Below are 112117 nucleotides of genomic sequence, written 5' to 3'. Positions count from 1 at the left end.
CCACGGCGCCCGCCGCCGCACCGTGCCGATCAGCCAGGTGAACGAGACGCCCAGCGCGAAGCCGACCGCGACGGGGGAGGTCTCGCCGGTCGTCGCCCGGAACAGCGCGCCGGTGACGACGGCCGCCAGCACGAGGCGCGGCCGGGGCAGGCGCCACCAGGCGATGTCGCCGGCCGCGTTCGCGGCGGCGTGGCGGGCCAGGAAGCCGAGCCAGCGGCGCGCCCGGTCGGCGGGGTAGTGCGCGGTGGGCGACGGCAGGGGCGCGAGCTTCGGCGGCGGTGTCGGCGGGTCGCCGTAGACGGCGGTCACCAGCGAGTCGAGCAGGTGCCGTTCCAGGGCGGTGTGGTCGGCGAACCGCCGCCGGTCGACCAGCTCCGCGGGGTCGCGGTCGGGGCGGCCGTAGACGGCGCGCGCGAGGTTGATCGTCAACGGCGTGGACAGCGACCGCGCGAGCACCGGGTCCCGGTTCGCGCGCAGGTGGTCGAGCACCGGGGTCCAGCGGCGGACGACCTGCGGCAACGAGGCGGAGAAGAACTCGATCGCGTCGTCGGTGGCGACCGGTTCGAGCTCGACCACCGTCGCGGCGGGCAGCCCCACGCCGCCGGTGCGCACCGCGGCCTCGTACTCGTCACCGCGGCAGGTCAGGACCAGCGGCCGGCCGGGGCCGAACGCGTGGCGCACGCCCTCCAGCGCCGGCGCGAGCAGGTCCGGCGGCAGCTCGTCCAGCCCGTCGAGCAGGGGCAGCAGGCGCTGCTCGACCACCAGGCGGCGGGCCGCGTGACGCCCGTAGGCGCCGCGGTCGCGCAACGCCGGGTAGTCGGTCTCCAGCCGCCGGATGATCCAGTCCTCGAGGTGCTCGTTGTGCGGGTTCCACGAGGAGGGGGACAGCAGCACCGGCACGGGCTCGCCGGGCGCGCGGCGTTCGAGCAGGTCCAGGGCGAGCAGCAGCGTGGTCGCGGACTTGCCCGCGCCCGGCGCGCCGAGGACCACCAGCTGCCGGTCGGGGAGCGCGGTGAACAGCCGGGCCAGGTCGTCCAGGTCGCCGCCGGCGGTCGCCGGCGCGTCCGGGTAGGCGACCTGCCTGCGGGTGGGCGCCCAGCGCAGGCGCAACGGCTCCGGTCGGCGCAGCGAGCGGACCGCTGCTTCGGCTTCCCACTGCCGGCGCACCACGGCCGCCAGGAGGTCTGCGGCGTCGTCCAGGACGGGCCGCGCCCGGTGGGTGATCAGGTCGCCGTTGATCACACCGGCTTGGACGACGGTGTCCGCCTGCCCGCCGAATCCGTTGTGCACGACCCGTGGCCCGAATCGATCACGCCGAGGAACACCCATGTCGCCCCCTTGCCGCCCACCCCCTGTTCGGACGGTACCGGGACGATCACGAACTGTTAACAGCACAGCGTGAATTCACACTGACGGGGCTTCGAGCCGGAATTCGAGCAGGCACCGGTGATCGGTCAGGTCGGTCACGGTGTCGAGGACCAGGCCGTGCGCCGAGCCGAGCGCGCGGAACTCGTCGAGCCGCCGCTCGCGCCCGCCGAAGATCACCAGCATGTCCAGGTCGCTCGCGCTGCTCGCCCGCAGCCCGCCGATCCCTTCGACGACCAGCACGCGTCCGCCGGGGCGGGCGGCCTCGACGCACCGGCCCAGGATCCGGTCGGCGTGCTCGTCGTCCCAGTTGTGCAGGACGTCGAAGAGCACGTAGGCGTCCGCGCCTGCCGGGAGCGGGTCGAAGAAGCTGCCGGCCGCCACCTCGGCCCGCGCGTCGAGACCGTGGGCGTCGAACGTGCGGCGGGCCCGCGCGGCGGTCGGCGCGAGGTCGACCAGGTGGCCGCGCATCCCGGGGTGGGCGAGGAGGATCGCGGCGAGCAGGCCGCCCTCGCCGCCGCCGACGTCCACCACGGTGGCGAACCGGGACCAGTCGACACCGGCGACGATGCGGGGGATCTGGGCGCGGAACCGGTGCGTCATCTGGCGGTCGAACGTCGCGCGCAGGTGCGGGTGCTCGTCCAGGTCGCGGTAGAAGTCCTGCCCGTACCGGCGCGGGTAGGCCGCCCGGCCGGTGCGGACGCTGTGCGCGAGCTCGACGAACGCCAGTTCGGCCCGCCCTCCCGCGCTGTCCAGGTTCAGGAGGTCGGCGAGGCCGTTGCCGGCGTCGGCGCGCAGGTTCGCGCCGTACGCCGTCGTCCGGTAGCCGGTGGGGGTGCGTTCGACCACCCCGAGGGTCGCGAGGTGGGCGAGCAGGAGTTCGAGGGCGACCGGGTCGACGTCGAGCTCGACCGCGAGTCCGCCGGCCGGGGAACCGTCGCCGAGCAACCGGTCCGGCAACCCGAGGGTCACCGCGACCCGCAGCGCCATCGGGGTGGCCAGCCCGGCCAGGTCGCGGATCGCATTCACGTCGTTGTCGTGTTGTCCCACGAAAATCCACCCTCTCAGGACTGTCAAAGGAAAACCTTCTCCCCGACTTGCCGGAACGGCAAGATTTCGTGCCCGTCCGGGATCTCGCTGACGACACTGGCCGCACCACCGGCACGATCACGCGCCGCTCGTCCGCGACAGCGCGGGGGACCGGGCCGGTGAACGCCGTCGTCCGAGGACAGGAACACATGAACCCCGCACCACGACCATCCCGCCGCCTGCCCAAACCGGTGACCGTCGCGCTGGCCCTCCTGGTCGCCGCCGCCACCGCCTGTTCCGCACCGCCCGCCCCCGAGGTTCCCGCGCACGCGCGGGCCACCCACGCCGACGCGCGGTTCACCGACACCTTCCGGCACGAGTTCGCCGACGTCGACGGCGTACGGATGCACTACGTGACCGGCGGCCGCGGCACGCCCGTGGTGCTGCTGCACGGCTGGCCGCAGACCTGGTTCGGCTGGTGGCCGATCATGCCCGCGCTCGCCGAGCACCACACCGTCTACGCGATCGACCTGCCCGGCCTGGGCGACAGCACCGGCGCACCGACCGGCTACGACAAGGCCACCCTCGCGCGGTACGCGCACGCCCTGGTCGCCGACCGGCTCGGGGTGCGGGACGCGAGCGTCGTCGGGCACGACCTCGGCGCGGCGGTGGCGTTCCAGTACGCCGCGCAGTTCCCCGCCGACACCGCGCGGCTCGGCTACCTCGACCTGCCGCTGCCCGGCCCCGCGATCGACGCGGCCGCGTACCGCTCGCTGAGCTGGCACATCGCCCTGCACGCCCAGCCGCGGGTGCCCGAGGCCGTGGTCGGCGACGACGTCCGCGAGTACCTGGCGCTGTTCTACCCCCAGGTCGCCTTCGGCGGAACGGCGTTCGGCGGCACGTCGGACCGGTCGCCGTTCACCGACGCCGAGGTCGCCGAGTACGCGCGGACCTACAGCCGGCCGCAGGCCCTCTCCGGTGGCTTCGACCTCTACCGCGCCCTCGACCAGGACGTCCGCGACGCGGTGGCCGCCGCGCCGGTGCGGGCGCCGACCCTGCTCATGACCGCTCAGGGGCAGCTCGACGCGATCAGGGCCACGGTGGCCCCGCGCGTGACCGACATCGTGCGGGCGGTCGACGTGCCGAACGCCGGGCACTGGCTGGTCGAGGAGAACCCGCGGTTCGTCACCGACGAACTGCTGCGCTTCCTCGCGGGCTGAGCCCGCCGCCGGTCCGCGGAGTTTTCTCCGACGACTTTCCGCCGCGATGTCGATCCGGGCCGCCGCCGTTCGACTCAAGGGTGACAGGACACGATCGACAGCCGGGGAGACGACGATGAGGGCAGGACGACGCGAGTGGTCGGGGCTGGCGGTGCTGGCGCTGCCGACGCTGCTGCTGTCGGTGGACATGAGCGTGCTGCACCTGGCGGTCCCGCACCTGGCCGCCGACCTGCGCCCGAGCAGCACCCAGCTGCTGTGGATCATCGACGTCTACGGCTTCATGATCGCCGGTTTCCTGGTCACGATGGGCACCCTGGGTGACCGGATCGGTCGGCGGAAGCTGCTGATGGCGGGCGGCGCCGCGTTCGGCGTGGCCTCGATCGTGGCGGCGTTCACCACCAGCCCGGAGCTGCTGATCGGCGCGCGGGCCGTGCTCGGGATCGCCGGCGCGACGCTGATGCCGTCCACGTTGGCGCTGATCAGCAACATGTTCCAGGACCCGGGTCAGCGGGGCACCGCGATCGCGGTGTGGATGAGCTGCTTCATGGGCGGCATGGTGATCGGGCCGGTCGTCGGCGGCGTGCTGCTGGAGCACTTCTGGTGGGGCTCGGTGTTCCTGATGGCCGTGCCGGTGATGGTCCTGCTGCTGGCCGCCGCGCCGAAGCTGCTGCCGGAGTACCGCGACACCGCCGCCGGGCGGCTCGACCTGCCGAGCGTGGTGCTGTCGCTCGGCGCGATCCTGCCGGTCGTCTACGCCCTCAAGGAGACGGCCAAGGCCGGCGTGTCGCCGGTCAACGCGGTCGTGCTCGCCGTCGGCGTGGCGGTCGGCGCGGTGTTCGTCCGCCGGCAGCGCGGCCTGGCCGACCCGGTGCTGGACCTGAGGCTCTTCCGGGTGCGGGCGTTCGCCGCGGCGGTGAGCATCATGCTGGTCGGCGCGCTCACCATGGGCGGGGTCTTCCTGCTGGTCAGCCAGTACCTGCAGATGGTCGCCGGGCTGACCGCGGTGCAGGCCGGGCTCTGGCTGGTGCCGCAGGCGGGCGCGGTGGTGGTCGGGTCGCTGATCGCGCCGCGGCTGGCGCGGCGGTTCCGGCCGGAGTTCGTGCTCGGTTTCGGGATGCTGGTCGCGGCGGGCGGGATCGTGCTGTTCACGCAGGCCACCGGCGCGGGCGGGGTGGCGTTCGTGGTGGCGGGCATGTCGATCGCGAGCTTCGGGATGGGGCCGCAGGGCGTGCTGTGCACCGAGATGGTGGTCGGCTCGGTGCCACCCCGGAAGGCCGGGGCCGCGTCGGCGATGTCGGAGACCAGCGGCGAGTTCGGCATCGCCATGGGGATCGCGGTGTTCGGCAGCGTCGGCACGGCCGTCTACCGCGACCAGGTCGCCGTGCCCGAGCAGGTGCCCGCCGAGGCCGCCGCCCTGGCGACCGACAGCATGGCCGGCGCGCTGCGGGCGGCGGGCGCCCTGCCCGAGCCGGCGGCCGACGCCGTGCTCGCCACCGCGCGGGACGCCTTCACGTCCGGGCTGCACACCGTCGCCGTCGTCGGCGCGTCGGTCGTCGTGGTGTTCGCGGTGGTCGGCATGATCGCGCTGCGCGGGACCGGCCGCGTCGAGGAGCCGGTCCCCGCCCTGGAGAGCAGCTGACCGCTCAGGCCGGGGCGCGCAGCGACGCGACGGCCGCCGCGATCCCCTTCTTGTCGTAGCTGTTCGTGGGCAGCGTGGCGCCGTGGGCGTGGCGGACGACGCCCTGGCGGTCGACGAGGACGCTGCCGGACTGCTGCAGCGACCCGAAGACCTTCCGGCCCAGGCCGACGACCTCGTGCGGGCTCTCGCGGCGGCCGGTGAGGACGGGGAACGGGATCCGGCGCTTCGCCTTCCACGCGGCCGCCGCCTCGCGGTCCTCCGGCACCGCGATGAGGACGCGGACGTCGTCGGCGGCCAGCTCGTCGGCGCGGTCGACGAGGTCGCGGACGTGCAGGTTGCAGACCGGGCACGACGTCGATCGCACGAAGAAGAGCAGCACCGCGTGCCGTCCCCGGTAGTCGGACAGGCTGACGGCCTGCCCCGCGGTGTCTTCCAGGGCCAGGTGCGGTGCGGGTGATCCGGCTTCGAGCACGGTGGGGTTCCTTTTCGGAGCGGGGTGGTCGGGAAGGTCAGATCCGGTCGGAGGACGAGGGCGGGACGGCCCCGCCACCCAGGCCGAGCCGGAGCGCGGTCCTGGCCCGGTGCAGGTGGGACTTCATCGCCGGGGTGCTCAGCCCGAGCGCCTCGGCGACCTCCCGCCCCGGCCGGCCCAGCACGTCGCGCATGACCAGCACGCGGCGCTGGACGTCGGGCAACGCCCGGATCGCCGCCGCCACGCGTTCGGCTTCCAGCCGCCTGAGCACTTCGTCCTCGGCGGAGGCCACCGGGACGTCGTCGGCCTCGTCGTAGCCGTCGAACAGCCGCCGGGCGCGGCGCAGGCACTCGTGCCGGACGACCCGGAACATCCAGGACGCGAGCGCCGCCGTGGCCCGCAGGGAGCCGATCTTGCGGTAGAGGACGATCAACGCCTCCTGCGCCGCGTCCTCGGCGTCCTGCGGCGACGCGCACAGGTGCCCGGCGAAGCGCAGCACGTGCGGATGGGCGCCGTGCACCACCGCGGCGAGCGACTCCAGGTCACCGCCCTGCGCGGCCTCGATGAGCTGCTCGCTCGCCCAACCGCGGTCGACCACGTCCACCCCCGCCGCACGTGTCCCTCTTGTCGTAACCATCGCCCATAAGAGACCCCGACACCGAGAAAGGATTCACCCCGTCGTTCAGACGATCGCGGTCGTGCCGTCGAAGCGGGTGTAGGTGAAGCCGTCGAACTCCTCGGTGAGGGTGCGGCGCAGGTCGGTGAGCACGTGGTCGGCGACCGCCTCGCCCAGGAGCAGCCCGGCGGTGGTGTCGGAGCGCCAGTGCACGCCGGCGAAGTTGCGGCCGTAGGCGGCGTTGAAGGCGAGTTTGTCCAGTTCTCCGCCGACCGTGAGCGCGGGCCCCCGGTAGCGGCGCAGCGACGTGCCGTCCGCGCTGGGCACGACCGGGTCGCGCAGGACGAAGGACTCGTCGTAGAACGCCTTGAGCACGGTCGCGCAGGCGCCCGCGACGGTGGCGTGCGCGGCGGTGTAGGCGGGCTGGGTGGGACATCCCCGCGGGTAGGCCATGGGCAGCAGCAGGGTGCCGTGCTCGGCGCGGACGCGGTCCGGCGCCTCGGCGTCGAGCAGCTGCGGGTGCAGGGGGTGCTCGATCCGGCCGAGGGCGTGGTTGTGGGCGTGGCCGGCGAACTCCTCGGGCCGGAGCCTGCGGTGCACGCACCACTTCTGGAACCACGCGGCCAGCTGCGCGGCCTGCACGACGCGCGCGACCAGGTCGAGGGGGTGGGACCAGTCGAAGGTGACGCCGGGCCGGGTCTCGGCGCGCAGGTAGGGGTTGTTGCGGTCCCAGGCGTCGGGGCCCTGGTCGATCAGCAGGAGGTTCGCCATCAGGTAGGGCTGCTGGGTGAAGTTCAGGCGGGAGTACTCGGCGAGGTCGCGGCCGTTGCGCGGGTAGCGGGCGGTGCCGTCGTAGGTGCTCTCGCGGGCCGGGTGGTGACCCCGGATGTTCCGCAGCCACTCGTCGTAGTCGGTGAGGTGGTCGTCGCGCGGCGCGGGCACGCGGTAGGTCTGCCTGATCGTCGCGGCGCCGAAGGGGACGTCGCGCAGGAGGAACTGCGAGACGTACGGCCCGTTCAGGGCGCCGGGCATCGGGCCGCGGAACACGGTCGCCGGTGTGACGCGCCCGTGGTCGGTCGGGCCCTCGTAGCCGGTGAGGCGGGACAGGTCGCGGCAGGCGGCGGCGATGAGCGGATCGGTGTCGTAGGCGGTGAACGGCACGTCGCGGCACAGCGCCTGCCAGTACAGCTCGACCAGCTCCGCGGCCGTCGTCGCCCCGGCGAACGGTGGTGGCGGCGGCACGGTCAGCTGGTGGGAGTCGGCGCCGACCAGGCCGTAGGTGAACGCGGCGTGCGGGTTGGTCAGCCCGACCGGCCCGTCCACGACGATCCCGTCCAGGTCGCCGGGTTCGTGGCCGGAGACCGCGCGCACCAGGCTCGCGTAGGCGGCCGGGTCCACACGTCCCAGCTCGTCGTGGGGCAGCCCTTTGCCGTAGTTGCCGATCAGATCGGGGTGGGCCGCTTCGTCACCATTGTCGTGGTGCTGGGCGGCGGGCAACGCACGTTGGCGCGCGGCCGCCTGCTCGCGGATCCGGTACGCCCGGTCCCGGCGCGCGTCCGGCGGCACGGGCTCGCCGCGGACCTCCGCGCGGGCGACGGCGCCGGGCAGGCCGGCGGTGAGCCCGGCCGCGCCCAACCCGCCGAGGACGGCGCGACGGCTGACCGGGCGGTGCTCCGACGCGGTGTGGACCGGTTCGCCCGACGGCACTGCCACGACTGCCCGTCCTGTCCTCGGCTGCGGCTCTCGTCGGCCCGGGGTGTCGGTCGACCTCCCGGGCCCGGGAGCCAGCATCGCGCGAAGCGCCGGCGTCGCGGAACGGCGGAACCGACCGTCCACCCGAAGGTGCGACACCACCCGCCTGCCGCCCGGCATCCTGCGCCGTCACCCGGACGGTGGCCGGACAACCGTTCACCGACGACCGCTCACCGACGACCGCTCACCGGTGAAGCCGGGGCGTGAACGGCCGCCGACCGCCGGGCCGAGGGCGGCGGCTTCTGGATCTCCTCGACGGCCGGTCAGGACGCGTTCGGCAGGGTCACCTGGCCGCGGAACAGGAGGCGGACGCCGTCCGAGCTGATCGCGGTGCGCCCGTGCAGGGTGCGCTGGTTGTCGATCACCAGCAGGTCGCCCGGCTGCCAGCGGTGCTGGTAGAGGTAGCGCGCGGAGTGCAGGTGGTCCGACAGCTCCTCGAAGAACTTGTCCGACGCGGCCTCGTCCACGCCCGCCAGGCGCACCAGCCAGCCGCGCGGCACGTCCGGCGCGAACCGCAGCGCCAGGTTCAGCGACCGGACCCGGCCGTAGTCGCGGGTGGTGGCGATGCCGTACCAGTCGGCGGGCACCTGGGTCGGAGAAGTCCTTGGCGAACAACACGATCAGGTCGACCTGCTCGCCGACCAGCAGCCCGTCGGTGTGCAGCGGCAGCGGGCCGCGGCCGGTCACGACCTTGTCCTCGTCCCGCGACGCGTTGAGCTTGAGCAGGTCGCCCCGGCCCTCGCCGAACTTGTGGTCGACGGGGTAGGTCACCGTCCCCGGAGTCGATGCCACCGGACAGCAACGTCGCGTAACCCGCGCCCGGCTGCCCGTCGGCGATCGCGCCGATCACACCGTCCAATTCGGACAGTTGAGCCTTGCCCGCCGTCAGCGGGTCGTCGCGGTGCGGTTCGCGGAACCGCTCCAGCAGGTCGTCCGACTGCTCGGTGGTGCGGCGCCAACCGGAGGCGGCGAGCGTCCGGCGCTCGCGCGTGGAGTGGCGCAGCCGTCGCACGCCGAGGACCAGCGTCGCCTCGGGGTCCGCGCCCACCGGCACGGGCGAGGTCCGGACGTCCAGGCCCAGCGCCGGCAGCACGAGCGCGGCCAGCAGCAGGTCGGTGAAGTAGGCGAACCCGCCCGGGCCCTCCGGGGCGTAGACCGCCTCCTCGTTGAACACCGACGTGGACGCCGGCACGGAGCCCTCGGCGACGCGGATCACGGTCCGCTGCCCGGGTTCCGCGGGCAACTCGCCGTCCGGCGCGGCGCCGTGCGGTCGTCCGGGTTGGCTCGCCTGGAAAAGCACCGGGACGCGGACGGCGGACCTGCCGCGATCCGCGGTGAACCCCTTGTCGCGCAAGCCGAAGCGCCGACGCCCCCCAGTGCCCCGCCGCGCGTCCCCCGACGTCCGCGCGCGGACGCCAGGGTCGCCCAGGGCCCGTCGCGGGGGCAATGCGCGGCCGGAAACCCTCCCGGATCATGGGAGTCGCGGCTGGCTCACCCGATCGAAGGACGTGCGCGCGATGGATAGTTATGCAACGCTGCGTCGGCCGTCTCGGTGCTCTGTCACCAGAGCGCATGTTGACTATGCAGTGTAAGGTATGTCCATCCATTGGGCGGGGTGGCCGCACACGAGCAGATCTGAGGTGTCCATGACGGAGACGGCGGTGCCGCGGGGCTTTCGCGGGATCACGAAGAACATGGGGCTGAAGGACGTCGGCGACGACTTCGCCGCCGTGGTCTCGGAGGTGCCGGCGCGGTCGGCCGCGGTGTTCACCAAGTCGCGGTTCGCCGGCCCCAGCGTGGTCCTGAGCCGCGAGTCCGCGGCGACGGGTCACTGCCGCGGCATGGTGGTGCTGTCGCGCAACGCCAACGTCGCCACCGGGCGGGCGGGCGTCGCGCACGCCGTCGAGGTGCGCCGGCGCGTGGCCGAGATCGCCGGTGTGGCGCCGGAAGAGGTCGTCATCGGCTCGACCGGCGTGATCGGCCGGCCGTACCCGATGGAGAGCATCCGGGCCAACCTCGACGCGCTCGCGTGGCCGTTCCCGGAAGCCGACTACGAGCGGGCCGCGACGGCGATCATGACCACCGACACCCGCCCGAAGTCCTGCCACGTCCGCGTCGGCGACGCCGTGCTCGTCGGCATCGCCAAGGGCGTCGGCATGATCGAGCCGAACATGGCCACCATGCTGGCGTTCTTCTTCACCGACGCCGACGTCGACGGCGACGAGCTGGACGCCGCGTTCCGCCGCGTCGTCGACCGCACGTTCAACGCGCTGAGCATCGACACCGACACCTCGACCAGCGACACCGCGGCGATCTTCGCCAACGGCCTGGCCGGCCCCGTCGACCGGAACGAGTTCGAGCAGGCCCTCTACGACTGCGCGCTGCACCTCGTGCGGGAGATCGCCTCCGACGGCGAGGGCGCGAGCAAGCTGATCGAGGTGCGCGTCACCGGCGCCCGCGACGACGCGCAGGCCAAGCTGGTCGGCAAGAGCGTCGTCAACTCCCCGCTGGTCAAGACCGCCGTGCACGGCTGCGACCCGAACTGGGGCCGCATCGCCATGGCGATCGGCAAGCTCGAGGACGAGACCGACATCGTCCCCGAGAACGTCCGCATCCTGTTCGACGACCTGCCCATGCACCCCGAGGAGCCGAGCGACGCGCTGCTGGAGCGCGCGGCCAAGTACCTCGGCGCCGACGAGGTCGTCATCAACATCGACCTGGGCATCGCGGACGGCGCGTTCACCGTCTACGGCTGCGACCTCACCGAGGGCTACGTCCGGATCAACGCCGACTACACGACCTGACGACGGCCGGTTCACGGCGACGCCAAGGCGCGCGTGATCTCCGCCTCCAGGCGGGTCACGGTCACGCGCGCCGAGAACAGCCGCTCGGTGTCGAGGTCGACGTCGAAGACCTCCTCCAACGCGGACAGGGCCTGGATCAGCGTCGCCGAGTTCACCCCGCTGGTCTCCCGGACGTCCGCGGCGAACCCGGCGAGCGACGGCTCGTCGACGCCGCGCGAGCCCGCCGACACCGGCGTGTCGACCACCACCACGCGTGCCACCGACGCACCGCACACACGTGCCACCTCGAACGCCAGCGCGCCGCCGAACGACCAGCCGCCCAGCACGAGCGGCACGTCACCGGACCGGACGTCGGCGGGCAGCCGCTCCACGCAGCGGCGGGCGAGGTCGGGCAACGTCAGCGCGTCGTCCGGTTGCGGTCCGTCGAAGCCGACGACGTGCGCCTCGACGTCCACCGGCAGGTCGCGGACCACGGGGGAGTAGCAGGACACCCCGCCACCGACCGGCGGGAAGAGGACCAGCCGCAGGCGTGGCGTCGCCGCCGCACGTGGTTGGTAGGTCCAGATGATCTGGTCCGGTTGACGTGCGTGCCCGCACCGTGCGGCGAGTCCGGCAACGGTCGGGTCGACCATGAAGTCGCCGAACGACACGGCGTACCCGAACCTGGCGCGCAGCAGGGACAGCAGCCGGATCACGTCGTACGAACCGCCGCCCGCGTCGAAGAAGCCGCCCTCGCCGGGCGGCTCGCCCAGCCCTTCCTGCCAGCAGGCCGCGACCTCGTGCCCGACGAGGTCGCGCGGCGGTGGCGCGACACCGACCTGATCGACCGCGAAGCCGCGATGGCCGACTACGTCGAGTCGGTGATGCCCGGCCTGACCCTCGACGACCTCGCCGCGGCCCGCGCCGAGGTGCGCGAGCACGGCAAGGGCCTCGGCGTCACGATCGGCGGGTGAGCAGGCGTGACCGCCGCGGCGGTGCTCGGGTTCGCCGGGCCTGTGCCTGCTGCCGGCCATCACCCCCGGACCGGACACCTTCCTGGTGCTGCGGTACGGCCTGGGCGGCGCGCGGTTCGGCGTGGCCGCGTCCGCGGGGTCGGGGATCGGCTCGCTGTTCTGGGCGGCGGCCGTGGCGCTGGGGTTGGCGGACCTGCTCAGCTCCTCGCCCACCGCGTTCCTGGTGGTGAAGGTCGTCGGCGGCCTGTACCTGCTGTCCTGGGGGTGGTGGGGTTCCTGCAACGCGACCAGGTGGCCGACCCGGGCGATGGCGGCCCGGTGCGGTGGCGGTGGGGGCCGTCGTTCCGGTCGGGTGTGCTCTCCTGCCTGCTCAACCCCAAGGTCGGCTTGTTCTTCCTGGCCGTGGTGCCGCAGTTCCTGCCCGCCGAGGCCATCAACGTGGGCACGATCATGCTGCTCGGCCTGATCGACGCGGTGGTGGCGCTGGCGGCGCCGGCGGTCGGCGCGGCCAGGGCGGTCCTGTGGTTGCGCCGGCCCAAGGTGTCGCGCACGATGGCGGGCCTGAGCTCCGCCGCGTTGTGCGCGCTGGGCGTCGGCACCATCGTCGCGGTCGTGTGACCCGCGATGCACCACCGCTGTGCCGACGGAGTGATCATCCTTTTCCGACCGGCGCCCAACCTGCAGACTTCAGCCATGCGGACGATCGACTGGGTGGACGGCCGGATCATCGCGATCGAGCAGACCCTGTTGCCGGACGTCGTGACGACGCTGCGGATCGACACGGTGGACCAGCTCGTCGACGCGATCAGGAGACTGGCGATCCGGGGTGCGCCCGCGCTGGGCGTCGCCGGCGCGCTGGGGGTGGCGCTGGCCGCCGGCGGTGGCGGGGACGTGCGCGCGGAGGCGGCGCGGCTGCGGGCCGCCCGGCCGACGGCGGTGAACCTCGCCTGGGGCGTGGACCGGGTGCTGGCCCGGCTCGACGAGGGCCTCGACGCGGTGGTCGCCGAGGCCGTCCACGTCCTCGAAGACGACGTCCGCCGCAACCGCGCGCTGGGGCTCCGCGGCGCGCGGTGGCTGGTCGACCGGCTCGGCGGACCGGTCAACGTGCAGACCCACTGCAACGCGGGCGCCCTGGCCTGCGTCGAGTGGGGCACCGCCCTCGGCGTGGTGCGGGCGTTGCAGGAGGACGGCGCGCTGGGCCACGTCTACGTGGACGAGACGCGGCCGCTGCTCCAAGGCAGCCGGTTGACGGCGTGGGAACTCGCCGCGATGGGCGTCGCGCACACCGTCGTGGTCGACTCGGCGGGACCGACCGTGATCGCCAAGGGCCTGGCCGACGCGGTCGTGGTGGGCGCGGACCGCATCGCGGCCAACGGCGACGTGGTCAACAAGATCGGCACCTACCCGCTGGCGCTGGCCGCGGCGCGGGCGGGCATCCCGTTCGTCGTCGCGGCGCCCGAGTCGACCATCGACCTGGCCACCCCCGACGGCGCGCACGTGGAGATCGAGGTGCGCGACCCGGCGGAGGTCGTCGGGGACCGCGCCACCGCCGCGCTGAACTTCGCCTTCGACGTCACCCCGGCCGACCTGGTCACGGCCATCGTCACCGACGAACGGACGATCTGTGGAAAACCGCTGGGCTGAAACGGAAACGCACTCCGACGAGCTGGACGCCTGCGTGTACGGGTCGCGGCTGCTCGGCCGCGAGCCGGACCTCGTGCTGCACGGCGGCGGCAACACCTCGGTCAAGACGTCCACCGTGGACATCACCGGCCGTGCGGTGGACGTGCTGCACGTCAAGGGGAGCGGCTGGGACCTCGCGACCATCGAGCGGGCCGGGTTCGCGCCGCTGCGGCTGGACCGCCTGCGCGAGCTGCTGACCGTGCCCAGCCTGCCGGACTCCGCGATGATGAACGAGCTGCGGTGCGCGTTGCTGGACGCGAGCGCGCCCGACCCGAGCGTGGAGACGCTGCTGCACGCCGTGCTGCCGCACCCGGCCGTGCTGCACAGCCACGCCGACGCCGTGATCACGTTGACCAACCTGGACAAACCGCTGGTGGAGGAGGTCTTCGGCGACCGGGTCGTGGTGATCCCGTACGTGATGCCGGGGTTCGCCCTCGCCCGCACGTGCGCGGAGCTCTTCCCCCGGCACGTCGGTGAGCGCACCATCGGCGTGGTGCTGCTCAACCACGGCCTGTTCACGTTCGGGGAGGACACCAGGCAGGCCTACGACCGGCACGTCGAGCTGGTCGGCGACGCCGAGGCGTTCCTGTCCCGGCACCGGCCCGCGCGGAGGTCCGTGCCCGCGCCCCCGGTCGACCGCCACCGGCTCGCCGGTCTCCGCCGGCGGATCTCGGACGTGGCCGGCGCGCCGGTGATCGTGAGCCGGCACGCCGACGACGCCACGATGGCCTTCGTCACCCGGCCGGACCTCGCCGACGTGGCCACGCGGGGCCCGGCGACGCCCGACCACGTGATCCGCACCAAGCGCGTCCCGCTGGTCGGCGACGACGTCGACGGCTACGCGGCCGACTACCGCCGGTACTTCGACGAGCACGCGGGACCGGGCCTGACCATGCTCGACCCCGCGCCGCGCGTCGTGCTCGACCCCGGGCTCGGCCTGCTCTCGGTCGGCAGGCGGGCCAAGGACGCCGACATCGCCCGCGACATCTACGCCCACACGATCGAGGTCATCGAGCGGGCGGAGGAGCTGGGCGGGTACCGGGCGTTGCCGCCGGCCGACCTGTTCGACATGGAGTACTGGGAGCTGGAGCAGGCCAAGCTGCGGCTCTCCGGCGCGCCGGCCGAGTTCACCGGCGAGGTCGCGCTGGTCACCGGCGCGGCGTCCGGCATCGGTCGGGCGTGCGCGGACGCGTTGCGGGCCAAGGGCGCGAGCGTGATCGGCCTCGACCTCACGCCGACCGAGAGCCGCGCGGACTACCTCGGCCTCCAGGTCGACGTCACCGACCCGGTGGCGGTCGAGGCCGCGATCGACCGGGGCGTGGAGCGGTTCGGCGGGCTCGACGTGCTGGTCGCGTCCGCCGGGGTGTTCCCGGGCGACACCCCGATCGCCGAGCTGGACCCGACCACGTGGCGGCGGACGATGTCGGTCAACGTGGACGCGATCGCCGCACTGTTCGCCCAAGCGCACCCGCTGCTCAAGCTCGCGCCGCGCGGCGGGCGGGTGGTGGTCGTGGCCTCCAAGAACGTGCCCGCCCCCGGACCGGGCGCGGCGGCCTACTCGGCCTCGAAGGCGGCGGTCACCCAACTGGCCAGGGTCGCCGCGCTGGAGTGGGCGGCCGACGGCATCAGGGTCAACGCGGTCCACCCGGACGCGGTCTTCGACACCGGCCTGTGGACCGCCGACGTGCTCGCCCGGCGCGCCGGGCACTACGGCCTGAGCGTCGAGGCCTACAAGCGGCGCAACCTGCTCGGCGCCGAGATCACCAGCGCGGCGGTGGGCCGGGTGATCGCGGAGCTGTGCTCGGACACGTTCGCCCACACCACCGGCGCGCAGGTGCCGGTCGACGGGGGGAACGAACGCGTGATCTGATCCCTCGCCCCGACTCCGCTCCGCCTACCGTGTCCTCTGTGGACGGAGCGGGGTCGGCGCATCGTCCCGCTGACGGGAGCGGCCCGGCCCGCGCGGGGTGCGGACCGGGGGTCAGGCGAGCGGGATGTCGTGGCCGGGGCCCCGCTCGTCCTGCGGGCGCGGGCCGAAGTAGCGGCGGTCGGCCTCGTCGATGCGCAGGTCGTTGATGCTCGCCTCGCGGCGGCGCATCAGGCCGTTGTCGGCGAACTCCCACAGCTCGTTGCCGTAGGAGCGGAACCACCGGCCCTCCGCGTCGTGCCACTCGTACTGGAAGCGGACGGCGATGCGGTTCTCGCGGAAGCCCCACAGGCTCTTGCGCAGGACGTAGTCGAGTTCGCGAGCCCACTTGGCGGTGAGGAAGTCGACGATCTCCGCGCGGCCGGTGACGAAGACGTCCCGGTTGCGCCACACCGAGTCCTCGGTGTACGCGAGGGCGACGCGGTGCGGGTCGCGGGTGTTCCAGGCGTCCTCGGCGGCTTGGACCTTGGCCAGGGCGGCGTCGACGTCGAACGGCGGGAACGGCGGGCGTGCTTCGGTCATGGCTGGGCGGTCCTCCACGGTGCGGTGAGCGGCGGGTTGTCGGGGGCGGGGACCGGGGAGTCGGCCCGCAGCGCCAGCAGTCGGCCGGCGACCACGTGCCGCGGGGTGAAGTGGACGCGGCGGCCGGTGCGGTCGTCGTCGCCGGGAACGCCCGGGCGGGTCCACTCCACCTCGGCCCGGCCGGACAGGTGCAGGGTGCGGCCGGTGGCGAAGTCGCAGAACAGCAGCGCGGCGTCGGGGTCGGACGCCAGGTTGCCGAGGGTGTTGAACATGTTGTTGCCCGAGTAGTCCGGCCACCACAGCGCCCCGTCCTCGACGCGGACGAAGCCGGGCGCCCCACCGCGGTGCGAGGCGTCGTTGCCGCGGGTGGGGTGGGTGGTGCCGAGCAGGAAGGTGTCGGACCGGCGGACCAGGTCGACGTCCTCCGGCGCGAGGTCCGTGCCGCGGCGGACTGGCGCGGCGCCCGGGGACGTGCCGTCGGTGCGGTGGAGGCGTCGGGCCTGGATGTACCGGGGGCAGTTGCCGTACGCCTGCTCCACGTCGACGCGCAGCCCGTCGTCCCCGGCGTCGGACAGCGTGCCGTTGACGCGCAACCGCCTGCGGGTGGCGAACTCGACCACGATCAGCCCGGCCGGCTGGTCCGCCGGCAGGCCGCGGAGCGGGTCGCCCTCGGCCGGCGACGTCCGCACCGCGAGGGCGGTCGGGGTGTCGACGTGGAGGAAGCCCGGCGGCCCGGTCAGCGGTGAGAGCCACAGCGAGCCGTCGGTGTCGCGCGCGGTGATCGCGGCGAAGGTGCGGTCCGCCAGGAACCGCGTCGCCCCGTCGCCGAGCCCGGCGGGCGCCACCATGCCCGCGAGCCGGGCGGCGTCCAGGGAGACGCCCGCGCGGCGCTGCACGGCCAGTTCGCCCTCGTGGAAGCCCGCGGTGTCGGCACGGGTCGGATCGGTCATGCGGGAAGCACCCCTTCGATCACCGGTTCTGACGTTTGCAGGTGTCAGTAACCGTTAGAACGACCATGGCATGCGCCGGTGCCCGTGTCAACGGATAGAGACCTCTGCAACCGTTAGAAGTGGGGTAGCCTCGACCGCATGGACACCGACGCGCCGCTGCTGGGCGAGCCGCTCCCGGTGGAGTTGATGAACACCGTCTGGGCCGACCGCGACGGCGTGCACGACGCGCTGCGCGACCCCGACGGCACCAGGGCCTGGCTGCGCGCCGTCTGCGCCAGGACGGACTTGCTGACCCCCGGCGACCTCGACGCGCTCACCGCGGCCGACCTCGACCGCCTCGGCCACCGGTTGATCGGCCTGCGCGACGCGCTGCGCCGGCTGGCGACCGAGGCCACCGGGGACCCGCGCCCGGCCGCCGCCTCCGACCTCCGCGGCCTGGACGCGGCCGTGACCGAGCTCAACCGGGCCGCCGGCGACACGCCACACTGGTCGGCGCTGTCCTGGACCGCCGGCCAGGCCCCGTCACGGCACACCCGCACGGGCGGGCCGGCCGCTTCCGCCGCCGTCTCCGCCATCGCCGAGGACGCCATCGCGCTCTTCGGCCAGGACACGCGCCACCAGCTGCGCGCCTGCCTCGGCCCCGGCTGCGTCCTGTACTTCCTCAAGAACCACCCCCGCCGGGAGTGGTGCTCGGCGGGCTGCGGCAACCGCGCTCGTTCCGCCCGCCACTACCAGCGCCACCGCGGCGCGACGGCCTGACCGTCGCGTCGCGGCGTCTCCGACCGGGGTCAGCGACCCAGGTCGCGGAGCTGGTGCTGCAACTTGTCGTGCAGCAGGTCCACCGCCTCCTGGTAGGTCTCCGCGGTCGCGGCGGCGTTCACCGGCGTCCCGTTGACGTCCAGCGACGCGTGCGCCACCAGCAGGCGCGGCCCGTCCGTGCTCAGCCGCACCTTGGCGTAGGAGATGTCGGCGGGGGAGTACTTGGCGATGGCGGAGACCTTGGCGCGGGCGTACTCGGCGGCCTCGCCGGGCAGCCCGGGGGCCAGGTCGACCCGGATGTCGGCGATCTCGTGCACGTGGCTCATGCCTCCACCCTCCTCCCTTTTCCGCGACACCGCGCCGGAGCTTTCCTCAGGGTCGGTCCGGGAGAGTCGCGGCGTGGGCACCGGCCTCGTGCGACGCCCCCGCCGGTAACCTCGTGCCGGAGCTCGGTTCGGCCGGGCGGCGACCGGGGGAACACGTGGCAGGCGCACCGAAGCGGTCGTACGTCGACGAGATCTGCGAGCTCGTCGGGTGGCGGGCCGGTGGTTTCCGGCCGGGGCTGGACTGGGCCACCGTCGAACGCGAGCTGGGAACACCGCTCCCCGGCGACTACAAGGAGTTGCTCACGCGGTTCCCCTCCGGTGGTTTTCGCGGCGCCATCCAGTTCTTCAACCCCGGTCAGAGCGCGGAGGAGTGCGGAGGGGCCAAGGCGCACAACGACGAGCTGCTGGAGATCTTCGGCGACGAGGACCTCGACTACCTGCGAGGCGTCCCGTACCGGCTGTTCCCGGCGCCCGGTGGCCTCTACCCGTGGGGGATCGACGGCGCCGGGGGAACGTTCTGGTGGATCACCGACTCGGCGGACCCGGACGAGTGGCGGGTCGCCTACCACGACCGCGACCAGTGGCACGAGGAGCACCCCGGGCCGATGACGAGCGCCATCCACGAGCTGCTGCTGAGCACCGGCGAGGACAACCTCCTCCGGTGGGACATGGCCGGCAGGCCGGTGGACTTCAGCGGCCACTGGGGCGACCGGCACGTCTCCCACCCGGGCTGAGGCGCATCCCGACGTGCCGTCAGGCGCCGGCGGTGAACCGGTCGGAGCACGCCCGTCCGGTTACCGGCCGCGGCGTTCGAGGAGGCTCTCGACCCCGAGGAGGAACGTCTCGCCGATCGGTTTCGGGTCGGTCAGGCAGCCCGCGGCCATGGCGCCGTCCCGCAGCATGGCGAAGTGGCGGCCGGCGGCGTCCGGGTCGGGTTTCCCGGTGGCGGCCAGGAGTTCGGTGACCGCGGTCAGGAACCACTGCCGGTGCCTGAGGACCGCCTGGTGGACGGGGTGGGCCGGGTCGGGGTACTCGGCGGCGGCGTTGAGGAACGCGCAGCCCCGGAAGTCGGGCCGCTGGATGTCCTCGGCGATGGACCGGGCGACGGTGCGGACGACGTCGTCGGGGGAGGTGTCCTGCGCCCGTGCGGCGTCCATGCGTGCGCGGATCGCCTCGTCGGCCAGCGTCAGGTAGGCGACGACGAGGTCGTCCTTGCCCGGGAAGTGCCGGTACAGGGTGGCTCGCGTGACCCCCGCGGCGGCGATGATGCGATCGATGCCCACCGAGTGGAGCCCTTCGGCGTAGAACAGCGCGCTGGCCGTGGTGAGCAGTCGCGTCCGAGCTTCCGACATCCGTTTCCCCCCTTCGAGGTCCGGTCCCGAGGCTAGCAGATAGAACGGTCGGTCTTGACAGTCGAGCGCGCGTGCCGCACGCTCTCAGGTGTACCGATCGTTCTATCTACCTCGGGCCGTCACCGTCTCGACCGTCGAAAGAGGGAATCCGATGTCCAGCTCCACCGAAGCCCGCACCCCGGTGGCCGAGGTCGACGGCGCCAAGGCGCTGCGCGCCCTGTACTTCGTCCGATTCGGCTTCGCGATCGTCTGGGCGGGCCTGCTCGCCCTCACCGCCTCGACGCTCACCCCGTTCGCCATCGCGCTGCTGGTGATCTACCCGCTGTTCGACGTCGCCGCCGCCGTGGTCGACCTCCGCTCCTCCGGAGCCGCGCGACCTCGGGTGCCGCTGTACGCCAACATGGCGCTGAGCCTGCTCACCGCCGTCGGCTTGGCCGTCGCCGTCACCTCCGGCATCCCGAGCGTCCTGCGGGTGTGGGGCGCCTGGGCGATCGCGGCGGGCATCGTGCAGCTGATCGTCGCGGTCCTGCGCTACCGGCTCGGCGGCCAGTGGCCGATGATCCTCAGCGGTGGGCTCTCCGCGGTCGCCGGCACGACGTTCGTCGTGCAGGCCGCCGGAACGGCCGCGTCGCTCACCAACGTCGCCGGTTACGCGGCCGTGGGCGGCGTCTTCTTCCTGATCTCCGCGATCCGCCTGCACCTGCGTGGTCGCTGAGGACGTCGCCGGGGCGGCCGGGGTTCACGCGATCGCGTCCAAGCGGGCCAGGTCCTCCTCGGTCAGCCGCAACCCGGCCGCGGCCACGTTCTCCGCGAGGTGCGCCGGGTTGCCGGTGCCGGGGATGGCGAGGACGTTGGGCCCCTGGTGGAGCGTCCAGGCCAGGCGGACCTGGGCGGGGGTGGCGTCGTGCGCCCTCGCGACCTCGGCGATCACGTCCTTGCCGGTCTCGTCGGCCGCCGCGAACGGCGACGAGCCGGGGATCGCGGCCCCGATGGCGAAGAACGGCACGAACGCGACGCCGTGCTCCGCGCACAGCTCGACGAGCGCGTCGTCCTCGCGGCGCGTGACGAGTCCGTACTGGTTCTGGACGCACACCACCGGCGCGATCGCGAGGGCCTCCCGCAGGTGCTCGACGCCCACGTTCGAGATGCCGAGGTGCCGGACGAGACCTTCCTGCCGCAGCTCGGCGAGCGCCCCGAAGCGGTCCGCGATGGAGCCCTCGCCCCGTTCGAGCCCGCGGCCGATGCGGAGGTTGACGACGTCGAGGTGGTCGAGGCCGAGCTGGCGGATGTTCTCCTCGACCTGGCCGCGCAGACCCTTCTTGTCGTCCACGTGGAGCCAGTCGCCGGCCGGGTCGCGGCCGGGGCCGACCTTGGTGGTGATGACCAGGTCGTCCGGGTAGGGCGCGAGGGCGGTGTTGATCAGCTCGTTGGCGGAGCGCAGCGCGGAGAAGTAGAAGGCGGCCGTGTCGATGTGGTTGACACCCAGCTCGACGGCTTTCCGGAGGACCTCGATGGCCCGGCCGCGGTCGCTGGGGCCGCCGTCGGCGTCGCTCATCAGCCGCATGGCCCCGAAGCCGAGGCGGTTGACCGTCCGGTCGCCGAGATCCCAGGTGCCGGCGGCGGTCGCGTCGATCGTTGTGCTCATGGCTCCAGCTTCGGTCCTCCGGGTGCGGCCCGCCGGGAATGGCAACTTCTTGCCGGGATTGGCGACGGGGTTGCGCCGCGCGGAGACTGGGTGGCATGAGCCTCGACCACGTGCCCGTCCTCCACGGCGACGAGGAGTTGTTCAGCCGCACGGCCCACCTCTTCGCGACCGCGGCCGAGATCACGTGCGCCGCGCGGGACCTGAACACGTGGGCGGCGACGCGGCCACGTCCCCGTGACGCGCGGCCGGCGTCGATGCCGAGGCTGCGCAAGCTGTACCGGCCCGAGGTGCTGCTGAACCCGTCGATGGCGCAGCACCTCCGCGCCACCGCGGCGCGGGGCGCGGAGGTGCGGATCACGCAGGACGACATCAACGAGACGATCATCATCGACCGCAGGCTCGCGATCCTGGCGGGTGACGTGGTGGACGGCCGCCGCGGCTACGGCATCGTGACGGAGCCGGCGGTGGTGCAGAACGTGGCGTCCCTGTTCGACGCCGCGTGGCGCTCGGGGACCGACCTGGCGGTGTACGACGCCCAGCACGCGGAGCTGCGCGCGCTCGCGCCGCGGGTGCTGGAGCTGCTGGCGTCGGGCTGCAAGGACGAGACGGCGGCCCGCACGCTCGGCCTCGGCGTGCGGACCTACCGGCGTCGGGTCGCGGAGCTGATGGCCGTCCTGGGCGCGGACTCCCGCTTCCAGGCCGGGGCGAGGGCCCGCGACCTCGGCCTGATCTGAGCGGCTGTCGCACCGCGCCGGTCGCCGACGCGATCACCACGCGGGGGAGCGACCCCGGTCAGCGGCGGCCGGGGTCGACCAGGAACGGGTTCCTGCCCTCGCTCCAGCCGAGGAACCGCAGGCCGGTGCCGTGCCGCACCGTGCCGGCCGCCGTGAAGCGACCGCCGTGGAGCACGTGCAGCAGACCGTCGGCCGCGGGCTGGAGCACGGTGCCGCGCACCTCGCCCGCCAACCTCTCCGCGTGGGTGAGCCGCACGGCCGGCTCGCAGAAGCCGAGCAGGAACAGGGCCTGCCGCCACGCGTACGCGGCGTTCTTCACCTGGATCAACGCCGCGTGCCGGTGGTCCGGCCGCCGGCCGAACCGGCGGACGAGCCGGTCGAACACCCGCCACGCCAGCTCCGGCGCCCGTTCGCGCACCTCGTCGGCCAGGTCCAGGCCGTCGACCAGCACGGCCAGGTTGTGCGTGGTCAGGATCTGGCTCTGCTCCAGCAGCATGCCGTTCGCCGCGACCGAGCCACCGGAGGTGCCCGCCCGTTCCCGGCACAGCGCGGTGAAGTCCGGCGCGGTCCGCTTGCCCCAGCGCAGGACGGTGCGCGGCGCCTCGGGCCAGTCCGCCGGCAGGTCGTAGTAGTTCGCGTAGGGCGTGCCGGCCAGCAGCCGGCTCGCCACCACCGCCGCGTCACGCCACTTGGTGGTGAACCTGCCGGTGAAGATGTCCGCGGCCACCTCCTCGACGAGCGGCAACTCCAGCGAGGCCTGCTTCGCCAGCGCCCTGAGCTCGGTCACCAGCGGGTTCGGCAGCAGGGCGTGCGGGAACGCGGTCAGCGCCAGCATCGTGACCTGCCGCAGCGCGCGGTACGCGGCCGCCGCGCCGTCCGGTCGGGGCGACCGGTGCGGCTCCAGCGCCCGCACCCACGGCAGCTCGGTGAACCGCACCTGGTGCTCGAGGTCGAGCAGCAGCAGGCCGCGGCGACGCCGGAACGCCGGGTAGGTCTGCTCGTACAGCCCCGCCACGACCGGGTCGGCGATCGCCGTGCCGAGCAGCCGCGAGGTGAGCTGCGGCAGCACGATCGCCAGCGTCTCCCCCGACGTGATCACGCCGAGGCGCACCAGCTCGTCGGCCGGCGCTTCGAGCGCTCGCGCCGCCTTGTGCACCAGGCGGTCCGGCACCGTCGTGCCGCACGGGATCCCGGCGGTCGTCTCGGCTTCGGACACCGCGGCCGACGCGACGTCGAGCGACGGCAGGCCGCCTTCCGCCGGGTACCGGTCCAGCCTGCTCGCGAGCACACCGGCGAGCGCGGCCCTGGTCGGCGCCGCGACGGCCGCCGCCCCGGCGGTGCGCCACGCGTCCCGCCGGTCGGACTCCGGCGCGCCCCGGCGGCTGACCGTGTTCGCGATGGCGCGGCGGATCCAGCCGACCTCGCGCGCGGTGAGCGCGTCGCTGCCGTCCGGACAGGACTCCAGGGCGTGGCGCAGTCGCGCGAAGTTGCTCTTCGGGTCGGCCTGCCGGCCCGAGAGCGCGTGGGTGCGGGACGCCTCGGCGAAGTCCGCGCGCCACTCGGCCCTGGCCGCCGCCCACTCGGCCGGCCACGTGCGACACGGCCACCCGCCGTGCACGGTCCCGTTCGCGTCGAGGTGGGGCAGCTCGCCGTCGACCGTGCGACACCACAACGCGACCAGCCGGTCGTACAGCGGATCCCACACGGTCAGCGTGTCGCGCATCGCGGCGATCCGCGCCGGCACCCGCACGGCGCGCAGCGACGCGGCGGCGTCCTTCACCGACGTGAGGCGGACGGCGGAGCCCGACGGCCGGGCGACCGGTTCGAAGCGCGGCGTCAGCCGGAGCCGGTGCAGCAGCGGGCGCAGGTCGGCGATCAGGTCCAGGGCCTGCTCCGGGAAGCCCGTGTCCAGCAGCAGGGCCACGACCGGCAGCGCCGCGTCCTCCGGCAACTCGACCCGGTAGTGCCCACGGCGGATCACGTCGAGCAGCTCGGCCTGGCCCGCGTCGCCGAGGTACCAGAGGTTGAGCCGTTCCCGCGCGTTCCGGCCGGGCACGTCGTCCGGGAGGGACGCGACGCGGGCCGCCTCGTCCTCGGACAGCGGCACCTCGGCCAGGTACCGGCCGGTCGCGAAGCCGCCGTCCGCGACTTCGAGCGTCACCCACGCCGGGGTGTTCGCGACGGGGGTGCGGGAGCCGACCGCGAGCGTGCCGTCGGCCATCCCGTTGACGACGTCCTCCCAGCGCCGCACCTTGCCCAGCGCGCGCTCACCGTCGGCCCCGGCACCCGCGGAGGCCACCGCGGCCAACGCCCGCTCCAGCCGACCGGTCGCGTAACCGGAGGAAGCGGTGCGGATCTGGTCGGACACAGTGGACTCCGCGGTCGGTGGACATGGAGGCGGGAATCGAACCCGCGCCCTCCCCGTCCCGAGCGGGGCGATCTGCCACTGATCTACTCCATGAGGTGGCCGGATCGTATCGGCCGCGCACGCCCGTCGCCCCCGATTTTCCGCGCGGAGGACCTCGGCGCCCCTTCGCGGCGCGGATGCAGGCGCGGTGGCCGGACACGCACCGTTTGAGCGCGTGGTCGTCGATGCCGACCGCGACCGGGGCCGATGGCGTCGGGTCCGGCAGGTCACAGACCAGCCGCGGCAATGTGCTGCGACTGGCGCGCACACCGATGACGCCGCGCAGACGGGCGCCCGCGCGCCTGGCCAGGGCCACACCGATCTTCTCCGGAACCGGCCGCAGCCGCTCCGACCAACGACCGTGCCGACGCGTCACTCCCGCGATCTGCTCCACGAACGTCCACTTCGGACACTCCGGTGCAGGACACGCGAAACGACGCGCGCGCCACGAGTACAGAGCGATCGCACGCCTACACCGCGGAGGTGATGCGGTTCTGGCGGGCCGTGCTCGGGTACGGGCAGGTCGGTGACGAGGGCCTGCTCGATCCGCGTCGCCGGGGGCCGTCGCCGTGGTTCCAGCGGATGGATGCTCCGGGTCCGGCCGTGCAACCGGATCCACGTCGACGTCTCCGTGCCGCACGACGAGGGTGGGCCGCGAGCGACCGGACTCGGCGAGCAGGTCCAGTCCGACGGCCTGTGACTCGATCGGGTGTAGCAGGTGCGCACGACGTAACGCGGTGCGACGGTCGGCGAGAGAGGTGGTGTGACGGGTTGGCGACGGTGGGGAATCGCGTCGGTCGCGCTGGTGGCCGTCGTGACCGCGCTCGTCCTCGCCCTCGGCTCCCCGAACGGGCTGCAGTCGGCGGCCGGCGTCGGGAGCCTGGTCGCGGCGCTGACCCCGCTCGTGCTGGGGCTGGTCCTCTGGGCGCGCCGCCCACCGCTCGTGACGCTCACGACCTCGACCGCCGAGCAGACCGACGCGGCCCAGCGCCTGCTCGCGAGCCAGGTGCTGAGCCAGTGGCGTGCCGAGATCGACGTCCGCCGGCTCGACGATCCCGGCCCGCTCGCGGTGCGGTGGCGGTTCACCGAGCTCGACGTCGCCGATCACGTCGCCCGGGAGAGCCGGTGGCGCGGCCTGCTCGGTCACGGGCGGCGCCGGTTCACGGGCCGGACCGACCGCATCGGCGACATCGCCGCGCGGTTCCGGGGCCTAAAGCGACGGCGGCTCGTGATCCTCGGGGAGCCGGGCACGGGCAAGACGACGCTGGCCTTGTTGCTGCTCCGCGAACTGCTCGACCACGCGGAGCCGGGTGAACCCGTGCCCGTGCTCGTCCCCCTGTCGGAGTGGGATCCCGGCGCCGAGACGCTCCACGAGTGGCTGACCCGCCGGTTGGTCGAGGACTACCCGGCGTTGCGCGCCACCGCGTTCGGCCCGGACGCCGCCCGCTCGCTGGTGACCGGGCGGCGGGTCCTGCCGGTCCTGGACGGTCTGGACGAACTGCCCGAGGGCATCCGACCCGCCGTGCTGCTCCGCCTGAACGAGGTCGCCGCGGACCCCCTCGTGCTCACCTGCCGCACCGCGGAGTACGAGGCCGCCGTCGCCGCGCCGGGCGGGGACGTGCTCACCGGCGGTGCGGTCATCGAGCCGAACCCGCTCACACCCGCCGACGCCGCCGACTACCTCGCCGCTTGCCTCCCGCCGGGCGCGGTGGGTGACTGGCGCGGTCTGCTGGCGACCCTCACCGACGGTCGGCGCGGCCCGCTCACCGAGGCGTTGTCCACCCCGCTGGCGCTGTGGTTGCTCCGCAAGGTCTACGTCGACACCGGCGAGCACCCGGCCGAGCTGTGCGAGGTCGGCCGGTTCCGCAGCGCCGACGCGGTGGTCGAGCACCTGCTCGACCACCTGGTGGCCGCGCTCGTCAGCGCGAACCCGCCGCGGGGCGGTGAGCATCCGTTCCGGCCCCGGCGGGCCTGGGAGCCGGCCGACGCGACGAGGTGGCTGACGTTCCTCGCCCACCACTTGACCACGATGGGCAGCCGTGACTTCGCCTGGTGGCGGCTCCACCACGCGGCGCGGCGCCGGGCCGCGGTCGTGGCGGGGCTCGTCGCCGGGGTCGGGCTGGGGTGCGCGGTGGCGGTCGGCGAAGGGCTTCTGGTCGGGCCCGTGAACGGAGCTGTCCTCGGCCCCCTGGTCGGACTCGTGTTCGGGGTGGTGGTCGGCTTCGCCCGCGGGCTCACGATCGGGCACGTGGCCGGGCTCGTGTTCGGGTTCAGCCTGCTGGGCGCCGGCGTCGACGCGGGACTCCTCGCCGGTGAACCCGTGGTGGGCCTGGTGTTCCTGGTCGCGGGCGGAATCCCGGTGGTGGTCGTCGGCGTGCTGGTGGCGCGGGGCGTCGGTTTCACCCCACCGGAGACGCCGGCGTACGCGGATCTCCGGCTGCGCGGTCGAACCCGATCGCTCGTGCGAGGGCTCACGAGGTGGGCCGGGGGTGGCCTGGTGCTCAGGTTCGTGCCCGGTTCCTCGGCCGGGCTCGTGTTCGGCGGCGTGCTCGGCGCGGCGGGCGAGACCTCGGGTGGGCTGCGTTCCGGACTGGTGTTCGCGCTGGTGTTCGGCGGCGCCACCTGGCTCGCGGTCGGGCTGGTCGAGTGGGCCGAGACCCCGCAACCGGACGACCGGCCACCGACTCCGGTCACCGCGTTCCGCCGCGACCTGCGGCTGGTGTGCCTCAAGTCGATCGTGGGCGGTTCCGTGATCGGCCTCGCGTTCTGGCTCCAGGACGTGCTCAGCGGCACCGGGGCATCGCCGACCGGACTCGTGGTCGGTCTCCTCGTCGCCCTCGCGATCGCACTCGGCGTCGGATCTCATCAACCCGGCGGACGCTACGTGTCCGCGGTGCTCGCACTGCGCGCCCAACGGCAACTCCCGCTGCGACTCCTGGATTTCCTGGACGACGCCCACCGACTGGGCCTCCTCCGCCGGACCGGTCCCGTGTACCAGTTCCGGCACGCACGTCTCCAAGACCACCTCAGCCGGAAGTCGGCGCCGCCGGTGTCGTGACGGTGGCGGTCGGGTGGTCTTCGGCGCACCTGGCGTCCTCGGCGCGGTTGGATGTGTGCCATGCGACCGCTCCCGATCCGCGACCGCGCGGGTAACGCGTTGGTGGGGTTCCGCACCGTCGCCGAACGGGAACTGGAGGGTCTGGGTGATCGGGACGTCGTCCCGGCCGCCCTGGTGGTGGTCGAGCACGCGTGCGCCGTGCTCATGGTGTTCGACAGTTGGCGCCGGGCGTGGGAGCTCCCGGGCGGCGGCCGTGAGCCGGGCGAGACGACTCGCCAGACAGCGGTCCGGGAGTTGCGCGAGGAGACCGGCATCGGCGAGGTGGCGCTGGACGGTGTCGCGGTGGCCGAGTTCACCCTCGTCGCCCCGGACCGCCGTGAACTCCTCGCCATCTACCGGCTGCGCCTCACCGCCGCGCCCCGCCTCCTGGTCAACGACGAAGTGCTCGACTTCCTGTGGTGGTCACCGTCCGCCCCGGTCGCCGACGCCATGAACCCCCTCGACGCCGAGATCGCCCGACGCGTCGCCCGGCCTCCGCCCGCGTGAACCGCCAGACCTTCGGCGCTGCACGCGGGTCGGAAGGTGCGGGTGAGGCTCCGGGTCAGTTCACGCAGAGGCAGAACGGATGGCCCGCCGGGTCGAGGAAGACCCGGAAGGACGTGCCCGGCTGGTGCGGGTGTTTGGTCGCGCCGAGGTCGAGGACGGCCGCCTCGGCGGTGTCGAGGTCGTCGACGGTCACGTCGAGGTGCATCTGCTGGGGCGACTCCTGGCTCGGCCACACCGGGGGCGCGTACCCGTCCACCTGCTGGAAGCAGATGCACTGACCGTGCTCCGCGCGGACCTCGGCCCAGTCGGGGGAGACGTCGACCTTCCAGTCCAGCAGCGCGCCGTAGAACCTCGCGAGCGCACCGGGGTCCGGGCAGTCGATGACGATGCTGGGGAAGCGTGCGATGGCCATGCCGGTCATGCTAAGGGCTGTTGCGGACGATCCACGTCCGGATTGTGGCGGTGACACCCGCAGGTGTGGCGTGCCGGGATCAGGACGTCGCCCGCCACTCCGACAGGCGTCAGCACCCGGGTGCCGGACGTGGCGGGGCACCACGCGACCCGGCAGGATGGGCACGTGAACCAGCTTGATGGGGCAAGTCGATTACGTCGGCGGCCGTCCGGGGCGGGTGCCTCGTGAGCCGGAAGCGGCGCGAGCGGGCACGGGTGTCGACGAGGATCCGGCAGCTTTGGGAGATCACCGTGACCACGGTGGCGCTGCTCGCCGGCACCTACCTGATCCTCGCCACGATCGAGCCGACCAGGATGGTGCTGGAGCGCTACCTCGGGCGGCTGGAACTGCCGGGGCTCGTCGCGCTGATCGGGGTGATGCTGGAGATCACCACCATCGCCGTCTACCAGCTGGGCCGCGAAGTCCGGTCGCTGCGGACCCGGATCACGGGTGCCGAGCACGACCCGGGCACGCACTCGATCAGCGGAGTGCTCTCCGCGTTGAGCGACGACACCGTCGGCCGACGGGACCGCCGACTCGCCGTGCTCGGCCTGACGCTGAACACCAGCTGGCCGGCGCTCGCCGGCTGGCTGACCTCGCCCGATCGCCCGACCGGCTGGCACATCACCTTGCTGTGCCTCGACCCGGCCTTCGTCGCAAGCTCCGGCGAACTGCCCCACGAGTGGGCGGAGGAGGCACGGCGCAGCACGGCGAAGATCCGCTCGTTCATCGAGCAGGAGGCCGACGACCTGCGCCGCCAGGGGATCACCGTGGAGCTGAAGACCTACGCCTGCGTCCCGGTCGTCCACGGCTTCCGCTTCGGTGACGGCACCATCTACGCCTCTTACCTGCAATGGACGGACACCGGCCGGATACGCCCGTTCGAGTTCTACGACCGGCTGTCCCCGGACGACAGGTCGCCGCGCACCGGCCACTACCGCCGCCTCTTCGAGAGCTGGTTCACCCGGGCCGACACGGTCCGCGCCACGCCGTACGCCGTCGAGTCGAACGCCGTCGAGCCGTCGAGCCACCCGACTCGGCGGCAGGCTTAGGATTCCGCGTCGTGCCACTCTCCGCCGGCCGGTCGGCCGCCCTGCTCCTCCTGCCGCTGCTGTGGGTGTCGGCCTGCACGACGCCACCGCCCGGGTCGTCCGCCACGCCGCCGTCCTCCCCGGACCGGCCCGCGTGGGTGTCGGTCACCGAGCAGGCGGAGACGGTCCGCCCCGACGAGCTGGCCACCGACCGGCCGAAGCGGATCGCCGCGGACGCCGACCTCTGCGCGTTGCTCACCGCGCAGGAGGTCACGGCCGCCACGGGCGCGCCCTCCGCGAAGACCGGCAGGCCCCTGCCCGGCACGTTGTGCCTGTGGCAGCTCGGCGACGCGGTGGACGACCGCGGAACCCCCACCGAGACGCTGGTGCTCACCTCCGCCTTGTCGGGCGTGTGGCTCGGCGATGAGCAAGGCCTCGTCGGCGGCTACCCGACCCGCAGGCTGGTGGGAGACGGCTCCTGCACCCTCAAGGTCGGGATCCGCCGTCCGGACGCCCCGACCGACACAGTGGTGCTCAAGGTGATGCTGCACGTCACCGACCCGACCACCGACCCGTGCGCGGCCGCGCGGACGCTCGCGGAAACCGCCTTGAGCCGGATCCCGAGCGCTTGACCGCGAGTCCGCGCGGAGCGCACCAGGACGAACACGCCCTCAGGCAGTCCACCACGAGTCGACGTCCAGCACGCTGTGCGCGGTCCGTTCGAGCACACCGTCGCCGAGCCGTTCGAGGAACGGGATCGCCGCCGTCAGCACCGAGAAGAACACGTACCTGTTCCAGTCGAGGGACAGGCGCAGCGCCTCGCGCAGCACGGCGAGCGCCGCGTCGTCCGACCGACCCGGATAGGCGGTGACGGCGGCGAGCGCCCTGGCCTTGTTGGCGTCCGACTGGCCGATCGCGGTCAGGCGTCGGTCCGTTGTGGACGGTGCGCCGATCGCCGACGCCGTGCGGTGCGCCGTGTCCGCGAGCTCCCGGGCCCACTGCCCCCTGGCCGGCACGCGGTGCGCGTGGGTGGCCAGCGTCGTCAGCACGATCGCCAGCGTCTCGTCGCTCGGCACGCCGTCACCCATGTCGCCGTACTGCGGCTGGTAGGGCCGCGGATCGCGGATGACGGCCAGCGCGGTCTCGAAGCGGCCCGCACGCGCCAGCCGCGTGACGACCGCGTCGAGCATCGCACCCCGGCGAAGGTCTTCGTACCCCGGGATCGCATGGGGGTCCGTGCCGTCAGGGGCGTCGACGAGCGCTTCGAGAGCCGGTGAGTTCCTGTGGTCGTTCCGCTCCGCGCGGCGGCGCAGCGCGGTCGGCAGGGTCACGGCCAGTTCGGTCGAACCGTCGTAGGCGAGCAGGTCGGCCACGCGCTCGCCCACGGTTCCCGCGTCGTCGCCGAGCAGGTCGAGCGCCGCGTCCACGTCACCGCCTTCGAGCAACCCGACGATGGCGGGGACGCGGGCATCCGGGTGGGCGAGCCGCTCGCCTACGGCCAGTGCGGCGTCGAGTCGCCCGGACCTGGCCAGGGCGCGCACGGCGGCGTCGAAGAAGACGCGGCGATCGCGCGCCACGCCTTGCGCCGGCAGAACGGACAGGGAGTGCAGCGCGGCCGTGCGCGCGAGTTCCGCGCGCCCCTCGGCCAACTGGCCCCGCACCACGTGGGCCAGCGCCGCGGCCCGGCGACCCGGCAGCTTGTCGAACTCCGGCAGGACCCGCCGCAGCCCGTTCTCGTCGCGCGCGTCGATCGCGCGCCGGACGAGCGGGTACGGCGACGACGCCACGCGCCGGCGCAGCACGTCCAGCACCTCGTCGGCGTCCGCCGCGAGGGCCACGTCGGAGTCCAACGTCGGCCGGTCGAGCAGGTCCGCGGCCATCTCGGCGGTCGGCGGGCCGTCGACCAGCCCGAGGACGTCCGCGAGACGGGCGAACGTCGAACCGCGCGCGATCGAGCGCGCCGGCATCCCCTCGGCGACCTCGACCGCCTCCGCCCCGAAGCCGGCCCTGGCCAGGATCACCGCGACGTCGCCGCGCGCGTCCTCCAAGCGGCCGAGCGCGGCGAGGGCGGCCTCTCGGGCGTCCACCGGGGACTTCGCGGCCAGCGCGCTCGCGATCGTCAGCAGCACCTGGACCTTCCCCTGGTCGGAGGTGAGGCCGGCCAGCAGGTCCCGCGCCCGGTCGACCGCGCCCTCGTGCACGTGCGCGATCGCGACCGCGGCCCGGACCACCTCGGCCGACTCGCCGGCCGCGGCCAGGTCGAGCAGCGCCACGTCGACCCCGGCGAGGACCGCCTGGTGGGCGAGGACGACGGCGGCATCACGTCGCGGCGTCGCGACGGCCCACCCGGAGAACTCGTCCCAGTCGAGGTCGAACCACCACGTGATCTCCGGCCACTCCCGGGTGCGCCAGCCGCTCTCGCTGATCCGGCTGAGCCGGGTGAGGACGCCCACGCCGTGCTCCGGTTCGCCCACCCGGACCCGCGCGGCCGCGACGCCGACCCGGTCCACGTCCGACGGGTGCCGACGGCCGGCGAGCAGCAGGCCCGCCTTGTCGACGAGCCGGCGCGCGGCGTCCACCTGCCCCCGGTCGGCGACGACGATCGCCAGTCTCGCCACGGAGTGCGGCAGGCCGTCGACGCGCCAACCGGTGATCCCGTCGTCGATCCCGTCGGCGACCGCCAGCGCCTGGTCGACCCGTCCGGCCTCGGCCAGCGCCAGGGCCAGCAGCGCGTGGGCCGTCGCGACGTCCGCGCGGTCGGCGAAGCCCCGCGCGATCGTGAGGCCCAACTGCGCGGCGCCGTGGCGCACCAGGGCGGGCGCGATCCGCTTGAACGCCAGGGCGACCGGCCGTCCGCGCGCCCAGGCCCTGATCACCTCGCAACCGTCCTCGACCGCGCCCGCCGTGAACAGCGCCAGCGCCAAGTCCTCCAGGCACGACGACTGGTGCTGCTCGCCCGACGCACGTGCCGCGCCGACCGCGGCGGCGACCGCTTGGCGGCACCGCTCGGGCTCGCCCGCCTGCCACAGCGCGACCGCGATCGACTGGAACGCCCGGCAACGGTCGATCGGCCGTTCGGCCAACGCGGCATGCGCCTCGGCCCTCGCCGTCTCGCCCGCGGCGACGAGGGCCGCCAGCAGCGATCCGGGGACGTCGTCGGCGATGCCCTTGATGTTCACGGCGGTCAGGGCGGTGCGGATCTCGGCCACGACGTCCGGCGGCGACCTCCGCATCAGGATGTCCAGGACCGCGCCCACCTCCGCCCGCACGCCCCGCGGTGACAGCGTCCTGGCCACCACCAGCTCCAGCCGCCGCCTGCCGACCAGCCGCGCGGCCAGCTCGAAGTCGTTCGCCCGGTCGACGTGGCCGAGGACGGCGGTCAGCGCGTAGTCGGGCGTGTCGTCGGGCCACCCCGCGTCGGCGTACCCGCGGCACCAGTCGAGCAGGCGCCGGTCGGCCGCCCGCCGCTGCGCCGCCGTCAACCGGGTGGCCAGCACCACGGCGAACTCCTCGTGCATCAGCTCGTGCCGCGGCGAACCGATCAGGAACCGGCGCACCGGCGCGAGCGCCCGCCGGATCCGGTGGGCGGGCACGCCGAGGGCCTCGGCGAGCTCGACCTCGGTCAGGCCGCGGGCCGCCGCGAGCAGCAGGGCGAGCGCCTCCCAGGTCGTGTCGTCGTCGGCGTCGACTTCCAGCAGGTCGAGCTGCCAGCGGAAGTACCCGGCCACGTCCGCGGGCCGCTCGCGCCGGTAGGCGGCCAGGGCCGCGTCACCGTCCCGCGCCACGTCCTGGGCGGTGAACCTGGCCAGCAGCGGTTCACCCCTGGTCACCTCGTGCACGGCCGCCGCGGACGACGCGGGCTCGGCGGCGCCGAAGACGTGCAGCAGCTCGGCGATCTCGGCCACCGACAGCGGTGGCAGCGCCACGAGGTGCGCGCGGTGCAGCGGGTGGTGCGGCGGCACCAGCGAACGGGCCCGCGGACTCGGCCGGGAGGTCACGATCACGTGCGTGAAGTCGGGCACGTGCGCCGGCAGCAGCTCCGCGACACCCGGGCGGTCCGGCGCGGCCTCGTCCAGGCCGTCGACGACGAGCAGCAGCGGCCGCCCCGGCCCGGCGTTCGCCGCGGCCTCCCGCCACAACTCGTCGAACCCGCCCGCGCCGTCGTCCGACCGGTTCAGCAGCGCCGCCAGCTGACCGGTGAGCCCGGCGACGAACGCGGCCGGCGTGTGGTCACCGAGGTCGCGCCGCAGCGAGAACCCGACCAGATCGGGCGTCGGACCGTCCCACGCGTCGCCGGCGTGCCGCCGCCACAGATCCGCGACCAGCGTCGTCTTGCCGAACCCGGCCGGCGCTTCGACGAGGGCGTAACCGCCTTCCCGCGCCCCGCTGAACGCCATCAGCCGACGCACCTGGCCGTCCCGTCCCACGACGGTGGACGTGTACTCGACGATCGCCGCGCTCAGCTCGTACCGGAACGCCGCCGGCGCGGTGCGGCGTCCACCGGTGGACGGTGGCGGCGCGGAGACCGACTCGGCGACCGGGTTCGTGCCGCCGTCGGCTTCGACGAGGCGGCGGAATTCGGGATCGCGCAGCACGGTGTCCAGGCGCGCCGCGTGCAGCCGCCGGTTGCCGAAGTCGACGTCGTCCAGCACGACCACGCCCACCAGCAGACCGGCGCAGAAGACGGCGGCGCCGGACACACCGGCCCAGGCCCGCCGCCCCGGCTGCGGCGCCGCGTCCTGGTCGAGGACGTAGGCGCCGTGCGGCCCCGTCGACAGCGGGTTGACCACGCCGGCCAGCTGCTCGACCCCGGCGCCCGCCTCGCCGTAGTCGGCGAACCCGGGGAACCCGATGCCCGAGTAGCGGACCTGCTCGATGCCGTCGACGACGCCCCACCGCACGGCGTCGCCGAGCTCCTCGTCGGCCGGCGGGTCCAGCTCCAGCAGCGCCACGTCCAGCGCTGGGTGGCTCCACACCAGCCGGGCGTCGTGCCGCCGTCGTTCCCGGTTCGGGTGACCGAGCCGGACCACGACGCGCGGCCAGGCGCCGTCACGCGTGCCGACGACGTGCCCGGCGGTCAGCACCAGCCGCCTGCCGATCAGGTAACCCGAGCCGGCGCCGCGTGCCGCCGCCTCCGTCCCCGCGCGGACGTCGGCGAGCCTGCGCTGGTCCATCAGCTAGTCCACGGACGCTCGACATCCCGGGAGACCTCGAGGTTGCGACCGGTGGCCGCGTCGGTGGCGGTGAGCCGGAGCTTGACCCGGTGGGTGTGGGCGCTGGCCGCCTTGCCCTCCGCGTTCGCCGAGACCACGCCGAACTGCACCTTCGCGCCGGCCTTGCCCTCCTTGCGCACCTCGACGAGGAGCTCGACCTCGACCTCGGTCACCTCGAAGCGGAACTGGTGGCCGGCTCCGGCGTCCTGGGCCAGGCCCAGCTCCTCCCGCAACCCGTCGATGGCCTCCGCGATCCCCACCCGGTCCGTCACGTCCAAACCCCCTGCTCACGCCCGCCGGAAACCGGTCGATTGTGACACGATCACCCCACCGCCCCGGCTCCACACCGTCGACGCGTGCGCTGTTCCGCGATGGGCGTCGACGCTCGACGCGCCCGAGAACGGTGGTGCGGGTGGATGTGCGGCGCGTCACGTCCCGTGGTGTCACGTTCGGACGGGTCCGCGGTGTCTTGGGAGGCATGCCCGAGCACAGCACGTCGAACGACGCGGGAGTCACGTCGCCATGACCACCGACGAGCACGCCGAGCGGTTCACCCTGTTGCGGCCACTGCTGTTCACCATCGCCTACGAGGTGCTCGGCTCGGCGACCGAGTCCGACGACGTGCTGCAGGACAGCTACCTGCGGTGGGCGGAGGTGGACCTGGCGGCGGTGCGGGACACCAAGTCGTACCTGGCGCGGCTGGTGACCCGGCAGGCGCTCAACGCGTTGCGGGCGAGCGCACGGCGGCGTGAGGACTACGTCGGCCCGTGGCTGCCCGAGCCCGTGCTGCTCGACGAGCACGACGCGTCGGCCGACGTCGTGCTCGCCGAGTCCGTGTCCATGGCGATGCTCGTGGTGCTCGAAACCCTCGCGCCCGACGAACGCGTGGTGTTCGTGCTGCGCGAGGTGTTCGGCTTCTCCCACAACGACATCGCCGCCGCGGTGGGCAAGCCCGCGGCGACCGTGCGCCAGGCGGCGCACCGCGCCCGCAAGCACGTGCAGGCGCGGCGCAGGCGCTTCGAACCCGCCGACACCGCGACCACCGCCCGGATCACCGAGCAGTTCATGGACGCGGCCGGCACGGGTGACGTGCGCGGGCTGCTCGCCGTGCTCGCGGAGGACGCCACCTTCACCGCCGACGGCGGCGGCAAGACGCGCGCGGCACGCCGGCCGGTGGTCGGCGCGGAGGCGGTGGCCGCGCACCTGGTGAGCCTCTTCCACAAGGGCCGGGCGACACCGGGCCTGCGGATCGAGAGGGCCACCTGCAACAACGCGCCCGCGCTGGTCGTCCACCGGGGCGACCGGCTGGAGGGCGTGTTCCTGATCGAGATCACCGACGAGGTGATCACCAACGTCTACGTCGTCCGCAACCCCGACAAGCTCCTCACGCTGACGGTGCCCCGCCGGATCAGCCGGTAGCGGCAGCCGACCCGAACCGACAGGAAACCCTGATGCGAACCCACATGACCGAAAGCCGACCGCACGCGACCACCACCGCCGCCGCCGCACCGACCGGCCGGAACCGGCTGCGTCCCATCGCCTTCCGGCTCGCCACCTTCGTCATCGTCTTCGAGCTGATCGCCGGGTCGGCGTGGAACCTGCTGACGATCGACTGGATCGACGCGCAGTTGGCCCACCTCGGGTACCCGGACTACTTCGCCCAGGTCCTCGGCGTCTGCCAGTTCGGTGCGGCGGTGGCGATCGCGGCGCCCGGGTTCCGGCTGCTCAAGGAATGGGCGTACGCCGGAGTCTGCTTCCTGTGGGGCGGCGGCGTGGTGTCGCACCTGGCACTGGGCGACGGCCCGGAGTCGTGGGCGCCGCCGTTGATGTTCCTGGTGCTCGCCGTGGCGTCGTGGGCGTTGAGGGCGGAGGACCGCCGGCCGGGAACCCGTCCTCGCGCGTGGGCCGTTTCGGCCGGGTTCGTCGTCGTCCTGTCCGCCGTCTCGCTCCTCACGCTGCCCGCCGCCGAGGACCTCACGGGCGAGTGGGCGGTCGAGCGCGGCTGGGTCGACGACCAGCGGCCGTGAGGCGATCGACCCGCCGGAGCCCGGGTGGCGGCGGAGCACGTCGGACCGCGCACCGCTGACGGAGGTCGCGCTACCGGTCCCGGGGTTCGGCGAGTCGGTCGACACCGAGCCCGCTGATGAGCAGGCGTTCCTTGCGGTTGCCGGTGAGGAGTCGGCTCCAGTCGACGAAGCCCCCGTCGGCGACCTCCAGCCGTCGGCCGGCGATGGTCGTGCCGACCTTGAAGCACACGCCGGTGTAGTAGCCGCGCCCGGTCGTCCGGTCGGGATCGTCGAGCACGTCGACGCCCGGCAGGTCGGCCAGGTCCTCGCGCACCCGGTCGACCACCGGGCCGGTCGCGTCGTCCAGGCGGGTGAGCCGGATCTCGGTGTGCCGCCCGCCCGCCTCGGCCGTCGCCCGGGCGGCGAACCGCAGGTACTCGGTCAGGTGCCGGCGTTCGAACGCGTGGTTGCCGGTGTCGCGGCCGGCGGTCACCAGGCCGAAGAGCTGGAAGTGCGCCAGCATCCCGGGTCCGTCGAAGTGCTGGGCGCGGGTCACCCGCTGGGTGGCCGCCAGCCTGACGGGCACGGACGACCGGGGATCGGCGGCCAGCGCCCGGGAGCGGCGCGCGGACGCCTCCAGCGCCAACGCGTTCGTGGGGTCGGCGGCGACCTCGCTGCCCCGGACCGTGGCGATCACCTTGCGCGGGTCGACGGTCGCGACCGCCGAGTGCGCCGCCAGCGGCACGACGGGGGCGAGCACCAGGACCTCGAAGTCGTCGGGCAGCGCGGACAGCAAGGCGTCCTCGGCCCGGCGCAGCGCGGCGAAGTCGGTCGCCGCGGGCGCCACGAACCGATCGCCGCGGTACCGCCGCATCACCTCGGCCGGCGTGAGCCGGTCCGCTCGCCGCCGGAACACCTCCAGCAGCAGCGTGGTCAGGTCCGCGCCGGAGAGCTCCTCCGCCAGCAGGTCCACGAGTTCCGGCCCGCCGACCCGGTCCAGGACCCGCCGCAACGCGTGGTTGACCGGTGCTCGTCCGGCGAGGTCGTCGCTCGTCATGGTCGACGAGTATCACCCTGGCGACAGCGGTCGACCAGGGAATTTCCGGCGGGCGTGGGATTCCCGGCGCGGCTCGGGCACGGCGCGCCCGGATGGCGACCGGTCGTCCGGCCGGATCACGGAGGTCGTTCCCGGTCGGTCGGGGCGAGGGCGCGTGCCTGCTCGACGGCTTCGGCCGGGCTGCCGGCCCAGCGCACGCCGGGCCAGCCGCTGGTCCAGGTGCGCCAGCTGTTCTCCAGCTTGCCGTGGCGATCGGCCAGCAGCACGTGGGGCCGGTCGAGCACCAGGCTCAGCAGGTGCCCGTGCAGGCGGTCGGTGATCACGACGTCGCCGCCGGCCAGCAGGGCGAACCCCCGGGCCAGCTGGAGCGCCGCGAGCTCGTCGTGGGCGGCGGTCACGGCCGCCGCCGCACCCGGGTGGAAACGCCTGTGCACGGCGGCTCGCAGTCGTCGTCCGGCGGCCTCCCGCCGCAGCCGCCAGTCCGGGACCGCGCCGAGCTCGTCCGTCCAGTCGGTGTGCAGCGCCCTGCCGCGTGGCGCGGGCAAGGGGAGTCCGGTGGCCTCGTGATCGGTCCGGGCCAGCCACACCACGTCGTGCGCCCGGTGGCCCGTCGTGGCGGGCGCGGCCAGCGCGAAGGCCGGGTCGGGGCACAGCAGGCTGGGCGCGGCGAAGTGGGTGCGGGCCGACCGGAGGCTGTGCCGGTCGCGCACCAGCAGGGTGAGGTCGGGGTGGGCGTCGAGGACTTCCCGCGCCCGGCGGAGGTTCCCGTCGTCGCGGAAGCAGATCGACTGGGGCAGTTGCACGATCCGGTGCCGGGGGAAGGACCGGACGACGTGCTCCCGGAAGCGCTGGCGCTCGGGCCACAGGTCGCCGAGGTTGCCGCCGCCGTGCAGCAGGATCACGCCCTCGGGCACGGCGGTCAGCAGGTCCTCCGGCCGGAACGACCGCTCGTGGCAGGTGTACGCCACCGACACGCCCAGCTCGCGCAACAGCGTGCGCTCGCCCGTCCAGATGGCGCTGTCGCCGACGTTGGCGTGCAAGGGGAAGTCCACCAGCGCGCACCGCGTGCCGGGCGCGAGCAGCGTCGAGAGGACCCGCGTGAGCTCGCTCCGCAGCTCCGCTCGACGCCGTTCGGGAACCGGCCGGACGGTCTGCGCGGTCAACTGCCCACCTGCGGGGGATCACCCGCGCGACGCAGCCCGTCCCGCAGCGCGTCGGCGATGTCCTGCCGTCCCCGGTTCTCGGCGTCCCGCACCAGCGAGCGCATCGTGACGCGGCCGGGCTCGTCGGGCATCGGCACCGCGCCGACCAGCTCCAGGTCCAACGCCGTCGGCAGGGTCGCGCACCGCCCGGACGCGCCCGCGAGTTCGAGCGCGACCATCGTGCCCACGCACTTCTGGCAGTGCCCGCAGTTGTGGCCGGGCTCGCTCTTCCAGCAGACGCAGAGGTTGTCCAGGGCCAGGTCGCCCTCGCCCGCCAACCGGATGACCTTCTCGGCGCGGGTCGCCTCGGCGCCGTCGTGGACGATCTCCAGTCCCTCGGTGGAGAACAGGTGGTCCAGCAGGGGGTGCGAGCCCAGGGGCGGCAGGTGCCGGTACTGGTCGCTGGAGGCGATCAGGCAGCGTCCCAGCAGGCCCTGCAGGCTCAACGCGACCGAGGCCAGCGCCGCGCCGTGGTACTCCGGCCAGAACGCGGTGGGCTCGCACAGCGACCGGACGTTGGTGTCGATCACGAGCAGCTGCTTGCCCGTGCGCGCCGCCACGTGCCGCAGCCTCGCCAGCAGGCGTTCGTGCCAGGCGCCCGTCTTCCGCTCGAAGTTGGCGAACAGCAGGTGGGTCACCGGCTCCCAGTCCGGTGCCGCGGACCGGGCGACGTCCTTGAGCAGGCTGTAGAACGAGTCCACCCCGGCGGTGAAGAACAGCCCGACCGCGTCGCCGGCCCCATGCGTGGCGACGGGCGCACGCAGGTCGACCGGGTGCAGGTGCGGCCACCACGCGGTGTAGATGTCGGTGATGGTGGACGCCGACCGGAACAGGCGGCGTGAGACCGGGGCGTGGACGCGCACGTCCTCCTTCAGCGCCATCGCGGGCATCATCAGCGCGGCGAGGAAGGCGTCGCCCACCGGCGGCAGCCACTCCGGCTCGGCGCCGTGCACCGTGAAGTGCAGGCGTTCGCCGTCCGGCGTCAGGGCCGAGTCCACCGCCGCCGACAGCCGCCAGCCGTCCGGTGTCCGATCGCGGGCGACGTCGTCGACGATCACGGTCGCGTTCCCCCTCGGCGGTCAGACGATCAGCATGGAGTCGCCGAACTCGTGGAACAGGTAGCCGTTGGCGATGATGTCGTCCCGGTAGGCCGTCAGCAGGGTCTCCCGACCGGCGAACGCCGCGGTGAGCAGCAGTTCGGAGCTCCTCGGCCGGTGCAGGTTGGTCATGAACGCGTCACAGGCCCGGAACACGTGCCCCGGCATGATCGTGAGCTGGGTGAACCCGGTCTGGGGCCACAGCCGCCCCCGGCTGTCGGCGACCGTCTCCAGGGTGCGCATCGCCGACGTGCCGCAGACGACGACCCGCCCGCCGTCACGTCGGCACCGGTTGACCAGGTCGGCGGTGTCGACCGACACCTCGTAGCGCTCCGCCCGGGGCAGGTCGAACCCGGTGGGCGGGTCGTCGAGGTCCTCGCGCACCGGCAGGCCGTCGCGCACCGCCTTGCGGCGCACCATCATCCGCACGAAGTACCGGCTCCGGGCCGCCAGGTAGAGGGTCACCTCCGCCACCGCCACCCCGGCGGCGCGCAGGCCGTCGAGCATGTCCGCGGTGAAGTGGCGGCCCGCCGAGGGGAGCAGCACCGCGCCGGGCCGGGAGGCGTAGACCGTCTGGTACTGCTCCGGGTCCAGCGGCGCGCGGTCGAGGTAGCCGGGGCAGATCATCTCGGCCGCCCGCTGCAACGACTCGGCATCGGGCGGGTCGACCGCCGCCCGCCACACGCCGGCGTCGGCCTCGTGCAGGAGCCGGACCGTGATGTCGCCGTCGCCGCCCAGGCGGAACTCGGCTCCCGGCGCGCACGCCGCGGTGGGCGCGACGAGGCAGTGCCACGTGCCGTCCTCGACGGGGGAGTGCAGGCTCACCGCCACCGGCTCGCCGTCCGCGTCGACCCCTTCGAGCAACGACGGGACCACGCGCGCGTTGTTGAGCACCAGGACGTCCCCGGCCCGCAGGTACTCGCCCAGGTCCGAGAAGTGGCGGTGCTCCACCTGCCCGCTTTCGCGGTGCAGCACGGCCAGGCGGGCGTCGGTGCGGTCGCCGCCCCGGGCCTCGGGCGGTTCCTGCGCGACCAGCGCCGGCGGCAGCTCGAACTCGTAGTCCGCCGTCCGCTGCACGACCTCGGTCATTTCCTCGCCCTCCACCTGGGTCCCGCGGTCGCGCCGGAATGGAATGGGCGACATTTCTCTCGTGTGGTGATCCCAGTATGGGTTCTGCCATCGACGCCGCTCAATTCCCCGTCAGGTGGTAAAAGAAAGCCACCATCGTGTCGGCCGCGCGGTGACGTGCCGTGCACCGCTGGGCCGCGATTACCTACCGTCGCGGCCGTCGATCCCGTTCGAGGGCACTTCCGGGCCATTCCCGGGGCATCGCCTTGCCGCGTCGACCGGCGCCGCAGTACTTTTCCGGTGCCGTCGGCAATTCCGGTCCACCCACTCTCCGAGAGCGGTGGTGCTCCATGGCGTCGAGATCCGCTCTCGCACCTCCCGTCAGCGTGATCGTGCCCGCGCGCAACGCGGCGGCCGTCGTGGCGGGCCAGCTGGCCGCCCTGTCCGAACAGGACCACGAGGGGCCGTGGGAAGTGGTGGTCGTGGACAACGGGTCCACGGACGGGACGGCCGACGTCGTGGCCCGGTGGGCGCACCGGCTGCCGGACCTGCGGGTGGTGCGCCACGAGCCGCCCGGGATCAACGGCGCGCGCAACGCGGGCGCTCGGGCCGCGCACGGCGAGCTGCTGGCGTACTGCGACGCGGACGACGCGGCGACCACCGGGTGGCTCGCCGCCCTGGCGCGGGCCGCGTCGAGGGCGGACGTGGTCGGCGGGTACCTCGACACCACCGCGCTGAACAGCGAGCGCGTCCGCACGTCCCGCTCGCCCCACCCCACCGACCGGCTGCCGGTCGTCATGAGCTTCCTGCCCTACGCGGTGGGCGCGAACCTGGGTGTGCGGACCGAGGTGTTCCGAGCCTTGGGCGGGTTCGACGAGAGCTACACCGGTGGCGGCGGGGACGACGTGGAGTTCAGCGTGCGGGCCCAGCTGATGGGGTGCTCCGTGGCCTTCGCGCCGGACGCGGTGATGCGCTACCGGATGCGCGACCGGCTGTGGTCGCTCGCCAGGCAGCAGGTGGCCTACGGGCGAGCCGACGCGAAGCTGCTCAAGGACTTCCGCGCGCACGGGATGCGCGCGGGCGGGACGGCCAGGGCGCTGGCGGACTGGCTCCGGCTCGTCCGGCGCGCCCCGGTCCTCGCCACGCCCGAGCGCGGGCGCTGGGTGTGCCGGTTCGCGTGGCGGCTCGGCAGGCTGGTCGGCAGCGCGGAGCAGCGGGTGTGGTGCCCGTAGCGGTCCGGGCGGTGGTCGTCCCGACGGAGGAGGAGAACCGGGTGGCAGTCCTGCGAACGATCACCGCGTCGTGCCCCGTGCGCGCGTGCCTGTCCGGCGAGGACCTCGACTGGGTGGGTGGCCGGTCCGTGTGCGTCGCGCTCGACCTGCGCACCACCGTCGAGGTGGACCCGGTCGCGTCGACGGGCGGGCGGGCCCCGGAGGAGTGGACCACCGGCGTCTGGTCCTTCCTCGGTCGGCACGTCGGCGGGCTCCCGCGCCGGCCGCCGCCGGTGGCCGTGTCGAGCGAGGCCCCTGCCGCCAGCGGCCTGTCCTCGTCCAGCGCGCTGATCCTCGCCCTGTTCCAGGCCTTCGCCACGGCCGTGCCCTCGGCGCGGTCGATCCCGCGCGGCACCCTGGTCCGGTGGGCGTACGAGTACGAGTTCGCCTTCTGCCACGGTGGTGGCATGGACCAGGTGGCCATCGCCCTGGGCGGCGCGACGCTGTCCGCGGGCCGGGCCGCCGGGCTGCCCGAAGTCCTCGACCACGCGGACTTCCCGCTGCGGTGGGCCGTCGTCGTGGTCGATTCGCGGACGCCGAAGTCGACGCCCGACCACATCAGGTCGGTCCGGGCCCAGCACCACGCCGGCGACCCCGCGCTCGCGGAGTACGCGCACCGGGCGGACGCGGCGTCCGCCTTGGCGTGGGAGGCGATCCGCGGACGTGACCTGGCGGCGTTGGGCACGGCCATGACCGCCGCCCACCGCGCGATGCGGGATGTGCAGGGCATGTCGACCCCGCTGCTGGAACGCCTGCGCGCCACCGCCCGGCGGACCACCGGCCTGCCCCTGAAGGTCAGCGGCGCGGGTGGCGGTGGCGCGTTGGTCGGGGTGTGCCCGACCGGGGACGCCGAGTCCCTCGCGGGCGCGCTGCGCGAGGCCTACCGCGACGATCACCCGGACGTGCGGGTGATCGTCACCGGCTCGGCGCCGTCGAACTCGTAGGCGAGCCACTGCGCGAAGTGGTGCAGGCGCCACCGGAGGCCTACGTCCGGGTCCCGTTCGACGGACGCGGGCGGACGCGTGGTCCTGGTGTCGTGGACGGGCACCGGTCGCACGGCCCGCGCGACGATCCCGGCCAGCACCTCGATCGGGTACCCGGGCGGCGCGGGGAACCCCTCGGCGGTCCCGCACGCGATGGCGTGCACCTGTTCGACCAGTTCCCGCACGTGCAGCGGTCGCACGACGGCTGGTGAGCCGGCGGCGATCCGGATCGGCTCGGACCGCAGCGCCGCCCACACGAGCGCCCCGACGGTCGAGTCCGGTCCACAGCCGGGACCGTAGAGGTCGACCGGGCCGATGCGCAGTGGCGCGCGTGAGCCGTGCCGCAGCAGCGGGCAGCCGTCGGTCGTCAGGTCGAGCACGACGTCGCCGCGACGCGGAGCGCGCCCTCCCACCGCGGTCACCACGTGCCCCAGGTCGGTCAGCGTGCGCTCGACGTGCTCGGCCAACGCACCCCCGGACGCCACCAAGGTGATCCCGCCGGAGCTCCGGCGTGGACGCGGCGCGGTCTCGCGACCGGTGCGCAGGGCGAGTTCCGCGAGCACGGCCAACCGGTCGCACGCCTCCACGGACAGCTCACCACCGGGCTCCTGGCTCGTCCCTCCCGGGGCGATGGTGCGCAACGCCTCCCGCGCCACGTCCGGATCGGCGTCACCGCACCTGCCGGCGGTCAGCATCCCGAGCGCGAACGCGGTGAGCCACGTGCCGCGCACCACCGCGGGGTCGACGTCGTCCAGTTCCACGTCCGCCGCCGGCCGCAGGTGGTGTTCCGGGACACCGAGGCCGACCAGGTGGTCCGCGGTCTCCAGGTGCAGCCACCGACCCGACTCGGTGTGGACGACGCACTGGGCGACGCCGTTCTTGAAGAACGGCACCGCGCCCGGCACGTCGACGTCGACGCGCCGCGGTCCGGGGCGGACGACGGGCAGGTAGCACGGTGAGCGCCGGAGCCCGCGGAACGCGTTGCCCGCGATGCTCGGCACGTCCTCGTGCTGCGCCAGGGTCGGCACGGCGATGAGGCACCGCACGCCCTCGCGGCGCAGGTACCTGCTCATCAGGATGTCGTCCGGCCAGGTCGAGGGACGCCGGCGCAGGTCGTCGGCGAAACCCGCGGCCACCGCTCGGGGCAGGACGAGGGCCCCGGTGGGGGTGTACTCGTTGACCGCGCTCACCCACCCCGCCCCGGTCAACGCGCCCAGCCGCACCGCGGCCCCGTTGCGGGAGTCCCACATCGAGTACAGGGCCAGGGCGGCGTCCGGCGCGACGCCGATGGCGTGCACCAGCCGCTCGATCGCACCTCCGGCCAGGAGCATGTCGTCCTGCACGACGAGGTGGTGCGTCGAGGAGGCAGGGACGGACTCCCACGCGGCGAGCGTGGTGCGCAGGGCCGTCGGGGGGCCCGTCGGGTCCGGGTCGGTGACGACGGTGAGCAACCCCGGCGGGGCCTGGGCGGCGACCCGCGCCGCCGCGTCACCGCGAGCGGGATGGGTGATCACCGATCCGGTCAGCACGACCTCGCGCGGCGGCCGGCCGCGTGCGGCGACGAGGCGCGGCCCGGCGCTCATCGGCCGGCCGCCACGTCGTGCACGACCCAGACGTTCGGCTCCCAGTAGACGCCCTGGTCCTGCCGCCGGTCGACGTGCAGCAGCGCGAGCCCGCGGGGGAACACGTAGTCGCCGCTGTCGGGGAAGGCGATCCCGGTCCAGGCCTCCCACTCGGCCACCGTGCCCGTGATCAGCGACGAGCGGGGCGCGGGCGCGGACAGCGCGCCGCCGCAGCGGACGTGCGTGCGGATCCACGGGTCGAACGGCGTGCCGTCCGAGGCCGTCCACGAGGCGTAGCGCTCGATCGGCACGAGCGGGTAGAGCTCCTTGAGGGTCGGCCTGACCGGGACGACCACGTGGGCGAGCCCGGCTCGTCGCGCGGCGCTGCACAGCGCCCGCAGCGCCACCGTCGACAGGCCCTTCCCCCGGTGGCGTGGCGCGACCTCGATCCCGAGCGCGCAGAGGGCGTTCGTGGCGACCCCGGCGTCGTGGGCGGCGAAACCGGCCTGGACCGCCGCGTCGATCCCCGGGCCGAGGCCCGCCGCGGTGCCGTCCCACGCCAGCGGGATGCCGCGCGCGGTGGCCGACACGTCGTCGGTGTCCGGGTCGACGAGGGCGAGCTGGAACCGGCCGAAGACCGAGTGCAGCCGCTCCCAGTACCCGGCCATCACCTCACCGTGGACGTTGTACTCCGGCCAGACCCCGTCGAACAGCGCCGGGATGCGGTGCCACAGGTCGGGCCTGCCGTCGTGGTCGACCACCGTCGGCGGCATCGGCTCCTCCTCCGCTCAGATCGAGAACACCGGGCCGTCGCTGCCGTGCACCAGCACGGGGGACGGGACGGCGTAGTAGGCGATGGCCGCGCGGATGTCGGACTCCCGCGACGCGACCTCCGCGTTGGGCCGCGACCGGATGCGCAGCTTGGCGTAGTGCGCGACGGGGTAGCAGTTCCGGCCGTGGTAGGTGTACAGGTAGAGGTGTCCCCGGCCGCCGAGGTGCTGCACGCGCACCTTCTCGTGCAGCTCGGTCATCAACGCCCAGTCCTCGCCGAGGTGCGCGTTGCGACCCGACTCCGGGTAGCGGAACCGCGCGTCGCGGGTCATCAGCATCGTGGTGGGCAGCAACGGGTACGCGGCGGGCGGCGTGGGCCGGGTCCAGTCGATCCAGTGCAGGTCCCCGTCCTGCTGGAACAGCTGGAGGTGATCGCTGAGGAACGACGTGTGGGCGCCGTCCCTGATCAGCTCGTCCACCTGGACCGCCAGCCGGTCGGGGTGGCTGCAATCGTCGTCGTCCCACACGCACACCAGCTCGCCCGAGGCCGCGTCCAGGGAGAGGTTGCGCAGCGCGCCCAGGCGCGCGTCGGGATCGGCCTCGACGACCACGACTCGTTCCACCCCGTGCGCGCGAACCGACGCCAGCAACCGGTCCCGATACGCCGCCGTGCCCTGGGTGACGACGACCAGCTCGCGCGCGGCGTACCGCTGGTCGGCGAAGCACCTGATCGCGCGGTCGGCCAGCGCCGGCCGGTCCTTGGTCACCATCAGGCAGCTCACCAGCGGGGTCACGCCGCTCCCACCTCCCACACGATCGCGACCGGCACGCCGTGCCAGGCGGCGTTGGCGGCGTCGGCGATCCGCTCCTCGTAACCACCGGGCGGCAACGGCCCGCCGAACAGCGGCTCCTGGCAGGACCGGAGGGTGAGGCCGTGGGTCGCGAACGCCGTGAGGTAGTCGCTGACCAGGCGCGGGTGGTTGCGCATGAAGACCAGGTCGCCCGAGCGGCGCCCGCACACGTACTGCCCGTGCAGCAGCACCATGACCGGGTGCAGGTCGCTGACGACCAGGCGACCACCCGGGCGCAGCACCCGGCGGAACTCGCCGATCGCGCCGGTGATGTCCGGCAGGTGGCTCAGCGCCAGGCCGCAGACCACGAGGTCGACCGCGGCGTCGGGCAGCGGCAGGTGCTCCAGGTCGCCGAGCTCGAACCGGGCCCGCGGCACCTTGGCCGCGGCCAGGTCCAGCATCTGCGGTGACTGGTCGATCCCGATGACGTCGTGCCCGAGGCGGACCAGGGTCGCGGTGTGCCTGCCGGTGCCGCAGGCGGCGTCCAGGGCGCGTCCGGGTGGCACGTCGGCCAGCAGTCGCCGCACGGCGGGCTCTTCCGCCGAGAGGAGGAAGTGGGGATCGGCGTCGTAGGTGTGCGCCGTGAACGCGTACCCGTTCGCCACGTCCAGTTCGGTGAGCCGTTTGCCGGCGGATTCGTCGTCGGGGATGGAGTCGACGAGCTTCTTCAGTTCCGCCACCCTCGCCGCGACGAAGTCGTCGTCGTGGTCCACGGCGGTGCGCAGCAGGGCCAGTCCTTCGATGCCGATCATCAGTTCGGGGATACGATCCCGCTGCATCGGGCACTCCTTCCGAACGGGGGCGACGTGATCGAGGGCTATTTCGAGCGGGAGAGCGTCGTCGTCGGGGATGAGCTCGGCGTGCACGTTTCAACCGATGCGGCCTTCTTCCGGGTGGACTTCTACCGGATCGGCGCGGAAAACGAGTACGCCGGCAGCACGGAATGGCTGCGCGGGGTGTTCGCGGCCCCGCCACCGCACCCCGATGGGGCGCCCGAGCACGCTTGTCCCTCGGTCGACTGGGGTTGGCCCGGCCACCGGGTCCCGGTGCCGCCGGGGTGGCGGCCGGGCGTGTACGTCGCCTTCTTCGTGGAGTCGGCCACCGACACCGCGCCGATCACCGACGACGACGGTCGCCCGACCGGGGAACAGCACCACGACGACGCGCACCACGGCGGCTTCGGCCGGGAGTACTTCGTGCTCCGCCCGCGCGTGCCGGGATCCGCGCCGATCCTCTACAAGAAGGCCGGCTTCACCCGCCACGCCTACAACCGCTCGGACGGGCCGGGGATCGACCGGGCGAGCAGCCTGTACGACAACCCGGTGTACGACCCCGCGAACGGCGACGTGCCCGGTGGGCACAAGGTCAGCGCGCACCGGCCCGGTGGCGTCGACGACCTGGCGTACTGGGACGCCCCGTTCATCGCGTGGCTCGAACGCGCGGGCTACCGGGTGGAGTTCTGCACGGACCTCGACCTGCACGAGGACCCCGGCCTGCTCTCGCCGTACCGGCTGCTGCTCAGCGTCGGGCACGACGAGTACTGGAGCGCCCGGATGCGCGAGCACGTCGAGGCGTTCGTCGACGCGGGCGGCAACCTGGCGTTCTTCAGCGCGAACACCTGCTGGTGGCGCGTGCACGTGGTGGACGGCGGCACGGCGCTCGTCTGCGACACCGACCACGAGGTCGACGGCGTCCACCCGCACCTGCCGGCGACCGACCAGTGGTGGACGCCCGCGCCCGACGGCGTCGGCGCGCCGGAGAACGCCCTGACCGGCGTCAGCTTCCGCAACGGCGGCATGTGGCCGGGTGACTGGCCCGGCGACCGGCCGCGCACCGGCTTCCTGGTGCAGCACGCCGACCACTGGGTGTACGAGGGCACGGGGCTGCGCGACGGCTCCGACGGCGGCGTCGCCGACCGGCTCGGCGCGGGCCTGCCGCTGATCGGCTACGAGTGCGACGGGGCCGCGTACACCCTCGACGAGCACGGCGTGGCGCGGCCGACCGGCGCGGACGGCACGCCGGAGTCCTTCCTCATCCTGGGCATCGCCGTGCTCGAACCCGTGCACGACGACTTCCACCACCCGAAGCCCGGTCACTGGAACTGCGTCCCGAGGGAGGCCACGACCGGTCCCCGTGCGGCGACCATGGGTGTCCACACGCGCAACGGCACCGTCTTCACCGCCGCCACCACGGACTGGCCGGTGATCGTGGGACGTGGCCTCGACGCCGGTGTCGACCGGGTGACCCGCAACGTCCTGGACCGCCTCAGCACGTGAACCCCTCGACCAGCTCGACCACTTCGGACAGACCGGAGACCCGCCACACGCCCGGTGGCAGCGGCGGCGGCACCTCCCGCCGCGCGGCGCGCTCCGGCCGCCACAGGTGCACCGCGCGCATCCCCACCGCGCGCGGTCCCAGGACGTCCGGTCCCCACATGTCGCCGACGAACAACGCCTCGGCCGGCCGGAGACCGCACTCGCGCAACGTCCGCCGGTAGATGCGGGGATCGGGCTTGCGCCACCCGGCGCGCGCCGAGCTCACCGCCGCGGCGAACACCCCGGCCAGCCCCGCCTGCTCGATCGCCTCGTCGAGCTCCCAGTACCAGTTGGAGCAGACCGCGCAGACCACGCCCAGCCGGCTCAGCCGCGCCAGCGCTTCGAGGACGTCGTCGTAGCGCCGCACCCTGAGCGCCCGGGTCTCCCGGTCCAGGTCCGCGACCACCGCCTCCACCCGCTCCGCCGGGACGCCGCAGGCACGGGCACGTCGCCGCAGCCGGTCCACCTCCCAGGCCCGGTAGGAGTCGCGGTCGCGCGAGTGCGCCTCGTGCGCCTCGCCGTCGGCCGGCCACACCGACCAGCCGTCGTCCCACCGGAGCCCGGCCTCGGGCAACCCGTGGCGTTCGAGCACTTCGCGGTGCGGCACGCCCCACGCGACCGACCGCGCCAGCGTGCCGTGGAAGTCGAAGAGGACACCGCGAACCACGTGCCACCTCGTCAGAACCGTCCGGCGCGGCGGGGGAAGTAGTCCTCCAGCACACCGTCGCGCTCCACGTCGACCGTGGCGCAGTGCAACCCGCCGCCGAACGGCGCGACCGCCCGGAACGGCACCGGCACGACCTCGAAGCCGAGCCCCACGAGCTGATCGGCCAGCCGGACCTCCTCGGCCTCGACGCACAAGGTGCCCGGGTCGAGGTTCAGGATGTTCACCGCGAGCCAGGGGGTGCAGAACGACAGCCTCATCCGGTGCCGCCAGCTCACCGGCGCGACGGCCTCCACCACCTCCCAGTCGTTGACCTCGAAGTACTTGACCAGCTCCGGCTCGGCGGGGCGCTCACCGTTGTGCAGCACCAGGCCGGGGCGCAGCGGCACCCACGTGGCGTCGATGTGCAGCGGGTGGGTGTTGGTGAACGTGATGGCGTGCACCCGGTGCTCGGGGAAGTGGCGCCTGAGCCACTCGTGGCCCTGCCGGTTGGTGACCAGCGACAGCTGCACGAACAGGTCCTTGCCGAAGCGGGCGACGTCGGCGGCGTCGAACAGCGGCTCCTTCTCGGTCAGCACCAGGTCGTGCGCGGCGACCCTCTCCAGCTGCTCGGCGACGCCCAGGGTGTTGTAGGTGTCCCAGAACCCGGGCACGTACGACTCGTCGGTCAGCCGCGGCTTCGGCGCCGCCTCCCACCGCATGTCCGGGTCGCTCTCGAACAGCGACTGGAGCACGGGGCGGTAGCACAGGTACTCGAACCACCTGCTCCGGTAGCACATCGTGGCTTCGAGGACCTCGTGGCCGACGGTGAGCAGCACGTCGCGCGGCGGCATGCAGCCGAACATGGACTCCTGCTCCCAGTCCGGCGTGCTCACCGGCCGGGTGAAGTCCAGCGGGGTGGGCCGGTCCACCCGGATGCCCCGCGACGTCAGCAGGTCCGCGAACGAGTCGAGCTGCTCGTTCGCCGCCGCCGTCATCTCCTCGGGCATCGGGCCCCACGTGCCCAGCGGGAAGCCGTCCTCGGGGAAGTCGCGGCGCACCGCGGGCTCGGGCGCCTGCACCACCGTCCCGGTGGCCCGGCCGAGGATGACGTGGCGCAGCGGGTCCCACCCGTTCCACGAGTTGACCCGCGTCGCCCTCGGCGCCTCGGCGCGCACCCGCCCGTCCGCGGCGGAACGCTCCAGTGTGGACATTCGCGCTGATCCTTCCGGCCGGACGGGCGGGCCGCCGTCAGATGAACAGGTCGTAGTCGGTGTCGCGCACGGCCCGACCCCGGCCGGCCGCCAGCTCGGCGAGTTCGAGGTTGGAGCGGTGCCGGGCGCAGTGGAAACCGCAGTCCCGGCTGGGGTCGACGATGCCCCGGTCGGAGTCGCGCCAGATGTCGACGAGGCTGTCGGTCACCGCGTCCCCGAGCCTGGCGGCCTCGTTCCCCCGGTGGTAGGGGCACGTGTACACGCCCGACGGCGTGACGAGGGTCCGCAGCTCGGCCACGCCGCAGCGCCGGTAGTCCTTCGGCTGGACGGGCCCCTCGTGCTTCCTCAACGAGTCCAAGGTGGAGGAGTTGACGACCTGGAACCGGTCGCTCTCCAGGCGCCTCGCCCGGTCGATCTGGGCCTCCACGGAGGCCAGCACCTCCTCCGGGACGCCGACCACGTGGTGCCGCTCGTCGAACATGGCCTTGACCTCGAAGTAGTCGCAGCCGATGTCGTGCGCCAACTCCGCGCCGGCCAGCACCTCCCCGTGGTTGGAGACCGCGGTGCCGTCGGCCTCCCGGCGCACCACCACGAGGAACGAGTAGCCCAGCGCGCCGGTCTTGACCTCGGCGAGGCGGCGCATGTTGCCGATCACCCGGTCGAACGCGCTCCCGCCGCGCCGGTCGGGTCGGAAGGACCGGTAGGTCCCGCTGGTCGCGGCGTCCACCGAGACCCGCACCCAGGAGGCGTGCTCGGCCAGCACGTCCAGGTTCTGGTCGATCATCGTGCCGTTGGTGACCACGCCGACCGCCACGCCCGCCCCGCCCAGCGCGCGGATGACCGCCCGGGTGCCCCGGTGGGCCAGCGGCTCGCCGCCGCCGATCAGGATCACCGCCGCGACGCCCAACTCGACCAGTTCGCCGGCGAGGGCCACCAACCTCTCCGCGGTGAAGCGGCCTTGGTTGAGCAGTTTCCCGCTGATGCATTCCGGGCACGCCAAATCGCAGAACGTGGTCGGATCGAGGTCCACCACGACCGGGTTGTGCGAGCGCCTGCCGCGGGCCACTGCCAAAGCCGTGGGAAAGATTCTCGGTTGGTAGAGTTTGGCGGCCAGGTCCATTCGGTCGATGGTCACGGTGGCGTCGTCCCTTCACTGATGAATACCGGTCGGGTGTCCGGCCGTGATGGACCGAGTCGACCAGGGAGGGCCTGATTCCGGAGGTTACCAGCGGCTCTGCTTCGTCGGATTGCACGATGGAGTGGACCTCTTGGTCGCGACGGGACGTTCGTCGCCGAAGGTGCCGGATCGCGCCGACTGGGCTGGTCAGGAGCCCGCAACGGCCGCGTCCCTCACACGTGTGCCCTTGGTCGGGTGCGCGGTTCTCCTGGTGGAACGCCTGAACCGGTTCCGGTCACCTTGCGTTCCGCGTAACGCACACTTTTGGTTGAAGTGCGTGTCGAGAGGTGGGCTCGAGTGGCTTTCGCAGGATGGGCGGTGAATCGTGAACGGGGTCGAATATCGCGCCGCGTGTGATCGGGTGGCATTGCCCTGATCGGCCACGTCGGCGCCTGGTCGCGGTCGCGAGGAGTGGATCAGTGCGGGCAATCGGGTGGTTGGCGGGGCGCGTGTCGCGGGCAATCGGAGCGGTCGCCTGGCGGATGCGCATGAGACGCGCGAGGAAGAACGACCCGCACCTCTACAAGTGAGGGGCCGCCGTGCTGGTCTGGGGCATCTCCGCGCTGTCGCACGACGCGTCGCTGGCCGTGGTGGACGACGGCGAAGTCCTGTTCGCCGGGCACTCGGAACGCTATTCGCGCGTCAAGAACGACCCACTCCTGCACGCCGACCTCGTCGCCGAGGCGCTGTCGCACGGCAGGCCGCAGGCCATCTCCTGGTACGAGCGGCCGTACCTCAAGAAGTTGCGGCACGCGGCGGCCGGCCAGTGGAAGGACGCCCTGACCAAGGAGGACGCGCCGCGCCGCTACCTGAGGTCGCTGGGCCTGCCGTTCCCGCTCCCGGAGATCTCGTTCGCCCACCACCACGAGTCCCACGCGATGGCCGGCGTCGCCACCAGCGGGTTCGGTGACGCGGCGGTCATCGTCGCCGACGCGATCGGCGAGTTCGACACGTTCACCATCTCGAAGTACACCGCGCGCGACGGGTTGGACGTGCTGTTCCGCCGTCGCTACCCGCACAGCCTCGGGCTGCTCTACAGCGCCTTCACCCGGCGCTGCGGCTTCCGCCCGAACGAGGACGAGTACATCACCATGGGCATGGCCGCCTTCGGCTCGCCCCGGCACGCCGACCGGCTGCGGGCCGAGTGGATCGCGGTCGACGAACCGGGTTTCCGGTTGCGCGCCAACGTGCACCGCGGCATCGGCGACTGGCTGCCCGGCGCGCGGCCCGAGGACCTCGCGGCCAGCGTCCAGGCCGTCACCGAGGAGGTGCTGCTGGGCGCGGCGCGGTGGGCGCGCCGCGAGACCGGCAGCCGCAACCTGGTGCTGATGGGCGGCGTGGCGCTGAACTGCGTCGCCAACTCCAGGATCTGCGCGACCGGCGACTTCGACCGCGTGTGGATCTTCCCCAACCCCGGCGACGCCGGGTCCAGCCTGGGCGCCGTCGCGGCCACCACCCGGCAACCGGTGACGTGGCCCGGGCCCTACCTGGGCACCGAGATCCGGCGGACGCTCGACCCCCACGAGGTCGTCGAGGAGCTCAAGGCGAACGGGGTCCTCGCGGTGGCGAACGGGCGCGCCGAGTTCGGCCCCCGCGCGCTGGGCAACCGGTCGATCCTGGCCGACCCCCGGACCCGACGGATGAAGGACCGTGTCAACGAGGTGAAGGGGCGGGAGAAGTTCCGCCCGTTCGCGCCGGTGATCCGGGAGGAACGAGCGGCGGAGTTCTTCGAGATGCCGATCCCGGCGACGCCCTACATGCAGTTCACGGCCCGGTGCCGGGAACCGGGGAGGTTCCCGGCGATCGTGCACGCCGACGGCACCAGCCGCGTGCAGACGGTGACCCGCGACCAGCACCCGCTGCTGTACCGCGTGCTGCACGAGTGGGAGCTGGAGACCGGCTGCCCGATGTTGCTCAACACGAGCCTGAACTCGCGGGGCGAACCGCTGGTGAACTCCTGGGAGCACGCGTCGGCGTTCGGCCGGCGCGAGGGGATCAAGGTGCTGTGACCGTCATGATCGGACTCCTCGTGGCGAACGGCTGCAGCTGCACGCGCGGCCAGGAACTGCGTGATCCCGGCACGAGCGCGTGGCCCGCCGTGCTCGCCGCCCGCCTGGGCATCCCGGTCGCGAACCTGGCCGGTGACGGGAGCTCGAACCGCCGGATCGTCCGGACCACGGTCGGCAACCTCGACCGGGTGTGCCGCGAGTTCGGCGTGCCGGTCGAGGAGACGCTGGTGATGTGCATGTGGACGTGCGTCTACCGGAGCGAGTACCACGTCCGGCGCCGGCGTGACCGGGTGGGCCGCCCGGACCTGCCGTACGAGACGGACTGGAAGCGCCTGGGTCCGTGGAACTTCGAGGAGGACGACGGCGCGTCCAACGCCCACTTCCGGTCCATGTTGAGCGAGGAGGGCGGCACCATCAACCTGCTGACCGACTGGGTCCTGCTGGACTCGTACCTCCGCTTGCGCGGCGCGGTGCCCCGGTACACCTTCGCGTGGAACGTCCTGCCGTCGAAGCTGCCGGGCGAGGCCGTCGAGCTGTCCCGTCAGCTGGAGCCGACGTCGGTCTACGGCAACGAGATCGGCAGCAAGGGCAACTCGATCAACGGCGTGACGCGGAAGAAGTTCGAGTTCGGCCCCGGCAGGCACCCCTTGGAGGCCGGCTACGCGTACCACGCGACCCTGCTCGAAACGTGGCTCAGGGACCAGGGGCTGACCTTCCCCGAGCACGTCCTCGCCCACCGCGCCCACGACTGACCCTGGTGGGGTGACACCGTGATCAGGTTGCTGGTGGCGAACGGGTGCAGCTTCACCGCCGGTCAGGAGCTGCGCGATCGTGGGACGGGCGCGTGGCCGGCGGTGCTCGCCGCCCGCCTGGGCGTCCCGGTCGCGAACCTGGCCTGCGGCGGTGGTTCGAACCGCCGGACGGTCCGGACCACGGTCGGCAACCTCGACCGGGTGTGCCGCGAGTTCGGCTTGCGGGTCGGGGAGACCCTGGTGGTGTGCATGTGGACCGGCGTCAACCGGGGCGAGTACCACCGGCGCGATCGGGTGGATCGCCCGGACCTGCCGCACGAGACCGACTGGTACCGCCTGGGGCCGTGGAACCTGGCGGACGACGACGGCGCCGCCGACGAGCACTTCCGGTCCATGTGGACCCGGGAGGGCGGCACGATCACCCTGCTGACCGACTGGGTCCTGCTGGACTCCTACCTCCGCTCGCGCGGGGCGGTGGCCAGGTACACCTTCGCGTGGGACCTCCTGCCGTCGAAGCTGCCGGGCGAAGCCGTCGAGCTGTGCCGTCAGCTCGATCCCACGTCGGTCTACGGGGACGCGCTCGGCAGGGGCGGCACGTCGTTCGGCGGGTCGACGTCGGGTGGGTTCGAGTTCGGCCCCGGTGGTCATCCTCTCGAAGACGGGCACGCGTACTTCGCGCAACGGTTGGAGACGTGGCTCCGGGACCAAGGCCTGGTGTTCCCGGTGGGCGCCGGCCTCGGAGCCATGGCCTGACGTGCGTGCCGGGCCGCCGCGGGCGCGCGCTCCTCGGTGACGATCACCGTTCGGCGGTCAGGAACCGGTCGGGCCGCAGGGCCTTCGCGGTGATCCGCGTGTCGCCGATCCAGCCGTGGAAGCCCTGGCCGTAGCGCAGCGCGAACTGGGTGCCCCCGAGCGCGAACGGCCTGCCGAGCGTCGAGATGCCGCGTGACTCCTCGGCGGCGTTGCGGGCGATCTTCGCGCCGTCGACGTACATCGTGGTGCGGCGGCCGTCGTTGACCACGGCGACGTGCGTCCACCGGCCGACCGGCACGGCGTGGCTCCAGGACGTGGGGTCGGCGTCGACGGGCACCGGGTAGACCACGAACTGCAGGAACCGCTCGCCGGACAGGTTGAGGCTGCACGTCGGCTCGTCGTCGGACCAGCCGCTGGTCTTGCCGGCGTCCCCGGCGCGGCCTTCCCAGCTGAGCAGGCCCATCCACGCGTGGTCGCCGACGAGCGGGTCGGGGAGCTTGAAGAACGTCTCGATGGTGTAGCCCGCCTCGAACCGCATGGCGTTGAGCGGTGCGGTGTCGGACGTGCGCAGCACCGCGCCGCGGTCGGGGTCCTTGCCGCCGTCGAAGCGCAGGCTCGCGTGCGCGGGCTGGCCGTCGTGGTGCTCGGCCGACCAGGTCAGCACGTCCGGGCCGCTCCCGTGCAGCCGCGTGACGGTGAGGTCGTTGCCCCGGCCGGTGAGGTCCCGGGCCACCGCGCCCGCCGGCACGGGACCGTCCCCCGCCGGGAACCCGGCCGCGTCGAACCGCCAGTACGCCACCGTGTCCCGCGTGACGACGGCGCTCGCCGGACGCGCCGGCGGCACGACGGGCGGCGCGAAGCCCGCGAACCGCTCCCGGAAGTCGATCTCCACGGTGAACCGGTCGGCGTCGCCGGTCAGCCGCGCGGTCTCGGCCTCCGGCAGGCTGTCGCCGTCGCGGGCGAGCAGCCACGGCGAGAACGTCTCCACGTCGATGACGCCGCGGGTGAGGTCGAACGTGTAGAACCGGACCATGCCCGCGCCGCCGTAGTAGCGGTCCTGGTAGTTGGTCAGGTGCAGGTGCACGTCGTGGCCGTGGTCGTTGACCAGGGTGGTGCGGCCGGATGGCCAGTAGTGCCCGTTGAGGGTGAGGAAGACCTGGTCGTTGCGGCGGATCAGGTTGTCCCACAAGTGGCTGCCGTGCGCGGAGAGCCGCGCGTCCGGGCTGCCGGCGACGAGGTCGTGCGTGGTGAGGATGGTGGGCAGCGACCGGTGCCGGTCCAGCACGGTCTGCGCCCACTCGATCCCCTGGTCCGACACCCGCCAGTCCAGCGCGAGCACCAGCCACTGCCGCCCGCCGGCGCGCAGGACGTGGTAGCTGTTGTAGCCGTCCGGCGCGAACCCGCCGAAGGTCGGCATGCGGCGGAACCGCTCCGGCCCGAACACCCTGGAGAACGGCGTCGGCCCGCGCCGGTCGTCGGTGTTGCCCGGCACGTCGTGGTTGCCCGCCAGCACGCTGTAGGGGACGCCGTCGGTGAACACCGAGTCGGCCAGCCGCACCTCGGTCTCCGTGCCGTGCTCGGTCACGTCTCCCAGGTGGGTCAGGAAGACGACGTTCGCGTCACGCCGGCGCGCCACCTCGCGCAACGCCACGCGCACCGGCTCGGGGTCGGAGCCGCCCTCGTCGAGCAGGTACTGGGTGTCCGGCAGCACGGCGATCGTGAAGCGGGGGTCGGCGGTGTCGGGTCGGGCCGTCCCGCGCTCGTCGCCGTGCGCGACCGGCGCGAGCACCGCGGGTGCCATCGCGGCAGCGGGCGCCACGACCGCGGCCTGGAGCAGTGCGCGCCGTCCGACTCGGTTCTCCGCCATGAAGGTGCCTCTCTGCCGGTGGGGTGGCGAGAAGCCTCGTCGGGCCGCGTTCCAGGGCGCCGACGTGCGCGGGAACAGCCCGCGCACACTGGTTGAACCATGGGGGAACGACCCGGTTCCGAGGGGGCGGTGGTCCGGCTCGACGCGAGGGCGCGCCCGGTCGGGCGGGTGGGGCTTCGGTGGGCGGTGCTCGGATCGGTGGTGCCCGGTGCCCGCTCAGCGGCGGGCGGTGGCCAGGATGACGAGGAACTGGCCGCCGCCCGCGTCGACGGCGGCGGTCACCGGCAGGCCCGGGGTCAGTCGGGAGAAGCGGTCCACCAGCCATTCCGCGGCGTCCCGGGCGTCGCGCTCGGTCGGGCAGCGGGCCACCACCTCGCGCCCGCCCTTGCGCTCCAGCCTCCCGGCGACGGTGATCAGCGGCGCGGGGTCGGCGACGTGCAGGTGGTCCGGCCAGGGGATCACCGCGGTGACCGCGCCCTTGCGGGTGTTGCAGCCGCGGTGCGCGAGCCGTTCGGCGACCTTGGCCTTCCGGTCGGCGGTCCGGCTGTCCACGCTCGGCCCCCGCGAGTCGTTCACCGACATCCCGGGGTCGACCGGTTCGTCGCACACCCAGCACCGCCAGCCGTCGCGCTCGGCCACGTCATCGAGGAGGCTCATCCCGGCAACCTAGCCTGCGCGCACCGGGCGAGCGCCACCCGAGTCGCGCTCGCCACGCGTCAACGGGCATCGGCGGTGACGAGCAGCCGGAGGTGGGCGCCGAGCCACGTGGCCGGGGACGGGGCCTCGGCGAATGCCGTGACCAGCGCCGCCGCCGTGCGCAGGCCGGTGCCGTGCAGGTGGACGCCGACCTCCCGCACGCGGGCGAGCAGGCCGCTGGTCAGGTGGTCCAGGCCTCGGTGCGAGGCCTCGGCCAACACGGTCAGCGCGCCGTCCACGCTCGCGCTCAACGGATCCGCCGCCGTGACGCCGGGCGGCAGCGGCTGCGGTGGCGTGTCCGTCGCCAGGTCCGGGACGACCACGCCGGCTCGGGTGTGCACGGCCAGCGGATCGACGACCAGCGCGCCGCGGTGGCGGCGGACGGAGCCGGTGACCGTCGTCGGGTCGGCGCGCAACGCCGCCGCGAGCGCGTCGAGCGACCGCGGCGCGACGGCGCGGTACGTCGCGTCCAGGACGCACGAGGCGCCGGTGGAGTCGTGCAGCGAGGCGGTGAGGCGTTGCGCGGCCGGGTCGTAGGCCAGGCCGGACACCTCGGCGACGCGGACCGCGCGGACCAGTTCCGCCTCGACCCGCGCGCGGACCTGCCGCGGTGGCAGCTCGGCCAGGCGTGCGGCGGTCGCGGCGTAGTCGTCGACCACCAAGGCCGGCGGCAGGTCGTGCCACGCGGTGCCGACCGGGGTGAGCGAGGTCTTGGCGACCCTGTTGGCCTTCACCGCCACCGCACGGCTCGCGCTGCGCGTCGCCGACTCCGAGACCACGTTCGACGTGGCGAGGCGCTGCCCGGTGCGCAGGGGAGTGGCGCGCTGCACCAGGACCACGTCGCCCGAGGCGAAGTAGACGTCCACCGCGGACTCGGCGCGCAGCCGCGCGCCCAGCGCGGTCAGCCGGACCCGGCGCAACGGCGTCTCGGCGGGCTCGTCGGGACCGAGGACCTCGGCGCGCGGACCGTTCGCGGTCGTCCGGGCGTGCAGCTCGGTGAGCAGTGCGGCGAACCGCTCCGCCTGGTAGTCGGCGCTGCGCCGGCGATAGGCGTCGAGCTGGGCGAGCAGCTCGGCGATCACCGCGGCCGGCCAGTGCAGGCGCTGCGCCGTCAGGTCGCGGTGCAGGCGTTGCCAGGCCACGTCGAGCACCTCGCTCGCGTTCGCCGCGCCGTCGAGCAGCAGTTGGTCGAGCAGGTCCGCCACCGAGGTGAGATCCGCCGCGGTGGTGGGTGATCCGCCCACGTCGACGGTGTCGGCGCCCTGCGCGTCGGCCTCGCGGAACGCCCACACCGCCAGCGCCAGCGCCACGTCGCGGTCGACCGCGTCCGTGTGGACGTAGGACAGGTCGCCGGGCACGAGGAACGTCACCGTGCAGGTGGGCAGTTCCGCTTGCGCCGTCCGGTCTGCCGCGGTGGGGCGTCGCAGCTTCGCGCGGTAGCCGGCGCGGAGGACCCGGCGGGCGCGGCGCAGCGCGCGTTCGCCCGTCAACGCCGCCAGGTCGGCGTCGGTCACCGCGCCCGGCGACCACAGCTCGGCGGGCACGGTGCTCTCCCGGGTGCGCCGGTACGCCAGGACGACCGCGATGCGGTGCCGGCACACGCCCGTCGCGCCGCAGCTGCACCGGGTCGCGTCGAGCGGGGCGCCGGGCGGCAGCGTGGTCGTGGTGCCGTCCGGGAACTCGCCCCGCACGGCGCCCGCCGCGTCGGTGTCGAGCACCGGGACGACTCCCGCGTCCAGGTCCTTGGTGGCGCGCTTCACCAGACCCCGGTTGGCCAGCGCCGCGAGCGCGTCCGGGGTCAGCGCCATCAGGTCGGGTCTGGTCATCCGATCTTCTCCGCGACGAACTCCGCCAGCCGGCCCGGGGTCATCGCGCCGACGTGGGCGCCGACGTTCGCGAGGCGCTGGGCCAGCTCGCGGTCGTAGGACGGGTTCGCCTCGTCGTCCAACGCGGCCAGGCACAGCACGTGGGTGCCCTGCTCGCACAGGTCCTTCACCGCGCGGACGAGGTGCGACTCGCTGCCGCCCTCGTAGAAGTCGCTGACGACCACCACGATCGACCGGCGCGGGCTCTCCACCAGCTCCGCTCCGTACGCCACGGCCTTGCCGATGTGCGTGCCGCCGCCCAGCTGCACCTTCATCAGCAGCTCGACCGGGTCCGTCACGTCCGACGTCAGGTCGACCACGGTGGTGTCGAAGGCCACCAGGTGCGTCCTGATCCCCGGCAGCCCCCACAGGCACGACGCGGTGACCGCCGAGTGGATCACCGAACCGGTCATCGACGCCGACTGGTCGACGAGCAGGATCAGCTGCCACTGCTCCAGGTGCCGCCTGGTGCGCGAGACGAACTTCGGGTGCTCGATCGCGAGCTTGCGCTCCTCGGGCCGGTAGTGCCGCAGGTTCGCCCTGATCGTGGCGCGGAAGTCGAAGTTGCGGGAGTTGCGGTGGATGCTCGGCCGGCGCGACCTCGCGCCGCTGAACGCCGTGCGCACCTCGGTCCTCAGCTTCGCCATCAACTGCCCCACCACCGCCTCGACGATCCTGCGCGCCATCGCGAGCACGGCCGGGTTCATCAGGTGCTTGGTCCGCAGCACCGCGCGCAGCAGCGCCGGGTTCGGCTCGATCCGGCGCAGCACCTCGGGATCCGTCACCACGTCGGTGATCTCGTACCGCTCGACCGCGTCGCGCTCCAGGCGTTCGACCGTCTCCCTCGGGAACAGGCTGTGCACCTCGTCCAGCCAGTCGACGGTGCGCAGCACCGAGTCACCGTCGCCGCCCTGGCGCACGCCGCGCTCGGCGAGGTCGGGATCACGCCCGTAGAGCCACTCCAGCGCCTTGTCCCTGCGCACGCCCTCGCCGCTCAGCCCGCCGGTGTGGCGCGACGCGGGCTCGCCGAGGATCAGCCGCCAGCGTTCCAGGTCCGTCATGCCAGGCCGCCCTTCGCCAGCAACGCGTCCACGCGTTCCTCCACCCCCCTCGCCTCGGCGATCACCACCGGATCGGCTCGCAGGCGCGTGACGCCCCTGGCGCTGCCCTCGACCCCGCGATGGGCGAGCACGGCGGCCGCGACCCGCTCCCGCTCCCGGGGCGGGAAGTAGCCGAAGGCGAGCCGCAACGCAGGCAGCGCCACCAGGAACTCCTCGTCCGTCATCGCGCTGACCAGCTCGTCGAGGACGCCGACCAGGTCCGGGCTCGCCAGCACCTCTTCCCGGGCGACCGCGAACAACCCGGCCAGCCAGTCGCCGAGCGCCTCGATGCCGCGCACCTTCCGCACGTCCGGCTTCGCGCCGAGCGCCCAGGCGAGACCGAGCGCCGCGCCGCGCAGGTCGGGCGGCGCCTGCGGGTCGTCGCCGACCCGGGTCGCCACGCCCGTGACGTCCACCGCGTCCAGGGACAACGCCGCCTTGGCGTGCCGCACCGCGTCCCTGGTCGCCGTCATCGCCCTGAGCCGGTGCGGATCGGCCGGCGCCGGTCCGCCGTGCAGGCCCTCGATCAGCCACAGCACCCTCGTCGTGCCCGTGTCGATCACCGCGCCCAGCAGCGGGTCGTTCTTCGCGCCGAACAACCGGTCATGCCGCCACAGCCCGAGCACCGCGCTCAGCACGTGACCCAGCGCCGCGAGGTCGCCCGTCTCCCGGACGCCCTCGTCGAGCGCCTCCTTGACGCGATCCGAGAACGTCGAGATCCCGCACAGCACCGCGTCGAAGAGGATCTCGGCCAGGTGCTCCAGCCGCGCGTGCCGCGACCGGCGTTGCAGCGTCACCCCGGCCGCTTCCTCCAGCGTGGCCCCGTTCTCGGCGGCCTCGATCAACGCCGCCAGTCGGTCGTCGACCGGTCTGAGCGCCCACCGCTCGTCCAACTGCGGCTCGGCGCCCGCCGACGGGCCGCTCGTGCGCTGGAAGCCGGGAATGCGCAGCACGCGCAGGCGGTGCAGGATCCGGCTCCGCGCGAGCGCCTCCGCGTCGGTGAGGTCGAGCACCACCTCACCCTCGTGGTCGAGACCGTGGGTCCGCAGCAGCTCCCGCACCGCGTCGACCAGGGGCGGTGCGGGCGTGTCCGGGTGCAGCCGCCCGACCTTGTCGCCCCGCAGCGCCCCGACCATCTCGACCAGCGCCGGGTGGGCGCCGGGCCGCAGCGCGCCGCGCCGCGTCCACGGAGGCGGCTGCGTCAGGTCTTCGGAGATCAACGCGCTGGTCAGCCCGTCCAGCACGTCGGTGCGCGCCGGGGTCTCGTGCCCGCGCAACCGGGCCAGCGCCGCGGCCTGGGTGCGCGCCGCGATGAGGTCCGCCGTCGACACCGGCTGCTGCCTGCGGCGCAACCGCGTCGCCACCGACTCGACGAGCCAGTCCGCCGCACGCCGTGCCCCGTTCTCCCACACCTGTTGGTAGTAGCCGGGCGACGGCATGCCCGACTGGTAGCCGGTGAACGCGTCCAGGCGGGCGTGGGAGTATGGGACGAGGTAGGTCGCGCCCCGGTCCCGCTCCGGCACCTCCGGCCACTCGGCGGCGCCGTCGAGCTTGGCCTTGAGGGCGGCCGTGTGGAAGCCGCCGGTGACCACGACGACGGGCTCGTCCCCCGCGTCCGCCACCGCCGCCCGGACCCAGCGCGCCATGTACTCCTCGCGCGCCGAGTCACCCCCGTCCACGTCGGCCGCGCCGCGGAGCAGGTCGAAGTACTCGGCCAGGCCCGTCGGCTCGGCCCCGCACTCGAACAGGTGGTCCCACAGCACGTCCACGTTGTCGACCGCGAACTCGGCGCACAACCGCTCGACGGCCTCGGCGTACCGCGGCTCCGCGTCGGCGTACCGGTTGCCGACGTCGCGGAACGCCTCGTGCCACGCGGGCAGGTCGATGAACCTGACCCGCGCACCGCAGCGGCGCGCTTCGGTGATCGCCACCCACTCCGGCGAGTAGTCGCAGAACGGCGTCCACGACGCGTGCTCGTCGGAGTAGCTGAACAGCGCGACGGGCAGCTCGTGGCCCAGCAGCAGCTCATCGATGCGGTCGTTGACGTCGGCGGGGCCCTCGACCAGCACGTAGGCGGGCCGCCGCGCCCGGATGGTGGCGGCGACCAGGCGGGCACAGGCGGGGCTGTGGTGCCGGACGCCGACGAACACGGCCCCCATCAGCCGGGCAGCAGGTGACGGGCCCGGTGCAGCTCCTGCCACTGCTCGCCCTGGTGCCGCGGAGCGTGCTGCTCCAGGTACCGCCGCAGCCGGGCCAGGTCCTCCGCGTTGTCCTTCGCCGCCGTGCCCGCCAGGCACTCGACGACGTCCGCGGCCGAACCCGCCTCACCCCGCAGGAACCAGCCCCGCACCCCCACCGCGTGCGCCACCGAGACCGCCTCGGCCGTGCTCATCACGGTCGTGAGCCGGTCGCCGCCGTCGCGCAGGTCTCGGAACGTGCGCACGAGGACCTCCAGCACGTCCCGCTTCGGCGCGAGCTCCACCCCCGACCTCTCCAACAGCCTCGCCGCCTCCCGCTCGACCAGCGCGAGCTCCGTGTCGAAGTCGGGGATCGGGAACACCGTCTCGAAGTTGAACCGCCGCTTCAGCGCCGCGCTCATCTCGTTGACGCCCCGGTCGCGGGTGTTCGCGGTGGCGATCACGCTGAACCCGTCCTGCGCGAACACCATGCCGTCCGGGCCGTCCAGCTCCCCGATCGCCAGCACGCGGTCGGACAGCGGCGACAGCAGGCAGTCCTGCACCTCCAGCGGGCAGCGGGTGATCTCCTCGAACCGCACGACCTTGCCTTCGGCCATGCCCCGCAGCATCGGCGCCGGCACGAGCGAGCGCGGCGACGGCCCTTCGGCCACCAGCAGCGCGTAGTTCCAGGAGTACTTGATCTGGTCCTCGGTGGTGGCCGCGCCGCCCTGGATCGTCAACGTCGACTCGCCGCAGACCGCCGCCGCGATCAGCTCGGACAGCAGCGACTTCGCCGTGCCCGGTTCGCCGACGAGCATCAGGCCGCGACCGGTGGCCAGCGTGACCAGCGCCCTGTCCACCAGGGACGGGTCGCCCACGAACTTCTTGGTGATGCCCTGCTCGTCGTCGCCCACCACGAACCGGCGCGCGGCGGCGAGGCTCAGCACCCAGCCCGGCGGCTTGGGCGCGGTGTCGGCGTCGCGCAGGCGCGCGAGCTCGTCGGCGAAGCGGATCTCGGCCGGAGGGCGCTGCGTCGTCCTGGTGCTGGTCATGACCGCAGCGACTCCAGTTCGGAGAGGAGTTCGGACAGGGTGATCGGGTCGATCTCGTAGGTGGCGGGAGCGTTCCTCGGGGCGGACCAGCCGCCGTGGCCGCTCGGCGAGAACCACACGTCGCTGAAACCGACCTCCGGGAAGACGTCCACCGCGCCGACCGCGATACCGGGGTCGAGCGAGGCGACGAGGGCCCCGCCGTCCGGGAACGGCCGGGTGATCCAGCACTCGACGCCCGCGTCCTGCGGCGTGCCGCGGACCCAGCCCTTCTTGGTCAGGCCGAGGATCCTGCCGATCGGGTACGGGGTGGCGCAGTACTCCTTGAGCCGGGGGAGGAGCCCGCCGGTCGACTCCGGCAGGTGGATCGGGCGGCCCAGCTGCGGGAACGGTTGGAGGATCTCGTAGTCGGCGAAGACCTCGCCCCACGCCGCCGCCGTGTCCCGGAGGTCGACCGCGTGCGCGACGCGGACCAGGGCGTCGTCGGGCATCGTGAACCCGTCGTCGGACGGGTCGGCGAGCGTGCGGTCCTCGGCCAGGCGGAACGACGCGCCCGCGTCGGTGATCCACACCAGGCGGCGGACCAGGTGCCACAGCAGCGGGTGCGCGGCGAGGACCGTCCGGAACTCCTCGGCGGTCCAGGTGCGCTGGTCGACCATCGCCCGCTCCAGGCGGTGGATCTGGTCCGACGCGATCGCGCGGACGTCCTTCTTCAACGCCGCGAACCGCTTGTGCTCCAGCGGCGCGAGCGCCTGGTCGTCCTTCGCGCCGGGCTTGGGCAGGTCCTTGCGGCGCTTGCCGTCCTCGTCGAGGACGTAGGGCTTGAGCTGCTCGTCGAAGCCGACGGTGAACCGGCGCGGGCCGTAGTCGATCACCGACGTCGCCTCGTCGTCGAGGCCGAGGCGGGGCACGAGGCGGTCGGACAGCTGGTCGCGGCTCAGGCCGAGCGCGGCGGCGATGTCGGAGACCTTCTCCTGGGCCCGGGTCCTGAGGCCCTTGAACTTGACCCGCTCCGCGATGCTGTTGAGGTGGGTGAGGGCCACCTCGCTGCCGATCCGGGCCAGCACGTCGAGGCCCGTCACGGCGCGGGCGTGCTGGCTCTCGCCGGGCCAGGCGCGGATCAGCGGCGCCAGCCGGCGCACGGTCTCGTCGTCGCCGAACCAGCCGAGGGCGGTGAAGGCCCAGGCGCCCTTCGCCGGCGCCCCGGCGTCCTGCCAGCGGCCGAAGAGGGACCAGGCGAACTCCGCCAACGACGCCCGGTCGCACGCTTCGACGGCGAGCGGCAGACCGGGGTACACGGCGTCCGGCTTGGACAGCGCCGCGGTCATCAGGAGGTTCGCCGCGGCGTCGGCGGACAACGCGCCGGCGCCGTCGGCCAGCAGCACCTGGGGGAGCAGCCGGGGGTCGGCCCAGTCGCCGATCACCGGGAGCTTGGCGGGCAGCACGTCGAGCGGGTCGACCTCGATCAGCGCGTCGACCGCCGCGCCCACCTCGGCGGACACGGAGGCGGCGACGGCGATGACGTCGACACCGGTCTCCAGGTAGAGGTGGCGGAGCGCGGCCTCGGCGTTGCGGCGCGCACGGCCCGCCACGCCCAGCGCCGCGGGCAGCAGGAGGCGGGCGGCGGCCTCGCGGTGCCGGGACAACCAGGAGGCGGCGAGCGCGCGGGCGGTCTTGAGGCGCGCCAACCAGTCCGCCATCAGCTCGGCGACCTCGGTGGTGGCGTACGGGAGCAGCAGGTCACCGACCTGCTGCGGGTTGCCCACCGCCAGCCGCGTCATCGCGGGCAGGGCGTCCAGCCCGAACCGGGCCGTGATGCGCCTGCCCCAGAGCTCGCTCTCCCAGGTGCCGTTGGGCGTCCAGTCGGCCAGCAGCGGGCGCGCGAGCTCCTCCGGGCCGACCTCGAAGAGGCCGTGGCCGAAGTAGTTCCCGGCGCGGGCGGCGGCCGCGACGTCGTTCCAGTCGTCGCGGTCGTCGGTCCACCGGCTCTTCAGCCCGAGCCACGCCTCGCGCTCGCCCGGCAGCCACGTGAGGTGGGCGGCGGGCACCGGGACGTCCTTCAGCACCACGGGTTCGGGCCGCGGGCGACGGTGCTCCCACGGCGGCTCGGCCAGCACCCGCGGCAGCGCGTCGGCGGGCGCGTCCGGCACCGTCACGGGCCGCGCCACTCCGTCCGGCAGGTCCAGGTCCGGATGGGTCAGCAGGTGCCGGCGCAGCAGGTCGCGCACGTCCGCGTCGCCGGCGGCACGGTGCGCCAGCAGCCGGGCCGCCCGCCTCGGGAACGCCGCCATCGCGGACAGCAGCGCCGGCCGCGCGTACCGCTCCCGCAGCCGGTTGAGCAGCAACAGGGACGCCTCGTCGGACGGCAGCGCCGCCAGCGCGTCCAGCGCCCGCTTGCGGCAGTCCGCGTCCAACTCGACCTTGGCGCGCAGGTTCGCGTCCAGCAGCGGGGCGAGCGCCGGCCCGTGCACGTGCAGGGCCGTGTAGAGGCCGACCGGAGACCAGATGAAGGGCCCGACCCGCAGGCCGGCCAGCTGCTCCAGCGTGCTCGCCGCGCACACCACCATCCAGAACGGCGCGTACTCGGCGGCGTTCGCCTCGTCGAACCAGTCGTGCCGCGTCGGCGCGAGGAACGCCCGCGCCGCCTGGCCGAACGGGGAGCCGCCGACCTTCTCCAGCTCCGCCACCGCCGCGTCGTACGTCGCCTGGTCCGCGGCCGCCAACGCGGTCCGGACCTCGATCAGCGCCCGGCCCTTGGTGGTGTCGTCGCCGTAGTGGCGCTCGGGGTACCAGAACAGGGAGTCGCCGCTGCCGTCCTTCTGGTGGTGGACGTGCGCCATCGAGTGGTGCACGGCCGCCGCCGCGGCGAACGGCAGACCGAACTCCTCGATCCACCAGTGCACCGGGGAGTCGTCCGCGCCGGCCACCTTGGCGAGCACGGCGGCCCCCAACGGATCAGGCGTGCCGTCGAGGTGGTCGCGCAGTGCCCGCACCAGGTCCGGGTTCGACTTCGGGTGCGCCAGCGCCTGCGCGGTCGTCGCGGCGCGCTCGGTGATCCGGTCGTGCACCTTCTGCGCCAGCGCGGCGTCCACCGCGAACTCCGGCCGCGGACCGGCGTCCCTGCGGCGCATCGCCTTCCGCAGCCACTCCCGGGGCATCACCCAGGCGTCCTCGTCGGGCGGGGGAGCCTCGACCGCGGGAGCGGCGACCGGGGCGGGTGTGGCCGCAGGGGGCGGGGGAGTGGTGGCGGCGACGCTCAGGTAGCCCTTCTTCTCCTTCTCGGCCACCAGCTTCGCGACGTGGGCCAGCGCCGCCGCCTCCGAGGCCAGCTCCTTGGTCTGGGTCTGCCCCGCCGCGCCCAGCCGTCCGAATCGGACGGTCACCCGCACGCCGTCCTGGTCGACCTCCCAGAACTTCGCCGAGCCACCGTCGACGAGTTCCCACCTGCGCACCACGACTTCCCCCCGAAGAACAGACCCGGAAACGACGTCCACGAACTGTACGGACGGGGTCCGACAATTCGTCGCGCGGAGCCCGCCGGTCAGGCCGCGGCCGACACCTCAGGTTGACCAGTGCCACGCCTTCCCCCAACCAGGCCTCGCGCGCGGTGACCGAGTACCGCGTCGGATCGGTCCCGGCGGCCTGGCGCCGTTCCTGCTCCTCGATGACGGCGGCCCACCGCTCGAACCACGGCTCCTTGACACCTTAACGACGTTCAGGGACGCTGGAGGCACGGCTTAACTTAGTTAAGGAGAGTTCGGATGCGTGCTGCAGTCGTCACCGGACCCGATGCGCCACCCGTCTGCGGAGACGTCGCCGAGCCGGCGGTCCCGCCCGGTCAGGAGCCGTTGCACCTGGTCGGAGCGGGTCTGCACAACGTCGTGCGCGGGCCGGCCTCCGGGCGGCACTACGGCGGCCGGACGACGTACCCGCTGGTGCCGGGGATCGACGCGGTCGCCCGCACCGGTGACGGGCGCCTGGTCTACACCGGCTACGCGCGTCCGCCGTTCGGGACGATGGCGGAGCGGCTGACCGCCCCGTTCCAGGCGGAGGTGCCGGCGGGGGCGGATCCGCTCGCCGTCGCCGCGGGCATGAACCCCGGCCTGTCGGGCTGGGTGGTCCTCACATCGCGGCGCGAGGAAGTGGGCGCGCTGGGCACCGTGCTGGTGCTGGGCGCGACCGGGATGTCGGGCAGCCTGGCCGTGCAGGGCGCGCTGGCGCTCGGGGCGGAACGCGTCGTCGCCGCCGGGCGTGACCCGGAGGCGCTGGAGCGGTTGCGCGGCCTGGGTGCGACGACGGTGTCGCTGGCCCAGGACGGGTCCGACGCCCTGGAGCGGGCCTTGGCCGGCGCCGTCGCCGAGGCGCGGCCCGGTCTCGTGCTGGACTACCTGTGGGGGCCGATCGCCGAGGCCGCGTTCGCGGTGCTGGGTCGGGGCGGCGAGGACGGCGGAGCGGGCACGGCGTACGTGCAGCTCGGCTCGCTCGCGGGCCTGGAGGCGTCCTTGCCCGCGGAACTGCTGCGCAGTCGGCGGATCCGGATCAGCGGGAGCGGTGCGGGCTCGGTGTCCGTCGAGGAGATGTCGGCCAGGGCGCCCGAGGTCATGGCCCGGTTCGCCGACGGTTCCCTGCACGTGCCCTACACCGCGTACCCGCTGAGCCGGGTCGGCGACGCGTGGGCGCACACCGGGCGCAGCCGGGCCGTCGTCGTGCCGGGTTGAGCCGCGGAGCGAGTGGTCGGCAGGGGGACCACTCGGAAGAGGGAGGGATCGCCGGTCAGGGCAGGTTCTTCTCCAGGGCGGCCACGTAGGCCTTCATGAGGTGGTCCCGCATCCCGTCACCGGCCGGGGCGAACGGGTCGGCGGCGAGGCCCTTGCCCCGGTCGAGCAGGTTGGACACGGTGGGCATGGACTCGCGGACCCGGCCGGAGGAGTCGATGTAGCGCAGGGTCGCGACGTGGTGGAACACCGGCTCCGGCGGGACCTGGGCGACGACGTCGTTGTTGTTGACCACCCGGAACGTACGTCCGGCCAGGGCCTTGTCGTAGGCGTCGGCCAGGGTCCGGTCGCACGTGCGGGGCTGGCCGAAGGTGTACACGCCCTGGGCCGAGAGCCGCGGGTCCTCGAAGTGCAGCCAGGCCGCGGCCAGCATCGCCAGGCCGCCGCCGAGGCTGTGCCCGGTGAACCACACCGTCTGCTCGGCGTCGCGCAACTCCTCCACGGCCGCCAGCACGGACGGCATCACCGCCCGCAACGCCTCGGCGAACCCGTAGTGGACCAGGCCGGTGCGCGCCGGACCGGGCCACGGCGGCGTGGTCGTGTCCGACAGCCAGTCGCGCAGCTGCACGGGCTCGGTGCCGCGGAACGCGGTCACGATCATCGTCGGACTGGCCATCGTGTACGCCTGGGTGTCGCTGATCGCGAACGGCGGGGAGAACGTCGAGTGGTGGTGGCGCACCCGGTCGAACCCCCACTCCGCGGCCGTGGCCTCGATCCGCTCGCGGTCCTTGTAGGCCAGCTCGGCGGCCTTGGCCATGCAGTACGCCTGGCGGGCGTCGTACCCGGTGGCCCGGTGGTTCAGCGTCGGCGCAGACATCGTCCATCCTCACGAAGGCGACACGTCGCCGGGCGGCCATGACCCCGCCCGCGCTTCATGCCTACCTCCGCCGCCGCCCCTCCCACCACCGCACACCCGGCCCTTCACCCCACCGAGGTCGCCCTCTCACCCGTCCTGGCCGCACCCCTCGGACGTCGTCAACCGTTCGTGCCCACCCGTGCCGCACGGGTGGTCGAGGCGCGGGCGCCTAATCCTGCGCCTTGCCGCCGGTCACGCGGGAGAGCGCCAGGGCGATGAGGATGATGGCCCCGTTGAGGGCGCCGATCCACTGCGCGGGGACGCCGCCGAGGGTGAGCACGTTCTGGATCATGAACAGCAGCAGGATGCCGGTGAAGGCGCCGAACACGGTGCCCTTGCCGCCGTTGAGGCTGATGCCGCCGATGACCGCGGCGGCGAAGACGGTGAAGATGTAGCCGTTGCCCTGGCCGGAGGCGACCGAGGCCAGTCGGCCGGAGAGCAGCAGGCCGCCGAGGGCGGCGAGCAGGCTCGCGGTGACGATGACGATCCAGAGCACGCGGTCGGTGCGGATGCCGGCGGCCTTGGCCGCGTCGACGTTGCCGCCGATCGCGTAGAGGGACCGGCCGAAGCTGGTGAAGCCGAGGACCACGATGCCGACGGCGAACAGGGCCAGGCACAGCCACACCGACACGGGCACGCCGAACCACTGCGTGGTGCCGAGGTACAGCATCGACTCGGGGAGGCGGAAGAAGGTCTGGCCGCCGGAGATGCCGGTGAGGATGCCGCGCAGCACGATCAGCATGCCGAGCGTCACGATGAAGCCGTTGAGCCCGAACCGGATGATGAACAGCGCGTTGACCACGCCGACCAGGACGCCGACGGCCAGCGTGATGGGCACCGACCAGCCACCCGGCACCAGGCCCAGCCCGTGACCGGCGCCGACCGGCACGGTGAGCCACGCGGCGACTCCGGGCGCGAGGCCGACGGTGGACTCCAGGGAGAGGTCCATCTTCTTGACGACCAGCACCAGGGTCTGGGCCAGGACCAGGACGGCGATCTCCGACATGGTCTGCAGGATGTTGACGAGGTTGTCGGCTTGCAGGAACACCGGGCTGACCAGTTGGCCGACGACGGCGATCGCGATGATGGCGGGGATCAGGGCCAAGTCGCGCAGGCGGGCGAAGGCGAGCCGCCGCCTGCCCTGGAGCCGGGCGGACTTCCCCGCGGGGCCTGCCGCCGGGTCGTTCCCGGTGACCGCGGCGGTCTTGGTCTCAGGCATCGAGGTCCACTCCTTCCATCGCGGCCACGAGCTGGTGGTCGTGCCAACCGCCGGGCGTCTCGGCGACCACGCGGCCCTGGAACACCACCAGGACCCGGTCGCACAGGCGCAGGTCGTCGAGTTCGTCGGAGGCGATGAGCACGCCGGCGCCGGACCCGGCGATCTCCTCGACCTTGCCGAGGAGGAACTCCTTGGACCGCACGTCGACGCCGGCGGTCGGGTTGATCAGCACCAGCAGCTCCGGGTCGCCTGCCAGGGCGCGTGCCATGACGACCTTCTGCTGGTTGCCGCCGGACAGGCCGGAGACCGGCAGCTCCGGTCCGGGCGTCTTGATCGCCAGGTTCTCGATCATGGTCGAGGCGATGCGGTCACGGCGGCGGCCGTCGATGAACCCGTTGCGCCCGAGCCGTTCGGGGATGGTCAGGGTCCCGTTGTCCGCCAAGGACATCTGCGGCACGAGACCTTGGTGGTGCCGGTCCTGCGGGACGAACCCCGCACCGGCCTTCAGCGCCGAGGCCACGCTGCCCGGCCGCGGCCGGGACCCCGCGATCTCCACGGTGCCGCGGGCCGCCGCGCGCAAGCCGACGACGGTCTCGGCGATCTCGATGCGGCCGCTGCTCGCCGCGCCCGCGAGACCGACGATCTCGCCGGCGCGGACGCGGAACGACACGTCCTCGTACGCGCCGGGCAGTGACGCGCCGTCCACCACGAGCACGTCGGCGGCGTCCGGCGCCGGCCCGCGCCGACCGCCGCCCGCCTCCGCCGCGGCCTCGCCGGTCATGGCGGCGACCAGTTCGGCGCGGGGCAGTTCGTCGACCGCGGCGGTGAGGATGTGCCTGGCGTCGCGGAACACCGTCACCACGTCGCAGATCTCGTAGATCTCCTGGAGGTGGTGGCTGATGAACAGGAAGGTGACGCCCTGCCGCTGGAGGTCGTCGATCCGGGTGAACAGCCGGGTGATGGCCGCCGCGTCGAGTTGGGCGGTGGGCTCGTCGAGGATGATGAAGCGGGCGCCGAACGACAGCGCCCTCGCGATCTCCACGAACTGCCGCTGCTCGACGTCGAGCTCCCGGGCGGGGGTGCGCGCGTCGACGTCGACCGACCAGGTGTCCAGCAGCTCGCGCGCCCGGCCGTGCACCGTCTTCCAGCTGATCAGCCCGACGCGGCCGCGGTCGTGCCGGTTGAGGAAGAGGTTCTCGGCGACGGTCAGCTCGGGGATGATCGTGGACTTCTGGTAGACGCACGCCACCCGCTGCCGCCACGCGTCGCGGTCGGCGAGCCGAGGGGCGGGTTCGCCGCCGAACGCGACCTCGCCCTCGTCCGGGGCCTGGAGTCCGGTGAGGATGGACACCAGCGTCGACTTGCCCGCCCCGTTGCGCCCGACCAGGGCGTGGGTCTGCCCGGCCTCCACCCTGATGGCGGCCTCGTGCAGGGCCACCGTCGAGCCGAATCGCTTCGTGATCCCCGTCGCCTCGACGACGGGCGCGGTCACGGTCATCTCGCGTCTCGCCTTCCGCTCAACCGAGCTTGTTGCCCCACAACGACTGGTCGTCGCTCTTGAGGCTGGGAACGCCGTCGTAGGTGCCGCCGTCGGCGGTCACCAGGGGAGCGGAGAGCTGGTCCTCCAGCAGGCCGTCGCGGACCTGGACGATCGTGCTGTCGTGGTCGGTCTTGCCGGGCGCGAACGTCTTGCCGTCGATCGCGGCCTTGAGGTAGTGCAGGGCGTACTTGGCGTAGAGGTCGGCCGGTTGGGAGACGGTGGCGTCGATGCGGCCTTCGGCGATGCCGGCCAGCTCCTCGGGGATGCCGTCGTTGGAGACCACGAACACGTGCTTGGGGTGCTCCGGCCCCACCAGCAGGTCCTTCTGCTTGAGCACCTGCAGCGTGCCGGCGAGGGCGAAGCTGGACTGCATGTACACGCCCTTGATGTCGGGGTGGGCGGTGAGGTCGGTCTGGAGCTTCTGCGCGGCGACCGCGCCGTCCCAGTTCGTGGCCTCGCCGAAGACGGTGATGCCGGGGTAGTTCGCCTTCATGCAGTCGTTGAACGCCTCGGTGCGGTCGCGGCCGTTGATCGAGGCGAGATCGCCTTGCAGCATCACGACCTTGCCCTGGCCGCCGAGCTTGGCGCCCAGGAACCGGCACGCCTTCTCGCCGTACGCGCGGTTGTCGGCCCGGACCACCATGTACACGTTGCCGGTGTCGGGGCGGGTGTCCACGGTGACCACCGGGATCTTCTTCGCCTCCAGCTGCTCCAGCGTGGGCGCGATGGCCGCGGTGTCCTGCGGCGCCATCGCGACGCCCTTGACGCCCTGGCTGATGAAGGTCTGGGCGTTGGCGGTGAGCTTGGCGACGTCGTTCTGGGAGTTGGTGGTCTTCAGCTCGAGCCCGAGCTCCTTCGCGAACCCGGGGCTGTACTCGATGTAGGAGTTCCAGAAGTCGGTGTCGGACCGGGGGTAGTCGACGCCGACCACGGGCCCGCCGGACCCGGCGTTCGAGTCGCCGCAGGCGGCGAGGGCGGCGGTGAGGGCGGCGACCGCGCCGAGGGAGGCGATCGTGCGGTGGGTGCTCTTCACGGGTTCTCCTAGCGGCGATGCTGTGGGAAACCTTGAGGGACGGTCAGGTGCGCGGACGGACGCGCAGGCCGCTCATCCCGCCGTCGACGGCGAGGTCGGCGCCGGTGGTGGAGCCGGCGAGCGGGCTCGCCAGGTAGGCGATGGCGGCGGCCACCTCGTCCGCGGTGACCAGGCGTCCCATGGGCTGGCGGGCGTGCAGCGCGGCCCGCTCCGCCTCGGGGTCCTCGGCGCGGTCGAGCAGGCGGGCGATCCAGGGTGTGTCGGCGGTGCCGGGGTTGACGCAGTTGACGCGGATCCCGTCGGCCACGAGGTCGGCGGCGCTGGCACGGGTCAGGGCCAGCACCGCGCCTTTGGTCGACGAGTACAGGACGCGGTCGGGCAGACCGGCGGTCGCCGCGATGGAACAGGTGTTGACGATCGCCGCGTGGTCGGACCGGCGCAGGTGCGGCAGGGCCGCGCGGGTGGTGCGGACGATGCCGAGGACGTTGACCTCGAACACCCGCCGCCACTCGTCGTCCGGGTTGTCCTCGATGGCGCCCTGCGCGCCGATGCCGGCGTTGTTGACCAGGATGTCGATGCCGCCCAGCCGCTGGGCCGCCCGCTCCACGGCGGCCCGCACGCTGACGTCGTCGGACACGTCGGCCCGGATCCCGACGAGCGGGTCCGGCACGCCGTCCGGTGCGAGGTCCAGGCACGCGACGCGCGCGCCGCGGGAGGCCAGCAGGAGCGCCGTGGCCAGTCCGATGCCGGAGGCGCCGCCGGTGACCACGGCGGCGAGGCCGGCGAACTCGGGCGCGCTCACGCGGTGGCCTGCCGGTTCCAGACGGGCCCCTCGGGGAAGCGGTGGGCGGCGATGGAGGCGGGGTGCAGCTCGGCGCTGATGCCGGGCGCGGTCGGGGCGAGGTAGTGGCCGCGGCGGATCCGCACCGGGTCGGTGAAGTGCTCGTGCAGGTGGTCGACGTACTCGATGACGCGGTCCTCGGTCGTGCCGCTGACCGCGACGTAGTCGAACATCGCCAGGTGCTGGACCATCTCGCACAGCCCGACACCGCCGGCGTGCGGGCACACGGGCACGCCGAACTTGGCCGCCAGCAGCAGGATCGCGACGTTCTCGGTGACGCCCGCGGTGCGGCTGGCGTCGAGTTGCAGGATGTCGAGGGCGCCTGCCTGGAGCAGCTGCTTGAACATCACCTGGTTGTGGGTGTGCTCGCCGGTGGCGACCTTCACCGGCGCCAGCGCCCGCCGGATCGCGGCGTGGCCGAGGATGTCGTCGGGCGAGGTGGGCTCCTCGATCCAGTACGGGTCGTAGGGCAGCAGCCCGGTCATCCACTCGACGGCCTGCCGCACGCCCCAGGCCTGGTTGGCGTCCACGGCGATCCTGATGTCGGGCCCGACCGCCTCGCGGGCCAGCCGCAGGCGGCGCCGGTCGGCGGCGGCGTCCGCGCCGACCTTCAGCTTGATCTGGGTGAACCCGTCGGCGACGGCCTCCTTCGACAGGCGCACGAGCTTCTCGTCGTCGTAGCCGAGCCAGCCGGGTGTGGTGGTGTACGCGGGGTAGCCGTGCCGCAGGAGGTGGGCGGCGCGGTCGGCGCGGCCGGGCTCGGCGCGGCGGAGGATGTCGAGCGCCTCGTCGCGGGTGAGGACGTCCTCGAGGTAGCGGAAGTCGACGAGGTCGACGAGCTGCTCGGGGGTCAGTTCGGAGAGCAGTTGCCACACCGGCTTGCCCGTGCGCCGCCCGTAGAGGTCCCAGACGGCGTTGACGACGGCCGCGGCGGCCATGTGGATGGCGCCCTTCTCGGGGCCGAGCCAGCGGAGCTGGCTGTCACCGGTCAACCGGCGCGAGAACGCGCCCGGATCACCCAGGACCTCGTCCACCGGCAGCCCGACGACCAACGGGGCCAGGGCGCGCACGGCGGCGACCTCGACGTCGTTGCCGCGCCCCACGGTGAACGCGAGGCCGTGGCCCTCGGCGCCCTCGCTGGTCCGGATGGTCACGTAGGCGGCCGAGTAGTCGGGTTCGGGGTTCATGGCGTCGGAGCCGTCGAGCTCGCGCGAGGTCGGGAACCGCACGTCGACCGCGTCGACGGCGGTGATCAGTTCAGTCATCGTGCCTGGCGCTTCCGGCGCGGGCGCCTCGGCGTCGGGTCGAAGGCATGGCCACCACCCCTTGTCGTGTGTCTGCGGCATGTCCTCGGCCCAGGAGCCGACAGGACATGGGATGGATTTATAGGTCGTCCGGCCTGTCGGTGTCTAGAGTCGGCGCTCGACTCAGGCGGAAAACCGGTAAGTAGCCTGGTAAATGGCCAACGCCGAAGGTGGGCCTGGTTTCCGAGACATCCAATGTCTTCCGTAGAGATGGGATGTATTGCTAGCCTGCCCAGCGCGCACGCCACGTCCTGGGAGAAGCCACCGATGTCACTGACCGACAAGGCGATCGACCGCATCAGGGACCTGATCCAGTCGGGTGACCTGTCGCCGGGGTCGAAGCTTCCCCCCGAGCAGCAGTTGGCCGCCGAGCTGGGCCTGTCCCGGAACCTGATGCGGGAGGCGGTCAAGGCGCTCGTGGTCGCACGCGTGCTGGAGATCCGGCGGGGCGACGGCACCTACGTGACCAGCCTGGAGCCGGAGGTGCTGCTCGGGAGCATCGCGTCCGCGGTGGAGCTGCTCCACGGCGACACGCTGTTGGAGCTCACCGAGGTGCGCCGGCTGTTCGAGCCGGTCGCCACCGGACTCGCGGCCACCCGGATCAGCGCCGCGGAGCTCGCCGTGGTCGAGGAGCACCTCCACGCGATGCGCGCCGCCCGCGACGACGTGGAGCTGCTCAACGAGCACGACGCCGCCTTCCACCGGGCCGTCGTCGCCGCCACGGGCAACGCGACGTTGGCGACCCTGCTGGACGGCATCTCCGGCCGCACGGTGCGCGCCAGGGTGTGGCGCGGACTGGTCGACGACAACGCGGCGAGCCGCACCCTCGCCGAGCACGAGGCCATCTACCACGCGCTGGTCGATCGCGACGCCGCCCTCGCCCAGGCCGCCGCCCTCCTGCACATCACCACCACCGAGCGGTGGCTGCGCGAGCACGTGGACCGCGACGGCGACGTCCCGCCCGCCGGCTGACGACGGCGTCGCACACCAACACGTCGCACCAAGACGCCGCACCAAGACGTCGCACACCAAGGAGAACCCCGATGAAGTTCCTGCGCGTGGGCCCGGCGGGCCACGAGCGGCCCGTCGTCCTCGACGCCCGCGGCGCCGCCTACGACCTGACCGGGTTGACCGCCGACATCGACGGCGCCTTCCTGGCGGGCGGCGGCGTGGACCGGGTCCGGGCGGCCCTCGCCGACGGCGCGGTGGACCCGATCGACATCACGGGCCTGCGGATCGGCGCCCCGGTCGCCCGGCCGGGGAAGGTCGTCTGCGTCGGGCTGAACTACGCCGACCACGCCGCCGAGACCGCGACGCCCCCGCCCGCCGAGCCGGTCATCTTCCTGAAGGCCTCGAACACGGTCGTCGGTCCCGACGACGCGGTCCTCGTCCCGCGCGACAGCGTCAAGACCGACTACGAGGTCGAGCTGGCGGTGGTCATCGGCCGCACGGCGCGCTACCTGGACTCGCCGGCCGACGCCGACGACGTCATCGCGGGGTACGCCATCGCCGACGACGTCACCGAACGGGCGTTCCAGCACGAGCGGGGCGGGACGTGGGACAAGGGCAAGTCGTGCGAGACGTTCAACCCGCTCGGCCCCTGGCTGGTCACGCCCGACGAGGTGGGCGACCCGCAGGGACTGGGGATGCGGTTGCGGGTCAACGGCGAGCTGCGCCAGGACGGCCACACCAAGGACATGATCTTCGGTGTCCGCCACGTCGTCTGGTACCTCAGCCGGTTCATGGTGCTGGAGCCGGGTGACGTGATCAACACCGGTACCCCGGCCGGCGTCGCCTTCGGCGCCAACGACTTCCCCTACCTGCGTGCCGGTGACGTCGTCGAGGCCGAGATCGACGGGCTGGGCCGGCAGCGCCACGTCCTGGGACAGGCGTGATGACCTCCGCGACCCCGCAGTGGTTCACCGAACGGGTGCCGCTCGGCCGCTCGGACGTCACGGTGAGCCGGCTCGGCTTGGGCACCGCGCCGCTGGCCGGGTTGTTCTCGGCGGTCGCGGAGGAGCAGGCCGCCGCCGCGCTGGAGACGGCGTGGGCCACCGGCGTCCGCTACTTCGACACCGCGCCCCACTACGGCGCGGGCCTGGCCGAACGGCGCCTCGGGGCGTTCCTGGCCACCCGGCCCCGGGCGGAGTTCACGGTGTCGACCAAGGCCGGCCGGCTGCTGGTGCCCGGCGAGACCGCGCCCGGCGACGAGGGCTTCCACGACGGGCAAGGTCTGGTCCGCGTCCGCGACTACAGCGCGGCGGGCGTCTACCGGTCGTTGTCGGAGAGCCTGGAGCGGTCCGGCCTCGACTCCTTCGACGTCGTGCTGATCCACGACCCCGACGAGCACTGGGAGGACGCCGTTACCGGGGCGTACCCGGCGCTGGAGCGGCTTCGGGCCGAGGGCGCGGTGCGGGCGATCGGGGCGGGCATGAACCAGACGGCGATGCTCACCCGGTTCGTCGCCGAGACCGACGTGGACTGCGTGCTCGTGGCCGGCCGGTACTCCCTGCTCGACCGGAGCGCGGCCGACGACCTGCTGCCGCTGTGCGAGCAGCGGCGGGTGGGCGTCCTCGTGGGCGGGGTCTTCAACAGCGGCATCCTCGCCGACCCGGCCCCCGGCGCCTCCTACGACTACGCCCCCGCCCCGGACGGGGTGCGCCGGCGGGCCCTCGTCCTGGCCGAGCGCTGCGCCGCGCACGGCGTCCCCCTGGCCGCCGCCGCACTGCGCTTCCCGCTGCGGCACCCGGCGGTGACCGGCGTCGTCGTCGGCGCCCGGAACCCACGGGAAGTCGCCGAGAACGCCGGGCACGCCGCCACCGTGATCCCCGAGGCGCTGTGGTCGGAACTCGACGCGTTGGAGCAGGAGCGAGCGCAGTGATCCGGATCGACGCCCACCACCGCTCACGGCACCTCCCCGCCCGGCCGCAGGGCGGCGGCGGGCGTGACTTCGGGCCGGCGTACCCGCGGCCCCGCGTCGACGTCGTGCCGGAGGCGTTCGGCCCCGACCGGCTTATGATCGGCTCCGACCGGCCGGTCCGCGTGCCGGCGGGGCGGGACCGGCGCGTCGGTGGCACCGCCGCCCGCGGCAACCGGTTGGGGGACAGCTGATGCGCACGGTGCGACTGGCCTACGGCGAGACCGGGTTGGACCTGCGGGTCGACCCGGCGGTGACCACCGTGGTGACACCCGGGCACCGCCAGGCGACCGAAGCGCCGAAGGAGATCCTCCGCCGTGCCCTGCGCACCCCGGTCGCCGGGCCGCCGCTGCGGGACCGCGTGCGCCCAGGGCAGACCGTGGCGATCTCCGCCTGCGACGGGACGCGCCCGCAGCCCCGGGAGCTGATGATCCCGGCCATCCTGGAGGAGCTGGACGGCCTGGTCGACCTCGACGACGTCGTGGTGCTGGTCGCCACGGGGACGCACCGGGGCAACACGGAGGCCGAGCTGCGCCGGATGTTCGGCGACGAGGTGGTCGACTCGGTGCGGATCGTCAACCACGACGCCCGCGACCGGAGCGCTCTGACGTGGATGGGCGAGTTCGGCGCGGGCGTGCCCGTGTGGCTGAACCGGGACTGGGTCGACGCGGACGTGCGCATCACCACCGGTTTCGTCGAGCCGCACTTCTTCGCCGGTTTCTCGGGCGGCCCGAAGCTCGTCGCGCCGGGCCTGGCGGCGCTGGAGACGGTGCTGGTGCTGCACGACGCGCGCCGGATCGGCGACCCGCGGGCGACGTGGGGGATCATCGAGGGCAACCCCGTGCACGACGACGTGCGCGCCATCGCGGACGCCACCGGCGTGACGTTCGGCTTCGACGTGGTCCTCAACCAGGACAAGGAGGTCGTCGCCGCGTTCGGCGGTGACCTGCTCGCCATGCACGCCGAGGCGGTGCGGACCGCGCGCGAGGTCGCCATGCGGCCGGTGCCCCGCCCGTTCGACGTCGTGGTGACCACCAACTCCGGCTATCCGCTGGACCAGAACCTCTACCAGTCGGTGAAGGGCATGTCGGCCGCCTACCAGGTGGTCAAGGCGGGCGGGGTGATCGTGTGCGCGGCCGAGTGCCGCGACGGCTTCCCCGACCACGGCTCCTACCGCGAGGTGCTGGCCTCCGCGGCCTCGCCCGAGGCGCTGCTCGCGGAGATCTCCGCGCGGCCGGTCACCGTGCCCGACCAGTGGCAGGTCCAGATCCAGGCGCGCATCCAGGCCGACTGCCGGGTCGTCATGCACACCTCCTACCTCAGCGACGCCGACCTGGCCACCGCCCACCTGCGGCAGACCGCGGACATCTCCGCGACCGTCGCCGAAGCCCTCGCCGCGGCCGGGCCCGATGCCCGGCTGTGCGTGCTGCCGGAAGGCCCGCAGACGATCCCCTACGTCGAAGGGCCGGGCCGGTGAACGGGACGGTCCTGGTCTGCCTGGACAAGTTCCGGGGCTCGGTGTCCGCCGCCGATGCCTGTGCGGCGGTGGTCGACGGCGTGGCGGACGCGGACGGCCAGGCGGTGGCGATGCCCGTCGCCGACGGCGGCGAGGGCACCGTGGCGGCGTTGGTGCGCGCCGGCTACGACGAGGTGCGCGTCGAGGTCACCGGTCCCACGGGCGAACCGGTGCGGGCCGCGTTCGCCGTGCGCGGTGACCGGGCGGTGGTCGAGCTGGCCCAGGCCAGCGGGTTGGACGTGCTGCCCGACGGCTGGCTCGCGCCGCTCACCGCCGACACCTGCGGCACCGGTGAGCTGATCCGCGCCGCGCTGGACCGCGGCTGCGCCGACATCGTGCTCGCCGTGGGCGGCAGCGCCACCACGGACGGGGGAGCGGGCCTGCTGCGCGCCCTGGGCGCGCGCGTCACCGGCGCCTCGGGCGAGCCGATCGGCCCCGGCGGCGCGGCGTTGACCGGCACGGCGCGCGTCGACCTGTCTGGGCTGGACCCGAGGCTGGCGCACGCGCGCGTGACCCTGGCCTCGGACGTGGACAACCCCCTGACCGGCCCGAACGGCGCCGCCGCGGTGTTCGCGCCGCAGAAGGGCGCGACGCCCAGGGACGTGCAAGTGCTGGAGCGAGGGCTCCGCCGGTTCGCCGCCGTCGTGGCGGAGGAGACCGGGCGGGACCTGAGCGGGGAACCCGGCGCGGGCGCGGCCGGTGGCGCGGGGTTCGCCGCGTTGGCCGCCCTCGACGCCCGGCGGACGTCCGGTGCCGACTTCGTCCTGCGGGCGATCGGCGTCGAGGACGCGTTGCGCGGGGCTTCGCTCGTCGTGGTCGGCGAAGGCCGGTTCGACGAGCAGAGCCTGCGCGGCAAGGCGCCGATCGGCGTGGCCGAGGCGGCACGGCGGCACGGCGTGCCGGTCGTGGTCGTCGCCGGCGACGTCCGGCTCACCCCCGAACGGCTGCGCGAGGTCGGCGTGGTCGCCGCGTGGTCGCTGCTGGAGCGCGCGGGCGACCTCGACACGGCGATGCGGCAGGCGCCCGAGCTGCTCAGGGCCATCGGGAGCGAGCTCCTCGCGCACGCGCCCTTCACCGCCACCCGGGGAGCGCGACCATGACCGGACCGGAGGCGGTCGACCTCGGGTTCGCCAGGGTCGACGTGGACCGCGAAGCGCGCCAAGGCCTGCCCGAGGTCATCTACGGCAGCGGGAAGACGCCCGAGCAGATCAGCGGGATCGTGCGGACGTTGTTGCGGCACAACGACGGCCCGGTGCTGGCCACCCGCGTGGAGCCCGACGCGGCGGCGGCCGTGCTGGCCGCCGTGCCCGACGGCGCGTACGACAGCGGAGCGCGGCTGGTGGTGTGGCGCCCGGCCGCGCCGACCGGGTTCGACGTGGTGGTGGCCGCGGCGGGCACGGCCGACCTGCCGGTGGCGCGGGAGGCCGCCGCCGTCGCGACCGCCGTGGGACTCGGCGTCACCACGGTCACCGACGTCGGCGTGGCCGGCCTGCACCGGTTGCTGGCCGAGCAGGACCGGCTGCGGGCCGCGGACACCGTGATCGTTGTCGCGGGCATGGAAGGCGCGCTGGCGAGCGCGATCGGGGGCCTGGTCGCGTGCCCGGTGGTGGCCGTGCCCACCTCGACCGGCTACGGCGCCGGCCTGGAGGGCATCACCGCGTTGCTGGCGATGCACGCCTCCTGCGCGGCGGGCATCACCGTGGTGAACATCGACTCCGGGTTCGGCGCCGCGATGGCCGCGTTCCGGCTCGCCCGCGTGGCGGGGCGGAGGACGACGTGAGCCGGGTGTGCGTGATCTCGCCGTTCACCGGGCTGGCCGGTGACATGCTGCTGGCCGCGCTGGTGGACGCGGGTGCACCGCAGGACGCGATCCGCGCGGCCGTCACCGACACCGGCCTGACCGGCTGGGACCTCACCGTCACCCCGGTGCTCACGCACGGGCTCACCGGCCGCCGCGCCGTCGTGTCGGTGTCCGACGACGCGACGAGCCGCAAGGCGGGCGAGCTGATCGCCATGGCGTCCAGGGTCCGCGAACCGGCCGTGGCTCAGACCGCCGTCGCCGCGCTGCGGGCCATCGCCGAGGTCGAGGGACGCCTGCACGGCGAGGACCCCGACCAGGTCCACCTGCACGAGCTCGGCGGTCACGACACCCTCGTGGACATCGTCGGCGTGGCCGCCGCGCTGCACGCCCTGGACGTGCGGGCCGTGCACTGCGAGGCGTTGCCGATCGGCAGCGGGTCGGTCCGCACCGCGCACGGGGTGCTGCCCTGCCCGGCCCCGGCCACCTCGGCGCTGCTGGAAGGCGCACACGTCGTCGGCACCACCCTGCGCGGCGAGACCGTGACGCCGACCGCCGCGGCGCTGCTGCTCGCGATCGGCGCGGACTACGGTCCCGTGCCGGAGATGCGCATGGCGGCCACCGGTTACGGCGTGGGCACCAGGACGCTGCCCGACCGGCCCAACGTCGCCGTGGTGCGACTCGGCGACCTGGACGCCCGCCACGACGAAGCAGGGGAAGTACGCGACCTCGTGGTGCTGGAGACCAACCTCGACGACGTCACCGGCGAGGTCCTCGGCTACGTCGTCGCCCTGCTGCTGGACGCGGGCGCGCTGGACAGCTGGATCACCCCGGCCACGATGAAGAAGGGCAGACCGGGCCACGTCCTGCACGCGCTGGCCGCACCGGAGACCGCCGACGGGATCGAACGACGGATGCTGGTGGAGACGGGCTCCCTCGGCGTGCGGCGGACCGGCGTGCGGCGCACGGCCCTGCCCCGCAGCACCGACACCGTGCACGTCAACGGCATGCCGGTGCGCCGCAAGCACGGACCGCACCACGGCAAGCCGGAGTACGACGACGCCGTCGCCGTCGCCCGGCGGACGGGCCTGCCCCTGCGCACCGTGCTCGCCATGGCCGCCGAGAGCCCCGAGGAGCCCTGATGGACACCGCCACCACCGCCGACCGACTCGTGGCGCGGTTGGCCGACGTCGGCCCGGTCGCCGTCGCCTTCTCCGGCGGCGTGGACTCCGCGCTCGTGCTCGCCGCCGCGGCGCGCGCCTTGGGGCCCGACGCGGTGCTCGCCGTCACCGCCGACTCGGCGAGCCTGGCCGCCGCCGAGCTCGCGGTCGCGGTCGCGTTCGCCGACGGCCTCGGTGTCCGGCACGTCACGCCGGGTACCGCCGAGCTGGACAACCCCGCGTACGCGGCGAACGGCCGGGACCGCTGCTACTTCTGCAAGTCCACCGTGCTGGACACCATCACGTCCGTCGCCCGCGACCACGGCCTGACCGCGGTGGCGACCGGGGTGAACGCCGACGACGCGCGCGACCCGTTCCGACCGGGCATCCGCGCCGGCGACGAGATCGGCGTGCGGACCCCGTTGCGCGACCTCGGGATGACCAAGGCCGACGTCCGCGCGGTGAGCCGGCACTGGGGGCTGTCCACCTGGGACAAGCCGGCGATGCCCTGCCTGGCGAGCCGGGTGCGCTACGGCGTGGCGATCACACCCTCACGCCTGGCGCGGGTCGAACGCGCCGAGGCGGCGGTCCGGGCGTGGCTGGTGAGCGCGGGGACGCCGAGCTGGGACCTGCGCGTGCGCGACCTCGGTGACGTGGGCCGGGTCGAACTCGACCCCGACCTGGTCGACCGGCCGGGGATCGGCCCCGCGCTCACCGAGGTCGTGCGCGCGGCGGGGTTCGACGGCGTCGAGCTGGCGGTGTTCCGGTCGGGTGCGCTCAACCACGAGTGACCTGGTCGGGCTCGTCGCGGGGCGCGAGCATGGCGTCGGCGCCGATGAGGTTGAGGCAGAACTCCACGGAGTGGGCCATCAGCCACCCGGCCTGCGCGTCGCGGAAGATCCGTTGGATCGGCGAGGTGGCGACGAAGCCGGACCCGCCGCCGACCTGGAGGCACAGCTGCGCGACGTCGCGGGCGACCTGGTTCGCCGTGGGCTTCGCGCGCGTCGCGGCGGGCAGGAAGAGGGGCGAGTCGCGGTCGGCGAGCCAGGCGGTGTTGTGGGCGACCAGCGCGGCGGCTTCGAGCCGGAGCACGGCGTCGGCGACCTCGAACTGGAGGCGCTGCTCGGCCGCCAGGGGCTGTCCGGTCGAGGGCAGGGTTCGTCCGCGTGCGTAGCGGACGAGCGTGTCCAGGGCGGTGTCGGCGATGCCGAGGGAGAGCCAGGCCAGGCCGGCGGCGATGTGGTTGGGCTTGGGCTGCGGGGACGGCGGGCACCGCCGGTCGGAGCGCAGCACGGTGCCGTTGAGCCCGATCAGGTGGCTGCGGGTGGCGCGCAGGCCCAGGGTGTCCTGCGGCTCGAAGGTCACGGTGTGGTCGGGTTCGAGCCCGAACAGGGTGGGTTGCCCGTCCACGAGCGCGTTGACGAGGAAGTGGTCGGCGATCTCGCAGCCGGACACGAACCGCTTCGCGCCGGTGAGCCGGTACCCGCCGTCGACGGGTTCGGCGACCTGCTGCGGTGAGAGGAACTGGTTGCCGCCCGACGGTTCGGACAGGGCGTTGGCGAAGCGGCGGCCCGCGATGAGCTCGTCGGCGTAGTACCGGGCCGCGTCGGGGGCGGAGTGGCGCACGAGGCCTTCGGCGGCGCCGATGTGCATGAGCCACACGCAGGCGGTGGACGGGTCGGCGGCGCTGAGGACCCGCAGGACCGCGCCGACCGTGCGGTAGCTCAGCGACTGCCCGCCCCACTCGCGCGGCAGCGTGGCCTGGTCGAGACCGCTGGCGTGCAGGGCCCGCAGGTTCGCGACCGGCAGTTGCGCGGTCCGGTCGAACTCGTCGGCGGTGGCGGCGAAACCGGTGGCCAGGTCCGCGGCGACCCGGACCCACGACTGCTCGTCCGGGGGCGGCCCGAGGGGGTGGTCGTCGGGCATCGGCATGGTCATGGGTTCCGGATCCTCCAGCGTCGGCCTGGCCCTCGTCGGCCACCGCGGCGCGCGACTTCTCGACGGTGGTGCGACCTTGAACCGGATCACTATCGGCTCTCCGCGGCCGCGCCGGTAGCCCCGGTCGGGTGCCGGTCCGGCACGCCCGACCCGGGCACCTCGTCGGCGCGATCACCCCGTGGGGTCACCGGCTGCGGGGCGGGGGGTGCGGTCCGCGCGGTGGGTTCAGGGCGGCGCAGGTGATCACCAGTGAGGCGAGGACCAGCACGGTGATCAAGGTGGTGATGAGCACGTCGAAGAGCCACTCGAAGAGCATGGTCAGTCCTGTGGTGTGGTGGCCTTCTCGCTCGGCCGGCGGGCGGAGGGCCCGGCGCGGCGTCGGGAGCGCAGGCTGGTCAGGATGACGGTCGCGAGCACGGCGATGATCACCGCCAGCGAGACCGGGGTGGGGATCTCGGGCACGTCCGGCCAGATGCCGTGGGCCCAGTGCAGCACGAGCTTCGCCCCGATGAAGGCGAGGATGACGGCCAGCCCGTGGTTGAGGTGGACGAGCTTGGCCAGGGCGGTGTGCAGGACGAAGTACAGGGCGCGCAGGCCGAGCAGGGCGAACGCGTTGGTGGCGAACACGAGGTAGGGGTCGTCGGTGATGCCGTAGACGGCCGGCACCGAGTCGACGGCGAACACCATGTCCGTGGCGAAGACGGCGACCACGACGACCGCCAGCGGGGTGAGCGCGCGTCGGCCGTGTTCGCGCACGGTCAGGCGGGTGCCGCGGTAGTCGTCGGTGACGGGCATCAGGCGCCGCAACAGCCGGACGGAGCGCATCCGGGAGACCTCACGCAGGGCGACGTTCCCGGTGAGCGCCTCGTGCAGGATCTTCAGCGCCGAGACGAACAGGATGAGCCCGAACACGAGGAACGCCCACGTGCCCGCCGACAGCATGGCCGCGCCGGCGGCGATGAACACGCCGCGCAGCGCCAACGCGCCGACGATGCCGAAGAGCAGCACGCGTTGCCGCACGTCAGAGGGGACGGCGAAGACGGCGAGCAGCAGCATGAAGACGAACAGGTTGTCCACCGACAGGGACTTCTCGACGACGAACCCGGTCATGAACTCCAGCGCCCGGCCGCTGCCGGCGGTGTTCCACAACCAGGCCCCGAACACCACCGGCAAGGTCAGGTAGAACGCCGACCACCCGACCGCTTCCCGCATCGACACCTCGTGCGGCCGGTGGGTGACCGCGAAGTCGGCGACCAGCAGCGCGACGAGGACGGCGATGCTGACCAACCACAGACCGGGCGTGCCGACGACCTCCGCCGAAACCGCCGCTGACAGGGGCACCGAACCTCCCCGAACAGTCGATGTTCGAGGTCTCCTTCACCCCGACCGGGGCGGCCTCCCGAGGACATCGACCGAGGTGTCCGTACTGACCGGGCAGGCGCTTGGGAAGTACTCCCCTCGACGCCAGTATCCGGCCGCGCGGTCAGCGAGTAAAGCCCCGGTAAAGGTAGACGGTATCGCTCAATCGGGTATCGCAGTGCGCCACCGCCGGAGCACCGGTGAGGAGGTACGGCTCCCTGCTCACCGGGTCGGCGGGCGTGCCGAGACCGCTGCCCGCGGCTCGTCCTGGTCGACAGCGCGATGGAGTCGCACCCACGGTCCGGGAGGTGCTCGGCGGCGGAGCACCCGAAGCGATGGTGCACCGAGGTTCAGGGGGCCACTGCGGGTTCCCGGCGGCGGGCCGGGAACCCGCAGGTTCAGGCGACGGTGCAGGCCGACCCGTTGAGCGTGAACGAGGACGGTTCGCCGGTGTTGCCGGTGTGGTTGGCCTGGAAGCCGATGCCCACCGACGTGCCGGGCGCGATGGCGCCGTTGTACGAGACGTTCCGGGCGGTCACCGCGCCGGTGGTCGGCGCGTAGGTGGCGCTCCAGCCGCTGGTGATCGTCTGCCCGCCCGGGAGGGCGAACGCGAGGCTCCAGCCGTTGATCGCCGCGCTGCCGGTGTTGGTGATGGTGATCGACGACGTGAAGCCGGTGTTCCAGGCGCTCACGGTGTACTCGACCCGGCAGCCGTCACCGGGCTGCGGCGTCGTGGTCGTGGTGGTCGTAGTGCTGGTCGTCGTGGTCGTGGTCGTGGTCGTGGTCGTAGTGGTGGTGCTGGTGGGTGGGGTGCCGTCGAGCCCGAAGAAGCGGATGACCTGGGCGGCGTCGACGGGGATGTTGTGGCTGACGCCCTGCATGCTGATCGCCTCGACCGGCGCCATCCCGCCGCTGCTGCCGTAGCGGGTGCGCGTGTAGCCGGACTGCGGCGTGTCGGTGAACGTCGGCGTCTGGCCCAGTCCGTGGACGTTCGTCCACTGCTTGACCTGCTCGCCGAAGTTGGGGTAGCGCAGCGTGTCGTCGTTGGTGCCGTGCCAGATCTGCATCCTGGGCCTGGGGCCGGTGTAGCCGGGGTAGGCCGCGCGGACGAGGTCGCCCCACTGCTGCGGGGTCTTGATCGACTGGCCGCTGGAGCACTGGCTGTTCCACTCCGAGCCGTTGGTGGTGGCGAAGCACGCGAACGGGACGCCGGCGAACGAAGCGCCGGCCTGGAAGACGTCCGGGTAGACGCCGAGCAGGACGTTGGTCATCATCGCGCCGGAGGAGGTGCCGGTGGCGAAGATCCGGCCGGGGTCGCCGTTGTGGCGCTGCTTGACGTAGTCGACCATCGCCATCAGCCCGACCGGGTCGCTGCCGCCACCGCGGCGCAGTGCCGCCGGTGACGAGACGTCCCAGCACTTGCTGCTGCGCGTGACGGTCGGGTAGATCACGATGAAGCCGTGGCGGTCGGCCAGGGACGCGTACTGGGTCTGGGAGTGAAATCCCGGCCCGGACCCGCCGCAGTAGTGGATGGCCAGCAGGATCCCGGGCTTGGCGGCCACGCGGTCCGGGACGTACAGGTGCATCTGCAGGTTGGTGGGGTTGGTGCCGAAGTTCGTCACCTGGGTCAGGCTCGCCGCCGACGCTTGCGGCGCGGCGAACGCCAACAACGCCGCGACCATCGCCCCCGCGACCGCCAGGACGGCGCCGGGTAACAAGTTCTTCAGGTTCATCGGACCGTTCCTCGGCAGGTAAGCGAGAGACGGTTCCGCCGGAGGGCCACCCGTCTCCCGACGCCAGTGTCGGGGCTGAAACGTTACGAAGTATCGAGCGAAACAGTTCCAACCGGCAAGCCCCGGAACGATCTGTGCGTCTCATTAGCACCGGGTGCGATCGGGTTCACCCCCCGCGGACGCGACTGTCTGTTGTGGACAGTGCGCGTCGGGTCTGCCCGAGTGCTTACGCCTCGCCCTTCGCGTGGCGCACGATCGCATCCGGGCTGGGCAGGATGACGGTCTCGTGCCCGTCCTCGAACCGCACCCGGTAAGGCGGCTCGCCGTCCTTCCCCAGCACTTCGAGGATCTCGGCGGTGCGGTCGTGCTGCCCGACGACCTTGCCGTGCACCAACAGCTCGTCACCGACGGTTGCCCGCATGGCACATCCCTCCTCTGGACGACTCCAGCATGGGATACCCCTGACCGGGCCGTGTCGAGCCTCCGGGGGAATGTGCGACCCGAACGGGGATCACCCGCCGTGACGGCGGTCGATGTGCCGACCGTCATCGGCGGGGCGCCCCGGGCTCCGTGTGCGCGGGGGAGGATCGGTGCGACGATCGACCGGTGAGCACCATGCGGGCGTGGCACGTGGACCGGCCCGGCCCGATGGCGGGCGGGCCGCTGGTGCAGCACCGGGATCCGGTGCCCGAGCCGGGACCGGGGGAGCTGCTGCTCAGGGTGCTGGTCTGCGGGGTCTGCCGCACCGACCTGCACGTCACCGAAGGCGACTTGCCCGTGCACCGTCCCGGGGTCGTGCCCGGGCACGAGGTCGTCGGCGAGGTCGTCCGGTCCGACGACGACCGGTTCGCGATCGGCGACCGGGTGGGCGTGGCGTGGCTGCGCGGCACGTGCGGTCGGTGCCGGTACTGCCTGCGTGGCGACGAGAACCTGTGCCCGGAGTCGGTCTACACCGGGTGGGACGCCGACGGCGGCTACGCCGACTTCACCGTGGTCCCCGCCGACTACGCCCACCACCTGCCCGCCGGGTACTCCGACGCCGAGTCGGCCCCGTTGCTGTGCGCCGGGATCATCGGGTACCGGGCGTTGCGGCGCGCGGAACTGCCCGAGGGCGGACGGCTGGGCATCTACGGCTTCGGGGCGAGCGCGCACCTGGCGGCACAGGTCGCGCTGGCCCGTGGGGCCGTCGTGCACGTCATGACCCGCAGCGCTCGGGCCCGTGAGCTGGCGATGGCCCTCGGCGCGACGTCGGCGGGCGACGCCGCGGACCCGCCACCGGAGCCGCTGGACTCGGCGATCCTGTTCGCCCCGGTCGGCACGCTCGTCCGGCCCGCGCTCGAAGCGCTGGACCGCGGGGGCACGCTGTCGATCGCGGGCATCCACCTCACCGACATCCCGCCGCTGGTCTACCGGTCGCACCTGTTCCAGGAACGGCAGTTGCGCAGCGTCACGGCCAACACCCGGCAGGACGCCGCGGAGTTCCTGCGCTTCGCGGGCGCGCACCGGCTGGAGGTCACCACCACGCCCTACCCGCTCGACGCGGCCGACCAGGCGTTGACCGACCTCGCCGCGGACCGCGTCGACGGCGCCGCCGTGCTCGTGGCGTCCCTCCCCGGGTGATCGCACCACGACCACCCGATCGTGTGACATCGGTGCGTACCTCCGCTGCCGTACCCCGACGGCGGACCACCGCACATCCACGTTCGGCGGTGACACCGCGCCCGGCCGTGGGCAACGATGGGGTGGCCGACCGGCGCGTTGCCGCGGCGGGGCACGGTGTTGTCCGACGACTTCCCAGGAGGCGCAGTCCGATGAGCGAGCAGGTCGAGGTTGCTCCACACATCCTCGTGGAGACCGTCCGGCGCGACGGCGCCACGGTGATCCGCGTCGACGGCGTGGTGGACATGCTGACCTGCGACGACGTGCGCACCGAGGTCATCGCCCGCCTGGCCGAGCCGTCCGAGGTGCTGGTGCTCGACCTCACCGCGGTGACGTTCTTCGGCACGATCGGCCTGTCGATGCTCATCGAGGCGCGGCACCGGGCCGAACGGCGGGGCGTCCGGTTCGCCGTGGCCGCCGACCAGCGCGCCGTGCTCAGGCCGTTGACCGAGACGGGGATCGTGGACCTCGTCGTCCTGCGGTCGGGTGTGCGTGAGGCGACCGAGGCGGCGCTGGCACAGCCCGTGGTCTGACGGCGGGCGAACACCGGTCGCCGAGCACCGGACACCCGGCCTCCACACCGGTCCGGACGACGCCGTCACCGTGACGTCGTCCGGACTCGGACTCGGGCTCGTGCTCGGGGTCCGGGTCGGTGCGGTGGTCGGCGATCTCGCGGCTCCAGGTGGACCATCGACCGGTGGTCACGGTGTTCCTGTGCGGTGACGTGATGACCGGGCGCGGGGTCGACCAGATCCTGCCGCACCCAGGCGACCCGCGGCTGCACGAGCCGTGGGTCGAGGACGCGCGGTCCTACGTTGCGTTGGCGGAGCAGGAGAACGGCCCGATCCCGTGCCCGGTCGACTTCGCGTGGCCGTGGGGAGATGCCCTGCACGTGCTGGCCGAGGAGGCGCCGGATGTGCGGTTGATCAACCTGGAGACCAGCGTCACCCGCGACGGGAGGATCGACCCCGCCAAGCGGCTGCACTACCGGATGAGTCCGGGGAACGTCCCGTGCCTGACCGCGGCCCGACCCGACGCCTGCGCGCTCGCCAACAACCACGTGCTCGACTTCGGCCGCCGCGGACTGGTCGACACCCTCGACGTGCTGACCAGGGCAGGGATCGCGGTGGCGGGCGCGGGACGCACCGCGAGCGAGGCGGAACAGCCCGCCGTCCTCCCCGCGGGCGACGGGAGCCGGGTCGTCTTCGTCTCGCTCGGGGCCCGGTCCAGCGGAATCCCCGGCAGCTGGGCGGCCACCCCGGACCGGCCGGGGGTCGCCCTGCTGCCGGACGTGTCCGGGGCCGCCGCCCACCACGTCACCGCCCGCGTGCGGCGGATCAAGCGTCCCGGTGACGTCGTCGTGGTGTCGCTGCACTGGGGGTCGAACTGGGGCTACGACGTTCCCGACTCGCACGTCGACTTCGCGCACGCACTCGTCGACGGCGGGGTGGACATCGTGCACGGCCACTCCTCGCACCACCCACGCCCGATCGAGCTCCACCACGGCAAGCTGATCCTCTACGGCTGCGGCGACCTCATCAACGACTACGAAGGCATCACCGGTCACGAGGAGTACCGCGACGACCTGCGCCTGCTGTACTTCGCCACGGTCCACCCGGACACGGGCCACCTCGCCCGCCTGCGGACGGCCCCGGTGAAAGCCAACCGCCTGCGCCTCCACCACACCGCCGACGCCGACACCGCCCACCTGCGTTCCGTCCTGGATCAGCTGAGCCACCCGTTCGGCACCCGTGTCGACCTCCGTGACGGCATGCTCGAACTGCGCACCGAACCCCGGTGACCGGGCGGGCAGTACACGTCCGGCGACGTGGGGTCAGTACCGTCGAGCGTCCGCACCAAGCGGGGAGGAAATGCCATGCCGAAGTTCGTGACCCCCGGTCACGGCGACCGTGAGGGCTACGACCGCACCGACCCGACCGTGCGTGACACGGCATGACCGTCGGGAGCGGAAAGGTCACCTCTGACTGGGGCCGGACTTTCGACCAGTTCGCGGTGTGGCGTCCGCTGCGGTTGTTGAGGCGGCTGGGTCCGGTGGTGCAAGGGATAACCCTCGATCGCAACACCGCGGGCGACGCGTACTTCCCGACGGTGCACATCCATGTGCTCGCAGTGCCTTTCCCGGTCATCTCCCTGACCATGGGGCAGAGGCTCCTGGATGATTCGGGTGCGCAGAAACAGGTCATGTTCTCGCGGCACGCGGAAGAGTTCCGGGTTGCGGTCGAGGGTGTTCGTCGACAGTCCAGCCTGTCGGTGGACGAACCGCCTGGGATTGTGGAGGTGGTTCGTGCGCTCCACGACCATGCGAAGAACCGGCATGCCGATGGCCACCCGCCGGCCGTTCACGAAGTCGGGCAAAGCATCTTGGTGGCAGCGGTCTGCGCGGAACAAGACCTGGTCGATGAAGGAATCGCGGTGGCCCGTTCCCTTCTCGAGGTCTGGCCGCGGACTCGGCTTCCGCTCGACTGGGTGAACGGACGGGTGTGGTTGGACGAGGTCTTGGGTCGGGCCCGAGATGCCAAGGACTTGGCGAGGGTGGTCGACCAGCAGATCGGCTACCACAAGCTCGCGGACATCCCGAACCTCATCTGACGGCCGATGGCCGCGAGTGGGCGGCTGGAGGTGGGGCCGGTGGCTCCAGGGAGACGTCCGGACGGGGTGGCGGGTGGCGGAGGGCGCGGCGGGGTCGAGGGTTCGGTCGGTGGTTGGGTGCGGGTTGACTCGGAGGGTAAAGGTCAACCATCATTGACTCAATAACTCCTGACTGATCGACTTGGAGGGCCTGGCATGGCCGGGACACGCGAGCACCACGATCTGAGCATCGATCAGCAACTCGCCCTGCGCACGGCGGCGGCACGGTTGCGCGAGTCGTTCGACGGGGTGTTCGGCGTGGAGACGATCGAGCGGTTCCTGCACTCCAGCTACGACCAGTTCGCCGCGCACAGCACGATCCCGAACTACCCTGCCGCTGCTGGCTGAACGGTTCGCCCGCCAACGTCTCCAGGCCCTCGCCCGGGTCGAGGGCCACCACCAGGACGGCAAGCCGACCGTGCTGTTCCTCTGCGTCCACAACGCCGGGCGCAGCCAGATGGCGCTCGGGTTCTTCCGGCGCCTGGCCGGTGACGCGGCGGTGGCGTGGTCGGGCGGCTCGGAGCCGGGCTACGAGATCAACCCCTCCGCCGTCGAGGCCATGGCCGAACGCGACATCGACATCACCGGCGAGTTCCCCAAGCCGTGGACGGAGGAGATCGTCCGCGCCGCCGACGTCGTGGTCACCATGGGCTGCGGCGACGCGTGCCCCGTCCACCCCGGCAAGCGCTACCTGGACTGGGAGCTGGACGACCCGGCGGGCAAGGCGGTGGCGGACGTCCGGCCGGTGCGCGACGAGATCGAACGCCGGGTGCGCGCCCTGCTCGCCGAACTGGACGTGCCGGTTGCGTGAGGACCCCGGCCTGCCGTCACCCCGGTCGTCGGGGATGCGACCATTGCGCCGACGGATTCCGGACCAATGGGGGAGGCTGCGCAGCTCATGGCGGACAAAGCGCTCAGCCACCACCTGAAGACCCCCGTCAACGCCTGGGCACCGAGCCGCCCGTGGAGCCGGAACCGGGTCGAGCACTCACCGGGCACCGCGGGCCCCCACCGTCCGCCCCACGAGGAGTCGGCAGAGGCGGAGCGGCGCTGAACGTCATCGTGATCGGCGGCGGCCAGGCAGGGCTCGCCGCGGGCTACTACCTGCGCCGGGCCGGGCTGGACTTCACCATCCTCGACGCCCAGCCCGAGCCGGGTGGCGCGTGGCTGCACGGCTGGGACTCGCTGCGCCTGTTCTCCCCGGCCCGGCACAGCTCCCTGCCCGGCCGGCCGATGCCGCCCTTCCCGCACGAGGGCTACCCGACCGCCGGGCACGTCGTGGACTACCTGCGTGCCTACGAGAAGCGCTACGAGCTGCCGGTCGAACGTCCGGTCCGCGTGCGCGCGGTCCGCCGGGTCGACGGCGGCTACGACGTGGACGGCCGGTTCGCCGACGCCGTCATCAGCACCACCGGCACGTGGTGGCGACCGTTCGTCCCCGCCGGCGCCCGCGGCCTGCCCGGACGCCAACTGCACACCGTGCGGTACCGCAACCCGCGGGAACTCGCCGGGCAACGCGTGGTCGTGGTCGGCGGCGGCAACTCCGGCGCCCAGATCGCCGCCGACCTCGCCGACCACGTCGACCTGACCTGGATCACCCGCCGACCGCCCCGCTACCTGCCCGACGAGATCGACGGCAAGGCCCTGTTCGACATCGCCACCCACCAGCCCGGCGGCGTCGGGGCCCTCGGCGACATCGTGGCCGTCCCACCCGTGCGCGACGCCCGCGACCGAGGCGTCCTGGTGGCCCAACCGATGAACCGCCAAGCGCTCGCCGACGCCGACACGGTCATCTGGTGCACCGGCTTCCGCCCCGCGCTCGACCACCTGGCGCCGCTGGGCCTGCGCGACCGCGACGGCCACGTCCACGGGGAACCCCGCCTGCACCTGCTCGGCTACGGCAACTGGACCGGCCCCGCCTCGGCCACCCTGATCGGCGTCGGCCCGACCGCGCGCGCCGCCGTGCACACCATCGCGAAGGAACTGGGCAGGGTCACCCGCAGGTGATCACTTCGGTCCTCACCGCGAGCGGGGCCGGAGCCCGGCGCGCCCCTCGGTTCCGCCGGGCTGCCGGACGTCAGACGCGCGAACTCGGAGCCGTCAACGTCAGCTCCGCCACCTGGAGGCCGCCGCAGCACCCGCCGGTGGACGTCGGTTCGACGTCGAAGACTCCGGATCCGCCGCAGACGCCGGTTTCGGGGAGGGTGAGTTCGACCTTGGTGGCGGCTTCGTGGTCGCCGGCGATCTCGGCGGCCACGCTGCGGACCTGTTCGTAGCCGGTCATCGCGAGGAACGTCGGGGCGCGGCCGTAGCTCTTCATCCCGACCAGGTAGACGCCGGGCTCGGGGTGGCGCAGTTCATTCGCGCCGTGTGGGTGGACGGTGCCGCAGGAGTGGACGTTGGGGTCGATGAGCGGGGCGAGCGTGGTCGGCGCTTGGAGTACGGGGTCGAGGTCGAGCCGGACTTCGGACAGCCAGGAGTGGTCCGGTCGGAACCCGGTCAGTGCCACGACTTCGTCCACGGGGTCGAGGCGGTGCCCGTCTTCCGACACCAGCACCACGCGGTCGCCGTCTCGTTCGACGGCTGCGGTGCGGAAGCCGGTGACGACCTCGACGTGCCCGGCCTTCACCGCCGCGCGTGCCTTCAGTCCGAGGGCGCCGCGTGCGGGCAGTTGGTCGGCTTCGCCGCCGCCGAAGACGTTGCCGACCGCGCCGCGGCGCAGCAGCCAGGTGACGTGCGTGCCGGGGTGCCGTTCGGCGAGGTTCGTCAGTGCGACCAGGGCGGTGAGCGCGGAGTGCCCGCTGCCGGCCACGGCGATCCGCTTGCCCGCGTACCGTTCGGCCTCGCGGTCCAGGTCGGGCACGCGGTAGCCGATCCGGTCCGCCGCCTCCGGCTCACCGGCCGCGGGCAGTCCGTCGCCGCCGAGCGGGTTGGGCGCGCCCCAGGTGCCGGAGGCGTCGACGACGGCCCGTGCGGTGATCCGCCGGCCGCCTTCGACGTGCACGGTGAGCGGTTCGCTGTCGCGGCCGGCGTCCACGACGCGGTCCCGTCCGCGGCGGGCGACGCCGATGACGCGGGCGTTCACCCGGACGTGCTCGCCCAGCGCCTCGGCCAGCGGCACCAGGTACTCGGCTGCCCACTGCTCGCCGGTCGGGTAGCCGTCGGGGTCGGGTGAACGCCACCCGGTGGGCTCGAGCAGTCGGCGGGCGGCGGGGTCGACGAGTTCGGACCACTGGGAGAACAGGCGCACGTGCCGCCACCGGGCCACCGCCGCGCCGGCCTGGGGGCCGGCTTCGAGCACCACGGGTCGCAGGCCGCGTTCGAGCAGGTGCGCCGCCGCCGCCAACCCGACCGGCCCCGCCCCGACCACGACCACCGGAAGCTCGTCCACGAGCCACCCCTTTTCATCGTCTGTCTTCGATCGAACAGGTGGGAATGTATCGAGTCTGCTCGATGGATGCAACCATCGGCGTTTGTCGATACTCTGGTGGGTATGACGACGACGCTGCCCGCGGTGGGCCTCGCCCCCGAGGACGCCTCCACCTACGCCGAGTGGTTCGCCTGCCTGGCCGACCCCACCCGCGTGCGCCTGCTGCACACCGTCGCCACCCACCCCGGCGAGATCACCGTGGGCGCGCTGACCGAGGCGGTCGGCGTCAGCCAGTCCACCTGCTCGCACCACCTGCGCAAACTCGCCGACGTCGGGTTCGTGCGGTTGCGCAAGGAGGGCACCGCGACCCTGGTGTCGGTCAACCCGGCGTGCTGCACGGGCCTGCCGCACGCCGCCGACGCCGTCATGGGCACCATCGTCACCCGCCCGTGCTGCCCGGCCGACCTGCCCGCCGACGTCACCGTCCGCCCGCTGGCCGACGACGACTGGCCGGAGGTGCGCCGCATCTACGGCGAGGGCATCGCCACCGGCAACGCCACCTTCGAGACCGAGACGCCCAGCCGCCGCACGCTGGAAGCCAAGTGGCTGCCCGGGCACCGCTGGGTCGCCGTGGTCGACGGTCGGGTCGCCGGCTGGGCGGCCGCCACCCCCGTCTCGGCCCGGGAGTGCTACTCGGGCGTGGCCGAGACGTCGGTCTACGTCGGTGACGGCTTCCGCGGCCGAGGGGTGGGCAAGGCGCTGCTGCACCGGCAGGTCACCGCCGCCGACCAGGGCGGCCTCTGGACCCTGCAGACCGCGATCTTCCCCGAGAACCGGGCCAGCATCGCCCTGCACCACTCGGCCGGCTACCGCACCGTCGGCGTCCGCGAACGCATCGCCCGACACCACGGCGTCTGGCGCGACACCGTCATGCTCGAACGCCGCGCCGACTCCGCCTCCGTCCTCACCGCACCGGACTGCGCCACCTGCTGAACACGCCCCAGGCGCATACGGGAACGTGGACGACTAGCGACCGTTCCCGGCCACCCCGTGCCGCCGGGGCGGGGTCCACGGAACACGCTCGGCGTCGCCGGGATCGGTGAACGCGAGAACCGACTCGTCGAGCCGGTGGAACGACAACCCACCGGCAACGGTCTCGTCCAGCTCACCGGCGATCAGCAGCAGCGGCCGTGCCCCGATCCGCAGGCACACCTCGGCCAGGACACCTTCGTCGACGACGACGTCCACCTCCTCGACCTGGCCGAGCGGCAACTCGGTCAACGCCCTCCACCGGTAGATCCCGTCCCACTTCTCGCCGTCCGGGAACCGGGCGTCGGCCCACGCGCGCAACCCGAACTCCGCGTCATCTTGGTAAGTGGTGACACTGAGTGCGCTGTCATCGTCCAGCGACGCCTGCAAGCCGAACAGTTGCAGACAGGGCACCTCCGGATCCTCGAACCGGGGACCACCGCCCGCGGCGTTCTCCCTCAACGCCATCTCCACGCCGACCCACGACAGCACCCGCCTACCCCGCCACGACTCGAACTCCCGCGCCCGCTCGGCCACCCAGTCATCCCGCGTCACGCCGCCAGTATGTCCGCGGTTTCGACTCGCTGTCCACAGAGGACGGATTCGCCGCGCTGACCGGGCTCCGCCGAGCCAATGGGAGGGGGCCTCACGTTCTGCGGTGTAACGGGTTCCGGGATTCGGCGATTGTCCGTTCGACGAGGATCCCGCGCGGCGGAGGTACGCGTGCCCGACGACATCTGGTTACCGGTGCGACGACGATGGGCCGCGCTGACCCCTCTCGTGCTGCGACCGGGCGGCCCGCGTGAGCGGAAGGTCCGGTTCCGGCGGCGGTGGAACTTCTTCGCCACGCCCGACGTGGCCATGGCCGTCACCGGCATGCGCGGCACCGGGAAGTCGACGCTGCTCAAGGCGATCCGCGGGCGGCTGCTGTTCGGCGACTACCCGTTGGGGGAGGAGAGCCCCGACGCGGAGTCGGACCGCTTCGTCGCGGTGACCGAGCACGGCAGCAAGCAGGTCAAGTCGGTCGTGGTGCCCGGCCAGAAGGACTCGGCGCAGGGTGAGCGGACGTTGCGGAAGTACTTCCGCAACGGCAGGTCGCCCGACGGCGTGGTGCACGTCGTGTCGTGGGGGTACAGCACGATCTGGGACTCCACCGCCGAGCAGGTGGCCATCGCCTCGACGGCCACGGGTGACGCCCCGGAAGGCGTGGACCCGGACGTGGCGCGCACCCGTGAGTACAACCGCAAGGGCGAGCTCGACGACTTCCGCCAGACGTGCGCGCTGCTCAAGGAGAGCTGGCGCGGCACGCGGAAGCGCCTGTGGCTGGTGATCGCCGTGGCGAAGGTCGACCTGTTCCAGAACGCCGAGTCGTTGCGCCAGGCGGGGCGCTACTACCTGCCGGCGGAGCAGCCGAAGGACGACAGCCCGTTCGCCCGCGAGCTGCGCGCGCTGGTGAACCACCTCGGCGAGGAGCGCTTCGGCACGGCGGAGCGGCCGCGCATCGCCGTGGTGCCGCTGGTGTCGTTCCCGGAGGATTACCCTGTCGGCGAGTCGGTCGTGCAGTCCACCGGCAAGCCGGACGTCATCTCGGTGCTCCTGACCACCTTCATCAACACACTCTGGGAGTTCAGTGGCGATGATCGAGCCTGATCGCGGGGCATTGGGCGTGGAACTGGAGCACGCGCTCGTCCACGCCGAGACGCTCCTGGCCGCGGTGGACCAGGCGACCTGGCGGCTGAACGTCCTGCGCGCGTGGCAACTGGTGTTCCTGCTCGCCGGCGCGGCGGTCACCGGCGGCCTGGTGGACGCAGGGGGGTTGGCCGCCGCCGTGGCCGCGGTGTCCGTCGCGGCGGCTTCCGGTGGAGGTGTGGGCGTGCTGTTCCTGGCGACCACCCGGATGAGGGGTACCCGCGACCGCGACGCCACGGTGATGGTGAGCCTGTCCCGGACCGCGCGGGACCTGCTTCCCGTGGTGGCGCAGGACGAGCAGTGGTCGGAGCTGCGGCTGGCGACGACCCGCGCGAGGATCGCCCGGTTCCCGATCTCGGAGCGGTCGCGATGACGGGGAGGGCGGCGTGGGTCTACGTGGGGCGGCTGGCCGACGTGCTCCAGGTCCTGACCGTGATCGGCGGCCTGGCGTTCGTGGCGTTCGCGGTGGCGGGCGTCGACGTCCTCGCCGATCCCGGCGACCAGACCCTGTTGCTCGCCGCGATCGTGCTCGGCGCCTCGTCGCTCCTGGCCGTGCTCGCGGGTGTGGTCCGAGCACAGGCGCCCGCCAGCGGCTTCGAGGAGAACGGCCGCGCGACGAACCGGATGCTGTACGTGACGGCAGCGGTGCTGTTCGCGCTGGCCGTGGTCGCGCTGGCGCTCCTGGCGTACCGCGACCCACCCGCCCAACCGCTCTGCTGGTCCTGAGCCTCGAGGTCTCGGCTCCGGGGTAAGCGCTTTCCCGCCGATGTCCGAAACCACCGCTGACGGGGCACAGGTCGGTCGGTGACGCTGCCGAGCGTCACCGGAGACGTCAGGATCGGGTGAACAGGGTGTTGCACTCGCGCTGGAGCGCGATGTCGTGCCACATCGGGTGGTGGGGTGCGGCGTTGGAGCACACGACCGAGCCCCAGGCGCCGACCCGTGCGGCGTCACGGGCGGCGGTGCGGCAGAACGCGGCGCCGACCGGTCCCTCCTCGAAGGCGCCGTGCAGCGGGGTGTAGCCGATCCAGCCCTCGCCGAACACCAGTGGCACGCCGGTTTCGGCGGCCCAGTCGGCGGCGGCGTCGATCCAGGTCGTCAGCCGCTCGCGCATGGCGGTGCGGTGGGTGGCGTAGCGGTCGTGGAGCCAGGCGTCCCACTTGCCGGGGTCGCACCAGTCGTGGACGTACACCTCCCGTCGGCCGACGATGGTGGCGTCCAGCCGCCACCGCTGCCCCTCCGGCGGGAGCCAGTCGTCCAGGTCCGGCGCGCCGGGGCGCAGCAGGTCGCGGCGGGCGCGGTCCTGGGGGAACGGACGGGTCGTGTCGCGCAGGGCGAACTCGTCGAGCAGCTCGTCCAGCACGCCGTACACGTACGGGTGGAACACCGCCACGTCCGCGGTGCGCGGGACGCCGTGCAGGGAGCCGACCGGCACCCCCGCGTAGTTCACCGCGACCCGCTGGGCGGGGTGGCGCTCCTTGAACCGGGCCAGTCCGCGCTCCAGGCGCGGGCGCAGCGCCACCACGGGGTCCCCGGCCAGGCCCTCGGCCAGGCCGCCCGCCTGCACCTCGTTGTGCAGTTCGGTGAACGCCACCCGGTCGGCCAAGCCGTGCTCGTCCAGCAGGTCGAGCAGGTCGGCCAACGCGTCGGCCAGCGCCGTCGCGCGGTCCTCCGGGTCGATCGCGCGCACGGCGTCGTGCCAGGCGGGGGAGAGGGCGAAGGCCGGGCTCTGCTGGTACTCCCAACTGGACAGGACGACGAAGCAGTCGTGCCGCCGCGCGGCGCGGAACAGGTCGAGCAGCCGTTCCCGCGCGTCGACGGTGGTCTCGACCCGCACGTCGTACCAGCGGACCCGTTCGCCGTAACCGCCGCCCAGCGGGCCGAGCCGCAGGGCGGAGGTGTCCACACCGGAGCGGAACAGCAGCAGCGGCATCGCGCAGATCCGCACGGTGTTGTACCCGCGCTCCACCGCCTCGGCGAAGCAGCGGTCCAGGTCCTCGAACGGCTCACCGGGCCCGGAACGGGTGTACCAGGTGAAGTCCCACAGCGTGATGGTCAGCTTCCCGGGGGTCACGCCTTCACCGCCCCGGCGGTCAGGCCCTCCAGCAACTGCTTGCGCAGCAGGAAGAACACCAGCAGGCTCGGCACGGCGGCCAGCACCGATCCGGCGAGCACCAGGTCGTACTGCCGCCCGGTGGCGCCGAACAGCGCCTGGATGCCCATCGGCAGCGTGTAGTCCTCGGGCTCGCTGATCACGATCAGCGGCCACAGCAGGCTGTTGTAGCTGGTGAGGAACGACCACACGCCCAGCGCGCCCAGCGCGGGACGCAGCAGCGGCAGCACCACCCGTCGGAACAGGCCGAACTCGGTGCAGCCGTCGACGCGGGCGGCGTCGACCAGTTCGTCGGGGATGGCCTGCTCGGTGAACTGGCGCATCATGAAGATCCCGAACGCGGGCGCGACCCAGGGCACGACGAGCGCGAACCACGGCTCGGTCAGCCGAGCCTTGGCGACCATGACGAACAGCGGCACGACGATCACCGCGAACGGCACGGCCAGCGAGCTGAACATGATCGTGAACAGGGCCTGGCGACCGCGGAAGCGGTACTTGGCGAAGGCGAACCCGGCCAGCGAGCACAGCAGGACCGCGACCGCGGTGGAGATGACGGCGACGACCGTGCTGATGGTGAACCAGCTCCAGAACGGCTGCGCCTGCAGCAGCCCCCGGTAGTTGTCCGGCACGGCCGGGTCCGGCAGCAGGGTGGGCGGGTAGGAGAAGATGTCGGCCCGGCTCTTGAACGACGACGCCAGCGCCCACAGCAGCGGCAGCGCGAAGACCGCCAGCAGGGCGATCAGGAAGGCGTAGAGCAGGACGCGGCCGGCGAGCGGGCGACGTGCGGTCAGGGTGCTCATCGGGGGTCCCTTCCCACGCCGAGCAAGCGGTTGGCCAGCAGCCCGAGGGCCACCACGACGACGAACAGCACCACACCCGCGGCGGCGGCGTAGCCGAGCTGCTGGCGCTGGAAACCCGCGCGGTAGACGAACATCGCCACCGACAGCGTCGACTCGCCCGGCCCTCCCTGGGTGAGCAGGAACGGCTCTTCGAAGATCTGCGCCGTGCTCACCAGCACGGTCACGGCCACGAACGCCGTCACCGGCTTGAGCGCCGGCAGCGTCACGCTGGTGAAGCGCCGCAGCGGCCCCGCGCCGTCGATGGCGGCGGCCTCGTACAGCTCGCGCGGCACGTTCTGCAGCCCGGCCAGGAAGAACACGGTCAGGTAGCCGGTCCAGCGCCACAGCACCAGGACGACCACGGTGACCTTGGCCCAGGCGGGGTCACCGGTCCAGTCGACGCCGCCGAACCCGAACACCGCCTTCAGCACCCCGTTGACGATGCCGAACTCCGTGTCGAAGAACAGGCCGAACACCAGGGTGATCACGATGGGCGAGATGACCACCGGCATGAAGAAGGCCAGCCGGAACACGTCGCGGCCACGCAGCCCGCGGGCGTTGAGCGCTTGGGCGGTCAGCAGCGCCGCCGGGACCACGACCAGCAGCGTGAACACCACGTACCACGCGGTGTTGCCCATCGAGGTCCAGAAGCTCGCGTCGGTGAGCAGGTCGGCGTAGTTGCGCAGCCCGACCCAGCGCGGCGTGCCGAGCCCGGCCCACTCGGTGCAGCTGAGGTACAGGCCGACCAGGATCGGCACCGCCATGAACAGCCCGAACAACACGAAGAACGGGGACACGAAGGCGTAGGGAGCCGCCTCGCGCTGGTGCCGCGACCACCACGAGCCGCCGGCCGCGTCGGCGGTCGTCGTCGACGCGCGGTCGAGGGTCGAGGTGCTCATCGCTTCACCTGCTGCCGGTAGGCCGCGATGCCCGCCTTGATCGCGGCGTGCGCGGACGTGCGCCCCCGGAGTGCGTCGAGGACGGGTCCGCCCAGCACGGTGGCCAGCACCTGCATGCCCGCGGCCTGGTGGAACAGCGGCAGGTCGTCGGCCGCCGCCGAGTAGACGTCGAACACGCGCTGGCCGCCGAGGTACTCGTCCCGCACCGCGAGCAGTTCGGGGTCGCGGTACAGGGGCCGCAGCGTCGGCAGGTAGCCGCCCGCGTGGTAGCGCAGCACCTGGCCCTCGCGGGTCAGGTAGACCCGGCGCAGGAACTCCAGCGCCGCCCGCGTGGCGGGCTTGTCCTTGACGACGGTGAACGCGGTGCCGCCGAGCGTGGTGGCCAGGTGGCCGCCGCCGGCGAACCTCGGCAGCGTGCGCATCCGCCACCGCCCCTTCTGGTCGGGCACGTTGGCCTGCAGGCCGTAGGCGTTGTACCAGTTCGGCATGGCGGTCGCGGCGAGTCGCCCGGACTTCAGCGCGGCGGCGCACGCGCTGCCGTACGGGTCGGGCAGCGCCAGCAGGAACCCGCTCCGCACCCCGCGTGACAGGAACTCCAGCACTTCGACCGCCTCGGGCGAGTCGAGCACGAGGGCGCCGGACTCGTCGAACACCCGCCCGCCGCGTTGCAGCAGCACCTGCGTGAAGCCGTTGACGATCGCGCCGTTGTCGCCGACCGACACCATGCCCAGGCTGACCTGCCGGTCGCGGGCCAGCCGCTCGCCGTGCTCGGCCAGCTCCTCCCACGTCGTCACGTCCTCGGGGACGCCGTGCTCGGCGAACACGTCCTGCCGGTAGTACAGCACCGTGATCGAGTTGTCGGAGTCGAGGCCGTAGGGCCGGCCGCCCACCGCGTACGGGGCGAGCTTGAGCAGGTCGTCGCCGAACGGCGCGACCTCGTCGGTCAGGTCGACGAACAGGTTCTCGGCGATCGCCGAGCCCATCACCCGCGGGAACTGGTCGATGACCACGCCCGCCAGGTCCGGGGTGTTCCCGTCGGCCACCGCCTGGGCGATCATGCGGGTGACGATGTCGCCCGGCGCGGCGGAGGTGATCCGCGGTCGGAAGGTGAACGCCGAGCCGCCGGTGATGGCGGGATCGGCAGCGGCCTCGGTGAACGTGGTGACGTAGCCGGGGTCGTGGGTCCAGACGCGCAGGTCCACGCCGCCGGAGGTGATCGGCGCCGTCGAACGGGCGCCGCACGCGCCCGACGCGCCCAGGGCCGTGACGCCGAGCGCGCCGCGCAGCAGGGACCTCCGGCTCAGGCGGCTCACCACAGCTCCACCCGCGTGCGGCGGACCAGCCGGACCGAGTCGACCGCGGCGGTGTCCCGTGCGGCCTCGTACCGCGAGCGCACCGACTGGTCGACGTACACCGCGTTGCCGTCCGGGCGCGGCAGCACCCGGATCTCCACGCCGTGCTCCAGCACCTCGTCGGCGAAGCGGCGCAGACCGATCTCCCACTCCGGGCCGTGCCAGAAGTGGTCGGCCACGAGCCGGCCGCCGACGTACGCGCGGGCGACGTCCCCGGTGTAGTCGCACCCCAGCAGCACCTCGCCGTCGCCGCGCAGCGCCTCGGCGGGCACGGCGACGTGGAAGACCGCGGCGTGCTCGAAGTCCTCGTCCACCGGCGCCGACGCCCGCAGCCGCGGACCGCCCGTCCGGGCGGGTGGCGCCTTGGCTTCGGCGCGCACGGCCGTCGTCACCGGTTCGCACGACGTGGCGTCCGTGGCGAGGCGCACGCGGGTGAACGCGCCGTGCGGCTCTCCGGCGAGCCGTTCGGGCAGGAACGACACGTCCAGCAGACCGGCCGTCGTCTCCACCCACGCCGAGTCGCCGTCGACCACCACGGGCTCGTCGCACAGCACCAGCGTGTCGACCCCGGCCGACGACAGCCGCTGCACCCGGAGCCCGGTGTCCTCGTCGAGGACCAGCAGTCGTGCCGTCGCGCCGTCGGGCGTGGTGGCCGTGAGCACGGCGTCCACGCCGGGACGGGGGACGGTGGCCACGCCCTGGTCGTCGACCGGCGCGCCGCGCACCCGCGTGCCGGCGGGGAACGCGAACCGCGCGGGGATGCCCGCCGTGGCCACGAACACGGCGGTGGGCACGCCGTCCCAGGTGAACCGGGTCACCGGCATCGCGCTCGCCCAGGCCAGGTCCACTCCGCCGACCACGTACCCGATGGGCCACGCGAAGTGCGCTCCGGACGGGATCGTCACGCCCTCGGCGGGCAGCCGCACGGTCCGGTCGCCGAGCACGACGTCGAACCGCACGTCGTGGTGCTCGGGCAGCGGTTCGTGGGGCTGGTGGTTGTTGACGAACAGGAACGCCCGGTCACCGCTCCACCGCACCGACCAGCGCAGCGCGCCGCGGTCGTCCAGGTCCGGCGGTCGTTCGTCGGGCAGGTGTGCGACGGCCGGCGCGAGGTCGGCGCCGCAGTCGCGCAGGAACAGGTGCTGAAGTCGCAGCGCCGCGAACGACGGCCGCACCTGCCCGTACTGGCCCAGCGGGGCCTGGAAGTCGTAGTCCACGACCGGCAGGTCGTTGGGGTAGCCGGTCTCGTGCGACTCCTGGTTGCCCGTCGCGAGGTCCAGTCGCTGCGAGCAGCCGTGGTAGAGGTAGTAGCCCTGCCACGCCGACCCGCTCGCGAGCTTGGCCAGCGCCAGGGCCGAGACGTCCGCCGCCGGGACGAGGGGACGGCGGTGGTACGCGATCGCCATGCCGCCGCCCAGCTCGCACGTCGCGTAGGGGTAGCGGGTGTCGTCGGGACCGCTGCCCTCGGGTGCGGTGGTGCGCAGGTCGGCGCCGATCGCGTGGTCGTCCCGGATCGGGGTGGGGAAGTAGTGGCGGCGGACCTCGCGCGCCCAGCCGTCGGAGGCGTTCTCCCAGAACGCCTCGGGATAGCCGCCGTAGACGGGGATCACGACGTCGGGCGGGAGCCGGGCGGCGCCCCAGCCGGTCGCCGTCCACAGTGGAGCGCTCATGCCCGCCGCTTCGGCGAGCACGCGCAACGTGGCCAGGTGGTCGGGCTGGTCGTACAGCTCGTTCTCCACCTGCACCGCGACGATCGGACCGCCGTCCGCCCACCACAGCCCGGCCAGCTGCCCGGCGATCGCCTCGTAGTACGGCCGCACGAGGTCGAGGTAGGCGGGGTCGTCGGTGCGCGGTGTGCGGCCCGACCCGTCCACCCAGTCCGGGAAGCCGCCGTTGCGGCACTCGCCGTGCGACCACGGACCGAGCCGCACCGACACCGCGAGGCCGAGCTCGGCGCACAGCTCGACGAAGCGCCGCACGTCGCGGTTGCCGTCGAAGCGCAGCCGCCCGCGCACTTCCTCGTGGTGGTTCCAGAACAGGTAGGTGGCGACGAGGTCGATCCCGCCCGCTCTCATCATCAGCAGCTCGCGCCGCCAGAACGCCTCCGGGAAGCGGCTGAAGTGGAACTCGCCCATCACCGGCAGCCACGGGCGCCCGTCCCGGCTCACCGCGCGGCTGTCGACCCGCACCGGTCGGGGACCACCGGCGCCCATCGGCAGGTGCCCCACCAGCGGCGGGACGGGGACGTGAGCGTGCAGCGTGGGCATGTGGCGCTCCTGGTCTCCGGTGGCCGGGCGGGTTCATCGTGGGCACCGGCCTCGGCACTGTCAAGGATTATTCATAATTAATGAGGACTTGCTACGCTCTTGGACGACCACCGCGGGGAGGAGCGACATGGCCCGCTACACCGGCCGAGGAGTGCACTACCAGGTCGTGCAGGACATCGGCTCGCGGATCGTGGCCGGCCGGCACGCGCCCGGCGACGTGCTCGACCTGCGCGCCCTGGGCGACGAGCTGGACGTCAGCCTCACGGTGCTGCGCGAGGCGCTCAAGGTGTTGACCGGCAAGGGCCTCGTGGACGCCAGGCAGAAGCGGGGCACGTTCGTCCGGCCCCGGGCGGAGTGGAACCTGCTCGACGCCGACGTGATCGACTGGCGCATCGACGGCGGCGACGCCGAACGCGTCCTGCGCGACCTGGCGGACCTGCGATCCGTCATCGAGCCCGCGGTCGCCCATCGGGCCGCGCTGCGCCGCACCGACGACGACCTGCGAGCCCTCGACGCGGCGCTGGACGCCATGGCCTCGGCCGGGCGCGATCCCGCCGCCGCGGCGGAAGCCGACGCCGTGTTCCACCGCGCGCTGCTCGCCGCCACGGGCAACGAGCTGTTCGCGCGCATGGACCTGCTCCTGGAACCCGGCCTGCGCGCCCGTGACCGCCTGGTGCACGCCCACACCGACGTCGACGACCCCGTGCCCAGCCACCGCGCGGTCCTCGACGCCGTGCGCGCCGGCGACGGCCCGCGCGCCGAGCTGGCCATGCTCGACCTGCTGGCCAAGGCCCTGGAGGACCTCGACGCGGTGGCCGCCCGGACGGAGCGCCGGTGACCGGGCCGCTGTCCGGCCGCGTCGCCGTGGTCACGGGCGCGGCGCGGGGCATCGGCGAAGCGACCGCGCGCCGGCTGGCCCGTGACGGCGCGGCCGTCGCGCTGCTGGACGTGTCACGGGAGGTGGAAGCCGTGGCGTCGGCCATCACCGGCGCCGGTGGACGCGCGGTGGCCGCGCACTGCGACGTCAGCTCCGAATCCGACTGGGCCCGGGCGGTCCGCGTCTGCCGCGACGAGCTGGGGCCGGTCGACGTGCTGGTCAACAACGCGTACACGGTCGACGTGCGGCCCGCGCACGAGACCACCACGCGGTCCTGGGAACGGCAGCTCGCGGTCAACCTCACCGGTGCGTTCCTCGGCGTCCGCGAGTGCCTGCCCGACCTGCGTCGCGACCGGCGCGGCGCGGTGGTGCTGACCTCCTCCGTGCACGCCCTCGTCGGTCTGCCGGGGCGCGCCGCCTACGCCTCGGCCAAGGCCGGGCTGACCGGCCTGACCCGCCAACTGGCCGCCGAGTACGGCGCCGAGCTGCGCGTCAACGCGGTCCTGCCCGGGCCGGTGCTCACCGCCGCCTGGGACGACATCGGGCCCGACGACCGCCGCGCCAGCGCCGAGCAGACCGTCGTGGGACGCCTCGGCCGCCCGGCGGAGGTGGCCGCCGTCATCGCCTTCCTGGTCGGCGACGACGCCTCGTTCGTCACCGGCGCCTGCGTGCCGGTCGACGGCGGGTGGAGCGTCTACAAGACCTCGTCCTGACCGGTCGTCGCGACCAGAGAGGAGGGCGCCGCGTGAAGATCACCGCCGTCGAGACGTTCCTGGTCCCACCCCGTTGGCTGTTCTGCCGCGTCAGCACCGACGAAGGCGTCACCGGCTGGGGCGAACCGGTGGTGGAAGGCCGGGCGGAGACCGTGCGCGCGGCCGTCGAGGAGCTGTCCGACCTGCTCGTCGGCGCCGACCCGGGCCGCATCGAGGACCTGTGGCAGGTGATGACGAAGTCCGCGTTCTACCGCGGCGGCCCCGTCCTCTCCAGCGCCGCCGCCGGCGTCGACCAGGCCCTGTGGGACATCCTCGGCAAGTCGCTCGGCGTGCCCGTGCACCGACTGCTCGGCGGCGCGGTCCGCGACCGGGTCCGCGTGTACGGGTGGATCGGCGGTGACGAGCCCGCCGAGGTCGCGGACGCCGCCGCCGCGCAGGTCGCCGCCGGGCTCACCGCCGTGAAGGTCAACGCGAGCGGCCGGACGGGCCCGATCCCGACCCGCTCCGAGACCGCCGCCGTCGTCGCGCGCCTGGCCGCGGTGCGCGAGGTCATCGGGGACGACCGCGATGTCGCCGTGGACTTCCACGGCCGGTTCACCACGGCCGCCGCCCTGCGCGTGCTGCCCGAGCTGGCGCCGCTCCACCCGCTGTTCGTGGAGGAACCGGTCCTGCCCGAGCACCGCGACCGGCTCGCCGACGTCGTGAGGGCGAGTCCCGTGCCGATCGCCTGCGGTGAACGCCTGTACTCGCGAGCGGACTTCCTGCCCGCGTTGCGCGCCGGCGTCGCGGTGGTGCAGCCGGACCTGTCCCACGCGGGCGGCATCTCCGAGGTGCGGCGCATCGCGTCCCTGGCGGAGGTCCACGACGCGTTGCTGGCACCGCACTGCCCCCTGGGCCCCATCGCGCTGGCCGCCAGCCTCCAGGTCGCGTTCGCCACCCCCAACTTCTTGATCCAGGAGCAGAGCATCGGCATCCACTACAACCGGGGCGCCGAACTGCTCGACTACGTGCTCGACCGCACCCCGTTCACCTTCCACGACGGCGCGATCCGCCGCTGGGACGCGCCCGGCCTGGGGATCGAGGTCGACGAGGACGCGGTGCGGCGCGCGGACGCGGTCGGACACCGGTGGCGACCCCCGGTGTGGCGGCACGACGACGGTTCGTTCGCCGAGTGGTGACGAGGAGCGGAGGAAGACGTGCGGTTGATCGAGGCACTGCGTGACCACCGGCTGATGGCCATCATCCGCGGGCGCGACGCCGAGGCGTGCGAGCGCGTCGCCGCCGTGCTCGTGGACAACGGGATCTCGCTGGTGGAGGTGTCGCTCACGGGCACCGACGCGCTCAAGGTCATCGAGCGCGTCGCCGCGACCGCGGGCCCGGGTGTCCACGTCGGCGCGGGCACCGTGCTGACCGCCGACGACGCCCGCCGGGCGCGGGACGCGGGTGCGACCTTCGCCGTGACCCCGGCCCTGGGTGAAGGCGTGCAGGCGTCGGTCGGGCTGGGGCTGCCGGTCCTGGCGGGCGCGTTGACCCCCACGGAAGTCCTTGCGGCGCACCGCGCGGGCGCCGCGGCGGTCAAGGTGTTCCCGGCGTCCTCGCTCGGACCCGGGCACGTCGCCGCGCTGCGCGCACCGTTCCCGGACGTCCCGCTCGTCCCGGTGGGCGGCATCGGCGTGGACGACGTCGAGCGGTACCTGGCGGCCGGCGCGGTCGCCGTCGGCATCGGCTCGCCGCTCACCGGTGACGCGCCCGACGGGGGAGACCTGGCGGGGTTGGCCCGGCGGGCCCGCGCGTTCGTCGCGAAGGCGGTCGGGGCGTGATCGACGCGATCGCGTTCGGCGAGACCATGATGTCGTTGCGGTCGACCGGCGGCTGGCGCCTCGGCTCGACCGCCACCACCTCGATCGCCGGCGCGGAGAGCACCGTGGCCATCGGGCTAGCCAGGCTGGGCCACACCGCCCGGTGGGTGGGCCGCGTGGGCGCGGACGAGCCGGGCGAGCTGGTGCTGCGGACGTTGCGGGCAGAGGGCGTGGACACCTCCGCGGTGGTCCGAGACGAGGACGCGCCCACCGGGCTGATCCTGTTCGAGCAGCGCACCCCTGACGTGACCCGCGTGCTGTACCACCGCGCCGGGTCCGCCGGGTCACGCCTGACCGGGCAGGACGTGGTGGCGGGCCTGACCGGCGGCGCCCGGCTGCTCCACGTCACCGGCATCACGCCCGCGCTCGGCGCCGAACCGCTGGCCGCCACCCACGCCGCCGTGGACCACGTGCTCGACCAGGGCGGCCTGGTGTCCTTCGACGTCAACCACCGCAGCCGCCTGTGGTCCGCGGCGGAGGCGTCACGGGTGCTCACCCCGTTGGCGCGCAAGGCATCCGTGGTCATCGGCTCGCCCGAGGAGCTCGACCTCGTCGGGAGCCCCGGCGACCACGTCGTCACCAAGCTCGGCGCGGACGGCGCCCGGGTGCGCACCGCCACCGGCACTTGGACCGCGCCCGCCCACCGGGTCCGGGCCGTGGACCCGGTGGGCGCCGGCGACGCGTTCACGGCCGGCTACCTGTCCGGCCTGCTGGACGGCCTCGACCCGGCGGCGTGCCTGGCGCGGGCCAACACGACGGCCGCGTTCGCCGTCATGACCGTCGGCGACTGGGAAGGCCTGCCGACCAGGCCCGAACTGCCACTGCTCGACCTGGCCCCCGGCTCAACCCTGCGATGACCCCAGCGACCGCCTGGCGACCGCCTCCCGGCCGCCTCGCGGCCGGCAAGTCGCCCGTGCGTCACCCGGTGCGGTCGCGCCGCTGCTCCTTCGGCACGTACTCGAACGTCGGACCCGCCGTCGTCCGACCGTCGCCACTGGGCATCCGCATCAGCGCACGCGCCTGCTCGCGCAGCGCGTACATGACCCCGACCGAAGCGCCGAGCCGCGCCGGGCTCCCGGTGAACGCTTCCTCCAACAGGTGCAGCAGTCCGCAGTAGGTGTCGTTGAACTCCTCCTGCGCGAGCCGGACGGGGCTGCCCGGCGCGTAGTCCGCCGTGCGCTGGTTCGGCCGCATCGGCGCCACACCACCGAGGTCCACGGGCAGTTCTTCGCCCGTGGGGCCGCACCGCGGCGTGTCACCCGCCCGGAACCGCCTGCCCCGCTTCAACTCCACGAACCGGTAGTAGTGCGCGACCTCGTCGCGGTCAGGGTGGAACACGTCCCGGTCGCCGTCCCAGACCTCCGTGCGGGCCGCGCCCTCGCCCTGCTCGACGATCTCGCCGATCGCCGCGAGCGCCGACTCCAGGTCCTGCACCGCGATCGCCCGACCGCCGCCCCGGCGCAGGCGGAAGTCGCGGACCTGCCGCCCGGGGTCGCCGGTGAACACGGCCTCCCCGCCGAGCGAGGCGCACAGGTCGCGCAGACCCTGCTCGATCGCCGCGTAGAACTGGCCGATCGTGGCGTAGCCCTCGGTCTGCGCGGGCCCGTCGGCACGGGCGGGCTGCTCGATGTGCAGGAACACCTCCAGGGCGGCCGGGCCGAACGGGGCGAGCCCGACCCGCACGGACCCGTCACTGTGGGGCAGCGGGTGGGGGTAGGTCGGCAGCAGGTGCGGCGCGTCGAGCACCGGGTCGCCACCGACGGCGTTGAGCAGGTTCGCCGCCAGCAGCAGGTGCAGCATCTCCTCGGCGAACACGGTGCCGACGACCTCGGCGGCCTCGGCGTTGCGCTGGGGATCGAGGGAGTACAGGGCGCAGAGGTACGGCGGCAGCGTGGCGTGCTCCAGCTCGATCGCCCATTGCGGGTGCGCGCGCAGGTCCTCGATCGTGGTGATGCCGGTCATGGTGGTCCTTCCTCGAAGGCACGCGGGCGAACGGCCCGCTGACCGGGAAGACCGGACAGCCCTCGGATCGGTGACCGCGGGAAGACCGGACGAACGTCACAGTGCCCGCGGCAGAGGGGCGTCCTCACGGCGCCGGTGGGCTCGCGTCGGGCCGGACGACCGCGACCGGGCACGGCGAGTGGCGCAGCACCGCTTGACTGGCGCCCCCGCCCGACCGAGGGCAGGCGGGCGCAGGTGCCGGCCAGGACCGAGCCGAGCGGCGGGCTGTGACACCGCCGGCGCGTCACAAAACCCGGAGGTGTCCGGTCTTCGCTGGTGATCCCGTTCCTCAAGGAGGTCTTGCCATGTCGTTCACCGTGGTGCAGGAAGCGCACCCACCCGTCATCCCGGCCGGTGCGCACGCGATGACCGTCGTCGTCGAGTACCCGCCCGGCGACCCCGGCACCCCGCCGCACCGGCACCCCGGACCGGCCTTCGGCTACGTGCTGGAGGGCGAGATGGTCTTCGAGCTCGAAGGCGAACCGGCGCGCGTCGTGCGAGCGGGCGAGGCGTTCTGGGAACCGGGTGGCGATGTCATCCACTACCAGGACGGCAACAACCGCGACGACATCCCGGTGCGGTTCACCGTCACCATGCTGTGCGAGCCGGGCAAGCCCATGGTCGACCTCGTGGACGCCGACGAACTCGCCCAGCGGGCGGACCGCCGGGCGCCGCGGCCGAACTGACCCGGGGCCACGCAGTTCATCCGGCTGGTCGGGGAGAGGACGCCGTCGCACACGGCGTCCCGGATCTCGGGGGGGGGGGGCGGGGGGGGGGGCGGGGGGGGGGGTGGGGGGCGGGGGGGGGGGGGGGGGGGGGACCCCCTTTGGCGCCTTGGGCGGACGGGAAACAAGGGGGGCTTTGGCGGGGGCG

Annotated in this window: 103 protein-coding genes, 1 tRNA gene and 1 pseudogene (1 of these 105 cut by a window edge); 50 read left to right on the top strand and 55 right to left on the bottom strand. The window is 73.4% G+C overall.

Features of this window, described 5'->3' with window-relative positions; translation table 11 throughout:
- Both ACZ7GX_RS11440 and ACZ7GX_RS11435 read right to left on the bottom strand, forming a co-directional pair.
- Window positions 1-1290 carry the 5' portion of an NACHT domain-containing protein gene (locus ACZ7GX_RS11440; protein WP_498775436.1) on the bottom strand. It extends 732 nt beyond the left edge of the window, so 1290 of the gene's 2022 nt are visible here — the first part of the coding sequence; the start codon lies at window positions 1288-1290; its stop codon lies beyond the left edge, outside the window.
- 114 nt (window positions 1291-1404) lie between these two features.
- Window positions 1405-2415, bottom strand: a complete 1011-nt coding sequence (locus ACZ7GX_RS11435; protein ID WP_498775434.1) for a methyltransferase — start codon at window positions 2413-2415, stop codon at window positions 1405-1407.
- Window positions 2416-2603: 188 nt separating this feature from the next.
- Here ACZ7GX_RS11435 and ACZ7GX_RS11430 point away from each other — a divergent pair, with 188 nt between their 5' ends.
- Both ACZ7GX_RS11430 and ACZ7GX_RS11425 read left to right on the top strand, forming a co-directional pair.
- A complete protein-coding gene (locus ACZ7GX_RS11430; RefSeq protein ID WP_498775432.1) occupies window positions 2604-3614 on the top strand; it encodes an alpha/beta fold hydrolase in 1011 nt (336 codons plus the stop codon).
- A gap of 115 nt (window positions 3615-3729) precedes the next feature.
- Window positions 3730-5253: an MFS transporter gene (locus ACZ7GX_RS11425; RefSeq protein WP_498775430.1), complete on the top strand. Its 1524-nt coding sequence runs from the start codon at window positions 3730-3732 to the stop codon at window positions 5251-5253.
- Window positions 5254-5257: 4 nt separating this feature from the next.
- On the opposite strand, the gene ACZ7GX_RS11420 is transcribed toward ACZ7GX_RS11425, so the two are convergent.
- The 5 genes from ACZ7GX_RS11420 to ACZ7GX_RS11400 form a co-directional block, all read right to left on the bottom strand.
- Window positions 5258-5725 (bottom strand): redoxin domain-containing protein, encoded by a 468-nt coding sequence (locus ACZ7GX_RS11420; RefSeq protein WP_498775428.1) that lies wholly within the window; start codon window positions 5723-5725, stop codon window positions 5258-5260.
- A gap of 37 nt (window positions 5726-5762) precedes the next feature.
- Entirely contained in the window at window positions 5763-6362 is a 600-nt protein-coding gene (locus ACZ7GX_RS11415) for an RNA polymerase sigma factor (protein ID WP_498775426.1), read from the bottom strand.
- A 45-nt stretch (window positions 6363-6407) separates the two neighbouring features.
- Window positions 6408-8054: a vanadium-dependent haloperoxidase gene (locus ACZ7GX_RS11410; RefSeq protein WP_498775424.1), complete on the bottom strand. Its 1647-nt coding sequence runs from the start codon at window positions 8052-8054 to the stop codon at window positions 6408-6410.
- Window positions 8055-8356: 302 nt separating this feature from the next.
- Complete coding sequence (locus tag ACZ7GX_RS11405; protein ID WP_498775422.1) at window positions 8357-8680, bottom strand: TauD/TfdA dioxygenase family protein; 324 nt, start codon at window positions 8678-8680, stop codon at window positions 8357-8359.
- Window positions 8620-9309 carry a hypothetical protein gene (locus ACZ7GX_RS11400; RefSeq protein WP_498775420.1) on the bottom strand — a complete coding sequence of 230 codons (690 nt, stop codon included), beginning with the start codon at window positions 9307-9309 and terminating at the stop codon, window positions 8620-8622. The genes ACZ7GX_RS11405 and ACZ7GX_RS11400 overlap by 61 nt, the downstream gene beginning before the upstream one ends.
- A 430-nt stretch (window positions 9310-9739) precedes the next feature.
- Here ACZ7GX_RS11400 and argJ point away from each other — a divergent pair, with 430 nt between their 5' ends.
- A complete protein-coding gene (gene argJ / locus ACZ7GX_RS11395) occupies window positions 9740-10897 on the top strand; it encodes a bifunctional glutamate N-acetyltransferase/amino-acid acetyltransferase ArgJ (RefSeq protein WP_498775418.1) in 1158 nt (385 codons plus the stop codon).
- A gap of 11 nt (window positions 10898-10908) precedes the next feature.
- On the opposite strand, the gene ACZ7GX_RS11390 is transcribed toward argJ, so the two are convergent.
- Window positions 10909-11910, bottom strand: a complete 1002-nt coding sequence (locus tag ACZ7GX_RS11390) for a thioesterase domain-containing protein (RefSeq protein ID WP_498775689.1) — start codon at window positions 11908-11910, stop codon at window positions 10909-10911.
- Window positions 11911-11935: 25 nt separating this feature from the next.
- Between ACZ7GX_RS11390 and ACZ7GX_RS11385 the strand changes: the two are divergent.
- From ACZ7GX_RS11385 to ACZ7GX_RS11370, 4 genes and pseudogenes are all read left to right on the top strand, one after another.
- A pseudogene (locus tag ACZ7GX_RS11385) lies at window positions 11936-12061 on the top strand (LysE family translocator); the annotation flags it as partial.
- 56 nt (window positions 12062-12117) lie between these two features.
- On the top strand, window positions 12118-12468 hold the full coding sequence (locus ACZ7GX_RS11380; protein WP_498775416.1) for a LysE family transporter: 351 nt from the start codon (window positions 12118-12120) through the stop codon (window positions 12466-12468).
- Between the two features lie 75 nt (window positions 12469-12543).
- On the top strand, window positions 12544-13494 hold the full coding sequence (mtnA, locus tag ACZ7GX_RS11375) for an S-methyl-5-thioribose-1-phosphate isomerase (RefSeq protein WP_498775414.1): 951 nt from the start codon (window positions 12544-12546) through the stop codon (window positions 13492-13494).
- Window positions 13475-15403 carry a bifunctional aldolase/short-chain dehydrogenase gene (locus ACZ7GX_RS11370; protein ID WP_498775412.1) on the top strand — a complete coding sequence of 643 codons (1929 nt, stop codon included), beginning with the start codon at window positions 13475-13477 and terminating at the stop codon, window positions 15401-15403. The genes mtnA and ACZ7GX_RS11370 overlap by 20 nt, the downstream gene beginning before the upstream one ends.
- A 111-nt stretch (window positions 15404-15514) precedes the next feature.
- On the opposite strand, the gene ACZ7GX_RS11365 is transcribed toward ACZ7GX_RS11370, so the two are convergent.
- Complete coding sequence (locus ACZ7GX_RS11365; protein WP_498775410.1) at window positions 15515-15982, bottom strand: nuclear transport factor 2 family protein; 468 nt, start codon at window positions 15980-15982, stop codon at window positions 15515-15517.
- Window positions 15979-16932 (bottom strand): pyridoxamine 5'-phosphate oxidase family protein, encoded by a 954-nt coding sequence (locus tag ACZ7GX_RS11360; RefSeq protein WP_498775408.1) that lies wholly within the window; start codon window positions 16930-16932, stop codon window positions 15979-15981. The genes ACZ7GX_RS11365 and ACZ7GX_RS11360 overlap by 4 nt, the downstream gene beginning before the upstream one ends.
- Window positions 16933-17070: 138 nt before the next feature.
- Here ACZ7GX_RS11360 and ACZ7GX_RS11355 point away from each other — a divergent pair, with 138 nt between their 5' ends.
- Window positions 17071-17691 (top strand): CGNR zinc finger domain-containing protein, encoded by a 621-nt coding sequence (locus ACZ7GX_RS11355; RefSeq protein ID WP_498775406.1) that lies wholly within the window; start codon window positions 17071-17073, stop codon window positions 17689-17691.
- A 29-nt stretch (window positions 17692-17720) separates the two neighbouring features.
- Here the strand turns inward: ACZ7GX_RS11355 and ACZ7GX_RS11350 are convergent, their stop codons facing one another.
- The gene (locus ACZ7GX_RS11350) at window positions 17721-18017 is read right to left on the bottom strand and encodes an HPF/RaiA family ribosome-associated protein (RefSeq protein WP_498775404.1); all 297 of its coding nucleotides are present in this window, start codon (window positions 18015-18017) and stop codon (window positions 17721-17723) included.
- Between the two features lie 155 nt (window positions 18018-18172).
- Here ACZ7GX_RS11350 and ACZ7GX_RS11345 point away from each other — a divergent pair, with 155 nt between their 5' ends.
- Window positions 18173-18751, top strand: coding sequence for an SMI1/KNR4 family protein (locus ACZ7GX_RS11345; protein ID WP_498775402.1), 579 nt, complete (start codon window positions 18173-18175; stop codon window positions 18749-18751).
- 60 nt (window positions 18752-18811) lie between these two features.
- Here ACZ7GX_RS11345 and ACZ7GX_RS11340 read toward each other — a convergent pair whose 3' ends face one another.
- Window positions 18812-19369, bottom strand: a complete 558-nt coding sequence (locus tag ACZ7GX_RS11340) for a TetR/AcrR family transcriptional regulator (protein WP_498775400.1) — start codon at window positions 19367-19369, stop codon at window positions 18812-18814.
- Window positions 19370-19520: 151 nt separating this feature from the next.
- Between ACZ7GX_RS11340 and ACZ7GX_RS11335 the strand changes: the two genes are divergently transcribed.
- Window positions 19521-20084 (top strand): hypothetical protein, encoded by a 564-nt coding sequence (locus ACZ7GX_RS11335; RefSeq protein WP_498775398.1) that lies wholly within the window; start codon window positions 19521-19523, stop codon window positions 20082-20084.
- Between the two features lie 24 nt (window positions 20085-20108).
- On the opposite strand, the gene ACZ7GX_RS11330 is transcribed toward ACZ7GX_RS11335, so the two are convergent.
- Window positions 20109-21014: an oxidoreductase gene (locus ACZ7GX_RS11330; RefSeq protein ID WP_498775396.1), complete on the bottom strand. Its 906-nt coding sequence runs from the start codon at window positions 21012-21014 to the stop codon at window positions 20109-20111.
- Window positions 21015-21109: 95 nt separating this feature from the next.
- Between ACZ7GX_RS11330 and ACZ7GX_RS11325 the strand changes: the two genes are divergently transcribed.
- Window positions 21110-21748, top strand: a complete 639-nt coding sequence (locus tag ACZ7GX_RS11325) for a DNA-binding response regulator (protein WP_498775394.1) — start codon at window positions 21110-21112, stop codon at window positions 21746-21748.
- A 58-nt stretch (window positions 21749-21806) separates the two neighbouring features.
- Here ACZ7GX_RS11325 and ACZ7GX_RS11320 read toward each other — a convergent pair whose 3' ends face one another.
- A complete protein-coding gene (locus ACZ7GX_RS11320) occupies window positions 21807-24116 on the bottom strand; it encodes a hypothetical protein (protein ID WP_498775392.1) in 2310 nt (769 codons plus the stop codon).
- An 18-nt stretch (window positions 24117-24134) separates the two neighbouring features.
- A tRNA-Pro gene (locus ACZ7GX_RS11315) sits at window positions 24135-24209 on the bottom strand.
- A gap of 709 nt (window positions 24210-24918) precedes the next feature.
- On the opposite strand from ACZ7GX_RS11315, the gene ACZ7GX_RS11310 reads away from it, so the two are divergent.
- Both ACZ7GX_RS11310 and ACZ7GX_RS11305 read left to right on the top strand, forming a co-directional pair.
- The gene (locus tag ACZ7GX_RS11310; protein WP_498775390.1) at window positions 24919-27213 is read left to right on the top strand and encodes an NACHT domain-containing protein; all 2295 of its coding nucleotides are present in this window, start codon (window positions 24919-24921) and stop codon (window positions 27211-27213) included.
- Between the two features lie 60 nt (window positions 27214-27273).
- On the top strand, window positions 27274-27759 hold the full coding sequence (locus tag ACZ7GX_RS11305) for an NUDIX hydrolase (protein WP_498775388.1): 486 nt from the start codon (window positions 27274-27276) through the stop codon (window positions 27757-27759).
- Between the two features lie 55 nt (window positions 27760-27814).
- On the opposite strand, the gene ACZ7GX_RS11300 is transcribed toward ACZ7GX_RS11305, so the two are convergent.
- Window positions 27815-28171: a VOC family protein gene (locus ACZ7GX_RS11300; protein ID WP_498775386.1), complete on the bottom strand. Its 357-nt coding sequence runs from the start codon at window positions 28169-28171 to the stop codon at window positions 27815-27817.
- A 224-nt stretch (window positions 28172-28395) separates the two neighbouring features.
- On the opposite strand from ACZ7GX_RS11300, the gene ACZ7GX_RS11295 reads away from it, so the two are divergent.
- On the top strand, window positions 28396-29262 hold the full coding sequence (locus ACZ7GX_RS11295; RefSeq protein ID WP_498775384.1) for a hypothetical protein: 867 nt from the start codon (window positions 28396-28398) through the stop codon (window positions 29260-29262).
- A gap of 11 nt (window positions 29263-29273) precedes the next feature.
- A complete protein-coding gene (locus ACZ7GX_RS11290; RefSeq protein WP_498775382.1) occupies window positions 29274-29873 on the top strand; it encodes a DUF3558 family protein in 600 nt (199 codons plus the stop codon).
- Between the two features lie 39 nt (window positions 29874-29912).
- Here the strand turns inward: ACZ7GX_RS11290 and ACZ7GX_RS11285 are convergent, their stop codons facing one another.
- The gene (locus tag ACZ7GX_RS11285) at window positions 29913-34415 is read right to left on the bottom strand and encodes a trypsin-like peptidase domain-containing protein (protein ID WP_498775380.1); all 4503 of its coding nucleotides are present in this window, start codon (window positions 34413-34415) and stop codon (window positions 29913-29915) included.
- Complete coding sequence (locus tag ACZ7GX_RS11280; RefSeq protein ID WP_498775378.1) at window positions 34415-34726, bottom strand: trypco2 family protein; 312 nt, start codon at window positions 34724-34726, stop codon at window positions 34415-34417. Before ACZ7GX_RS11280 ends, ACZ7GX_RS11285 begins: the two co-directional genes overlap by 1 nt.
- 250 nt (window positions 34727-34976) lie before the next feature.
- Between ACZ7GX_RS11280 and sigJ the strand changes: the two genes are divergently transcribed.
- Both sigJ and ACZ7GX_RS11270 read left to right on the top strand, forming a co-directional pair.
- Window positions 34977-35873 carry an RNA polymerase sigma factor SigJ gene (gene sigJ / locus ACZ7GX_RS11275; RefSeq protein ID WP_498775376.1) on the top strand — a complete coding sequence of 299 codons (897 nt, stop codon included), beginning with the start codon at window positions 34977-34979 and terminating at the stop codon, window positions 35871-35873.
- Between the two features lie 44 nt (window positions 35874-35917).
- Window positions 35918-36481: a DoxX family protein gene (locus ACZ7GX_RS11270; protein ID WP_498775374.1), complete on the top strand. Its 564-nt coding sequence runs from the start codon at window positions 35918-35920 to the stop codon at window positions 36479-36481.
- A gap of 70 nt (window positions 36482-36551) precedes the next feature.
- On the opposite strand, the gene ACZ7GX_RS11265 is transcribed toward ACZ7GX_RS11270, so the two are convergent.
- The 4 genes from ACZ7GX_RS11265 to ACZ7GX_RS11250 all read right to left on the bottom strand — a co-directional run bounded on the left by ACZ7GX_RS11265 (window position 36552) and on the right by ACZ7GX_RS11250 (window position 40905).
- Window positions 36552-37517 carry a hypothetical protein gene (locus ACZ7GX_RS11265; protein ID WP_498775372.1) on the bottom strand — a complete coding sequence of 322 codons (966 nt, stop codon included), beginning with the start codon at window positions 37515-37517 and terminating at the stop codon, window positions 36552-36554.
- Between the two features lie 116 nt (window positions 37518-37633).
- Window positions 37634-38680, bottom strand: a complete 1047-nt coding sequence (locus ACZ7GX_RS11260) for a polysaccharide pyruvyl transferase family protein (RefSeq protein ID WP_498775370.1) — start codon at window positions 38678-38680, stop codon at window positions 37634-37636.
- Entirely contained in the window at window positions 38677-39777 is a 1101-nt protein-coding gene (locus tag ACZ7GX_RS11255) for a hypothetical protein (protein ID WP_498775368.1), read from the bottom strand. The genes ACZ7GX_RS11260 and ACZ7GX_RS11255 overlap by 4 nt, the downstream gene beginning before the upstream one ends.
- A gap of 21 nt (window positions 39778-39798) precedes the next feature.
- Window positions 39799-40905: an S-adenosylmethionine:tRNA ribosyltransferase-isomerase gene (locus ACZ7GX_RS11250; protein ID WP_498775365.1), complete on the bottom strand. Its 1107-nt coding sequence runs from the start codon at window positions 40903-40905 to the stop codon at window positions 39799-39801.
- A gap of 329 nt (window positions 40906-41234) precedes the next feature.
- Here ACZ7GX_RS11250 and ACZ7GX_RS11245 point away from each other — a divergent pair, with 329 nt between their 5' ends.
- Both ACZ7GX_RS11245 and ACZ7GX_RS11240 read left to right on the top strand, forming a co-directional pair.
- Complete coding sequence (locus tag ACZ7GX_RS11245) at window positions 41235-42116, top strand: glycosyltransferase family 2 protein (protein WP_498775363.1); 882 nt, start codon at window positions 41235-41237, stop codon at window positions 42114-42116.
- Between the two features lie 41 nt (window positions 42117-42157).
- Complete coding sequence (locus ACZ7GX_RS11240; protein ID WP_498775361.1) at window positions 42158-43099, top strand: GHMP family kinase ATP-binding protein; 942 nt, start codon at window positions 42158-42160, stop codon at window positions 43097-43099.
- On the opposite strand, the gene ACZ7GX_RS11235 is transcribed toward ACZ7GX_RS11240, so the two are convergent.
- Genes ACZ7GX_RS11235 through ACZ7GX_RS11220 form a run of 4 tightly spaced genes read right to left on the bottom strand, consistent with a single transcriptional unit; the run spans window position 43048 to window position 47101 of the window.
- Window positions 43048-44721, bottom strand: coding sequence for a hypothetical protein (locus ACZ7GX_RS11235; protein WP_498775359.1), 1674 nt, complete (start codon window positions 44719-44721; stop codon window positions 43048-43050). The two genes, ACZ7GX_RS11240 and ACZ7GX_RS11235, sit on opposite strands and share 52 nt — an antisense overlap.
- Entirely contained in the window at window positions 44718-45473 is a 756-nt protein-coding gene (locus tag ACZ7GX_RS11230) for a GNAT family N-acetyltransferase (protein WP_498775357.1), read from the bottom strand. The genes ACZ7GX_RS11235 and ACZ7GX_RS11230 overlap by 4 nt, the downstream gene beginning before the upstream one ends.
- A gap of 15 nt (window positions 45474-45488) precedes the next feature.
- A complete protein-coding gene (locus ACZ7GX_RS11225) occupies window positions 45489-46265 on the bottom strand; it encodes a glycosyltransferase family 2 protein (RefSeq protein ID WP_498775355.1) in 777 nt (258 codons plus the stop codon).
- Window positions 46262-47101 (bottom strand): class I SAM-dependent methyltransferase, encoded by an 840-nt coding sequence (locus ACZ7GX_RS11220; RefSeq protein ID WP_498775353.1) that lies wholly within the window; start codon window positions 47099-47101, stop codon window positions 46262-46264. The genes ACZ7GX_RS11225 and ACZ7GX_RS11220 overlap by 4 nt, the downstream gene beginning before the upstream one ends.
- 27 nt (window positions 47102-47128) lie before the next feature.
- On the opposite strand from ACZ7GX_RS11220, the gene ACZ7GX_RS11215 reads away from it, so the two are divergent.
- Window positions 47129-48598 carry a N,N-dimethylformamidase beta subunit family domain-containing protein gene (locus tag ACZ7GX_RS11215; protein WP_498775351.1) on the top strand — a complete coding sequence of 490 codons (1470 nt, stop codon included), beginning with the start codon at window positions 47129-47131 and terminating at the stop codon, window positions 48596-48598.
- Here the strand turns inward: ACZ7GX_RS11215 and ACZ7GX_RS11210 are convergent.
- From ACZ7GX_RS11210 to ACZ7GX_RS11200, 3 genes are read right to left on the bottom strand one after another with little or no spacing between them, the layout of a single operon-like run.
- Entirely contained in the window at window positions 48588-49304 is a 717-nt protein-coding gene (locus ACZ7GX_RS11210; RefSeq protein WP_498775349.1) for an HAD family hydrolase, read from the bottom strand. The genes ACZ7GX_RS11215 and ACZ7GX_RS11210 overlap by 11 nt on opposite strands.
- Window positions 49305-49315: 11 nt before the next feature.
- A complete protein-coding gene (locus tag ACZ7GX_RS11205; protein WP_498775347.1) occupies window positions 49316-50494 on the bottom strand; it encodes a glycine amidinotransferase in 1179 nt (392 codons plus the stop codon).
- Between the two features lie 37 nt (window positions 50495-50531).
- Window positions 50532-51560, bottom strand: coding sequence for a radical SAM protein (locus ACZ7GX_RS11200; RefSeq protein WP_498775344.1), 1029 nt, complete (start codon window positions 51558-51560; stop codon window positions 50532-50534).
- A 650-nt stretch (window positions 51561-52210) separates the two neighbouring features.
- Here ACZ7GX_RS11200 and ACZ7GX_RS11195 point away from each other — a divergent pair.
- From ACZ7GX_RS11195 to ACZ7GX_RS11185, 3 genes are read left to right on the top strand one after another with little or no spacing between them, the layout of a single operon-like run.
- Window positions 52211-53680 (top strand): carbamoyltransferase family protein, encoded by a 1470-nt coding sequence (locus ACZ7GX_RS11195; RefSeq protein WP_498775342.1) that lies wholly within the window; start codon window positions 52211-52213, stop codon window positions 53678-53680.
- A gap of 5 nt (window positions 53681-53685) precedes the next feature.
- The gene (locus ACZ7GX_RS11190) at window positions 53686-54432 is read left to right on the top strand and encodes a DUF6071 family protein (protein ID WP_498775340.1); all 747 of its coding nucleotides are present in this window, start codon (window positions 53686-53688) and stop codon (window positions 54430-54432) included.
- An 18-nt stretch (window positions 54433-54450) separates the two neighbouring features.
- Window positions 54451-55185, top strand: coding sequence for a DUF6071 family protein (locus ACZ7GX_RS11185; RefSeq protein ID WP_498775338.1), 735 nt, complete (start codon window positions 54451-54453; stop codon window positions 55183-55185).
- A 43-nt stretch (window positions 55186-55228) separates the two neighbouring features.
- Here the strand turns inward: ACZ7GX_RS11185 and ACZ7GX_RS11180 are convergent, their stop codons facing one another.
- From ACZ7GX_RS11180 to ACZ7GX_RS11150, 7 genes are all read right to left on the bottom strand, one after another.
- Window positions 55229-57052 (bottom strand): LamG-like jellyroll fold domain-containing protein, encoded by a 1824-nt coding sequence (locus ACZ7GX_RS11180; protein WP_498775336.1) that lies wholly within the window; start codon window positions 57050-57052, stop codon window positions 55229-55231.
- A 216-nt stretch (window positions 57053-57268) separates the two neighbouring features.
- The gene (locus tag ACZ7GX_RS11175; protein WP_498775334.1) at window positions 57269-57709 is read right to left on the bottom strand and encodes a hypothetical protein; all 441 of its coding nucleotides are present in this window, start codon (window positions 57707-57709) and stop codon (window positions 57269-57271) included.
- Window positions 57710-57768: 59 nt separating this feature from the next.
- The gene (locus ACZ7GX_RS11170) at window positions 57769-59574 is read right to left on the bottom strand and encodes a YehQ family protein (RefSeq protein WP_498775332.1); all 1806 of its coding nucleotides are present in this window, start codon (window positions 59572-59574) and stop codon (window positions 57769-57771) included.
- Window positions 59571-60674 (bottom strand): VWA domain-containing protein, encoded by a 1104-nt coding sequence (locus tag ACZ7GX_RS11165; RefSeq protein ID WP_498775330.1) that lies wholly within the window; start codon window positions 60672-60674, stop codon window positions 59571-59573. Before ACZ7GX_RS11165 ends, ACZ7GX_RS11170 begins: the two co-directional genes overlap by 4 nt.
- Window positions 60671-62872: a DUF5682 family protein gene (locus tag ACZ7GX_RS11160; protein ID WP_498775328.1), complete on the bottom strand. Its 2202-nt coding sequence runs from the start codon at window positions 62870-62872 to the stop codon at window positions 60671-60673. The genes ACZ7GX_RS11165 and ACZ7GX_RS11160 overlap by 4 nt, the downstream gene beginning before the upstream one ends.
- Window positions 62872-63942 (bottom strand): ATP-binding protein, encoded by a 1071-nt coding sequence (locus tag ACZ7GX_RS11155; RefSeq protein WP_498775326.1) that lies wholly within the window; start codon window positions 63940-63942, stop codon window positions 62872-62874. The genes ACZ7GX_RS11160 and ACZ7GX_RS11155 overlap by 1 nt, the downstream gene beginning before the upstream one ends.
- On the bottom strand, window positions 63939-67391 hold the full coding sequence (locus ACZ7GX_RS11150) for a DUF4132 domain-containing protein (RefSeq protein ID WP_498775324.1): 3453 nt from the start codon (window positions 67389-67391) through the stop codon (window positions 63939-63941). Before ACZ7GX_RS11150 ends, ACZ7GX_RS11155 begins: the two co-directional genes overlap by 4 nt.
- A 309-nt stretch (window positions 67392-67700) precedes the next feature.
- Here ACZ7GX_RS11150 and ACZ7GX_RS11145 point away from each other — a divergent pair, with 309 nt between their 5' ends.
- Window positions 67701-68657, top strand: coding sequence for a zinc-binding dehydrogenase (locus ACZ7GX_RS11145; protein WP_498775322.1), 957 nt, complete (start codon window positions 67701-67703; stop codon window positions 68655-68657).
- A gap of 55 nt (window positions 68658-68712) precedes the next feature.
- Here the strand turns inward: ACZ7GX_RS11145 and ACZ7GX_RS11140 are convergent, their stop codons facing one another.
- From ACZ7GX_RS11140 to ACZ7GX_RS11115, 6 genes are all read right to left on the bottom strand, one after another.
- Window positions 68713-69531 carry a lipase family protein gene (locus ACZ7GX_RS11140; protein WP_498775320.1) on the bottom strand — a complete coding sequence of 273 codons (819 nt, stop codon included), beginning with the start codon at window positions 69529-69531 and terminating at the stop codon, window positions 68713-68715.
- A 208-nt stretch (window positions 69532-69739) separates the two neighbouring features.
- Window positions 69740-70789 carry an ABC transporter permease gene (locus ACZ7GX_RS11135; protein ID WP_498775318.1) on the bottom strand — a complete coding sequence of 350 codons (1050 nt, stop codon included), beginning with the start codon at window positions 70787-70789 and terminating at the stop codon, window positions 69740-69742.
- Entirely contained in the window at window positions 70782-72287 is a 1506-nt protein-coding gene (locus ACZ7GX_RS11130) for a sugar ABC transporter ATP-binding protein (protein WP_498775314.1), read from the bottom strand. The genes ACZ7GX_RS11135 and ACZ7GX_RS11130 overlap by 8 nt, the downstream gene beginning before the upstream one ends.
- Before the next feature lie 19 nt (window positions 72288-72306).
- Window positions 72307-73362: a sugar ABC transporter substrate-binding protein gene (locus ACZ7GX_RS11125; RefSeq protein ID WP_498775312.1), complete on the bottom strand. Its 1056-nt coding sequence runs from the start codon at window positions 73360-73362 to the stop codon at window positions 72307-72309.
- Between the two features lie 43 nt (window positions 73363-73405).
- Window positions 73406-74164, bottom strand: a complete 759-nt coding sequence (locus ACZ7GX_RS11120) for an SDR family NAD(P)-dependent oxidoreductase (RefSeq protein WP_498775310.1) — start codon at window positions 74162-74164, stop codon at window positions 73406-73408.
- Complete coding sequence (locus tag ACZ7GX_RS11115) at window positions 74161-75468, bottom strand: enolase C-terminal domain-like protein (RefSeq protein WP_498775308.1); 1308 nt, start codon at window positions 75466-75468, stop codon at window positions 74161-74163. Before ACZ7GX_RS11115 ends, ACZ7GX_RS11120 begins: the two co-directional genes overlap by 4 nt.
- 306 nt (window positions 75469-75774) lie before the next feature.
- Between ACZ7GX_RS11115 and ACZ7GX_RS11110 the strand changes: the two genes are divergently transcribed.
- The 9 genes from ACZ7GX_RS11110 (at window position 75775) to larE (ending at window position 83689) form a co-directional block, all read left to right on the top strand.
- Window positions 75775-76479, top strand: a complete 705-nt coding sequence (locus ACZ7GX_RS11110; RefSeq protein WP_498775306.1) for a FadR/GntR family transcriptional regulator — start codon at window positions 75775-75777, stop codon at window positions 76477-76479.
- A 71-nt stretch (window positions 76480-76550) separates the two neighbouring features.
- Window positions 76551-77402 carry a fumarylacetoacetate hydrolase family protein gene (locus tag ACZ7GX_RS11105; RefSeq protein ID WP_498775304.1) on the top strand — a complete coding sequence of 284 codons (852 nt, stop codon included), beginning with the start codon at window positions 76551-76553 and terminating at the stop codon, window positions 77400-77402.
- Entirely contained in the window at window positions 77402-78388 is a 987-nt protein-coding gene (locus ACZ7GX_RS11100; RefSeq protein WP_498775302.1) for an aldo/keto reductase, read from the top strand. Before ACZ7GX_RS11105 ends, ACZ7GX_RS11100 begins: the two co-directional genes overlap by 1 nt.
- Window positions 78385-78618, top strand: a complete 234-nt coding sequence (locus ACZ7GX_RS11095) for a hypothetical protein (protein ID WP_498775300.1) — start codon at window positions 78385-78387, stop codon at window positions 78616-78618. The genes ACZ7GX_RS11100 and ACZ7GX_RS11095 overlap by 4 nt, the downstream gene beginning before the upstream one ends.
- The gene (larA, locus tag ACZ7GX_RS11090; RefSeq protein WP_498775298.1) at window positions 78618-79901 is read left to right on the top strand and encodes a nickel-dependent lactate racemase; all 1284 of its coding nucleotides are present in this window, start codon (window positions 78618-78620) and stop codon (window positions 79899-79901) included. The genes ACZ7GX_RS11095 and larA overlap by 1 nt, the downstream gene beginning before the upstream one ends.
- Window positions 79898-81040 carry a glycerate kinase gene (locus ACZ7GX_RS11085; protein WP_498775296.1) on the top strand — a complete coding sequence of 381 codons (1143 nt, stop codon included), beginning with the start codon at window positions 79898-79900 and terminating at the stop codon, window positions 81038-81040. The genes larA and ACZ7GX_RS11085 overlap by 4 nt, the downstream gene beginning before the upstream one ends.
- The gene (larB, locus tag ACZ7GX_RS11080; RefSeq protein ID WP_498775294.1) at window positions 81037-81720 is read left to right on the top strand and encodes a nickel pincer cofactor biosynthesis protein LarB; all 684 of its coding nucleotides are present in this window, start codon (window positions 81037-81039) and stop codon (window positions 81718-81720) included. Before ACZ7GX_RS11085 ends, larB begins: the two co-directional genes overlap by 4 nt.
- Complete coding sequence (larC, locus tag ACZ7GX_RS11075; RefSeq protein ID WP_498775291.1) at window positions 81717-82880, top strand: nickel pincer cofactor biosynthesis protein LarC; 1164 nt, start codon at window positions 81717-81719, stop codon at window positions 82878-82880. Before larB ends, larC begins: the two co-directional genes overlap by 4 nt.
- On the top strand, window positions 82880-83689 hold the full coding sequence (gene larE / locus ACZ7GX_RS11070) for an ATP-dependent sacrificial sulfur transferase LarE (protein WP_498775288.1): 810 nt from the start codon (window positions 82880-82882) through the stop codon (window positions 83687-83689). The genes larC and larE overlap by 1 nt, the downstream gene beginning before the upstream one ends.
- On the opposite strand, the gene ACZ7GX_RS11065 is transcribed toward larE, so the two are convergent.
- The 5 genes from ACZ7GX_RS11065 to ACZ7GX_RS11045 all read right to left on the bottom strand — a co-directional run bounded on the left by ACZ7GX_RS11065 (window position 83676) and on the right by ACZ7GX_RS11045 (window position 88349).
- On the bottom strand, window positions 83676-84836 hold the full coding sequence (locus ACZ7GX_RS11065; protein WP_498775286.1) for an acyl-CoA dehydrogenase family protein: 1161 nt from the start codon (window positions 84834-84836) through the stop codon (window positions 83676-83678). The two genes, larE and ACZ7GX_RS11065, sit on opposite strands and share 14 nt — an antisense overlap.
- A gap of 184 nt (window positions 84837-85020) precedes the next feature.
- Complete coding sequence (locus tag ACZ7GX_RS11060) at window positions 85021-85152, bottom strand: hypothetical protein (protein WP_498775284.1); 132 nt, start codon at window positions 85150-85152, stop codon at window positions 85021-85023.
- Between the two features lie 2 nt (window positions 85153-85154).
- Complete coding sequence (locus tag ACZ7GX_RS11055; RefSeq protein WP_498775282.1) at window positions 85155-86177, bottom strand: TerC/Alx family metal homeostasis membrane protein; 1023 nt, start codon at window positions 86175-86177, stop codon at window positions 85155-85157.
- A gap of 416 nt (window positions 86178-86593) precedes the next feature.
- Complete coding sequence (locus ACZ7GX_RS11050; RefSeq protein ID WP_498775280.1) at window positions 86594-87928, bottom strand: extracellular catalytic domain type 1 short-chain-length polyhydroxyalkanoate depolymerase; 1335 nt, start codon at window positions 87926-87928, stop codon at window positions 86594-86596.
- 226 nt (window positions 87929-88154) lie between these two features.
- A complete protein-coding gene (locus tag ACZ7GX_RS11045) occupies window positions 88155-88349 on the bottom strand; it encodes a DUF1918 domain-containing protein (protein WP_498775278.1) in 195 nt (64 codons plus the stop codon).
- A 194-nt stretch (window positions 88350-88543) separates the two neighbouring features.
- Here ACZ7GX_RS11045 and ACZ7GX_RS11040 point away from each other — a divergent pair, with 194 nt between their 5' ends.
- The 7 genes from ACZ7GX_RS11040 (at window position 88544) to ACZ7GX_RS11010 (ending at window position 94243) form a co-directional block, all read left to right on the top strand.
- Complete coding sequence (locus ACZ7GX_RS11040) at window positions 88544-89548, top strand: zinc-binding alcohol dehydrogenase family protein (protein WP_498775687.1); 1005 nt, start codon at window positions 88544-88546, stop codon at window positions 89546-89548.
- Window positions 89549-89739: 191 nt separating this feature from the next.
- On the top strand, window positions 89740-90120 hold the full coding sequence (locus tag ACZ7GX_RS11035) for an STAS domain-containing protein (RefSeq protein ID WP_498775276.1): 381 nt from the start codon (window positions 89740-89742) through the stop codon (window positions 90118-90120).
- 164 nt (window positions 90121-90284) lie between these two features.
- Window positions 90285-91388, top strand: a complete 1104-nt coding sequence (locus ACZ7GX_RS11030) for a CapA family protein (RefSeq protein WP_498775274.1) — start codon at window positions 90285-90287, stop codon at window positions 91386-91388.
- 152 nt (window positions 91389-91540) lie between these two features.
- On the top strand, window positions 91541-92197 hold the full coding sequence (locus ACZ7GX_RS11025) for a hypothetical protein (protein WP_498775272.1): 657 nt from the start codon (window positions 91541-91543) through the stop codon (window positions 92195-92197).
- A gap of 195 nt (window positions 92198-92392) precedes the next feature.
- Complete coding sequence (locus ACZ7GX_RS11020; protein WP_498775270.1) at window positions 92393-92584, top strand: three-helix bundle dimerization domain-containing protein; 192 nt, start codon at window positions 92393-92395, stop codon at window positions 92582-92584.
- A gap of 70 nt (window positions 92585-92654) precedes the next feature.
- Window positions 92655-93047, top strand: coding sequence for an arsenate reductase ArsC (locus ACZ7GX_RS11015; RefSeq protein WP_498775268.1), 393 nt, complete (start codon window positions 92655-92657; stop codon window positions 93045-93047).
- 251 nt (window positions 93048-93298) lie between these two features.
- Window positions 93299-94243, top strand: a complete 945-nt coding sequence (locus ACZ7GX_RS11010) for an NAD(P)-binding domain-containing protein (protein WP_498775266.1) — start codon at window positions 93299-93301, stop codon at window positions 94241-94243.
- A 70-nt stretch (window positions 94244-94313) separates the two neighbouring features.
- On the opposite strand, the gene ACZ7GX_RS11005 is transcribed toward ACZ7GX_RS11010, so the two are convergent.
- Window positions 94314-95627: an FAD-dependent oxidoreductase gene (locus tag ACZ7GX_RS11005; protein WP_498775264.1), complete on the bottom strand. Its 1314-nt coding sequence runs from the start codon at window positions 95625-95627 to the stop codon at window positions 94314-94316.
- A gap of 102 nt (window positions 95628-95729) precedes the next feature.
- Here ACZ7GX_RS11005 and ACZ7GX_RS11000 point away from each other — a divergent pair, with 102 nt between their 5' ends.
- Window positions 95730-96599, top strand: coding sequence for a helix-turn-helix domain-containing GNAT family N-acetyltransferase (locus ACZ7GX_RS11000; RefSeq protein WP_498775262.1), 870 nt, complete (start codon window positions 95730-95732; stop codon window positions 96597-96599).
- Between the two features lie 33 nt (window positions 96600-96632).
- Here the strand turns inward: ACZ7GX_RS11000 and ACZ7GX_RS10995 are convergent, their stop codons facing one another.
- On the bottom strand, window positions 96633-97190 hold the full coding sequence (locus ACZ7GX_RS10995; protein WP_498775260.1) for a hypothetical protein: 558 nt from the start codon (window positions 97188-97190) through the stop codon (window positions 96633-96635).
- A gap of 168 nt (window positions 97191-97358) precedes the next feature.
- On the opposite strand from ACZ7GX_RS10995, the gene ACZ7GX_RS10990 reads away from it, so the two are divergent.
- Genes ACZ7GX_RS10990 through ACZ7GX_RS10980 form a run of 3 tightly spaced genes read left to right on the top strand, consistent with a single transcriptional unit; the run spans window position 97359 to window position 99050 of the window.
- A complete protein-coding gene (locus ACZ7GX_RS10990) occupies window positions 97359-98285 on the top strand; it encodes a GTPase domain-containing protein (protein ID WP_498775258.1) in 927 nt (308 codons plus the stop codon).
- Window positions 98272-98697 carry a hypothetical protein gene (locus tag ACZ7GX_RS10985; RefSeq protein WP_498775256.1) on the top strand — a complete coding sequence of 142 codons (426 nt, stop codon included), beginning with the start codon at window positions 98272-98274 and terminating at the stop codon, window positions 98695-98697. Before ACZ7GX_RS10990 ends, ACZ7GX_RS10985 begins: the two co-directional genes overlap by 14 nt.
- Entirely contained in the window at window positions 98694-99050 is a 357-nt protein-coding gene (locus ACZ7GX_RS10980; protein ID WP_498775254.1) for a hypothetical protein, read from the top strand. Before ACZ7GX_RS10985 ends, ACZ7GX_RS10980 begins: the two co-directional genes overlap by 4 nt.
- 106 nt (window positions 99051-99156) lie before the next feature.
- Here the strand turns inward: ACZ7GX_RS10980 and ACZ7GX_RS10975 are convergent, their stop codons facing one another.
- From ACZ7GX_RS10975 to ACZ7GX_RS10955, 5 genes are read right to left on the bottom strand one after another with little or no spacing between them, the layout of a single operon-like run.
- Window positions 99157-100398: a cellulase-like family protein gene (locus tag ACZ7GX_RS10975; protein WP_498775252.1), complete on the bottom strand. Its 1242-nt coding sequence runs from the start codon at window positions 100396-100398 to the stop codon at window positions 99157-99159.
- Window positions 100395-101237, bottom strand: a complete 843-nt coding sequence (locus ACZ7GX_RS10970) for a carbohydrate ABC transporter permease (RefSeq protein ID WP_498775250.1) — start codon at window positions 101235-101237, stop codon at window positions 100395-100397. Before ACZ7GX_RS10970 ends, ACZ7GX_RS10975 begins: the two co-directional genes overlap by 4 nt.
- On the bottom strand, window positions 101234-102175 hold the full coding sequence (locus ACZ7GX_RS10965) for a carbohydrate ABC transporter permease (RefSeq protein WP_498775248.1): 942 nt from the start codon (window positions 102173-102175) through the stop codon (window positions 101234-101236). The genes ACZ7GX_RS10970 and ACZ7GX_RS10965 overlap by 4 nt, the downstream gene beginning before the upstream one ends.
- On the bottom strand, window positions 102172-103488 hold the full coding sequence (locus ACZ7GX_RS10960; protein WP_498775246.1) for an ABC transporter substrate-binding protein: 1317 nt from the start codon (window positions 103486-103488) through the stop codon (window positions 102172-102174). Before ACZ7GX_RS10960 ends, ACZ7GX_RS10965 begins: the two co-directional genes overlap by 4 nt.
- Entirely contained in the window at window positions 103485-105794 is a 2310-nt protein-coding gene (locus tag ACZ7GX_RS10955) for a beta-galactosidase (RefSeq protein ID WP_498775244.1), read from the bottom strand. The genes ACZ7GX_RS10960 and ACZ7GX_RS10955 overlap by 4 nt, the downstream gene beginning before the upstream one ends.
- 127 nt (window positions 105795-105921) lie before the next feature.
- Between ACZ7GX_RS10955 and ACZ7GX_RS10950 the strand changes: the two genes are divergently transcribed.
- The 5 genes from ACZ7GX_RS10950 to ACZ7GX_RS10930 are packed head-to-tail and all read left to right on the top strand — an operon-like array spanning window position 105922 to window position 110100.
- On the top strand, window positions 105922-106632 hold the full coding sequence (locus tag ACZ7GX_RS10950; RefSeq protein ID WP_498775242.1) for a FadR/GntR family transcriptional regulator: 711 nt from the start codon (window positions 105922-105924) through the stop codon (window positions 106630-106632).
- Window positions 106629-107384 carry an SDR family NAD(P)-dependent oxidoreductase gene (locus ACZ7GX_RS10945; RefSeq protein ID WP_498775240.1) on the top strand — a complete coding sequence of 252 codons (756 nt, stop codon included), beginning with the start codon at window positions 106629-106631 and terminating at the stop codon, window positions 107382-107384. The genes ACZ7GX_RS10950 and ACZ7GX_RS10945 overlap by 4 nt, the downstream gene beginning before the upstream one ends.
- 32 nt (window positions 107385-107416) lie before the next feature.
- Window positions 107417-108562 carry a galactonate dehydratase gene (gene dgoD, locus ACZ7GX_RS10940; protein ID WP_498775238.1) on the top strand — a complete coding sequence of 382 codons (1146 nt, stop codon included), beginning with the start codon at window positions 107417-107419 and terminating at the stop codon, window positions 108560-108562.
- A gap of 18 nt (window positions 108563-108580) precedes the next feature.
- Entirely contained in the window at window positions 108581-109204 is a 624-nt protein-coding gene (locus ACZ7GX_RS10935) for a bifunctional 4-hydroxy-2-oxoglutarate aldolase/2-dehydro-3-deoxy-phosphogluconate aldolase (RefSeq protein ID WP_498775236.1), read from the top strand.
- A complete protein-coding gene (locus tag ACZ7GX_RS10930; RefSeq protein WP_498775234.1) occupies window positions 109201-110100 on the top strand; it encodes a sugar kinase in 900 nt (299 codons plus the stop codon). Before ACZ7GX_RS10935 ends, ACZ7GX_RS10930 begins: the two co-directional genes overlap by 4 nt.
- Window positions 110101-110161: 61 nt before the next feature.
- Here ACZ7GX_RS10930 and ACZ7GX_RS10925 read toward each other — a convergent pair whose 3' ends face one another.
- Window positions 110162-111205, bottom strand: coding sequence for a ferritin-like domain-containing protein (locus ACZ7GX_RS10925; protein ID WP_498775232.1), 1044 nt, complete (start codon window positions 111203-111205; stop codon window positions 110162-110164).
- A gap of 344 nt (window positions 111206-111549) precedes the next feature.
- Here ACZ7GX_RS10925 and ACZ7GX_RS10920 point away from each other — a divergent pair, with 344 nt between their 5' ends.
- Window positions 111550-111930 carry a cupin domain-containing protein gene (locus ACZ7GX_RS10920; RefSeq protein ID WP_498775230.1) on the top strand — a complete coding sequence of 127 codons (381 nt, stop codon included), beginning with the start codon at window positions 111550-111552 and terminating at the stop codon, window positions 111928-111930.
- Window positions 111931-112117 lie beyond the last annotated feature (187 nt).

Source organism: Actinosynnema sp. NPDC037264 (assembly GCF_055603705.1).
The sequence above is the reverse complement of the archived record's forward strand: the minus strand, read 5'-3'. Positions and strand labels throughout refer to the sequence as shown.

Excerpts from the sequence above, each read along its gene's own strand:
- ACZ7GX_RS11340 (WP_498775400.1), bottom strand. The coding sequence starts at position 19,369 with ATGTCGGAAGCTCGGACGCGACTGCTCACCACGGCCAGCGCGCTGTTC.
- ACZ7GX_RS10920 (WP_498775230.1), top strand. The coding sequence starts at position 111,550 with ATGTCGTTCACCGTGGTGCAGGAAGCGCACCCACCCGTCATCCCGGCC.
- ACZ7GX_RS11300 (WP_498775386.1), bottom strand. The coding sequence starts at position 28,171 with ATGGCCATCGCACGCTTCCCCAGCATCGTCATCGACTGCCCGGACCCC.
- ACZ7GX_RS11035 (WP_498775276.1), top strand. The coding sequence starts at position 89,740 with ATGAGCGAGCAGGTCGAGGTTGCTCCACACATCCTCGTGGAGACCGTC.
- ACZ7GX_RS11060 (WP_498775284.1), bottom strand. The coding sequence starts at position 85,152 with ATGCTCTTCGAGTGGCTCTTCGACGTGCTCATCACCACCTTGATCACC.
- ACZ7GX_RS11330 (WP_498775396.1), bottom strand. The coding sequence starts at position 21,014 with ATGAGCACAACGATCGACGCGACCGCCGCCGGCACCTGGGATCTCGGC.
- ACZ7GX_RS11110 (WP_498775306.1), top strand. The coding sequence starts at position 75,775 with ATGTCACTGACCGACAAGGCGATCGACCGCATCAGGGACCTGATCCAG.
- ACZ7GX_RS11335 (WP_498775398.1), top strand. The coding sequence starts at position 19,521 with ATGTCCAGCTCCACCGAAGCCCGCACCCCGGTGGCCGAGGTCGACGGC.
- ACZ7GX_RS11155 (WP_498775326.1), bottom strand. The coding sequence starts at position 63,942 with ATGACCAGCACCAGGACGACGCAGCGCCCTCCGGCCGAGATCCGCTTC.
- ACZ7GX_RS11235 (WP_498775359.1), bottom strand. The coding sequence starts at position 44,721 with ATGAGCGCCGGGCCGCGCCTCGTCGCCGCACGCGGCCGGCCGCCGCGC.
- mtnA (WP_498775414.1), top strand. The coding sequence starts at position 12,544 with ATGCGGACGATCGACTGGGTGGACGGCCGGATCATCGCGATCGAGCAG.
- ACZ7GX_RS11045 (WP_498775278.1), bottom strand. The coding sequence starts at position 88,349 with ATGCGGGCAACCGTCGGTGACGAGCTGTTGGTGCACGGCAAGGTCGTC.
- ACZ7GX_RS11220 (WP_498775353.1), bottom strand. The coding sequence starts at position 47,101 with ATGCAGCGGGATCGTATCCCCGAACTGATGATCGGCATCGAAGGACTG.
- ACZ7GX_RS11285 (WP_498775380.1), bottom strand. The coding sequence starts at position 34,415 with ATGGACCAGCGCAGGCTCGCCGACGTCCGCGCGGGGACGGAGGCGGCG.
- larA (WP_498775298.1), top strand. The coding sequence starts at position 78,618 with ATGCGCACGGTGCGACTGGCCTACGGCGAGACCGGGTTGGACCTGCGG.
- ACZ7GX_RS11230 (WP_498775357.1), bottom strand. The coding sequence starts at position 45,473 with ATGCCGCCGACGGTGGTCGACCACGACGGCAGGCCCGACCTGTGGCAC.
- ACZ7GX_RS10970 (WP_498775250.1), bottom strand. The coding sequence starts at position 101,237 with ATGAGCACCCTGACCGCACGTCGCCCGCTCGCCGGCCGCGTCCTGCTC.
- ACZ7GX_RS11145 (WP_498775322.1), top strand. The coding sequence starts at position 67,701 with ATGCGTGCTGCAGTCGTCACCGGACCCGATGCGCCACCCGTCTGCGGA.
- larB (WP_498775294.1), top strand. The coding sequence starts at position 81,037 with ATGACCGGACCGGAGGCGGTCGACCTCGGGTTCGCCAGGGTCGACGTG.
- ACZ7GX_RS11165 (WP_498775330.1), bottom strand. The coding sequence starts at position 60,674 with ATGACGGACCTGGAACGCTGGCGGCTGATCCTCGGCGAGCCCGCGTCG.
- ACZ7GX_RS11025 (WP_498775272.1), top strand. The coding sequence starts at position 91,541 with ATGACCGTCGGGAGCGGAAAGGTCACCTCTGACTGGGGCCGGACTTTC.
- ACZ7GX_RS11040 (WP_498775687.1), top strand. The coding sequence starts at position 88,544 with ATGCGGGCGTGGCACGTGGACCGGCCCGGCCCGATGGCGGGCGGGCCG.
- ACZ7GX_RS11140 (WP_498775320.1), bottom strand. The coding sequence starts at position 69,531 with ATGTCTGCGCCGACGCTGAACCACCGGGCCACCGGGTACGACGCCCGC.
- ACZ7GX_RS11160 (WP_498775328.1), bottom strand. The coding sequence starts at position 62,872 with ATGGGGGCCGTGTTCGTCGGCGTCCGGCACCACAGCCCCGCCTGTGCC.
- ACZ7GX_RS10950 (WP_498775242.1), top strand. The coding sequence starts at position 105,922 with ATGGCCCGCTACACCGGCCGAGGAGTGCACTACCAGGTCGTGCAGGAC.
- ACZ7GX_RS10965 (WP_498775248.1), bottom strand. The coding sequence starts at position 102,175 with ATGAGCACCTCGACCCTCGACCGCGCGTCGACGACGACCGCCGACGCG.
- ACZ7GX_RS11130 (WP_498775314.1), bottom strand. The coding sequence starts at position 72,287 with ATGACCGTGACCGCGCCCGTCGTCGAGGCGACGGGGATCACGAAGCGA.
- ACZ7GX_RS11425 (WP_498775430.1), top strand. The coding sequence starts at position 3,730 with ATGAGGGCAGGACGACGCGAGTGGTCGGGGCTGGCGGTGCTGGCGCTG.
- ACZ7GX_RS11415 (WP_498775426.1), bottom strand. The coding sequence starts at position 6,362 with ATGGTTACGACAAGAGGGACACGTGCGGCGGGGGTGGACGTGGTCGAC.
- ACZ7GX_RS11105 (WP_498775304.1), top strand. The coding sequence starts at position 76,551 with ATGAAGTTCCTGCGCGTGGGCCCGGCGGGCCACGAGCGGCCCGTCGTC.
- ACZ7GX_RS11355 (WP_498775406.1), top strand. The coding sequence starts at position 17,071 with ATGGACACCGACGCGCCGCTGCTGGGCGAGCCGCTCCCGGTGGAGTTG.
- ACZ7GX_RS11020 (WP_498775270.1), top strand. The coding sequence starts at position 92,393 with ATGGCCGGGACACGCGAGCACCACGATCTGAGCATCGATCAGCAACTC.
- ACZ7GX_RS11180 (WP_498775336.1), bottom strand. The coding sequence starts at position 57,052 with ATGGCGGAGAACCGAGTCGGACGGCGCGCACTGCTCCAGGCCGCGGTC.
- ACZ7GX_RS11250 (WP_498775365.1), bottom strand. The coding sequence starts at position 40,905 with ATGACCGAGGTCGTGCAGCGGACGGCGGACTACGAGTTCGAGCTGCCG.
- ACZ7GX_RS11270 (WP_498775374.1), top strand. The coding sequence starts at position 35,918 with ATGACCGAAAGCCGACCGCACGCGACCACCACCGCCGCCGCCGCACCG.
- ACZ7GX_RS11245 (WP_498775363.1), top strand. The coding sequence starts at position 41,235 with ATGGCGTCGAGATCCGCTCTCGCACCTCCCGTCAGCGTGATCGTGCCC.
- ACZ7GX_RS11050 (WP_498775280.1), bottom strand. The coding sequence starts at position 87,928 with ATGAACCTGAAGAACTTGTTACCCGGCGCCGTCCTGGCGGTCGCGGGG.
- ACZ7GX_RS11365 (WP_498775410.1), bottom strand. The coding sequence starts at position 15,982 with ATGACCGAAGCACGCCCGCCGTTCCCGCCGTTCGACGTCGACGCCGCC.
- ACZ7GX_RS11115 (WP_498775308.1), bottom strand. The coding sequence starts at position 75,468 with ATGACTGAACTGATCACCGCCGTCGACGCGGTCGACGTGCGGTTCCCG.
- ACZ7GX_RS11175 (WP_498775334.1), bottom strand. The coding sequence starts at position 57,709 with ATGAGCCTCCTCGATGACGTGGCCGAGCGCGACGGCTGGCGGTGCTGG.
- ACZ7GX_RS11205 (WP_498775347.1), bottom strand. The coding sequence starts at position 50,494 with ATGTCCACACTGGAGCGTTCCGCCGCGGACGGGCGGGTGCGCGCCGAG.
- larE (WP_498775288.1), top strand. The coding sequence starts at position 82,880 with ATGGACACCGCCACCACCGCCGACCGACTCGTGGCGCGGTTGGCCGAC.
- ACZ7GX_RS11350 (WP_498775404.1), bottom strand. The coding sequence starts at position 18,017 with ATGAGCCACGTGCACGAGATCGCCGACATCCGGGTCGACCTGGCCCCC.
- ACZ7GX_RS10980 (WP_498775254.1), top strand. The coding sequence starts at position 98,694 with ATGACGGGGAGGGCGGCGTGGGTCTACGTGGGGCGGCTGGCCGACGTG.
- ACZ7GX_RS11305 (WP_498775388.1), top strand. The coding sequence starts at position 27,274 with ATGCGACCGCTCCCGATCCGCGACCGCGCGGGTAACGCGTTGGTGGGG.
- ACZ7GX_RS11360 (WP_498775408.1), bottom strand. The coding sequence starts at position 16,932 with ATGACCGATCCGACCCGTGCCGACACCGCGGGCTTCCACGAGGGCGAA.
- ACZ7GX_RS11190 (WP_498775340.1), top strand. The coding sequence starts at position 53,686 with ATGATCGGACTCCTCGTGGCGAACGGCTGCAGCTGCACGCGCGGCCAG.
- ACZ7GX_RS10955 (WP_498775244.1), bottom strand. The coding sequence starts at position 105,794 with ATGCCCACGCTGCACGCTCACGTCCCCGTCCCGCCGCTGGTGGGGCAC.
- ACZ7GX_RS11100 (WP_498775302.1), top strand. The coding sequence starts at position 77,402 with ATGACCTCCGCGACCCCGCAGTGGTTCACCGAACGGGTGCCGCTCGGC.
- ACZ7GX_RS11170 (WP_498775332.1), bottom strand. The coding sequence starts at position 59,574 with ATGACCAGACCCGACCTGATGGCGCTGACCCCGGACGCGCTCGCGGCG.
- ACZ7GX_RS11265 (WP_498775372.1), bottom strand. The coding sequence starts at position 37,517 with ATGACGAGCGACGACCTCGCCGGACGAGCACCGGTCAACCACGCGTTG.
- ACZ7GX_RS11430 (WP_498775432.1), top strand. The coding sequence starts at position 2,604 with ATGAACCCCGCACCACGACCATCCCGCCGCCTGCCCAAACCGGTGACC.
- argJ (WP_498775418.1), top strand. The coding sequence starts at position 9,740 with ATGACGGAGACGGCGGTGCCGCGGGGCTTTCGCGGGATCACGAAGAAC.
- sigJ (WP_498775376.1), top strand. The coding sequence starts at position 34,977 with ATGACCACCGACGAGCACGCCGAGCGGTTCACCCTGTTGCGGCCACTG.
- ACZ7GX_RS10925 (WP_498775232.1), bottom strand. The coding sequence starts at position 111,205 with ATGACCGGCATCACCACGATCGAGGACCTGCGCGCGCACCCGCAATGG.
- ACZ7GX_RS11000 (WP_498775262.1), top strand. The coding sequence starts at position 95,730 with ATGACGACGACGCTGCCCGCGGTGGGCCTCGCCCCCGAGGACGCCTCC.
- ACZ7GX_RS11390 (WP_498775689.1), bottom strand. The coding sequence starts at position 11,910 with ATGGCCGGCAGCAGGCACAGGCCCGGCGAACCCGAGCACCGCCGCGGC.
- ACZ7GX_RS11325 (WP_498775394.1), top strand. The coding sequence starts at position 21,110 with ATGAGCCTCGACCACGTGCCCGTCCTCCACGGCGACGAGGAGTTGTTC.
- ACZ7GX_RS11065 (WP_498775286.1), bottom strand. The coding sequence starts at position 84,836 with ATGACCATGCCGATGCCCGACGACCACCCCCTCGGGCCGCCCCCGGAC.
- ACZ7GX_RS10985 (WP_498775256.1), top strand. The coding sequence starts at position 98,272 with ATGATCGAGCCTGATCGCGGGGCATTGGGCGTGGAACTGGAGCACGCG.
- ACZ7GX_RS11135 (WP_498775318.1), bottom strand. The coding sequence starts at position 70,789 with ATGCCTGAGACCAAGACCGCCGCGGTCACCGGGAACGACCCGGCGGCA.